Below are 115,343 nucleotides of genomic sequence, written 5' to 3'. Positions count from 1 at the left end.
GGTCACCGATCAACACGCTTATCTTGTTGATGATCCCAACCCCGCTTTCGTGGTCATTGATCTTGATAAAAAACAACCACGCCGCCTTCTTGAAGGCTCTCCCTCTCTCAGCTCTCACAGCCCTCTCCGACGAGATGGGAAAGAAGTGACCACAGCAGACGGCACACCGCGCTCCGGTGGGAACGTGCGTTTTATGGTGATGGATCGTAGCCGGCAATGGCTCTTCTACCAAACCCCAACGGGCCCTCTGTACCGCCTCGCAACGGCTTTGGTGACTGACCCAAGCGTTAGCCCTATTGAGCAGCTTGAAGGCATGGCCAACTGGCGCCGCACCCCGAGCCTTGGCGGTCTCGCCATAAGCGCGAACGATACGCTCTATATGGTCGATATTGACCATGGCGACCTTCTCGCTTTCGGGGCGGACCGCATTCCTCTTCGTCTTCTTCATGACCCGCGCCTGACCCATACGCGTGATATTGCACTGTTACCACGCAGCTCCCGAGCGAGCGCCCGCATTGCGGTACTGCTTGAAGAAAACGACCCCTCATCGGCCCAAAAGTCCTCCCATATCGCCGAGATTGGGCTGCCCTGAGCTCCTTTTGTGTTATAAGAGACATCATGCGTTACCGATCCACTCGCGGCACGGCCGAAGCCAGTGCCCCTAACTTCTCCGATATTCTCCTCAGTGGCCTCGCCAATGATGGAGGGCTCTATCTTCCCACGCACTGGCCGCATGTCTCCCACGACACGCTGACCGCTTGGCGCTCACTGCCGTATCCCGACCTCGCCGCTGAGGTTATTGGGCTCTTTACAGAAGGCAGTATTGATCGTGAAACGCTGCGCGAGATGTGCCGCGACGTGTATGGCCGTTTTGACCATGCCGCTATTGCCCCCCTCGTGGAGGTTGAAGAAGGGCTGTTTTCCCTTGAGCTCTTCCACGGCCCAACGCTCGCGTTCAAAGATATGGCCATGCAAATGCTGGGCCGTTTGTTTGAGCATGTTTTGAAAGAACGCGACCGCCACGTCACGATTGTTGGCGCAACCTCGGGCGATACAGGCTCTGCAGCCATTGAAGCGTTCCGTGGGCGTGAGCGTGTGTCCATCGTCATTTTGCACCCTCACGGCCGCACCTCTGATGTGCAGCGCCGTCAAATGACGACAGTGCATGACAAAAACGTGCTCAATATCGCCGTTGATGGGGACTTTGACACCTGTCAGGACATGGTAAAAGCTATGTTCGCCGATGAAACATTCCGTCAGGAATGCTCACTCTCTGCGGTGAACTCCATCAATTGGGCCCGTATTGCGGCGCAAATCCCCTACTATATCCGTGCAGCTCTTGCCCTTGGCGGGCCAGATCGCCCTGTTTCTTTTGCTGTGCCAACAGGGAACTTCGGCAATATTCTCGCCGCTTGGGCCGCAGGACAAATGGGCCTTCCGATCGAGAAGCTCTGTGTCGGGTCAAACCGAAACGATATTCTCACACGCTTCTTGCTCAATAATGATATGCGTGTGCGCTCTGTGGAACCAAGCCTGTCTCCTTCAATGGATATTCAGGTCTCCTCCAACTTCGAGCGTCTCCTCTTTGAGATGCTAGGCCGCGACCCCAACCGTTGCCGCGCTATCATGGAAGAATTCCGCCAGACGGGCTTTATGGCTGTCCCGCACGATGCGTGGGAAAAAATTGGCACCATCTTCCGTGGACATGCTTTGGATGACGACAAAACATCAGACGCTATGCGCCGCTTCCACAAAGAGAGCCATTATTTGGCTGATCCCCACAGCGCCATTGGCCTCGCCACCGGCTCTTATTACAAAGAAGCGGGTATTCCGATGGTCGCAGCGGCAACAGCCCACCCAGCAAAGTTCCCCGATGCGGTAGAAGCTGCCACAGGAATTCACCCAGAACTTCCCCCACATTTGGCGGATCTGTTCGACCGTGAAGAACGGTATGACGTCCTCCCCAATGACCTCGCCCGTGTGAAAGAAGCCGTCCTGGCTCATCATCGCGCTCGCTAAACCGTCACTGAGTGACACATCAAAGCTCCCATGAGCGCGTTCTCGAAAGAATACGTCATGGGAGCACCTTTCTTTCCCCCCTTTTTAGGAACCGCATAATTTATATGAGCGAAAAGATCGAACGTACGACTCTCGATAATGGCCTCACTATCGTCACTGAACGGATGGAGCATCTCGAGACCGTTTCTTTTGGTGCCTATGTCGCTACAGGAAGTCGTTTTGAAGACGCCTCCCATAATGGGGCCGCCCATTTTCTTGAACATATGGCTTTTAAGGGCACCAAACGCCGCTCTGCCGCTCAAATCGCAGAAGAAATTGAGAATGTTGGCGGTTATATTAACGCTTATACAGCCCGTGAAAGTACCGCCTATTACGTCAAGCTTCTTAAGCAGGACTTATCGCTCGGTATTGACCTTATCGGTGACATCCTCACCCATAGCACGTTCCTTCCCGAAGAAGTTGAGCGTGAACGGGGCGTGATTTTACAAGAAATCGGCCAAGCAAACGATACACCTGACGATATTGTTTTTGACCATTTCCAAGAAACAGCCTTTCCCAACCAATCCATCGGCCGCCCTATTTTAGGCAGTGAAGAGCTTGTCTCTTCCATGACGCGTGAAACGCTGATGGAATATATGCACACCCATTACAGCACTAAGAACACCATCGTCGCTGCGGCAGGCAATCTCCGCCATGACGATGTTGTCACACAAGTGCGTGAGCATTTTGCAGACCTCCCCTCCCATACGCCACCAACAGCAGACGATGCCCATTATAGCGGTGGGATCCATCAAACCCCACGCAAGCTTGACCAAGTGCATCTGCTGCTCGGCTTCCCGGCCCCGGGCTATCGTGACCGTAACGCTTATTGCACCATGATCCTCTCCACCATCCTCGGCGGTGGAATGTCATCACGTCTTTTCCAAGAAATCCGTGAACGGCGTGGGCTGGTCTATAGCGTCTATTCCTTCGCCAGTCCCTTCTCCGATAACGGTCTTTTTGGGCTTTATGCAGGCACGAGCCCTCAAAAAACCGATGAACTCATTCCCGCTATGCTCAACGAACTGACAGGGCTGCAAAAGGGTCTGCGAGAGGGAGAGCTCGAGCGTGCACGCACGCAGCTTAAAGCCTCGCTGCTAATGTCTCTTGAAAGCACGGGAAGCCGTTGCTCCCAGCTCGCTCGTCAGTTGCAAATTCACGGTCGCCTCATCTCCACAGAAGAGATGATCGCTAAAATTGACGCCGTCACGGAAGAAGACGTGCTCGCAATGGCACGCACGCTCTTTGCCGGGGCTCCAACAGTCACCACAATGGGGCCGGCAGAAAATATTCCCTCACCTCAGAACATTCATGACATATTGGCCGCAGCATGAACGATTTTTCCTCTCTCCTGCAGCAAGCCTTACAGGCCGCCAAACGCCACGGGGCCGACCATGCCGATGTGGTTGCCACACGCAGCCATAGCCAGTCTGCTATGGTGCGCCAAGGCAAAGCGGAAGGCATTAAGCATGCTGACAATATCAGCCTCGGTTTACGTGTCTTTCAGGGACAACGCATCGCAACCGTATCAGGTAATGACCTATCGTCTAACGCGCTTGACCAATTAGCTGAACGCGCCTGCGCAATGGCTAAAATCGTGCCCCCTTCGCCCTATGATGGCTTAGCTGACCATCCCCTAGAAGCTCCAGAACAAGCGCTCATACGCTCACTTGATCTGTTTGATGACAGTCCAGCACCAGACACAGCCCGTCTCCTCGACAAAGCTCTGGAGATGGAGCGAGCTGCGCTATCCCATAAAGGCATTACCAATAGCAGCGGGGCTTCCGCGAGCGCTGGTCGCACTGACATCGCCTTAGCTACAAGCGGCGGGTTTTACGGAGCCTACCAGCGCAGTCAGTTCGGTTTGGGGGTAAGTGTGCTTGCTGGTGAGGGCGATAAGATGGAACGCGACTACGCGTTCCACAGCACCCTCCATCAAGCAGACCTCCGTACACCAGAGGCCCTTGGCCATGAGGCAGCAGAGCGAGCCCTCGCACGACTCAACCCGGGACGCCCCAAAACAGGCCATTATCCGGTGATTTTTGACCGTCGCATTTCTTCTTCGTTGCTCGGTCATCTCGCCTCCGCCATCAATGGCTCGGCCATTGCACGGGGCAGCTCTTTCCTCAAAGACAAAATAGGCCAGAGCATTTTTGCAGAGGGTATTACCATCACCGATGACCCAACCCTTGCCCGCCAGGCTGGTTCTCGTCCTTTTGATGGCGAAGGCTGTGCAACCAGTCGGTTAAATATCGTGGAAAATGGCGTCCTCAACCATTGGCTCCTCGATAGTCGCTGTGCCCGTCAGCTCTCCCTCACCCCCAACGGGAGAGCCGTTCGTTCGCTCGATGGGTCGGTTCATCCAAGTAGCAGTAACCTCTTCCTCCAGCCCGGCAGCGTTAGCGTTGAAGAACTCTGTCAGGACATCAAAGAAGGGGTGCTTATTACAGAATTAATGGGTAATGCTATCAATATGCTCACAGGAGATTACAGTCGTGGAGCTTCTGGGTTTATGATCCGCAATGGTCATAAAGCGGAAGCTGTGTCTGGTCTTACCATTGCTGGCAACCTACATGAGATGTTCACTCATCTTCGCCCCGCTGATGATCTTCAGTTTGACCAAGCCGTTAACGCACCAAGTATTCGAATCGATTCGATGACGATAGCAGGAGAGTAACCGATTATGCGTCTCCGTTTTTTCTCTCTCTTTATGGCCCTTATGTGCCTGCCGTTAGTCGCTTTTGCCCCGCAGGCTGATGCACGCGCAGGCAGTGGCCGCTCAATGGGAAGCCGCGGTTCTCACACATGGAGTGAAGCACCGCGTACCTCTCTGACCCCCAACTGGTCTCGTCCGATGGAGCGCAGCGTCACACCTCAAGCGCCGCCTTCCTCTATGGGCCGTGGCGGTATGGGAATGGGGGCTTCTTCCTTCGGGAGCCGCGCTATGGGTCAGGCACGTCCCCCCTTTACAGCACGCCATCCGTTCCTCAGTGGTCTTGCTGGTGGTTTTATCGGAGCTGGGCTTTTCGGCATGTTGAGTGGCCACGGGTTCTTTAGCGGCTTCTCAGGTGGTGGGGGCTCTTTCTTTGGCTTCCTATTCCAGGTTCTTATCATTGCCGGAATTATCAGCTTGCTCATCCGTTTGTGGAAAAAGCCGAGCCTTCCGAACACGGCGGATCAGTCCGGAAACTCCTCGTTTGGTGGCACTAACACGAATGCTTTTGGCCCTTCCTCTCAGCCAAGCAGCGCCCCTGTTTCGCTCTCTCAAGAGGATTATACCGCTTTTCAGAAACTTCTCGTTAATGTGCAAGAAGCGTGGAGCAATCAGGACATTGCGTCTCTCCAACGTCTAGCAACACCTGAGATGGTCAGCTACTTCAACGAGCAGCTATCAAACCTCACCAGCCGTGGGGCTCGTAATGTTGTCTCTCAAGTTCAGTTTCTCCGCGGAGACCTGTCAGAAGCTTGGCATGAGAATGACATGACCTACGCAACGGTCGCCCTGCGTTATTCACTGATTGACGTTACGACAGACTCAATGGGCAATGTCATTGATGGCAGCCGCACAGAGCCACAAACGGTTACAGAACTTTGGACTTTTGCCCGTGCAGAAGGACGTGGAAACTGGATCCTCTCCGCTATCCAGCAAGCGGGATAAAAAGAGGCCTCTCTTACACGCTTCCATAAAGAAACCCCCCTAGGATTTATCCTCAGGGGGTTTTCTTTATGGGTCGCCTCACATTACAGGCGATACAAAGCGATAATGAAAATCGATAGAGAAAGACAGAGCAAACTCGTTACGATACCGCATAACCGACTACGCCGGCGCCGAGGGAAGAGATGGTCTGTCATGCCAAAAGAACCCTATCAATTAGAAGTCCACAGAAGAGGAGAAAAAGATACGCTAACGAATAACGAAAGGCTAAACGTGCTGGCTTGTCAGCTGTCTGACTAAATCCTTTTTCATCCTGACGGTCTCGTAACACCTTAACGGTAAAATAGAGAAAGCCAACATCTAATATGACTGCACTTGCCGTATAGAACCATCCGCATTGCCCTACAAAGCTAGGAACCAATGAAACAGCGGTTAGAATTATCGTATAAAAAACAATCTGTTGGCGTGTATGTCGCGGCCCTTTAATAACCGGTAACATCGGAATTCCCGCTTTTCCATAATCTTTGCAGGCATATAAAGCGAGCGACCAAAAATGCGGTGGCGTCCACAAAAAGACAATTGCGAACATCGTAACGGGCAATACATCCAAAGAATCCATCGTTGCTGCCCAGCCAATCATAGGTGGGAAAGCCCCCGCAGCTCCACCGATGACGATATTTTGCGGCGTGTTCCTCTTCAACCACATCGTATACACAACGCCATAAAAGAAGATGGAAAAAGCAAGGATGCCCGCGGCTAAGACATTTGTTGCAAGCCATAGCACAATGACGGAGATGACAGATAAAACGATAGCATAGATCAAAGCGGAGCTTGCTTGCACGCGTCCATCAGGCACAGGACGTACGCTAGTGCGTTTCATAATGGCGTCAATATCGCGGTCATACCACATATTGATAGCCCCAGCAGCCCCAGCCCCGATGCAGATACAGCTGATGACAATCAACCCAATCGGAATGGAGGGCCAGCGCGGGGCCACAGCCATGCCAGCAAGCCCTGTAAACACAACCAGAGAGATCACACGAGGCTTCAGCAGAAGAAGCCATTCTCTTAGGGCGGCGTCGCCGTCACGCCCCTCTAGAGAAAATAACTCCCTGATTGGAGAGAGGGTACGAAAAGACGAGCGATGAGCCACCTTGTTATCCTCTTTTTACCACCACGCTAGAGGCAGCGCGCATATAATTTTGCAAGACACGCTTCCAAGTCGCCATGCCCAAATAGAAATACGCAACGAGACTCGCCGACATCAAAAGGACAGCGAGCCTTTCCCATTGTGGAACAAGGGTACAAAGAGCTCCAGCAAAGGTGAGCAGCGCATGAACGCTTCCAGCGCTTTCATACCATAAAGAACGTACAGCCAGATCACGCGCAAACCACGCATAAAAGGCCCCACTTAACGCTAGCAATGCACCAAAAACTGCTGCTTGATGGCCAAATTCTTCACCCATCCCATGGCCCGCCATAAGATCAGGAAAAAGAGCAACGCCCCAGCCGACGACGAGTAACGCGACAGCCCCCAAAGACCATAACACTGACGCCCTGTAGCGAAGAGAATGAGACCAACTATCGCGGCAAAGCGCTAACAGAATGCTGCCCCCGGGGACAACCTGCCCCACGATAAGTGCCAACATGTCGTAATAATCTGGGATGCCCCCAAAGAGCGCATCAGCCCATAAAAGGGGCCCCACCAATCCCATGGCAATAAACGCATAAGGGGCCACACGATGAGTGAGCCCGTAGCAGGATGCTGTTCCCCCAAAGAGAGTTTGCGCCACGATCCCTAGGGCTGGAATAAGCATCATGCTCATTTCTGGCACACGCAGCTTTTCCACGACCGAAATCGGAGCCACTCCCTTAGTCAAAAGAGCCAATAAAACAGGCACGACGACAATAAGAGCCATAGACAGAGCAAGCAGAGACCAAGCCAGCGGTGCCAGCTCACGAAAACGTACCTGCCGACCTTCCAGCACCGTTGCGATGACATCCATAGCGACGGCCCCCATTCCCAACGCCCATAAAGCCAAGCCAATGGCCGGAGAGACAGGAAGAGACAGAACGCCGCCTGCCAATAACCCCCAGCCGATCACGGAGGCTGTCGGCAGCATCATACGATCTCCCCCAAGAAGCTTGGGTAAGGAACAGCAGGCAACACCCCCCAAAACGGCAGGGCACATCACAAAAAATGTCATGAGAACGGCGTGCGCGACGACCATCCCTTCCGTCGGGGATGTACGAAATACAGGCAGAGCGAGTGCTCCACCTAAAATGCCTGAGAAAAGAGCCAATAATAAAAAACTTCCCCCTAAGACGGCTGTTTTAGAGGGGAAAATTGAAGAATCACCTTGGTCTGAAGTCACGGCTTACGTCAGCTTTTGTTAAAATTCCGGGCCGAACGGTTGCCGGACAGCCTCATACGTCCATCAGTCACGCTGACTTTGCCTCTATACGGCAGAGGAGCCAAAGCAGCGCACTATTACAACGAACAAAGCTGCGCTCTCTTATGTATCCTTGTTTTGTGGCAATGTCACGAGGGTAAACAAGCCAAGCGGCGGAACAGGTCTGATCGTCGCTCTCTGCATATCTTCTGGCGGAAGAAGTGTCTCAATCGCAAAATCCGGATGCCACCCCAACGAGCGCGAGGCACTCGCCATTGCACGCTCAATTTTAAGGCGCAGCCCATCTTGAGCAAGAAAATGATTTACAAATAAAATATGCCCGCCGGGACGGACAACACGTTTCAGCTCTTTAAGCAACGCTTCAGGATGCGGCACTACAGAGGCAACGAACATCGCCACAGCAATATCAAAGCTATTATCTTCAAAGACGGTGGCTTCAGCGTCCATCTCCGCGAGATCATCCACATTGCTCAAATGTTCACGGACGACTCGCTGACGTGCTCTTTCAAGCATATCCTCGGACAGGTCGATCCCTGTAATACGCTTATTTTTCGTATAAAGCGGTAAAGCAAGCCCCGTACCAACACCAACCTCGAGAACTTTTTCACCAGGGAGAGCATTGACCGCTGCGACCGCTTGCCGGCGCCCAAAGGCTGATACTCCACCAAAAACGGAGTCATAAAAACGGGCCCATCGACGATACGCTAAACGAACGCTATCTGCATCCAAAGCGGAACGGGGCTGGAAGGAAGACTTCATGGAACTACTGCAACCTCACTTTAACCGCCCCACCCAAAGGGGGCGCTTCCTGTGTTGGTGTTGAACCATGCTTTCTATACTCTCTTCAAGGGGCATATCTGGCAAAAGAGCAACAGCTATCAAAAAAATCATTTCTGATTATACTCATCAACTCAACGTCGCATAGGAGAAACACTCCATCATGCAGTATCTTAACATCGCTTTCGCGCTCCTTGCTTTTCTAGCATGGGGAGGGTTATTTTTCGTTTACTACCGGGAACGCATTATTCCTTGGTTCGTTAATCGCTTTACACGCGACAAACCACCCAAGGCCAGTGAAGAAAATAGTCTTTTCGGCGGGGCAGCTCCCCTACCCTTTAAATATGAGACTGAAGAACAAGCCAAAGAAAAGCGCGAAAAAGAAATCGCCCTTATCGAAGCTGCCCTTCAAGCTGAGAAGGAAGCGGCTATGAAAGAGGATGAAGACACACACACTTCTTCTTCCGTACAGTCAAAGGAAGACAACCCCTCTTCCGAAAAGACCTCCTCATAAGCAGTTGGCCAGCTTCTTTTCCCACGGGATCTGATTACCTCAGGAGAAGCTGGCCATTGATCTTTTAGAACTCGGTAACGTTAAGCAAATAGCCCAATTAAAACCCGCCACACGGCTTGTAAAAGACAGAACGCTTGATGCCGGGGCTTTCTCTTCCAATCAGTTACGCTCTCTCCATACACGCATAACAGCTCTTCTACGCGCTGCGTGGTACTGAAGATGCTCTGGCCTGTTCCCGACCTAAATTTTTACGAGAACACCCCTCATTACGTTTCTATTAAACTTAAACAGCAAGACGCTTTTCGATCGCTTCCCAGATCAAACCTGCACTATTGATCTGATCAAACCGATCTAGCTCTTGCAGGCCTGTTGGAGATGTTACGTTGATCTCCGTTAGCCAATCGCCGATCACGTCAATCCCGGTAAAGATCAGACCATGCTCTTTTAGATAAGACCCAATGGAAGCGCATATTTCCCGGTCGCGCGCGGTTAAACGAACGCTTTCGGCTCGCCCTCCTACATGCATATTAGAGCGTGTATCTCCCTGAGCTGGCACACGGTTAATCGCCCCAATCGGCTCACCATCGACGAGGATGATCCGTTTATCACCCAGTCTGACAGCCGGTTCATAACGCTGCACCATCAAAGGCTCACGCGAGCGCGAAAAATGCATTTCTAGCAAAGACGTGAAGTTCTCATCATCAGGTTTCACACGGAAAATACCCGCACCGCCATTCCCGTAAAGCGGTTTGAGAATAATATCTTGGTGCTTCTGCCGAAACTCGGCAATCATCTGTGTATCCCATGTCACCAAAGTAGGCGGCATGAGGTGGGGAAAATGCGTCACCAACAGCTTTTCAGGCGCATTCCGCACAGAAACAGGGTTATTGACCACAAGAGCCTTACCCTCCCCCACACCGTGAATATGCTCCAACAAATGGGTCGCGGTAATATAGCCCATATCAAAGGGCGGATCCTGACGCATCAAGATGACATCCATCGTACCAAGATCAAGCCGTACCTCTGAGCCAAAAACCGCATGCTCTCCCTTCTTACGCTGGACGTTCACCGGACGCGCACGAGCTTGTAAGCGGCCAGAGGTTCCCTCCCCTTCCACAAGAGCGAGTGACGTTGGGTGATACACATACAGCGTATGCCCCCGGCGCTGTGCCTCCAACATCATGGCAAAGGTTGAATCGCCATCAATATTGACTTCCTCAAGTGGATCCATCTGCACCGCAACACGGCGTGGGGATGAGAGCGTCATTTCAGTACAGGCTCCTGTTCATCAGGGAGATTGAGGGTAAGAAATCGAAAGAACTTCAATGATCATAGGGCCGGAGGGCGTATGAAGAGTGACTTCATCTTCCACGCGTGCGCGCATCAAAGCTCGCGCTACCGGAGAGATAAGGCTTACCTCACCACGAGCAAGATCCGCTTCATCCGCACCAAGAATAGTTACCTTATACTCACGATCTTCCTCATCGGCATAACACACGGTTGCACCAAAGAAGACACGGTCACGATTCTTCTGGGCGGCTGGATCAACGATAACAGCTTGATCTAACCGACGCGTTAAAAAGCGTATCCGGCGGTCAATCTCTCGGAGGCGCCGCTTTCCATAATGATAATCAGCATTCTCAGAACGATCACCATTACTGGCCGCCCAGGAGACGACCTCCACCACTTTCGGTCGTTCTTCTTGGGCTAATTCACGCAGTTCGCGACGCATCAGTGCCGCCCCGTAGGGCGACAAATAGCGATTCAGTGCAATTTTCTCCGTTACCATAAGCGCTTCACGTCTCCTGATTATGCGTTTGAAGGAAGGACGGTGAAGCGAATATTGCCCCCAAGGCGCTGGCCCGGTTTGAGCACATGCACACCGCGATCTGCGATATCAGGACGATTTAAGGCATCTGTCATGCTGGTCACAGGCTCTATCGCAACGAAAGAACCATTCTCGCGGGTAAAAACGGTTAGATGATCAAAAATGGCGTCTGCTTCGATACGAATGCCCCCCACTGGCCCCGCCTGTCGCAGCTCTGCTGTCCCGCCAAAGCCGGTAAAGCCATTATCTAACCCACGCTCATAGATTGGCTTGGGCGTTTGGAACGACCATTCCCCGTCACAGGGGAGCGCCTCAACAGGCAGGCCCTGCCCGTCTGTTATCCACACGTCGCGCGCGTCAAAAGAGAGCGAAGCCTCTTGCCCCGATGCCAAGAAAGGATGGAAACCGAAACCCACAGGCTGCTCAACCGTATCACGGTTTTCAACCACCAGCGCGACGTCCAACATCTCCCCTCGCAGGGCGTAAGACAGCACAGCACGATAGGCAAACGGCCAATGTAGGTCATTCACCCCATCACCATTTTGAGGCTTATGATCAAAAGCCAAGATCGCATGACTGTCGCTTTTATGAAGAACCGTCCATGCATTTTCCCACGCATTACCATGGATCGGATGCGGGCATCCCTCCATATTCGGTGACATATGATACTCATGCCCCGCAAAGGAAAACTGGCCATGAGCCACACGATTGACGTAGGGCACAAGGGGGTATGCCCCGACCGCCACGCCACGCTGTGCCGTCAGCTCTGCTGTCTGCACAGGGAGAAAAACATCATGCCCATCCACCTGCCACTGCCCAATCGCTCCCCCTGTCTCCGGAAGAAGTGTGAGGCGGTGCCGTCCTTTTGTCAGTTCAAGCATGGTTTAATCCTTCTTTTTCCGGGGACGTTTACGAGGCGATGAGGAGGATGTGGATGTCGCCCCCTTCTCCGATGTCTGGCGTGTCGGCACAAGCCCTATTTCTTCCGCTTCTCGGCGTCTGATCTCATCACGCAATGTCGCCGCCTTTTCAAAGTCCAGCTCCGCTGCCGCTTCACGCATCTGCTTACGCAGCGCCTCAATGGGGAGTTGCGGATCCACTTTAGAAGAGGCTGCTTCCTTACCTGTAATTTCCTCTTGAATAAACAGCGTATCGTTAATCCGGCTTCTCACTGTTTGTGGCGTAATGCCGTGCGCTTCATTCCACGCGATTTGTTTCTCACGCCGGCGAGCTGTTTCATCAATAGCGTAACGCAAGCTGTCGGTCATTTTATCCGCATAGAGCAGCACGCGCCCCTCCACATTACGCGCCGCACGCCCAATGGTTTGGATCAGCGATGTGCGTGACCGTAGAAAGCCTTCTTTATCCGCATCCAAGATCGCAACGAGAGAACATTCTGGAATGTCCAGCCCCTCTCGCAATAGGTTAATCCCCACCAACACATCAAAAGTCCCGAGGCGTAGATCACGGATAATCTCAATACGCTCCAACGTATCCACGTCAGAATGCAGATAGCGTACGCGTATATCATGCTCTGAGAGATATTCCGTCAGGTCTTCAGCCATACGTTTGGTCAACGTCGTGACAAGGACACGTCCGCCTTCTTTGATCGTCTCCCGCGCTTCATGCAGCAAGTCATCCACCTGCCCCTCAACAGGGCGCACGATCGTGACGGGATCAATCAAACCAGTTGGACGAATAATCTGCTCAGCAAACACGCCCTCGGTCTGTTCCATCTCCCATTTGCCCGGTGTGGCTGAGACAAACAAGCTTTGCGGGCGGAAGCGCTCCCATTCTTCAAAGGAAAGAGGGCGGTTATCAACGCAGGACGGCAACCGGAAACCAAACTCCGAGAGCGTTTCCTTACGCGCTCTATCGCCCCGCTCCATCCCGCCAATTTGCGGCACACCAACATGACTTTCATCCACGATCAACATCGCATCTTCAGGGAGATACTCAAACAAAGTTGGTGGAGGATCACCGGGTCGGCGCCCCGTCAGGTAGCGTGAATAGTTCTCAATCCCCTTACACGCGCCCGTTGTTTCCATCATCTCAAGGTCAAAGTCAGTCCGCTGTTTAATACGCTCTGCTTCCAGCGGCTTATTTTGCTCTTTGAAATAAGCCAGCCGCTTCTCCAAATCCGTTGCAATAAGCCCCATGGCTTGGTTAAGCGTTGGTCGTGGTGTGACATAGTGAGAGTTTGCATAGACTTTCACAGTCCCGAGATCAGCCGTTTTATGACCCGTTAGGGGGTCAAATTCGATCACTTCCTCAATCTCATCCCCAAAAAGACTAATCCGCCATGCGCGGTCTTCATTCTGCACAGGGAAAATATCAACCTGCTCCCCCCGCACACGGAATGTGCCGCGCTCAAACGCCATGTCATTGCGTTGATACTGCAACTCTACCAGAGAACGAATAAGCTCATCGCGATCGATCGTGCCGCCCTCTTCAAGCTGCACCATCATACGGGCGTAGGATTCAGGCGCCCCAATACCGTAAATGCACGAAACAGAAGCCACGATAATAACGTCGTCACGCTCTAAAAGCGCCTGCGTTGCGGCATGGCGCATCCGGTCAATATGTTCGTTGCGTTGGCTGTCTTTTTCAATGAAGGTATCAGAGCGCGGAACATACGCTTCCGGCTGGTAGTAATCATAGTAAGAAACAAAGTATTCCACCGCGTTATCGGGGAAAAATTGTTTCATCTCACTATACAACTGAGCAGCCAGCGTTTTGTTGGGCGCCATAATCAAGGTTGGCCGTTGCACGGCTTCAATCACCTTGGCCATCGTAAAGGTCTTACCCGACCCCGTGACCCCTAAAAGCACCTGATTCCGCTCACCTTCTTTAAACCCGGTAGCAAGTTGCTCAATGGCCTTAGGTTGATCGCCTGACGGTTCATAGTCGGAACTCACCTTAAAACGGTGCAGTTTCGGCCGAACAGGCTGTCGCACGGGCATAAAGGGGGACATAACAGGCTGAGCCGCTGCGGTCGTTTCTTTAGAAGAATGTGATACCATAACCTCAAGATGGGAATATTTCGTCTTTCTCGCAAGATAAAAGCATTTTTCCAAAGCGTTCTCTTAAGAAAAACCTGCTATAAGAGCGGACAACCTTATGACATTCTGAGAAAGAAGCCTCTCTTATGGACATCGAGAAAATCGGCGAGACCTATACCAACTTCCGCAATACCGCTGAGGAAGCCTTCAAGCTTCTCGATGGCCTCATCGGCCATATGCAGAATGCTGCCGATAATGGTGACAGCCAAGCTGGGGAATGGGTCGAACAGCTCAAAAAAATCGCCTCCACCTTCCAAGATGGCCAAGGTAGTGCCGATTCTCTTCTTCAGCAATTCCACGGTGTGCTCAGCCTCCTTGGCCAAAAGAACGAAGCAGAAAATAAAGAAGGCGGAGAAAATAGCGGCACTGCCAATATGATCTCCAGCCTCCTGAACTCCGACCTTGGTAAGTCACTCGAATCAGGTGCTATGCAAAATATTGGCAGCACCCTCCTCGGTAAGCTGTTTAAATAAGCTTAGATCATAGACCGTGCTGGTATTACGCCTGCACGGTCGAGTGCCTCCTTCTGACGTTCCGCTAGAGCATCCACGCTGAAATCCTCAATCAGCTCTTGGAACAGCTCATGCCAATTCAGGCGCGCGCCAAGACGTAAGAAAGCACTGCCCAAACCAATCGCAGAACGATCCATCATCACAAACTCACGTGGCAATGTAACGCCACCTGTGCGCTTGAGCCCTTCATAAACACGCTCGAGCACTTCGCGTGCCTCGGCAGGATCATTGCTTTCCTGCATCGTGCAGACACGGTCTGTCATGAGAGGACGGTAGAAGAAACGCGCCCATTCATTAAGCACAGACGCCGTCTCACGAGAGAGATCGCGGAAGCCCCAATCATGATAGGCTTGGTAAGCCCCCTCCTCATCATCACGACGCAAGGCTTCAAATAAGGACACAACCCCTCCTACAAACCGAGGGGAAAACACACGTACCGCACCAAAATCCAGCAGATTTAACCCACCATCCTTACGGATCGTGAAGTTCCCCATATGCGGGTCACCATGAATCACCCCATAACGATAAACGGGACGATACCACGCTTGAAACAGCGCCTTCGCAATCGCGTTACGCTCGTCTTGCGACAGCTCCTCCGCCAACACGGCCTTCATGGAGCGTCCCGGCGTCCACTGCATCGTTAGCAACCGCTCTGTTGTCAGTTCAGCCATCGGCTCGGGCACATGCACATTGGGTGTATCCGCCAAGATCGCTCGGTAGAGGCGCAAATGGCTGGCTTCACGCGTATAATCCAGCTCTTCACGCATCCGCTCTGCCAACTCAGCATAAACCTCATCTTGACGAATCGCAGAACTAAAAAGCCCATACACGCCAAGACCACGCTTGAGCTGGCGGAGGTCGCTATCCATCGCTCCGGCCATACCCGGATATTGCAGCTTACAAGCAACCTCGCGGCCATCAGCCAGCTCGGCACGATGCACCTGCCCCAAAGAGGCCGCCGCAACAGCGTCATGACTGAAGGAACGAAAATATTTCTGCCAGTCAGCCCCCAGCTCCGTTTTCATCCGCCGTTGAACAAAGCTCCAGCCCATAGGAGGCGCATTAGCCTGCAAATGAGCCAGCTCTTCCGCATACTCATCAGGCAACGCACCGGGAATGGTAGAGAGCAGCTGGGCCCCCTTCATCAAGGGGCCTCGCAGATTACCCAGCACGGCACGCAACCCTTCTGCATGCTGGCTGTGGTCAGAACGCAAACCCAGTCTATGGCCGGCCATTCGTGCCGCCACGCCCCCAACAGCGCCGGATGTGCGAAACATACGCTGCATACTGTCCACAAAACCCGTCTTATCGAGGTCGCTTTCACGTGCCATGACCGTTTACCTTCCTCTCTCTTAGACGCTTTCAGCTTCAAGCTGGTCAATCAGCCCGCTAATGACATCCAGCCCACGATTCCAAAAAGCTGGGTCACTGGCATTCAGTCCAAATGGAGCCAGCAAATCCTGATGACGGAGCGTTCCACCCGCTTCAAGCATGGTTTTATACTTCTCGGCGAACCCTTCAGGCTGGTCGCGATACACACCGTACAGCGCGTTCACGAGGCAATCCCCGAAGGCATAAGCATACACATAGAACGGCACATGGATGAAATGCGGGATATACGACCAATAGAGATCATAATCCGGGGTGAAGTTAAAGGCAGAGCCAAGACTCCGCTCCTGCACCTCACGCCAAATCGTACCAATGCGTTCTGCAGACACTTCGCCGCGGCGGCGCTCATCATGAAGGCGCACTTCAAACTGATAAAACGCAATCTGACGCACAACCGTATTGAGCATATCTTCCACTTTAGAAGCGAGAAGATGACGCTTACGCTGCGGTGATGGTTCGGCATCCACCAAAGACTGGAAGGTGAGCATCTCTCCAAAGACAGACGCCGTTTCGGCTAATGTCAGCGGTGTAGAGGAACGGAGATAGCCCTGCTTTTGCCCCGCAAGAAGCTGATGAATACCGTGCCCCATCTCATGAGCCAACGTCATCACATCGCGCGCTTTGCCTTGATAATTCATCAAAATATAGGGATGAACCGACGGCACGACAGGATGGGCAAAGGCCCCCGAGGATTTCCCCGGCACAGCGGCCGCATCAATCCATGGATGGGTCAGGAACGTCTCTGCATGACGGCCCATCTCTGGGTCAAAGCCCGCGTAGGCCTTGTGCACGAGAGCCTTGCCCTCTTCCCAACTCAAACGCTTATCGTCCACGTCCGGTAGTGGCGCATTACGATCCCAATGTTCGAGCTTGTCGAGGCCCAGCCATTTTGCTTTTAAGCTGTAATAGCGATGAGACAGGCGCGGGAAGGATTGGTCAACCGCGCTAACCAGCGCATCCACCACCTCATCTTCCACCATATTCGCCCGGTTACGGCTGCTGACAGGGCGCGGATAACCACGGAGCGCATCTGACGTGGCCTTATCTTTAGCTAATGTATTGGTGATACTCACCAACAAATGCTGCTTCTCGGCCAGCGCTTGGCTAATCGCCTTTGCTGCGGCTTCACGCTTAGTGCGATCCTTATCGGTCAGTTGTGTAAAGACGTCATTAATCGGGAGATCTTTACCATCAAGCGAGGCTGTCAGCCCGGCCATTGTCTCATCAAAGAGACGCACCCACGCATCACGTCCAGAGACAGATGTCTCCATCAACACACGCTCAACCTCATCAGAAAGCTGATACGGACGGAACACGCGTAGATCACGCAAATAAGGCTGCCAAGGCGCAAGGGCTGGATCTTTCAGCGCTGTAGCGACGGCCTCATCGCTTAGTCGGTTTAGCTCAAGGGAAAAGAACAACAAATGCGTTGAAAGCGTCGTGATGCGCTCCCGCACCGCTTGGGCAAAGCGCCCACATTCTGGGTCTGTTGTATGGGCCGCAAATAACAGCTGAGCATAGGAACCAATCTTTCCAAGGCCTTCCTCAATCTCCTCATACGCGCTGAGTGCTTGAGCAAGAGAGGCGGGCGACGCCTCTGAAAGCTGGCCTTTCCAGCTCTTTTCAAAATCTTGTGCCGCCTTCTCCAGACGTGTGAAGTCCGCTTCTAGGGCTGGATCTTCAGGAGAGGCATAGAGATCAGATAAATCCCAACGTGGAGCAGGCACCGCCCCTTCTTGGGCCGTGTCCGTCGTTTGGTGGGGAGAAAATGAACGGGGAGAAGCAAATGGTACAGTCATCATCCCGTCAGACTAACCCGAACTGCGGATGGTGGGAACGCCCTTTCTTCACTGTTTTATGAGCGCTCCCTTCCACCATTAAGCTGAAAGACTGCTGAGATCCTCATCCTCATAGCCGATTATCCGCGCATAATCCTGAGGCACGACATGCCAAAATTGCGGCAAAATATCCTCCCATGCATGGAGTAAGCTCGCAGCATAGGCACTGCCCGTTTCTGTCACATGCCGTTCTACCAGACTGCGAAGCTCATCTGCCCAGCGCGGCACGGTAACACGTTTCCATGTCAGCGTATCGCCATTGACACGGGAGGCGAACCCGCCGTCAATGTCCAGCACATAGGCCGTTCCTCCCGTAAAGCCTGCGCCAAAATTATCGCCAACCTTACCCAGAACAACCACCGTGCCGCCGGTCATATACTCACAACCATTAGACCCGCAGCCTTCCACGACCGCCACAGCACCGGAATTCCGAACCGCAAAACGCTCACCGGCTTGCCCTGCCGCAAACAATGCTCCCGCCGTCGCACCATACAGAACCGTATTGCCGACAATAGAATTCTCAGACGACTCCCAATGCGCTGCTTGGCTTGGACGAAGCACCAACGTGGCTCCTGACAGCCCCTTACCGACATAATCGTTGGCATCGCCCTCGACATCAATCCGCAAGCCATGCACGGCAAAAGCCCCCAGAGACTGCCCTGCAGACCCTCGCAACGATAAAGTCAGATGTCCTTCAGGCAGACTATTCATGCCGAATTTACGCGTAATCAACGACGAAATCCGAGTGCCCACAGCGCGATGCGTGTTCCGCACGTCATATTGCAGATGCAGCTTCTCACGTCGTTCAAAGAGAGGACGTGCGTCATTGATAATCTGCGCATCCAAGGTGTCGGGCACGGCATTACGCCCTTCACGCGTGCAATAACGCGCATACCCGCCGGCGTCTGCCTGCACGAGCAGAGAGTTCAAATCCAGATCATCAAGATATTCCGCACCACGATAAACTTGGTGCAGCATATCTGTCCGTCCGATTACGTCGGTCAGTGACCGCACACCGAGACCTGCCAAGATTGTACGAACCTCCTCAGCAATAAGCGTGAAGAGATTAATGACTTTCTCAGGAGAGCCCTCAAACTTTTTACGAAGGTCTTCATCCTGCACACACACACCAACCGGACAGGTATTGGAGTGGCATTGCCGCACCATGATGCAGCCCATCGCAACAAGAGCGGCCGTCCCAATGCCGAACTCCTCAGCCCCCAGCATGGCTGCGATCACCACATCACGCCCGCTCTTAATTCCGCCATCAACGCGCAAAACAAGGCGATGACGCAAGCGGTTGAGCATTAAGACCTGATGCGCTTCACTCAGCCCCATCTCCCACGGCAAACCTGCATGGTGAATGGAGGATTGAGAACTTGCCCCCGTACCACCTGAATGGCCAGAAATCAGAATAGCGTCAGCTTTAGCTTTCGCCACACCCGCCGCAATCGTCCCAATCCCTGTGCGCGCTACAAGCTTTACGGTGACGGTTGCATCAGGGTTGATCTGCTTGAGGTCATAAATGAGCTGAGCAAGGTCTTCGATGGAGTAAATATCATGATGCGGTGGGGGTGAAATCAACGTCACACCCGGCGTTGCATGACGCAAGCGGGCAATCAGCTCTGTCACTTTAAAGCCGGGCAACTGCCCGCCTTCACCTGGCTTGGCACCCTGTGCAACCTTAATCTCAATCTCGCGGCAATCATTGAGATATTCAGCGGTGACACCAAAACGACCTGAAGCCACCTGCTTAATCGCTGATGACGCGTTATCACCATTAGGGCGTGGATAGGCCCGTGACGGGTCTTCTCCCCCCTCGCCTGAATCAGATTTCGCTCCAATGCGGTTCATCGCAATCGCAAGCGTCTCATGCGCTTCTGGGCTAAGTGCCCCTAGCGAGATCCCCGGAGCGACCAAACGATGGCGGATTTGGGTGATCCCTTCTACATCGTCCACGTCGATTGAGCGAGCCGATGTGCGGAAATCCAGTAAATCACGCAAGGCAATCGGCGGTTGAGCCCGCAATGCCTCACTATAACGACGATAAAGCTTTGAGCTATTGGCCGTCACAGCTGTTTGAAGCAAATGCACCACTGTAGCTGACAGGGAGTGAACCTCCCCTTTCGGACGGATTTTATACCGTCCGCCAACTGGCAGGGTGACAACACCTTCCTGACCCCAGGCTTTTTTATGCGCATGCAGCACATGACGCGCGATCCCCGATAGACCAATGCCGGAAATACGCGAGGCCATACCCGGGAAGAACTCCGACACCAGAGCACGAGACAGCCCCACGGCCTCAAAGTTATACCCACCCCGATAAGAGGCCACGAGTGAAATCCCAGCCTTGGACATGATCTTGAGCAGGCCTTTATCCACCGCTGTGCGATAACGTTGCATCGCTTCGCCTAGCGTCATGCTGCCCAGAAGGCCACGACGCACACGGTCTGCAATACCATGCTGTGCAAGCCACGGATTAACCGTGGACGCCCCGACACCGATCGTCACCGCAATGCCATGCACATCAAGGGTTTCGGACGTCCGCACATTGACCGACGTAAAGGTACGCAAGGACTGGTTGATGAGATGGCGGTGTACCGCGGCCGTTGCCAAGATCATCGGCACCGCCACGCGCTCAGCTCCGCTATGCTCGTCTGTCAGGAAGAGATGGCTACAGCCCCCGCGCACCGCATCTTCTGCCTGACGGCTCATCTCTGTCAGAGCACGACGCAAACCGTTCTCGCCCCATTCAATAGGGAAGGTGCAGTCAATCACGGCGCCTTGTGTGTCACATACCTGACGGAGTTTATCGAACTCACCATTGGTCAAAATAGGACTGGAAAGCTGAAGAAGCCGACACTGGCTGGACGCTTCCTCCAAAATGTTGCCTAGGTTCCCCATGCGTGTGATGAGGCTCATCACACGCGTTTCCCGCAAGCTATCAATCGGCGGGTTCGTCACCTGACTAAACCCTTGGCGGAAATAATGCGCCAAGCCTCGATAATGACCCGACAGCACCTGAAGCGGTGTGTCATCTCCCATAGAACCAATCGCTTCTGCCGCATTGGCGACCATTGGCTGAAGGATGGTTTCCATCTCTTCATAGGTCAGGCTTACCGCGAGCTGACGACGACGAAGCTCTTCGACAGCAAGAGCCCCTTTCTCATGCACATCTGCTAAAAGCGGGCTAATGTCCTGAATTTGGTCAACCCAGCGCTCAAAATCTTGCCGCGATGCAAGCAGCTCCATCACCTCATCAGGCGCATAGAGCTGCCCTTTTTCCAAATCCAACGCTAAGGTCTGCCCCGGCCCTAGGCGCCCACGCTGCAGCACAGCGTCATCAGGAACACGCACCATGCCGGTTTCAGAACCAACGATCAGCAGACCATCTTTGGTGATACTGTAGCGCAAAGGACGCAACCCTGCGCGATCCAGCCCCGCAATCACCCAACGCCCATCGGTGCCGCACAGCGCCGCTGGGCCATCCCACGGTTCAATCACTGCATTGCAATAGCGGAAAAACGCCTTCACTTTTGGGGACATGGACGAATTCGCCCCCGCAGAAGCCGGCACGAGCAGGGCCTTAGCCGCCGTAGCATCACGCCCAGCGAACGTCAGAAGCTCGAAAATATTATCCAAGGCCGCCGTGTCAGACCCCGCAACTTGGACAACGGGTTTAAGTGCGTCCATATACGGGTCAAGATCGGGATGCGACAGGCGCGTTTCATGCGCACGCATCCAGTTCACATTGCCTGACAGCGTATTGATCTCACCATTATGAGCGATCTTGCGGAAAGGCTGCGCTAACTTCCATGTCGGGAACGTATTGGTCGAATAACGCTGATGATAAATCGCAAAACGCGACACAAAGCGCTCATCCAGCAAGTCCGGGTAAAAATCTGTTAGATTTTCAGCTAGGAACATGCCCTTATAAATCACAGAACGGCATGACAGCGAGCAGATATACACATCGACATGCGCACTGGCTGCAGCCTTCTCAATTCGCCGTCTGATCACATACAGATCACGCTCAAACGTTTCATCGTCACGCCCTAGCGTGTTGCGGATCATGATTTGTTCAATTTCCGGCCGCGTCTCGTTAGCTTTTTCGCCGATATAAGACGTGTCGATAGGCACCTGACGCCAGCCATAAATCCCGTAACCGAATTTTAAAATCTCGGTTTCAATAATCTGGCGACCACTCTCTTGCGCCCCTAAATCTGTGCGCGGAAGAAAGACCATACCAACAGCAATGCGCCCTTCAACCACGACATCACCACCGCTATAAATAGCCTCCGCAAAGAAGTTTTGTGGGATCTCGATATGGATACCCGCACCATCTCCAGTCTTCCCGTCAGCATCCACAGCGCCGCGGTGCCAGAGATTCCCCAGCGCCTCGATGCCAGCCTTTACGACAGAACGTTTTGGCGCCCCATCAAGAGCGGCCACAACCCCCACGCCGCAGGCATCATGCTCCTGCTGTGGATCATATACATCGCTCAAGCGCTCAACATTGTCCTGATACTCACGAACAAACGTACGATCTGACATTATGCATTCTCCTGAGCTGGCTGTGAGAGCGTTGTTTTCTGCGAAAGATGCGTGTGAATAGCCGCCGCCGCGTCACGGCCATCGCGGATCGCCCAGACCACTAAACTGGCCCCGCGCACAATATCACCACCCGCAAACACACCAGAAAGGCTCGTCTCATACCCTCCTGTTGGCACTTTGAGCGTGCCCCATGGCGTCACCGCGAGCTCCGGCTCATGCCATTGGCCCGGCAAATCTTCTGGCTCAAACCCTAGGGCGCAAATGACCATATCCGCCCGCAATGTATTGTGCCCCCCAGATGGCTCGACCATACGACGCCCCTGCTCATCCGTGGCACCAAGGCGCATCTCTTTGAGGCGCACGGCATGGACATGATCCTCACCAATAAATGCTTCAGGAGCGGCGAGCCACTGGAAGTAAGCCCCCTCTTCTTCTGCATTCGCGACCTCTTGGCGAGAGCCGGGCATATTGTCGCGATCTCGACGATAGGCGCAGGTAACTTTTTCCGCCCCTTGTCGGATGGCGGTGCGCATGCAGTCCATCGCGGTATCACCCCCGCCAAGAACAACCACATGCCGCCCCTTCGCATTCAGATCCTCTGAAGGGTTGTGAGACTCTTTAAGGTAATCCAGCGCCTCAACGACCCCATTCATCCCCACACCGGGAACCTTCACCTGACGTGAGCGATACACACCCGTTGCTAAGAAGACCGCATCATGGCGTGAGCGAAGCGCCTCAAGGGACAGCTCACCATCCTTAGATCCAATAGCTTGGCCAAGATGGAACATAATCCCCTGCTCTTCTAGCAGACGCCACCGACGCTCAACGACCTCTTTATCCAACTTAAAGCTGGGAATGCCATACATCAACAGTCCGCCCGGCTTATCCTGACGCTCATAGACATGAACCTCATAACCTTTCGCACGCAAGCGCTCCGCGCATGCAAGCCCGGCGGGGCCTGAGCCAACAATGCCAATGCTCTGCCCGCGGTCATGATGAGGGAGAGCCGGCTTCACCCAGCCCTCTGCAAACGCTGTCTCTGTAATAAACCGCTCGACAGCACCGATCGTTACGCTGCGAAACCCTTTATGAATCACACAATTGCCTTCACACAGACGATCCTGCGGGCAGATACGACCACAAATTTCTGGGAAGCTATTAGTGGATGAAGACAGCTCATAGGCCTCTTCAAGCCGTCCACTTGCCGCCAAGCGTAACCATTCGGGAATCACATTCTCAAGTGGACAATGCACCGCACAAAAGGGAATTCCACATTGAGAGCACCGCGATGCCTGTTCTTCAGCTCGCTCTAATGAAAAACCTTCATAAATTTCGTGACTATCATGCCGACGCTCCGATGCCGGACGTTTCTCTGGAGGATGCTGAGAGCAGCTTACAAAACGCAACATTTTCTCAGTCATGAGCGCAATCTCCTTCGCGACAACGCCCGCACTACCGACGGAACGCACAGCACATCACTATAAATATATAAGGGGGGAACCCCCGCTGGTCTCACGATATACGCCGAAATAAACAAATGAATAGGCAGTAATACTTACCTTTTTCCTTAACATAATATATCCGCCATCTATAAATGAGAATTATTCACAACAAAATTAGTCCGTTTTGGCCCTATCCCCTCTCCTGATCTTTTTTAACCTTTCATGCATTTTGCATATTGACGGCCTCCCTTCAGATGCGTAGAAAGCACCTCACCAGCTCGGTAGTCATTAATGACAAATCGAGAGCCTCTTTGCCCAGATGGCGGAATTGGTAGACGCGCAGGCTTCAGGTGCCTGTGTCCTTCGGGACGTGGAAGTTCGAGTCTTCTTCTGGGCACCATATAAGCCACCACAATTTCAGATGGCTTATCTTTTCTCTCTATTATTATCTGGTGACATCATGAACGATCCGCGTAACGTCGTCATTCATCTTCATGACGGAGACCTACCGGACGCTCTAGACCTTGGTTCGGTTGTTGCCATTGATACTGAAACGATGGGCCTCAACCCTCATCGTGATCGACTGTGCCTTGTCCAGCTTTCTTCAGGCAATGGAGAAGCCCATCTTGTCCAAATCAAGCCAACCCGCCTTGGTGGACGAGGGTATGATTGCCCCAACCTGAAAAAACTCCTTACAGATGCTTCTGTAACGAAGCTGATGCATTTCGCACGTTTCGATGTTGCCGTTTTACAGCATAATCTTGGTATTACGCTTACCTCTGTCATCTGCACAAAAATTGCAGCACGGCTTGTTTATACCTTTACCGATCGTCACGGCCTTGCTTATCTTTGTCGCGAACTTCTCGGTATTGAACTCTCTAAACAGCAGCAAAGCTCTGATTGGGGCGCGATAAACCTTACAGAAGACCAAAAGCGTTATGCTGCTGCCGATGTTCTTCATCTGCACGCGCTATGGAAAAAACTTGAGGCGATGCTTATTCGTGAGGAACGCCGCGACCTCGCCCAAGATTGCTATAACTTCTTGCCGACACGTGCCAAGCTCGATTTGCTAGGCTATGATGTCTCGGACATCTTCGCACACCGCGCCTAACGCGGATTGTGGTTGTGTTATGACTGCTCAACCCCTCACAGCAGCCCGTAAAGCCCTCACCGTAGAACGTGAAGGGCTAGAACGCCTTGAACAGGCGCTTAATGGGCCTTTAGGTGTTGCGCTTGAGCAGGCTATTGCACAGATTCTGTCCGCTCCTGGCCGCCTTATCATTACTGGTATCGGGAAATCAGGACATATTGGACGTAAGATCCAAGCGACATTAGCCTCTACAGGCACTCCTGCCCTTTTCCTCCACCCTGCTGAAGCTGCACATGGTGACCTAGGCATTATTCAGCCTGGCGATATTGTCTTAGCTCTCTCTAGCTCTGGGGAAAGTGTTGAACTCGCCCCTCTCCTCGCTTTTGCCGCTCATAATGCTCTTCCTCTGATTGGGATAACATCCTCAGCGAAATCCTCTTTAGGACGCTCCTCTACAGTCTGCCTGCTCTTACCTCCTGCCCAAGAAGCATGCCCTCTTAATCTCGCCCCAACGACATCATCGCTTCTACAACTCGCCCTTGGCGATGCTCTCGCCATCGCTCTCATGGAAAAACGGCACTTTACGTCACAAGATTTCAGTCGCCTCCATCCCGCAGGACAAATCGGAGCGCGTTTACGCCCCGTGCGTGAATTGATGCATACGGGCTCGTCTATGCCCCTTGGCCCCCCCACTTTGCCGCTGCGTTCAGTCATTATTGAAATGACGCGCAAAGCATTTGGTTGCATAGGAGTTGTGGATCATGAAAGGCGGCTTTGCGGCCTCATCGCGGATGGCGACTTACGTCGTGCTTTGAAGCGTGATCTTGACCGTACCACGGCAGCCGACATCATGAATCCAAACCCATTAACGACCAGCCCCGGGACGTTAATGCAAGATGCGCTCCATCAAATGCACGACCGCGCTGTGCCCGTTAGTAGCCTCTTCGTCCTTGATGACCAGCAGCGGCCGCTTGGTATTTTACATCTGCATGACTTTTTGCAAGCAGGTGTTCTATGACGGACAAACCCTCTCCACACCGTGAGGATTTCACTCATAAGCAGGGGAGCGAGCCCCTCCGTAAACTGGACGCTCTCCGCAAAGCCGCGTTCCAGCGTGTGCGCCGCCCCCCAACAGCTGAGGCTATGGCACGCCGTCGCTCGCGCCTCACTCTGGCGAAATGGGCATTACCGTCGCTCGCTGGGGTTCTGCTGGCCTCTATCGCCATTTGGCCAGAGCTTAACCACCTTGTTCATCAAGACCGCGCCATTCTCCGTGAGATGCGCCAGCTCCATATTGATAGTGGCGCCATGGAGCATGCTGTATATCGCGATATTGATTCGCATAATCATCCTTATACGCTGACAGCACAGACCGCTCGCCAACTTGGTGACAATCATATTGACCTTAATCGCCCTGAAGCGGATATCATGCTCCCTCGTGGGGAGTGGATGCATATCCGTGCCGATCGCGGCGTTTACCTACAGCATGAACAAACCCTCAACCTTGATGGGCACGTGGTCATGTACCGTAATGATGGCACGCTTTTAAATACCCCGTCGGCTGACATGGATATGAAACAACAAGTCATCGCAACCCATGACTGGGTGCATGCCGAAGGGCCTTTTGGAACCCAAGACGCTCAAAGTGCGTTTCTTGACCAAGAAGAAAACATTGTTCAATTTATGGGGCCGGGCTTAACTAACCGTTTTAATGATTTAACACCTCACCCCCCTTCTGTTTCGACGAATAAAAGGCCATAAAGGAGGCATGATGCGTTCTTCTTTTTCTCTCTTTCTGGCCTCCTGCACGGCGTTTACGGCGCTTTGTTCCTCCGCATTCGCAGCGTCAACCTCTGTTGAGCCTAAAGCGTCTGACCGCTCTCATGGTCAGGTGGTTCATCTCTACTGGAAAAAAGAAGAAATTTACGACCGGAATCAGCAAACCGTTACCCTGACAGGAGGGGCGCGAGCACAACGTGGCGATATTACCGTCGATGGCGATGTGCTGATCGGTTACCTGCGCCATAAAGCCGCTAACCCTGCTGCTCCTAAAAAAGAAAACGCTTCTGGTGATTCTTCTATGGAGCTTTACCGCGTAGAGGCCCGTGGACATGTGCATGTGTACAATCTACGCGACCAAGGCTGGGGCGATCACGGGCTTTATGATGTTGATAAAGCCGTCATGATCATGACCGGTAAAAACATGAAGTTCACCACGCCACGCCAAACCATGACGGCCCGTGACTTGGTTGAATATTACCCCAATACGCATGTCTCCATCGGGCGTGGAGAGGCAACAGTCACCACCACAGATGGCCATCGTATTATTGCTGATGTGCTGGAAGCTATTGGGCTTTCTAACCAGCAGAAAGCCCAAAATGCTGCTGATGCCGCACGTTCTGGGCAAGCACCATCCAATTCAAGCCTTGACCGTGCTTATGGGTGGGGCCACGTCGTGATCCGCACCCATAACCAAGTCGCTACGGGGGATCGTGGCGTCTATCTCTTTGGCCCTCAGCTCGCGCGTCTCATTGGCCATGTTCATGTGACACAAGGGCAAAACCAAAATAATGGGTCACAAGCAATTGTGGATATGAAGACCGGCATTTCCCACATGCTTCCCGGCACGGATTCCCCTATTCAGGGGCTTGTTGTTCCCAATGAGGCCAATCAATAATGGATACTGACCTCCCGTCTTATATCAATAAAGGGCTCGCTGCTCGTGGAATCGGCAAGAGCTATAAAAAGCGAGCCGTCGTGCAGAATGTCTCGCTCCATGTGCAACGTGGCGAGGCTGTTGGTCTGCTCGGCCCTAATGGCGCGGGGAAAACCACGAGCTTCTACATGATTGTCGGCCTTGTTCCGGCTGATACAGGCAGTATCACCCTTGAAGGGTCTGATATCACACCGCTCCCTATGTATCAGCGCGCCCGCTTAGGGGTTGGCTACCTCCCACAGGAAGCAAGTATCTTCCGTGGATTGACCGTTGAGCAAAATATCATGGTCGCGCTGGAAGTTATCGAATCCGATCGTGACAAACGCCAAGAAATGCTTGATGGGCTTCTCGCTGAATTCGGGATTACGCGTTTGCGTCGCTCCCCGGCCCTTGCTCTCTCCGGTGGGGAACGACGACGCCTTGAGATTGCTCGCGCGCTTGCGAGCCAACCCAATTATATTCTACTCGATGAGCCTCTGGCTGGGATTGACCCCATTGCTGTGAGCGAGATTCGAGACCTCGTCTCTCACCTCAAAGATCGCGGGATCGGTGTGCTGATCACCGATCATAATGTGCGCGAAACACTTGAGATTATTGACCGTGCCTATATCCTCCATAGTGGAAAAGTCCTTATGGAAGGCACGCCCGAGGCCATCGTCGCTAACGAAGATGTACGCCGCGTTTATCTTGGCGAAGCCTTCAGCCTTAAATAAATCACACAGCTTTTATAGACACTCCCCCTGCGCTTCCTAATGCAAAAGCGCAGGGGTTAGCTCATTATCAACCATGGCTTGGAGAGCGCTTGCTTCGTCTTCCATGATCGCCATAGGTGTTCCATCAGCAGCATGAATAGCCACCCGAAGAGCGCCGTCCTGTATGACAGAACGGCAATAAGCGACTTCGGACATGCCTAATGTACGCAATTCCTGCCCGGTCATGGCCCGCGTACGGGCCAATAAAACCTCTAATGAAACAGTGGGTGTTTCTTTCTCATCGCTCAATATCAAACCCTCCAGCATATTCCGTAGGAAGCCCTAGCTCTCGCACAGAACGCGTACGCTCACTCGGTTCAGCAGAAGAGGGAGCGGGAGGCTCTTTCCCCTGTTTACCTTGCGCAATAGCGATATGCCGAACACGCACTTCCGGCTCCGGACGCAAAAGGTCAATATGAAGCAAGCCATTATCAAGCCATGCTCCAGCAACCTCAATCCCTTCAGCTAAGACAAAGGCCTTGTGGAATTGACGTGCTGCAATACCACGATGGAGGAACACACGTCCCTGACTATCATCCGCTTGTCGGCCACGAATGACGAGCTGATTATCTTCTTGAGTAATCTGCAAATCATCCATCACAAAGCCTGCAACCGCGAGCGTAATGCGCAGCGCCGTATGGCTGAGCTGTTCAATATTATAGGGTGGATACCCATCTGAGGTTGATTTTGACGCACGTTCAAGCATTTGTTCCAGATGGTCGAAGCCAAGAAACATGGGGGATGTAAATAAACGACTAGACACAAATAATACGCCTCCTCAAGGAGCGAGACCAACATGAGAGAACCCCAACATGGGCATTCCCTTGCTGATAAGCATATGTGGTTTTGTAACGACTTTTCAAGCAAACAACAGAAGCACGTTGTTGAAAGACTGGCATTCATCGCTCTGCCTCGCTAAAATCTCCCTTATGAATGATCTGGATTTTCTCAAAACGATTGAGGATGTGGCCCCAACGTCCATCCTCGTCGCCCCTGCGCCTGTCTTGAGGCAACAAGCACGCGAGGTCACCCCTGATGACGTGCGCGCTGTGCGCGATGCACTCCCAGGCATGTTCTCAGCCATGTACAAAGCCCCGGGCATCGGTCTTGCCGCTCCCCAAGTTGGGATCAGTCAGCGCTTCGTGCTCGTTGACGTTGCACGCGAAGACGAAGAACGCGCTCCTATGGTGCTCATTAACCCGGAAATCATTGATGAGAGCGAAGACCTCGCTGCACGCGAAGAAGGCTGCTTGTCTCTTCCCAATCAATATGCCGAGGTTGTCCGCCCCGATGCTGTCAAAGTGCGCTACCGCACACTTGCTGGTGAGGTGATTGAGCAAGAAGTGGATGGGCTACTCGCCACCTGCATTCAACATGAGATTGACCATCTTGATGGCGTTCTTTTTGTTGATTATCTCTCCAAACTCAAACGCAATATGATCTTGCGTCGCTTGGCCAAAGAACAAAAGCGGAGATAACGCGCCTTATGCGGCTCATTTTTATGGGCTCGCCAGATTTTTCTGTGCCAGCTCTGCATGCTCTTCGTGATGCCGGCCACGATATTGTGGCCGTGTACACCCAGCCTCCTCGCCCAGCGGGCCGCGGGAAAAGCCTGCGTCGCCAACCCGTGCATGAAGCAGCCGATGCGCTCGGCTTATCGGTGCGCACTCCTGCTCGTCTTCGGAATAATCACGAAGAGCATGAAGCGTTTGCCGCCCTTAACGCAGATGCTGCAATCGTCGCCGCTTATGGTTTGATCCTTCCTCCGGCCATTCTCAACGCCCCCCGCAAAGGGTGTTTGAACATTCATGCAAGCCTTCTGCCCCGCTGGCGTGGTGCCTCCCCCATTCAATCAGCCATCCGTGCAGGCGATCGCGAAAGCGGTGTGTGCATTATGCAGATGGATGAAGGGCTCGATACAGGTGCGGTGCTGCTTGAAGGCCGCACGCCCATTGCGCCAGACGATACAGCAGGCTCATTGCATGATCGCCTGTCAGAGCTTGGCGCACAACTGGTCGTCAAAGCCCTCGCAGAATCTCCGACAGCCATCGCGCAAGATGATAGCCAAAGCTGTTACGCCCCACGTCTAAACCGCACAGATGGACGTATCGACTGGTCTCGCTCTGCCCGTGAGATCGACCAGCAGATCCGTGCCTTTACCCCTTGGCCTGGCAGCTTCACCCATTATAAGGGCCAAGTCCTCCGCATTGGGGCCGTTACACCATTAGAGACGCCTGCTTCCGCTCCGGCGGGAACCTTGATCAATCATGAACTGCATGTCGCCTGCGGGCGTGGCGTTGTACGGATTGATCGCTTGCAAAAGCCGGGCCGTGCCATGATGGATAGTGCCGCTTTCCTCCGTGGCAACAGTCTTTCGACGGGGGATCGCCTTGATTGATGATAGCGCGCCGCCCCATGTGCGCCGTTGGGCCATTCGTGTTGAATTTGATGGCCGCAATTATGTCGGCTGGCAGCGCCAAAAGAGCGGTCTTTCTGTTCAACAACTGATTGAAGAAGCCGCCTACCGCGTCGCTGCAAACCGTCCTGTGAGCAGCATTACGGCGGGACGAACCGATTCAGGGGTTCATGCTGCCGGCCTCGTCGCACATCTGGACTTCCCCGCAGAAGCCAATATCACCGCCAAAGCCGTGCGGGATGGAATCAATTATCACCTAAAACCCCACCCGATTGCTATTTTGGAAGCAGCACTCGTCCCACCTCACTGGAATGCGCGTTTCTCAGCCACATGGCGGCGCTATTGCTACACCATTCTCAATCGCCCTGCACGGCCAGCGCTCTTAGATGGAACGGTTTGGCATATTCGCCAGTCTCTTGATCTGGATGCCATGCAGCAAGCCGCGAACTATTTGATCGGTCGGCATGATTTCTCTTCCTTCCGGGCAGCAGCATGTCAAGCACGAGACGCCCTACGCACGTTGGACGAGCTTAGCATTACACGTCAGGACGATAAGGTTCTGATCCACACGCAAGCACGATCTTTTTTGCACCATCAAGTTCGCAATATGGTTGGTACATTGGCTCTTGTTGGTAGCGGTCAATGGCCAGCCGAACGCGTCAAACACGCTCTTGAGGCAAAAGACCGTTGCAAAGCAGGCCCAACGGCCCCAGCTGATGGATTATGTTTGATGGATGTCGGCTATCCTGAAAACCCGTTTGATCCCTCATAACGGGTTTTCCTCTGCCCCTTAAACGCCAAAGCGTTCCATGAAATGCTGGTAAATTTGCGTGAGCTCTTCAAGCGATTGCACACCGACATGTTCATCACATTTATGCATCGTGGCCCCAACAAGGCCGAACTCTGCAACCGGTGCATAATGCGTCATAAAACGTGCATCCGATGTTCCACCGCCTGTATCAAGCTTCGGTTCACGTCCCGTCACGTCCTTTACCGAAGCACTGAGCTGTTGGACGGCTTGCCCCGGCTCCGTCAAGAACGATTCCCCGCTCACAGCAATTGACACGGACGCTTTCGGTGCCCAGCGTGCAACAACCTCTTTTATCCAAGAAGCCAAACTCTCACCGCTATGACAGTCATTAAAGCGAATATTTAGGCGCGCTTGTGCCTCACCGGGGATGACATTCGTCGCTTTGTTGCCCACATCAATACTGACAACCTGAAGCGATGACGGCGCAAACCACTCGCTTCCTTTATCAAGACAACGGGCCGTCAGCTCATGAAGAGCCGAGATGAGATGATGCACAGGATTATCGGCCAAATGCGGATAAGCCACGTGTCCTTGCACACCCGGAACCGTAATCACAGCATTAAGACTGCCACGCCGGCCAATTTTAACCACATCCCCTAATGCAGAGGGGTTGGTTGGCTCTCCCAACAGGAAGAAATCTGGGATTTTATCCTGCTCTTTCATCCATTGAAGCACAGGTTTTGTGCCAAAATGGGCGGGCCCCTCTTCGTCCCCTGTAATCAGGAACGATAGCGTGCCTTTGAGCGGATTTTTCTGAAGATGACGCGCCACAGCCGCAACGAAGCAGGCAATACCTCCCTTCATATCGGCTGTACCGCGCCCGTAGATCTGCCCATCACGCACCACACCAGCAAAGGGATCATCCGACCATCCTTCACCCGGTGGCACGACATCTGTATGCCCCGCTAGGCACAGAGACGGACGCCCTTGCCCCAGTTGAGCATAGAGATTAGGCGTTGGTGCCTCTTCTGGCCCGAAGTCCAGACGATGCACCTCAAACCCCATTCCCGCCAACGCGTCACTCATAACGCCAAGCGCCCCATCATCTGCGGGGGTTACCGAACGGCAACGTAGAAGCGTTTGTAAAAACTGTAATGGGTCGGTCGGGAAAGAAGTCTCGTTCATGATCTTAGTCGCGCAACAGATCGTTGATCGATGTTTTAGAACGTGTCCGCTCATCCACACGCTTCACGATCACAGCACAAGCCAGAGCTGGGCCGCCGGGGGTCTTTGGTGGCAAGGTGCCCGGCACAACCACAGAATAAGCCGGCACACGGCCCATATGGATGTCACCGGTTGCACGGTCAATAATCTTCGTGGATGCCCCAAGGAAAACCCCCATGGAGAGCACAGAGCCACGCTCCACTATCACACCTTCTGCCACTTCAGAACGCGCACCAATAAAACAATCATCTTCAATGATGACAGGAGCTGCCTGAAGAGGCTCCAGAACGCCACCAATACCAGCACCACCGCTAATATGGCAGTTCTTACCAATCTGAGCACAGGAACCAACGGTTGCCCATGTGTCCACCATTGTGCCGCTTTCAACGCGGGCACCAAGATTAACAAAGCTTGGCATCAGCACCACACCCGGTGCGATATGGGCGGAACGACGCACTACCGCCCCAGGAACAGCACGGAAGCCCGCCTTAGCAAAGTCTTCTTTGCCCCAATCGGCAAATTTCAACGGAACTTTATCAAACCCCGGGGCCCCACCGCAGGCATTGGCCATTGGCTCTGAGTCATAAAGACGGAAGGACATCAGAACAGCTTTTTTCAGCCATTCATGAACCACACGACCTTCTGACGTATTTTCTGCAACGCGGAACGTGCCGTTATCCAGTCCGGCAAGAGCGGCTTCAATCGTTTCGCGAGCGCTGCCCTCTGTCTTGGAACTAAGGCTATCACGGTCTTCCCAAAGGGCGTCAATGCTGGCGCGAAGAGCATCATGCTGCATGAAAATAATCCAACTTCTTTAGATGAAAATAGCAGACCGAACCATGCGCGGAGTTGAGGTGGAAGTCAACATGGACACCCACTCTCCCCCCCCTCTTATCCCCTTCTTAGGAGGCTTTGATCAATGTCCCCGGCCCTGCCCGTGTAAAGAGCTCCAGCAAGCAGGTGTGAGGCACACGACCATCCAAAATAACCGCCGCTTTTGCGCCTGCTTGTACAGCTTTCAGGCACGTCTCAACTTTAGGGATCATTCCCCCCGTGATATGCCCTTCCCGGATGAGGCGCTTCGCATCATCTGCGCTGAGTTCTTCGATGCGTTTACCGTTTTCGTCCAACACGCCGGGCACATCCGTCAGCATTAGCAAACGTGATGCCTTAACCGCACCTGCGACAGCCCCGGCTGCTGTATCAGCGTTAATATTATATGTTTCCCCGTTCGGCCCTGCACCAACAGGAGCCACAACCGGAATAAGCCCAGCCCCGAGCAGCGCATACAACACACGCGGATCAACCGTCTCCGGTGTGCCTACATAGCCAAGATCAACGTCTTCTGCGCGCTCTCCCACGCGACGTGTATGATGAAGCTTCCGTGCTTGAATGAGGCGGCCATCACGCCCAGAAATCCCAGCAGCTAAAGCACCAGCACGGCTAATTAAATCCGCCACACGCTTATTAACGGTGCCAGACAACACCATTTCGATCACCTCGACAACGGATTGATCCGTCACACGCAGCCCATCAATAAACTGCGATTCGATAGCCAGCTTTTTCAAAACAGCATTAATCTGCGGGCCGCCGCCATGCACAATGATGGGATTGATGCCTACCTGCTTCAGCAGCGCAACATCACGTCCAAATGTCGCTGCCAAGCCATCCTCTACCATAGCGTGGCCACCATATTTCACCACGATGGTATCACCCGCATATTGCCGCAAATAAGGCAGTGCTCCCGCCAAAATAGCCGCCTGCTGCTGCTCACCCAGTGCCTCGGCTGTTATGAGCTCTTCTGGTGCAGACATGGATTTATGAGAATCGGGAGAAGGCTCTGTCATGGTTCGAGGGATCCTTACTGGCGGGGAGAAGCAGGCTCAGCAAAACGCGCCATCATCGCGCGCAAATCAGGGATTCCAAGCCCTGTTGTGCTGCTCGTCGGAAGAACATGGGGATAAGCGGCCGCATGGGCAGCCACGACGGCCTGCGCCTCTTCAACGCGACCTTGCAACGCAGCTTCAGAGAGATAGTCGCATTTCGTTAACACGATCTGGAAAACAACGGCGGCCTTATTGAGGAGCTCACACACCTCACGGTCTGACTTTTTAAACCCAACACGGCCATCAATCAGCAACACGACACGCTCTAACGTTGGGCGTCCACGTAGATACGCAAACATCGTGCGTTGCCAATCCTCTTTGACCGCCTTAGCGGCTTTTGCAAAGCCATAGCCGGGCATATCCACCAAGGTAAGACGTCCAGCCAGATCAAAAAAGTTCAATTGTTTCGTGCGTCCCGGCTCAGAAGAGGCGCGCGCCAATGAGCGACGGTTCGTCAGTGCATTAATAATGCTTGACTTGCCAACGTTGGAACGTCCCGCAAAAGCAATTTCAGCACGGCCAATCTCCGGCAATTGCTCCAGTGATTGCGCACCGTAGAAGAAATCACACTCACCTGCGAACAGGCGACGGCCCTCTTCCAACTCTTCTGCTGTTAACTCTCCGGGGAGTTCCTTCACGTTGGTCATTCCTCTCAGCGCTTCACTGGTTTCGGCAACTTGGTATGATTTTGAATATAGTACTGCTGCGCAAAGGTCAGCAGGTTATTCCATGTATAATACACCAAGAGGCTCGCCGGGAATCCCGACATGATGAACACATAAACCAGCGGCATAAACTGCATGATACGCGCCTGAGCTGGATCCATACTCACCATGCTCTGACGCTGCATGAGCCAGAATGTCACACCCAACGCTGTTCCCCAGATGCTCACATGAAGGAAGGACGCAAGATGGGTCGGGTCATAGGGAATAAGCCCCAACAGATTAAGCAGATTTGTCGGATCCGGCACGGATAGATCACGAATCCATCCAAAGAAGGGCGCATGGCGCTCATCAATGCTGATATTGAGCATTTTATAAAGGCAGAAGAAAATCGGCATCTGGATCAAGATCGGCAAACAGCCACCGGCTGGATTAATCTTTTCCTCTTTATACAGCGCCATGATCTTCTGGTTCATTGCCATCGGATCACTTTTAAACTTCTCGCGTATTTCCGTCACTTTCGGAGCGACCAAACGCATCCGTGCTGAAGATGTCGCCGCTTTAGAGGCGAGCGGGAAGAAGACAATCTTAACAATTAAGGTCAGTGCCATCAGAGCCAGACCGAAATTGCCGATATGCACATAAAGCCAATGCAGCAGATAAAGAATGGGGCGTGTAATAAAGCTAAACCAGCCAAAGTCGATCGCTTTATCAAAATCTGGCAGCTTTAACTTCTCCCCATAGGTCTGAAGCAAACTTGGAACTTTCGCACCGGTAAACAGATGGCTTGCAAAGCCAAGTGTTGCACCCTGCTGAACTAACTGCGGGTCACGGCTTGCAAAGGTAACCTGATAAGAACCGCCACGGCCCAACTGTGGGTCATAAGCATAACGTGCTGAGACTTGGGCCCCTGCATCAGCACCAATCGCTGTTAGCCAATATTTATCTGTAATACCGCCCCAGCCGCCTTGGCCTGTCGTTTGCCATGATACATGCTCAGGCGCATCGCTGCCTTTTCGCAGGTTCTTATATCCATTGTCAGCCAGTGTCCCATTCATGACCGCAATTGGCCCTTCATAGGCTGTTAAGGAGCCCGTATCAGCCGGAAGATAGTCACGTTGCACACGCTGGAACGGATAAACGGAAACAGGTTGGCCAGACTGGTTGCTTACCTCCTGCTGCACATCAAACATGTAATGATCATCCAAACTCAAATGAATCTGGAAGGTCACCCCCGCTCCATTGTCCCAATGCAAGGTGATAGGCTTGCCGGGAGCAAGCTTTGTTGCCTCTGTTTGCCACTCTGTTGCCGCATCTGGAAGGCGCGTTGTATAGCCTGGCGCATTGTGCCAACCAATAACGAGATAGCTTGGATGCTCGCTCGTTGCGCGATCCAACAGACGCACGAGAGGGCTATCTTTAGCCAGTGTCTCACGATAACGCGTCAATACAAGGTCATCGAGCCGAGCGCCGCGCAGATTAAGCGTGCCCTTTACGTAAGCCCCTGCGATCGTCAGACGACGGGCTGGCTTATCAGCCAAGGACGCGTCATCCTGCTTTACTTCTTGAGAAGTTGGCACCGGCGCTGGCGCAGATGTTTGCACAGGCGTTGAGCTATGAGAGGATTCTTGGTGCGGTGGTTTCGGCATAAAATAGTTGAAACCAACCAAAATTATGGCCGAGACAACAATGGCCAAAAGAGTGCGTTTGCTACTTTCCATCGGGCTAAGGCCGCTCTTTCATCTTACTGGAGGGCGAATTTCTCTCTTCAGTGACGGAAAAAAGCCCTCAAAACAATAGCTGACGTAATTTTCCTATAAGTTTTCATCATCACTCAACGCCATAATGCGCGATAAACCGCCACTAAAACGATGTCCTTCTTTAAGGAGGCGGGTCAATACCGCCTTCATGAAAAGGGTGACAGCGCATGAGTCGACATATAGTCAACCATCCCCCTCGAAAAGGCCCATGCCGCTGGATCGACTCCAAGGCATACGCGCTACAGGTCGGATGGAAACGACAGTTACGCCCTAACAACGGACTAATCGCCAGGCGATAAAAGTAGATGAGACTCAGAAGGACAAATGAGAAAATTCGCCTCACAGGAACGCTACTTATGTGCGTCGCTCAATGCCAAAACAGCTTTTTGGACATCTTGCTTCAATTTCTCAAAAGGTCGACTCCGCGTCGCCGCACGCCCAATAAAAACAAGATGCCCTCCTGAAAGAACATGTTCTTGAGCGGTAAGACGCAAAGCTTCCCGTAGCCGGCGTTTTGTCCGATTACGAATAACGGAATTACCGACTTTCTTCGTAACCGTAAAACCGACAGACGCCGTTTGCGCCCCCTGACATGGCAAAACTTGCGCAATCAAACCGGGGGTCACAATTTTGCGGCCCTTTCGGGCCACATATAGAAACTGCGACCGCTTCTGAAGGCGGTCAGGCTGTTTCATGATTAGGCAGACAGTTTCTTACGTCCTTTTGCGCGGCGGTTCGCTAGAACGCGACGGCCACCAACAGTTGCAGAACGTGTACGGAAGCCGTGGCGACGCTTACGAACCAGGCGGGAAGGTTGATACGTGCGCTTCATGATTATTCATCCTCTAAACAACAAACACGCCCGCAAAAGCGCGTATAGGAACAGGGCGTGCTACACGACACCCTTCTACATTCGTGTGGAGCTTGTAAGGCTGCTCTACAAGACTGTCAATCCTGTTCCCACGTTATACAGTCTTCTTCAATAACGTTCATGATATATTGCGGCTTGAGTACTACAATTTTTCTTTGCAAAAGCGTCGCCTTCATCCCTTGTCGTACCCGTCCCTAATCCGCTAGGGGCAAGGCTCCTGCTTTATCATTGAGCGTTTTTGACCGCTGCTGTCCTTTCATCCCCCAGACCGAGGAAAGACGCGTGACACATTCCCCTTCGCCGCTTGCGTATATGCGCGACCATATTTCAACAATGGATCAATGGTTGAGCGAAAAGCTTCCTACGCTTCGCACGGCTCACGATATTATTACGCTTGGTCACGCCATTCTGCGCCAATATGAGCAGGTTGATGCCCATCTTCAAGAAATCCGCCCTACCCCTCCTCTCGCCTGTCGGGAAGGCTGCGGCACGTGCTGCCATAACCGCATCGAAGTCAATCCATTGTGGGCTTTTGTAACATTAGATCACGCTCAGACGACACTTTCAGAAGAAAAGTTGCGCATCATTGAAGAGCGCTTGGACACTGAAGCGGCTTTCTGCCCTTTTCACTTTGATGGTGCTTGTTCCATTTATGAAAACCGTCCACCTGTCTGTCGTGGTTATTATAGCTTTGACTTAGCACTCTGTATAAAGGGCCAATATTGCGAAGAGGAAAAGGGGTATCAGGGAGATGACGCCCACGCAGCCCACCAAAACATGATTTTTCTTTTTGTTTTAGAAGATCATCTCAAAAAAGCTGAACAAGCACTCAATCTTGAATCTGGCCCAGTCTTTTTAGATGATGCCGTCGCTGCCCTGTTAAAAACAGCTGACAACTCCCAGAAATGGCTTAAAGGCGACCACCTCTTTTCTGACAAGACTGCCCCATAAACCCACCCTTATGGTTTAACGCGTCTTGTTCATAAAAAAGCCCAGCACCGTAATGGACTGGGCTCTGTTACCTACCTAACATCTCCACATTAAGCGTCAGGCTTTTCAATCAGCTCAATTTTATATCCGTCAGGGTCTTCAACAAAGGCGATAATAATCGTCCCAAATTTCAAAGGCCCTGCCTCACGAGTGACCTTCCCGCCGCCTTGCCGTATCTCTTCAACGGTTGCAGCAACATTAGGAACACCTACCGCAAAATGACCAAAGCCACTACCGATCGTATAATCTTCGGTCTGATCCCAATTATACGTCAACTCGATTTCTGCTTGACCGTGAGCATTATCGGTAAAGCCGATATAAATAAGCGTATAACGGCCTTCACGCACCTCACTGCGACGCAGTTCCTTCATCCCCAAGAGGCGATAAAAAGCAAGGCTGCGGTCAATGTCACGAATACGAACCATCGTATGTAGATAACTACTCATACGCTTTTACATCCTTCCAAAACGATCATGATACACGCGGCGCGTAACCATATAAGAAGAGCCCTAAACGGTCTGCTTCTTTCACACATTCTTGTTTATTCATAAGGAGCGTGCCACCAGCCGCAAAAGCGATGCCACGCAGACCCGCTTCGGCCGCACGCCGTACTGTCTCCGCTCCTAACGCGGGCATATCAGCACGAAGTTCCTGACCCGTTTTAGGCATCTTTAGTAGGATACCACCGACGCCTTCCTGCTTCAACGCTCGACATCGTTGCAGCATACCATCGGTTCCTTCTAGAGCCTCCACGGCCAAGACAAGACCATTTTGCACAACACAGCCCTGGCCAATATCAAGAGGAGCCATAACACGCAACACACGAGCAGCCCGTTCTATATCACGATGTGCTTGCTCATCAGGCTCAATCTGGCCTAACGCTCCTCTCGTCCCAAGCTCGTCATGAAGAAACTCATGCGCACCCCGTACGGCAAATCCTTTTTCTTCTAATACCCGCACCACAGAGGCAAGCAGCCCATCATCGCCGCTAAAAACAGCACGCCCTAACCGCATAAGGATACGCGCGCCCTCAGCATCAGGTTTAAGATCACGCCATGCAGGCCGTTTAATCGGCCCAATCAGCACAAGCTCGCGGCAATGATGCGCACGAAACGCGTCTAAAATCTCACCAGCGGCGGCAAGACGACAAAAGCGGTGAGGAAAAGGGGATAAAAGATCAGGGTTCGCAAAGCCCGCGATGCCAACAAGAAAGACTGGTCTCCCTTGCCGCTGCACAGCCTCGGCAAGCTGCGCCGGAAGGGGGCCTCCACCCGCAATAATGCCGACCGCTTCACACGTCTTCACGGACGCACTCACCCAGCATCACGGTCAATTTGTTCCATAAGGGTGCGGCTTGCAGCCCGTGTCAGCCCGCGTTGCGAAGGGGCTTCCATAAAAGAAAGCATTTCAGCAACACGATCAATATGACCATATCGCTCCCGCACATCATCCATACGTTGGCGCAAAACACGCCCCTCAACGCCTGCTCTTGGATAAAGATGACGAAAGGCGCGACGCATCAGCTGAACTTCTTCAGCACTCACTCCTGAGCGCTTCAAACCAACCCAATTAAGCCCCACAAGGCGGGCGCGATTACCGAGGACACTTCCATAAGGCAGAACATCCATCTCTACCCCACAAAGCCCTCCAACGACAGCACCGCGGCCAATCCGCACAAATTGATGGATCGCTGCAGACCCCATAATGCGTGCGCCATCTTCAATAGAGACGTGCCCTCCCATGACAACATTATTCACGATAATGACATGATCACCCAACACACAATCATGGGCGACATGGGCGTTAGCCATCAGCAGGCAATCATGCCCAATACGCGTTTCCCCATGCGCTTGGGATGTCCCACGATGGACAGTAACACTTTCTCGTAAAATAGTCCGTGCGCCAATATGACAGCGGGTTGGTTCCCCGGCATATTTTAAATCCTGCGGTGCAAGGCCAATCGTTGCAAAGGGATAAACCTCCACTCCGTCGTCAAGGGTCGTATGCCCATCTACGATCACGGAAGCATGCAACCGCACACCGTCACCCAAACGAACATGCGGACCAACGCAACACCACGGACCAATTGCAACATGACGACCTAAAGAAGCATTTGGATCCACGATAGCTGTTGGGTGTATCTCACATTGAACCGTTTGGCCCGCCATGCCTTCCATGGAATTAGTCCACGATCATCGCACTAAAAGACGCTTCTGCAACAGAGACGTCATCAACACGAGCAACACCACGGAACCGCCACACATTACCACGTGCACGTTCTTTTTTGACGTGGATACGAAGCTGATCTCCGGGCCCAACAGGACGACGGAACTTAGCATTCTCTACCGTCATGAAATAAACCAGCTTCCCTTCAAAAGCTTCACCCAGCGTCAGCACAACCAAAGTGGCCGCCGTCTGAGCCATCGCTTCAACAATCAAAACGCCCGGCATCACAGGACGTGACGGGAAATGCCCTTGAAAGAACGGCTCATTCATGGTGACATTTTTAATGCCAACTGCTGATTCCGCCGCTTTAATTTCTTCCATCTTATCAACCAGCAGAAAAGGATAGCGATGAGGAATCGCTTTCATGATCTGCTGGATGTCAACGCTCTCGGGAACCTGATGCGTCAGCTCAGTCGCTTCGTCCACTACCTCTACCTTCCTACCATTCTCACCAGAAGCTTACCGCTCTCCGCCTAAGCAAGACGAGCGGCATGTGAACGTTATCTATCAAAACTCGATAGAAAAAACCATCATGAAGGTTTTTTTCGCGAAAGTTTCCGAAGCGTTGCGACATTACGGAAAAACTCTCTGAAGGGCATTGCAGGGCTGCCAATAACATCAGCGCCTGCTTCAACGTCAGACATAACGCCACATTGAGCACCAATACGGGCTTTTTTGCCAATATGAATATGTCCGATAAGCCCTGCTTGTGCCGCGACTGTCACAAAGTCCTCAAGCTCCGTCGAACCAGAAATTCCTGCCTGCGCAACGACGATGCAGCACCGGCCTAACGTCACATTATGGCCAATCTGAACAAGATTATCGATGCGACTTCCAGCACCGATCACCGTATCTTTCATGGAGCCACGATCAATGGTTGAATTCGCACCAACCTCCACACCGTCGCCCAACAGGACACGTCCTAACTGTGGAACCGTCTCAAACCCATCCGGCCCAACGGCAAATCCAAATCCATCTTGCCCAATACGCACGCCTGGATAGAGAACAACCCGCTCTCCTAAAATCGCATGAGAAACAGTGACATGAGAACCGATCCGGCACCCTGCCCCTATTTCTACAGCAGCACCAATCGCCACGTGCCCCGCAATGACACAACCATCACCAATACGAGCGCCATCGCCAATAGTAACAAAGGGGCCAATCTCAACATTCTCACCGATCTCAACATTGTGTCCAATGACAGCACTGGGATGACGCACAGACCGTGAAGGAGAAACAGGGTGAAATAAACGCGCTACGCGTGACCACGCTAAATAAGGGCTCTCACACACTAAGGGGACGGTATGTGACGGAACCAAATCAGCAAACGCACGAGAAACAACAATAGCCCCGGCATGTGTTTCTTTTAAAAGAGGTAAATAGCGGCGGTTATCAAGAAAGCTAATATGCTTTTTAGTCGCTGTATGCAGGGGGGCTACCCCCTCATACTCGACCATCTCTTCCACGCTATGATCTCGTGGAAGACCTATGGCCTGTTTGACATCCGCTAGGGAAAACGGCCCTCGTCTCTGGAAAAAAGGCCCCTCTCCGGGGAAAGACGCTGACATAGCCGCCTCCTCTAGCTTGTTATGTCTGATCTATTAATGTCGGCGCAACACTGACGTTGACGCCTGCGGCTGAGCGGACGTACCGCTTTGTTGTGGTGCTGACGCAGCCTGACGCATCATGCTTTCTTCATCAGCCGTGGTGGCCATTTTACCAGAACGTGCAAGCTCTTCTGGATCGGCACCATCATCGGGAATGAAAACATGTGGGAGCACTTGGTTCAAGTGGCTTGCCACTTCCTCGGTGATATCCTGACCATCCACATGCAACACAGCTTGCTCGGCATGTAAGATTAAATTCATACCGCGTGCGGCCGCTACGCGGGAGACAATACCGTCATGCTGTTCCAGCACACGTTCAATCTGATGGAACGCAACCTGATACGCTTCCTGAATGATACGCGCCTGATTGCCAAAGACATGCTGGTCTTTAGCGCGACGTTCCTGCAAATGCCGCACGCGCAGCTGGAGCTGATCAGAGGTCAGAGAGCGCGCCTGCATCTGCAGCTTCTGCTGCTCTCCCCGCCAAGCGGCTTCCTCTTTCTGCACTTCATGCGCTAAACGATCGCGACGCGCACCAAGAACCTGCTGAATTTCTTGCGCCGCTGTAGAAAGCTGCATAACACCCTGCACACTAATAATACCAATCGCCGCTGCAGGCGGTGGCGCTTCTTTTGCAATCGCAGGAGCAGCCGGAACAGGCGGAAGAGGGAAAACGGGCGGAGGATTCTGCCCACCTGCCCCATTATCTACTGGGCCTCCATCTCCTCCTGAACCATCATCATCCATAGGCTCTGGCTCGGGCGCAGCCACTGGTGCAGCATGCCGTGGAGGCGCTGCTGGTGCTTGCTGTGTCTTAGGAACAAACCACCCACCATTACTCCCTGCAGCATAAGCATGCGTTAACGGGAGCATGGTCAAGGCACTTAAAGCGGTCAGTGTTCGGGTCAAAGAAAAGCGCGGCATAATCAATCTCTCTGCAACTATACAAGAACAGTAAAAAGGGAATTACGACACAACACAGAATTAAAACTGCTGCCCGAACCCAAAACGAATAGGATAAACGCGGTCACCACGTTCCTTGTGAATAGGCACAGCACCATCAATATTAACAAGACCAAATGGACTCTGCCAAGAAATCCCCAAACCGCCCGCAACGCGCGGTGTAAAGGTATTCCCATTGATGGGGGTAAAGAGTGATCCGTCCTGGCGCTGGCTTGTGTAGTGGTGGCGAACACGTGTCCCAGCCAAACTACCAGCATCAATAAACCCACGGCCAGAAATACCAAAAGAATCACCCATCGGCAGTGGGAAGTTCAGCTGAGCGGAAGCCGTGTACATAAAACGCCCCCCCAACAGATCTTCCTGCCCACCATAGCCCGGTATCCATTGGCCATTAGCACCGCGAATATGGCCAGAACGCGGCCCCACCCCCCCCTGAAGGAAGCCGCGCAAGTTCTGACCACCAAGGTAAAAGTTATCAATAATATTACGATCACTATGGCGGCCGCCCCAGTCCCCCATATAGCCAACACCGCCCTTTAATTGGACTGTCCAGCTATGGCTCCCGGTAATATCATCAAGAGGAATATAATACGCACCCGTAAACTTGCCGCGGGCATATTTTTCATCCCCGCCTAAACCAGCAAAATCACCCGTCGCAGACAGCATAAAACCAGAATGTGGGCTCATGCGGTTATCGCGGCGGTCATATGTCAACGTCGTACTGATCTGGGAAAGAAGCGACCAGCCTGCTGACTGCAACACGTAAATAGAAGAAACGTCATCTCTGAAACCGGGATATTCTGTATGAGGGTACGAATTCCCGACATGACGATCGACCAGCGTATAAGTCCATGACTGCGAGAGATAGCGGTTATACGCATAGCCTAAACGCAGCGAGAGACCATATTGTCCTTCATTATAGCTCTGATACGTCTGATAGTTATTCTGCACGAAATAAATATCAGCACCCGCAACAAAGTTACGCCCAAGGAAGTATGGATCCGTCAATGACAGGTCGGCTTGCTTTTCATAATAAGCCACCGTACCGGAGAACCCCGCATCAACCCCTGTTCCAAGCAAGTTATGTTGCTTCAATGCGAGGTTACCCAACACACCCACGTCGGTTGAGTAACCACCACCGAGAGAGAATTCCCCCGTCGGTTTTTCAGTCACATTGGCGCTCAGATCCACTTTATCAGGAGCCGAACCTTGGTTTTGATCCACTGAAACACTGCTAAAATAGCCAAGATCCTGTAACGCCATACGCGCATATTTACGGGTGGACGGCGTGTAGGCATCACCCTCGGCTACAGGTAAGTTCCGGCGGATAACCGAATCCCGTGTAATCGTATTCCCGTTGACGTCTAAACGCTCAACGTAAACATGGGGCCCTTCGACAATGTCATAGAGAAGATTAACGATCTTCTTTTCAGGATTACGAGCGATTTCTGTCCGCACCATAGCGAATGGGTGGCCATTGCCCTGCAACCAATCCTGCATATCGGTTGAGTTGTTTTGAATAGCCGTTCCGTCGTAATATTGGTTTTTATAGACCTCAATATGAGGTCTCATCATCTTCGCTGTCACGTGATGGATATTAGACCGCACATCAATCTTACCCAGCCGGTAACGTGGCCCTTCTTTAAAGGTAAACGTAATGTAGAACGTCTTATGATCTGGCGACAGCTCACCCGTCGCATCAATCATACGGAAATCAACAAACCCATTATGCAGGTAGAAACGGCGCAGAAGCTCCGCATCATACCGCACACGCTCTGGGTTATATTCATCTGAAGAAGAGAAGAAGCGATACCATGCTGATTCTTTAGACGATACGACGTTCGACAATGCCGCTTCGCTAAAAGAATGATTGCCGACGAAGACAATTTTCTTCACGAGGCTTTGACGTGCTTCGTTGATATTAAAAATAACATCAACACGGTTATGCGATAGGCGAATAATCTGCGGTGTCACCGTAGCACCATAACGCGCCCGCCCCGCATACATATTCAAAATCTTTTGGCGATCAGCCGCAATAGTCTGCGTTGAAAACACGGCGCGTGGACGAAGGTTTAATTCCTTCATAATTTCAGCGTCTTTAAGGGCATGATTGCCCTCAAAAACAATACGGTTCACAATAGGATTTTCAACCAGTTGCACCAGCAATGTGGAGCCTTCACGACGGAACGTCACATCCCGAAACAAACCCGTCGCATAGAGTGTTTTTAACGACCGATTTAAGGCGTCCCTATTGAAACTGTCACCCGGCTGCACCACCATATAAGAGAGGACAGTGCTTGTTTCGATGCGCGTATTGCCTTTGACAACAATAGATTCGGCAACGCCTCCCTCAGGCACTTGAGAAGTGTCCTGCTTACCCAAGGCAACGCTATGACGTGCAGCGCTCTGGTGGTGCCTTTTTGTGTGATGAGGGGTCTGACGATGAACAAACGCCGCCTCTGCATCACAAAAATAGGCAGGAAACAAGCAGGCCGAGGCCAGCAGAGCTAATCGGACGGCTACAGGCCGAAGACCTTCTATGCGTATTCCTGACAAAACCGGTATTCCTCGTCCCAGATTCTTATAAAGACCCTATCGCGCCATGTCTTATGCGAGGTATCTGAAAACTCACCCTCTGCGCAAGAGATACATGCGAAAAGACGCAGACACTAAGCCTCATAATGACATTTTTCGCATATTCTCACATGTCATCTCTTACCATTGCACTAATGCTGTGAAAATACCCAATGAGAGATGCTTTCAATCTTGTGGAAAAAACCTAAATTTCTCAAGTCATTATATCCCGTAAATAAGAACAAGACTAAGACAAGGCTTAAACCAGCTTGCAGAGCATATCCTTGCACACGCTCAGATACAGGGCGCCCCATAATCGCCTCTGCCGCATAAAAAACCAGATGACCACCATCAAGCATTGGGATGGGAAACAGATTAAAGAGCCCCAAACTGGTCGAAATAGCGGCAACGAACAGCAGCAAACTCACCCAACCATAATGGGCCACCTGTCCAGAGGCATGGATAATACCAATCGTCCCCGAAAGCTGCGATGCGCTGCGTTGGCCACTGATAATCTGCCACACGCTTTGTAAAACCTGCACACACAGATCCCACGTTTTTTCAAAGGCCATAGGAACAGCCTCATAGAAAGGAAGCGCCTTACCGATGACAATGCTAAACCTAACACCCAGATAGCCTGTTTTATGACCAGCCTGCCCTTTTTCCCCTAGAGTAAGCGGCAATGCCAAGTCCTGCCCTTGGCGGCTCAAGCCCAGTGTCACATTCTCTCCTGGATGAGCGCTAATCTGAGCCTGTAAATCAGCCACACCCAAAAGCGTGCGACCATTAAGAGACGTCAGATGATCGCCAACATGAAGGCCAGCTTTTTGAGCGACACTCCCCGGCTCAATCTCTCCTACATCTGGGCGAACCTCAGAATGGCCATAAAAGCCAAATAATCCGATGAAAATGATAATTGTGAAAATGAAATTAAAGACAGGCCCCATGACCGTCACGATTGCACGCGACAATACCGGCTTTCTATGAAAAGCTTCATCATCGTCAACAGCCTCATCAGAAGAATCATCCCCCCCGAAGCCGTGCAGCTTTACGTATCCTCCCAAAGGAAGAGCACTTAACTGCCAACGCGTTCCCGCACGATCATACCACGACGTAAGGGCCGGGCCGAAACCGATGGAAAAAACATCCACCTTAATATGCCGCCAGCGCGCCGCTAAATAATGCCCAAGCTCATGGACAAAAACGACCACGCTCAGCACTAAAATACCTATAAGAATACTCTCAACCGTGTGCATCATGATCCCATCCGAGCGATCTGCTCACGCGCCAACTCACGCCCGCGCCGATCCCACTCATAAATATCGTCAAGTTCTTGTGGTTCTGGGTTACTCGGCATCGCTTGCAATGACGCGTCAATCAGCTCACCAATACCAAGGAAACGGATCCGCCCATCCAAGAACGCTTCAACAGCCACTTCATTCGCAGCAGAAAAAACTGTCGGTGCCATGCCACCTGCGCGCAGCACCTGTCGAGCAAGACGCAATGGAATAAAGCGCGTCTCATCAGCCTCTTCAAAGGTCATCGTCCCCATTTTTGCAAAATCTAAGCGTTCACAGGGTGTTTCCATACGCGTAGGCCACGCTAACGTGTGTGAAATGGGAATGCGCATATCCGCTGACCCCATCTGCGCCACGAAGCTTCCATCCTTATAGCGCACCATGCCATGTACGGCTGATTGTGGATGAACAAGCACGTCAATCTGCTGTTCATCAAGCCCGAACAGACGAGCTGCTTCAATCACCTCAAGACCTTTATTGGCCATAGAAGCCGAATCAATCGTGATTTTCGCTCCCATAGACCAGGTCGGGTGTTTCAGTGCCTGCTCTGGGGTTGCAACGGCCATTTCCTCACGCGTTGCCGTGCGGAAGGGCCCTCCAGAAGCCGTAAGGATAATTTTCTCGACAGAGGCCGGATCATTATCACCAAGGGATTGGGCAATAGCGTTATGTTCTGAATCAACCGGCAAGAGCGTAGCGCCCGCATCTTTCACGGCCTGAAGCATCACATCGCCCGCACACACAAGCGCTTCTTTGTTAGCAAGAGCGACAGCATTCCCGTTTTTAACAGCTTCCAGTGTTGGCGCGAGGCCAGCCGCACCGGTAATGGCCGCCATCGTCCAGTCTGCCTCCAAAGCACCTGCCTCAATCACAGCCTGACGCCCCGCCGCAACGCGCACACCACTCCCATCCAGAAGGGCTTTAAGCTCGTCATAACGGGTTTCATCGTGGATAACCGCCCATTCGGCCTTTAGCTCACGCGCTTGCTGAGCCAGAAGCTGCGCATTTTGCCCACCAACTAAAGCACGCACCGTAATATCGTCCGCTATGCGTTTTAGCAGATCAACCGTTGACGTCCCGATACTGCCAGTACTTCCCAATACGCTGATACGCCGCCGTCTAGGGCCATCTGTCATGAGATTACGCTCCTCACCTCACGTCATGTTTACGAAACATGCCGATCAAATACTATTCACACCAACCATGATCGACTAACAAAACTTGGTTCTTCTTAGGGCAAGACTACCCAGCCCCCAACAGCCACAGAGGCTTATGGTGGCTCAAAAGTGCAATCAATGCTGCTAAAGGTGCTGCAAGAAGAAGACCATCAAAACGATCTAATAAACCGCCATGTCCCGGGATAAGGGCACCAGAGTCCTTAACGCCAAGACGACGCTTAAACGCACTCTCGCCTAAATCCCCACATTGAGCAGCCACACCAACCACAGCTCCCCAAAGGAAAGCAAAACCACACCAATATCCCATAGCAAAATGAGCAATTATACCGCCCATAAGAGCGGCACCAAACAATCCGCCAAGAGAGCCGGAAATCGTTTTCCCCGGAGAAATAGAAGGCGCCAACTTCGCTCCCCCTATAAGCCGTCCAACCGCATAGGCGCTGCTATCACTTGCGACAACAACAGCCATAACGAATAAGGTTTCATACAACCCATCGGGGCGGGCACGCAAATAGAGTAATGCGCTTCCTCCAATAAGAGAGACAAGAACAGCCCCCCATAGACGCACACCAAAGAAAAGCGCCGCCAGAGCAAGATAGAGAACGCTTAACCATTGTTCTTTAATAGCCAGAACACCAGCACAAAACGGCCACAACAGAAGCAAAGCACCACGCAAACAGCGCATCTGTTGCCCAAGTAGCGTAGCCCCTTCCCAGACCATCCCTACCATAACAGCCAAGAGAAGGGCATCATACGCCCAGCGCCCATACCACAAGCAGGCCACCGCCACAGGAACTAAAACAGCACTCGATAACAGACGCTTCTGAAGTTCCGTCACGATGATGCTTTCTCCTCTCCTAAAGGTCTTCCACCAAAACGACGCTGACGGCGTGCATAACGCTGTATAATGTCTGAAAAGTCACTTTCCTGAAAATCAGGCCATAGTTTTTCCAAAAAAATCAGCTCAGCGTAAGCAGATTGCCATAAGAGGAAGTTAGACAGACGCTTCTCACCGCTGGTTCGTACAATCACGTCTGGATCGGGAATGTCGTGCGTTTGCAATGAGGCACTTAAGGCAGTTTCATCAATATCATCAGCATGAAGGAGGCCTGCTTCAACTTTACAAGCTAGCGAACGAGCCGCTCCCACCATCTCGGCGCGACCACCATAAGATAATGCTAAAAGCATCGTTAAACGCTTATTTTGCGCTGTTTTCTCTTCCGCACGTTGGAGTTCCTGACACACAGCAGCACCGAAATGCTCCGGCTCTCCAATAATGCGCAACCGCACACCTTGGCGGTGCAAATCAGCGAGTTTGTGCTTGAGATAAAAACGCAACAGAGACGTCAACTCTCCCACTTCCTCATGAGAGCGACGCCAGTTTTCGGAAGAAAAAGCGTACAGCGTGAGGAACGGCACCTCATTTTTCAGGGCCGCACGCACGCAACGCTGCACGGCTTCGCCGCCTTCCTTATGGCCCTGCGCTACAGGCACACCACGACGACGCGCCCAGCGCCCATTACCGTCCATAATGATGGCGATATGCCGCGGTGTCACCTCTGCCCCTAGCGTAGTAGAGGCAGAAGAGTGAGAAGAAGAAGTCAACGTCTTACCGCCATCAGACCTGCTTGATGTCGCGTTCTTTATCAGCAAGAATCGAATCAACCTTGCTAATATGCTCGTCTGTCAGCTTCTGAATGGCCGCTGTCCAGCTCTTCATATCATCCTGACTGATCTCGCTTTTCTTTTCCTGCGCCTTTGTCGTGTCCATACCATCACGACGCACACCGCGCACAGCAATACGAGCATTCTCAGCATAACGAGCCGCAGCTTTGGCCATCTCTTTGCGGCGTTCTTCCGTCAACTGTGGGATCGGCACCCGAATGGTCTGCCCTTCAGCGGCAGGGTTTAGGCCTAAACCGCTATCGCGAATAGCGCGCTCAACAGCCCCAACCAGAGCATTATCCCAAACAGAAACCGTCAACATCCGTGCTTCTGGCACGGCAATCGACCCCACCTGAGACATCGGCATGACAGAACCATACGCTTCAACACGAATAGGCTCGAGCAAATTTGGGCTTGCACGGCCTGAGCGTAACCCCGAAAGGTCACGGCGCAAACTCTCAAGAGCGCCTTCCATACGACGCTTTAGGTCTTCAAGGAGATCATTTAATTCGACACTCATGGATAATTCCTTTCGTTTAAGACAGTACTCTCTCGCAATAATGTCTTAATCTTAAGAGCCTGAAGGCTCTGTTCCCGTGCTCTTTTCGACAATCCGGGTAAAACGCCCTTCTCCACGCATCGCCGTCGCAAAAGCGCCTGGAGCATGAATGTTGAAGACGACGATAGGCAAGGAATTCTCTCGTGCCAAGCTCACCGCCGCGGCATCCATCACCTGAAGATTACGAGCAAGCGCATCCATATAGGTTAGCTCGTCATAACGCTCCGCATCAGGGTGATGACGTGGGTCGGCGGCATAGACACCATCTACCTGCGTGCCTTTAAACAGAGCGTCACACTCCATTTCGTTAGCACGCAATGCGGCAGCTGTGTCAGTCGTGAAGAATGGGTTCCCCGTGCCTGCTGCAAAAATTACAACGCGCCCTTTTTCCATATGACGCACAGCACGACGGCGGATATAAGGTTCCGCAATCGATTCCATCCGGATAGCCGTCATCACACGCGTTTCAATCTCACGCCGTTCCAGAGCATTTTGAAGCATAAGGGCGTTAATAACCGTTGCCAACATTCCGGCATAATCGCCTTGAACGCGATCCATTCCCTTAGCGGCAGCAGCTAATCCGCGGAAGATATTCCCCCCGCCAACAACTAAGCAAACTTGCCCGCCTTTAGCTGCAACCGCAGCAATATCGGCGGCCACCATGTCCACCATTTCGGGATCTACACCAGAAGACCCCTTCCCCATTAACGCTTCACCTGACACCTTGAGCAGGACGCGTTTATAGGGAAACTTCTGTTCTCGCGCAGCGGTGCTCATATCGTGCCGGCTCTCTTAACTCTGATGTCTTTGAAAAATACGGTTCCCCCCTACATACAGAGCCACGCCTCTGGGAACAAGTCAGAGAGCGCAACTCCTTTGCGAAAAGCTTAGCCATACTCATCAAGACCCAACGCACGTAAACGGGCTGTTTCTTTATCCCACTCGGCACGTTCCTTTACATTCAGGAATAAATGGCACGGACAGTCCAACAATGGCTCCAGATAACGCCGTGCCCGCATGCCAATTTCACGGATTCGACTGCCTCTTTCGCCAATCAAAATAGCCTTATGACCAGGACGAGAGACATAAATCGTCACATCAATCCGCACCGATCCATCACGACGCTGTTTGAACGATTCTGTTTCAACCGTCGCATGGTACGGGATTTCTTCATGTGTTTGTAAGAACACTTGCTCACGCACCATTTCAGCGGCCAACAAGCGATCCGGCAAATCGGTTAAATCATCTTCAGGGTAGAGATACGGGCCTTCCGGCATAGCTCGCGCCAAATGATCCAATAGCTCATCCACACCGTCACCAGAGCGGGCGCTGACCATAAAAACCTGATCAACCTTCAGCGTATCACTCACCTCTTGCGTTAAAGGCAGGAGCTGCTGTGGACTCACCATGTCTGTCTTGTTGAGCACAAGCCAAATGGTACGCTTGCTCTCAGCGAGCCGCCCCATAATCTCGCGCACATCATCAGCCAAGCCACGCCGGGCATCAATCATAAAGAGCGTCAGGTCAGCATCTTGAGCACCACTCCACGCAGCATTCACCATCGCCCGATCAAGCCGCCGCCTTGGTTTAAAGATCCCTGGGAGGTCAACAAAAATCAGCTGCGTCTGCTCCCGCATGACGATGCCCAATGTCCGAAAACGCGTTGTCTGCGCCTTAGGGCTAACAATGGAAAGCTTAGCGCCTGCCATGCGGTTAAGGAGTGTGGATTTCCCAGCGTTAGGCGCCCCTACGAGCGCAACGAAACCACAACGTGACGAGAGGTGATCAGGCATGCTTTTTCTCCTGCCCTAACTTATGAAGCAAATCTTTTGCTGCAGCACTTTCGGCCAAACGCTTACTTCCTGCTTGTCCATGCCCAATGTGACCCATCGCTTGCACCTGCACACAGAAAACCGGAGCATGAGATGGCCCATCAGACGATACCATTTCATAACGCGGCAAAGACTCACCACGGCCTAGCAAAAACTCTTGAAGTAACGTTTTGGGTTCTTTATGCGGGCGCGCCCCACTCTCAATGCTCTTCCCCCACAACTGCCGCACAATGCGACGCGCAGGCTCTAGGCCACCATCAAGATAAATCGCCCCTAAAAGAGCTTCCATCGCATCAGCACGAACGCTGGCAAGTGTGCGAATACCGGCCGCCTCTTCATGTTGGGCAATATGGAGCATATCCGCCAAGGAGATCGCATCCGCAACCTCTGCCAACACAGGGCGAGAGACTAGGTGAGCATGTCGTGCTCCCAAAGCCCCTTCTTGCTCCTGAGGATAGCGCTCAAAAAGCCATTCAGCCATTACCAAACCAAGAACGCGATCCCCGACAAACTCAAGGCGCTCATTAGAGCCTTGCCCTTTCGTATGAGAACGCTTGGATTGTTGCCCAGAGCGCCCCTTTCCCTTAGGTGGACGACGCGACAAGGCTGAACGATGCGTCAAAGCCTCATGCAACAGCTCGGAGCGTGCAAACTGATAATGCAGCAAACGCTCAATCGTTTGAGCTGGATTTCCCTGCTCTGCCATTAATGAACACCGTGCAAAAAACGCCCCCAACGGATCTCAGCAGGCCAATACCAGAACTGCCAAGATGGGTGCTTTAGATCAATAGAGAAGAGAACGAATTGCGCATGCCCGACGAGGTTTTCAACCGGCACAAATCCTAAGTCACGATCGGACGCACGAAGAAAATCATTCCCTGCAGGCGCCGCACATTTCCCTGTTTCACGCCCACCTTGAAAACGACTATCGGAACTATCGTCGCGATCATCACCCATCGCGAACAGACAACCCTGCGGCACCACATACTCGGTTGTATTGTTTGCGGGCCCTTCATCTGTCAGCTTCAACACCTCATGCGTGACTGAACCCTTGCCATTCTCACGTGCAAGCGTCTCGCGGTAGCGTTCACCCGAAAAATGCGTTCCCATTTCATCACGGAACGAATATGGCCCCATCGACTGCCGTGGGAGCTCCTGACCATTCAGGATAAGCTTACCCGCTATGACACGAATATGATCCCCAGGCAGACCAACAATACGTTTGATATAATCAATGGATGTGTCTTGCGTATAACGGAAAACCGCGACATCCCCACGGTGCGGCAAGCTCCCAAAAACCCGCCCGGAAAAAAGCGGAAAAGAGAATGGGAAAGAATAGCGTGAATAACCGTAGCTCGGCTTCGTGACGACCACAAAGTCCCCAATCTGCAAGGTTGGGATCATCGAGCCTGATGGAATATTAAAGGGCTCAATGAAAAAAGAGCGCACTCCAAAAATCACGACCACTAAAATAAAAATCTGACGCACAATGTCGCCCCAGTTTTCCTGCTGGTCTGGCTCTGCGCCTTTATTATAAACACTCATACCGTTCTCCTACTCCCGATAAGACGCTTCGGAGAAGCGGTCTTCACTACGCCCATAGGTATCATCTGAACCATGATCGCGCACTTGTATAATCACCTGAGCCATCGCGAAAGGTGGGTCATCACTTAAACTAACAAAGAGTTCCGGCACCATACCCTGTGGTACCAACGCCCATAAAGCACGTTCAGCCGCCCCACCTACATAAAGCCGTGGAGCGCCATTATGGTGACGACCAACGGAAATATCTTGGAAAGAAACCCCTTGAGTAAAGCCCGTTCCTAGCGCTTTAGCGCACGCCTCCTTCGCAGCCCAACGTTTGGCATAGCCACCAAAACGAACATTCCCTCGCAAGCGCTCCACATAAGCGCGCTCATCTTCAGTAAAAACGCGTTCCAAAAACGCATTCCCATGACGAGAGAACACGCCTTCAATACGCGAGATCATGCAAAGGTCAACGCCCATCCCCACAATCATGGCCGTCACCCCTTTGCTCTTTCCACCTGTATAACGCCATCAGCCACCCGGAAAGCAGCCAAAACTGTCGCCATATGTTTGAGATGTTTAACCTCAATATCGACGAGAATCTCCATAAAATCGAGCTGTCGATTGGTAATGCGTAAATTCACTACACTGGCCTCATGTCGCGTGGCCAAATTAGTCAAAGCGGCCAAAACAGCTGGGTCATTCCCTGCAACAACAGAGAGGCGTGCTGTGTAACGTGGCGCATCTTTACGCGTGCTATCGACGGCTTCTTCATTCCAGGAGACTTCTAGAAAGCGTTCCGGCGTCTCCGCAAAGACAGAAAGATTATGGCATTCCCGCCGGTGCACTGTCACACCACGACTCTGTGCGATAATCCCTACCACGCGGTCACCAGGGATAGGCCGGCAACATCCTGCAAAGTGGACTTCAATGCCACGCCCAACACCGTTGAGAATAGAGCCTTCATACCCTTTATGCTGGTGCACAGGGCGCTGGTCCACCCGCGCTTCCAGCCGAGGAGACAGCCCCGGCACCACACGCGGAGCCCGCCCTTGGCGTGCAAGCTCAGGGTAAGCTGTTCCGACAACATCACGTGCTTCAATCTGTCCAGCACCAACTGCCACGTAGAGATCCGTTAAACTACGCTGCTTTAAGGGCTGTAAAATACGCTCCAGTACCTTTTCTGACCCATCAACGCTCTTCTGTCGGAAAGCCCGCGCAATAGCCCCACGTCCGTTATCTAAATGGCTTTGCCGCTGCTGCAATGCCACAAAACGCCGCACACGCGCACGCGCTTTGCCTGTTACAACAAAGCGCTCCCATGACGGAGAAGGCGTTCCTCCACGGGCTGTCATAATATCAACTTGATCGCCATTTTCGAGCGTATGACGCAAGGGAACAAGACGCCCATTGACTTTGGCGCCCACGCAACGATCCCCAACTTGACTATGCACCGCATAAGCAAAGTCAATGGGCGTAGCACCACGAGGAAGCGGAATCAGTTTTCCTTTAGGCGTGAAACAAAAAACCTGATCTTGGTAAAGCTCCAGCTTCGTATTCTCAAGAAACTCATTAGGCTCTTGGCTATCTTCCAAAATATCGAGCAGATCCTGCACCCAACGCAACTTACGGGTGTAGGTCTCAAATGTTTCTGACAGAACAGCCGCTTCATTCTCTGCAGGTGTGCTGTGCTCTTTATACGCCCAGTGAGACGCAACCCCGTTTTCAGCAAGGTCATGCATCTCTGGAGTGCGGATCTGCACTTCAATTTTCTGGCTATGCGGCCGGTAGAGCGTCACCCCCGTATGAAGGGACTGGTATCCATTGGCTTTAGGCGTTGAAATATAGTCTTTAAATCGCCCAGCAATCATCGGATAAGCCGCATGAACAGCCCCCAATGCCGCATAGCATGTATCACGCGTTGGCACGACAATGCGGAACGCCATAATATCGGAAAGCTGCTCAAAAGCGACATTGCGGCGTTTCATTTTCTCCCAAATAGAATAAGGAGATTTTTCGCGCCCCATCACCTCAACATCTTTGAGCCCAGCCTCTTGGCACAACCGCACGAGCTCACGGCGGATCTGCTCAATCATATCCGCGCCCTGCCCGCGGAGATAATTTAAACGTGCGCGGATCGTGGCATCGGCTTCTGGTTCTAAATTAACAAAAGCGACATTTTGAAGCTCTGTCTTAACGCGATCCATCCCGATACGCTCCGCTAGGGGCGCGTAAATATCCAACGTCTCACGCGAAATACGTTGCCGCCGGTCAAGACGCTGCACGTAATGGAGCGTGCGCATGTTGTGCAACCGATCAGCCAACTTGACGATCAACACACGAATATCACGCGACATAGCCAACACAAGCTTACGGAAGTTCTCCGCTTGCTTTGTACGATCGGACTGTAATTCGAGCCGCGTTAATTTCGTCACGCCATCAACAATAGACGCAACATCCTGCCCAAACTGACGCTCTAGAAGCTCACGCGAGACACCGGTATCTTCAACGGTATCATGCAAGAGCCCCACCATAATGGACACGGGATCCATCCGGAAACCGGCCAAAATATTCGCAACCGCAATCGGGTGCGTAATATAGGGATCACCATTATCGCGGCATTGCCCTCTATGCGCTTCTGCTGCAATCGCATAAGCTGCCTCAACCTGAGCGAGGTCGGCATAGGGGTCGTAACTTTTGATCCGTTCCAACAAACCACTGATGGACGGACGGAACGCATCAGCAGGGAGGCTCTCCTCGGCAGGATGCCGTTCCTCCAATGGAGAGATGGGAGAAGACGGCATGGTCATCATGGTGCAGCCTCTACCTGCTGATTACGATCCAAGACACACAGACATAAACGCGTTTTAGCGGCGCCCACGCCCTGTCTCTGTTGAATCAGCGGCCTTATGAGACGCTTCTTCTTCTGCAGAGACATCCTGCAAACCGAAGATATTTTGATCGGTCGGGATCAAATCCATTACTTCTTCATCAGCAGGCTCAACCTCAGGCTGATGGCCCATCGAGCGCACAATACCGTTGCGTAGCTCATCAAGATTAACGTGATCTTCTGCAATCTCGCGCAAGGCAACGACAGAATTCTTGTCGTTATCACGTGAAACCTTCATTTCTTCCCCGCGAGAAAGACCGCGCGCGCGCTGTGCAGCCAGCAGCACCAGCTCAAAGCGGTTGGGAACCTTCTCAATGCAATCTTCGACCGTTACGCGCGCCATAAAACTGGCTTCCTCTTCATCTCAGAAACAAATCACTGCCACTCACACCCATTGCTATTATCTAAAATGGTTGTGAGTTTTCCCTTCCAGTCTATCATGAAGCGTTTTATTGACGCAATGCAAAGCTGGCTTCTTGTCTTTCTCGCAGTAAAACGATACGATTAGGTCATAAAGCAAAATTGTTATATAAAATTATCGATTTTGCTTTATAGCGGAGCTGTCGCCCTTCCATCTTTTAAAAATAACGTGAGATATGTCTAATCTTCTTCTCAGATCAAATGACCGTACATCCCTTTTCATTAATGGAGCGAGCCTCCATCACGCAGCTCGCAACCTTGGTTTTGAGGTAGATTTTCTAGGATTGCGCGCCCTTTTCGAGCGCTCTTGCATGTTCCAGCGTGCTTTTTATTATGCCGCAATGCCTGAAACAGAGGATTATTCCCCTCTACGTCCGCTCACAGATTGGCTTGCCTACAATGGTTACCACCTTGTGACTAAAACAGCACGAGAATTTACCAGCCATTCTGGACAACGGCGCGTAAAAGGCAACATGAATGTGGAGCTTGCCGTTGACCTTATGGAGCAGGCCCCTCATCTCGACCACGCCGTTATCATCAGTGGTGATTCGGATCTGCGTCGTGCAGTCGAAGCTATTCAAGCACAAGGTACACGCGTGACGGTCATTTCATCTGTGCGGACAACACCGCCTATGATTGGTGATGACCTTCGTCGTCAAACGGATCATTTTGTTGAGCTGTCTGACATCGCGCATCGCTTTACACGACGCAATACCGACCCACGCGCTGCTGCTGCCGGCCCAGCACCTGACGTGCGCCCTCGCGGCCCCATCCGCCACCCTGCCGATTATGATGACGACGAAGACGAAGATTGAGATCAAAGCTCTTTCGCTTTTTCATAAGTCAGATCGACCCCTTCCATTCTCCAATGGAAGGGGTTTTTCATAAGCTCATCACGCTCTGTATCATCAAGAAAAAGTGCTCTCGTTGCATTAGATGGTTCGTTCTGCACACGCCATTTTTTACAAATACATCCAGTGCTCGTCGTTCATCTGAGGCCTTACTCTCTTTCAATAAAGCCCACGATATTACGGCTCTTGTGAGAGAGTATTTATCGATTCGCGGCCTCAAAAAGACTGGGAAGCCAATCCAGCGACCATTTATCGTTCGGCGCACGCCTACATTCTATTTATGAAGCTAACGTTTTTTGATTTTCCACAAAGGTAAAGTTCTTTTTCAAAAAGTTCCGCGTTGCCAAAAGCTCAACACGAATAATACGGAGTGACCCAAGAGCAAGGGCAAGATCTCGACGGGCTTCGATATCAAGAGTTTGGTGAAAGAGCATCCACAGCTCACCCTGCTCTTCACGAAATTCTTGCTCAGAATAATCCTCCCCTTCGATCGCCCCCTCTGCGTCCATCTGCACAATTTGTCCTACCAGAAGCTCTGCCTCTTGGAGGGCACTTAAAGGCAAACGTCTTTCTTTCACATGATTACGGATCATCAGTAGGTTCCGCCCAACGGTCATGACGGAGAGCGTTCCGCGCAACACGGCTTCATAACTTTCTTGAGGAATTTTACCAGCAAGACGCAGGGTTTGCTCCATTTGCTGGGTCGTATCATCCACCCAGTCATACTCCGTCTGGCGCTCTGCCAAGCCGTTACTGAGACGCTTCATCCCTTTAAAGAGCTGACGACGCAACATGCGCCACGTACTTTGCAGCGTAAATGGGAAAATAACGCGGAAGCTCACCACACCGCTAAACAGTGCCAAAAGAAGTGCTACGGATGTATTGACCCACGTGATCTCATCAATGTGGGTATTATTATCAAGCTCCATAACCCAAGGGAGGAACATAGTGTACCCTGCCCCCATCACGACAAAAGGTTGCGGAGCGCGCAAAGCCAACCCACCGAGGAAGAGAAGCGTCCCGAGAATAAGAGCCAAGACTTCAAAATTCGAAGTCATCGGCATGATGATAAAAACAGGGACAATACTCGCTAAAACAGCAACGCATGCGCCATAGAAGAAGAAGCGGCTTGCCAGAACCATGTCATCAAACAAGGAAAAACGCGCACATGCCACCGCGATGAGTGCCAAGTAGGTTCCCCCATTAGACCATGCCGTCACTTCCCATACAAACGCTCCCCAAATCATCGCAACAAATGTTCGCGTCCCGTTAACCCAAGCCATTCCCCAGTCTGGATGACGGTGCAAGCCTCGCGCTTTTGGCGCTGCAATATGTTTTGTGCCCGCATAATGTGACGACAGCATCGCGCAGAGATCTTCGAGAAGAACTTCCACACCAGTGAGGACAATCCCCTCTTGCAAAGCTGCACTATCATCGCGCGGCAGGTAGAGCGCCAATTTTTTCCGACAACTTCCAAGCATCGCCTCCGCATGCTGAAGTGCTTCCTCTGCCAATGAAGCATCTAAAAGCAAAGGAGCGATTGCATCCATTCCAGAAGCAAACTCCTCAAGTTCGTCCTTCAAAGAGGGAGAAAGACGACCTACGGAAAGAATACGCGAGCGTAACCCCAGCCCACGCGACAAAACCACAGCCACTCGACCAAGTGTCATATAAGCGCGGTCAGCATGACGGCCTGTATGCTGTGTATCAATCCGAATAAATTCGAGCTGATCGTTAAAACGCTGCAAAGCCCCCAAAAGCAACGATAAGCGGGCTTCACTACCTTTTTCACGCCGGATCACTCCCCCTAGAGCCTGTGCCGAACTCTCCAAAAGATGAGTTAAATCGCCTTCAAGCTGTTTTTGAGCCGCTTTCGCTGCCCCGGGCACACTCACCATGCCCGCGACCATCTCACAGACCACACCAAGAATGATGTAAGTGCCGCGTTGCATCGCAACGTGAAAAACTTCCCCCGGCTGCGTTACGGCATGCATGGCAATAATGGCCCCTGTGTAACCAGCCAGCACCAATGCATACGCACGGAAATTATCCGTCATGGAGGCAAAACCCGAGCAAACCCCCATCCACAACGCCAGCATTGGGAAAAAGAGCCACGGATGTTGCGGCACCAGCCCAATCATCGTGATTCCACCAACCATGCCAACGAGCGTCCCTGCGATACGCCAGCGCCCTTTGGACATACTCATACCGCGCGAATCCCGCGCAACAATCCAAACAGTCATGGGAGCCCATTGCGGCTGACCAAGCTCCATCCACATTGCAATGCCTAAAGCAACGAGAGAAGCGATGGTCGTACGAAGGGCAAAAAGGACGGCATTACGGGTGGAAGGCTGAAGCTTAATCGACCCCAACGACACCGTATCTCCTCCCTTCTGCCCATCATGGCGCAATGCTTTAAAAACGCTCTCACCATGAGCGCTTCAAACGGGCCTGTCTATATGCTTAAAAAAATATATCTATAATAGTCGTCACAATATGGGCAGTCTGCCCTATTTGAGAGTGTATTATAAAATAAAATACAAACTTCTCTCTAAAACGTGAGATTACTCCGCTATATGGCTCTTCCATAAGGGATGATTTTCCTGATCCCCTTCATCCATTTCGGCAAACGCACCATGATACAACACAGCATTAGTGCACCGTAAAAAGCAGACATGTCGTTTAATGTTTTAAAAGACAGGTAAAAATGCACCATCGCACATAAAGCTGCTGGGAATACCAGCAGATGCAAGCGCTTCCAACCGCGTTTTAACCAGCGCATGGCCCAGCGATTAGAGGTCAATGCTAAGGGCAGTAGAGCCGTAAAAGCTGTCATTCCTAGGATAGTAAATGGCCGATGCGTCATATCCTTGAGCAGGATTGACAGATTAAACCCCGCATCGAGCCCCATATACGCCACAAGATGAAAGCTCGCGTAAAAGAAAGCCAACAGCCCGAGCAGACGACGATAACGCAGAAAATTGAGCCCTGTTTTTGCGTAAAGAGGCGCAACGCACAGGCACAGCACCAAAAACCGAAAGGCCCACAGCCCCAGCCCCCGTTCAAACACATTGACGGGATCGGCTCCAAGCTGCCCATCAATCCCTTGTTTTAACAGCCAGAGTGCAGGCAACAAGCCAAGCGGATACAACACAAACCGCCAATGCTTCTTCACGCCATATCTCAGCTTCTTTCCCCTAGAAAACAGCTCAATAATCCTCACGGAGATCCATCCCTTGGTAAAGGGAAGCCACTTGCTCGCTATAACCATTAAACATCAAGGTTGGCTGGCGTTTTTCACCAAACAAACTATGGCTACCAATAACGCGCTCTTGTGCCTGGCTCCAACGTGGATGATCCACCTGTGGATTTACATTGGCATAGAAGCCATATTCTTGCGGAGCCAGCTGGTTCCATGTCGTTGGTGGGGGCTCTGCGACTAAGCGGATACGACGGATCGCCTTAATGCCTTTAAAGCCGTATTTCCATGGCACAACGAGCCGCAATGGCGCCCCATTGGCATTGGGAAGAGACTCGCCATAGGCTCCGACGGCAAGAAAAGTGAGCGGATGAAGCGCTTCGTCCAAACGCAGCCCTTCTCGATAAGGCCATGTAATTCCAGAAAAATCATCACGTTGGCCGGGCATCTCAGAAGGCCGAACGATACTTTCAAAAGCCACATAACGCGCCTGAGGTAAAGGCTCTGCCCGCTCCAATAGTTGATGAAGGGGCAGTCCATTCCACGGTATCACCATCGACCATGCCTCGACACAACGCATCCGGTAGAGGCGTTCTTCAAGATCAGCTGCCCTCAAAAGACCCGCTACATCTATCTGCTGTGGCTTCTGCACGAGGCCCGAGATCTCTAGCGTCCATGGGAAGGGATGATACTCACCTGAACGGGCTGCGGGGTCTCCCTTATCCATTCCGAATTCATAAAAATTATTGTAATTCCGCACATCATCGCGTGGCGTCGGTGTGAGTGCAGCACTATAGGGGCCGGGATGTGTCTTGAGCGTGTCCGCTTCAGCAACGCGGCGTGTCAACGCACTGGCCGCGGAAGCCCCGATCCCGGCCATAATCTGACGCCGCGACAGAAAAAGCGGTCTTGGGGTAATCTCATCCTGAGCAGGACGAGGATAATCATAACGAGACACAGCACTCACCGCCCATAATGGTAAAAATCTACACGATAACGGGAGAATTTTCGGGAAAGTCTGTCAGCCCCCCTTGAAAATCCCGTCCTCTCTGACGCCATATGGGCATCCAAAGGAGGAATATCCATGTCAGATAAAAAAATTGGTTTCGTTGGTTATGGCGCCATGGCCGTCCCAATGGGTGAAAACCTCAAAAAAGCAGGGTACGATGTCGTTGCTTTTACCCCGTCCGGCAAAGCGGCGGGCAAGCCTTCTAATGTGCCGATGCTCTCATCCCCACGGGAAGTGGCAGAAAACGTTGATGTCATCATTCTGTGCGTTCCTGATGACAATGCAGAGAACAAAACCCTCAACGGTGAAAACGGCCTTCTCGCCGGTTTGCGTAAAGGGCAGCTCATTCTCGATACATCCACCGTTTCTCCCCCACAGGCCGATCATCTCGCAAAAATCGCCCATGAGCATGGCGTTGACGTGCTGGATACGCCGATGTCCGGCAGCACACCTGAGTCCGAGCGCGGTGAGCTTATTATGCTTGCAGGTGGCACAGATGCCGTGTTGGAACGTGCTCGCCCAATCCTCGACATTGTGGGCCGTATCACCATTCATACCGGCCCTGCTGGTTCGGCTGCTCGCTTTAAACTCGTCGTCAATGGTGTGATGGGCGCAACGCTCAATATCGTTGCAGAAGGGCTGGCTTATGGTCTTTCTGAAGGGTTAGACCGCGATATGCTGTTTAATGCGCTTCAAGAGCTCGCCGTCATCAGCCCGCACCATAAGCGTAAGCTAAAAATGGCGCATAACAAGTCTTTCCCATCCCAGTTCCCTACCCGGTTGATGAACAAGGACATGGGGCTTTTGCTAGACGCTGGGCGCAAAACAGGCGTTGATATGTCTGGCATGGCCGTTGCTGCACAGAAATTGGCACGCTCGAACCTGAGCCACCGCGATGAAGACTATTCCGCTCTGTTTGCACAGATGGAAGCCGACGTCGCAAACGCGCCTTCATAAAACCATGCCTTGACGGAAGAGAAGTGGATACCTAGCTAAATGGTACCGCTTCTCTCCTTTTTGAGGAATATATTTATTATGGCTTTTGAACTTCCAACATTGCCTTATTCCGTCGATGCTCTTGCCAGTAATGGCATGTCCCAAGAAACCTTGGAACTTCACCACGGCAAGCATCACCAAGCTTATGTCACAGCCCTTAATGGTTTTGTGGAAAGCAAACCTGAGCTTGCTGGGAAAACGCTGGAAGAAATCATCACTTTCTCCCATGCTAACCCAGAATTAGCCCCTGTGTTCAACAATGCTGGTCAGCATTGGAACCATGGTATTTTCTGGAACAGCCTCTCTCCAAAGGGTGGCCAACTCCCAGGCGCATTAGAGAAGAAGATCGTTGAAGATTTCGGTTCTGTTGAAACCTTCAAGACCACTTTTAAGCAGGCTGCTGCAACGCAGTTCGGTTCTGGCTGGGCTTGGCTTGTTCTAGACAAAGACGGCAAGCTGAAAGTGACGAAAACACCCAATGGCGGCAACCCACTTGCTGAAGACCAAGGTCGTGCACTGCTCGGGCTGGATGTGTGGGAACATTCTTACTACCTAGACTTCCGCAACCGTCGCCCAGATTATATCAGCAACTTCCTCGACAAATTGGCAAATTATGAATTTGCTGAAGAGATGCTGAAATCCGCCTAATGTAAGGCTGATAGCGCACAAAAAACCCTGCCTTCACCGGGCAGGGTTTTTTATAACCATCAATCAATGACGTTTTAATTATCGTTTGTTGGCTTATCGCGTGGGATAACCGTTGTAATGGTGCTGCGTACAATCTTCACTTTTACATCGGACGCAATTTCTACTTCAACTTCTTGAGAATCTTCACGCGTTGCCTGCACAACACCGATGATTCCTCCAGCCGTCACGATCTTGTCACCACGGCGCAAACCATTTTGCTGCTCACGCAATTCTTTCTGACGTTTTTGCTGCGGGCGAATCAGCAAAAAATAGAAAACACCAAAAATCAGAATGATAGGGCCATATTGCATCAAAGCTGTCGGGTTAAAGATGCCGCCCGCATCAGCAGCATAAGCCGTTGAGAAAAAGAGATTGTTCATCGGTTTTTTTGATTCCATCCTGAAAAGAAAGAGTCCCGACCATATCGCCAAGGGGCTTTGCGTCAAGCATTCTTACTGAGAGCACTTATGCCCACTCCTGACTTTTCATCACTTCTTCCAACACTTACACGCATTGCGGAAAGTTTAGAGCGCCTTGCTCCGCCGCCCACAAACCCGTCAATTTTGACAGATCCTTCTGTGGATGCGTTCCTCTGGCAAGAAGCTCTAGGCACGCTATGCCCTATCCCTCATATGCGCGCCCAGCCACTCGCCCTACTCCGCGGGATTGAGAACCAGAAAGAACGTGTGATGGCCAATACGCGCTACTTCGCCCGTGGGTTGGACGCCAATAATGTAATGCTTTGGGGAGCGCGCGGGATGGGGAAATCCTCTCTTGTTAAAGCCTCCATCGCCGCTGTGAATGCTGAGCTACGTGCAGACAGCAAAGCACCCTTGGCCCTTATTGAAATTCCCCGCCATGAGTTGCGCAGCCTCCCTAAGCTGCTGGCCTTGCTGCGCCAGAGCTCTCGGCGTTTTATCCTCTTTTGTGATGATCTCTCTTTTGAAGAGCAGGATGCCGATTATAAATCGCTCAAATCTGTCCTTGATGGTGGCATTGCTGGCCGTCCTGACAACGTCATTATTTACGCCACATCAAACCGTCGCCATCTTATGCCCCGCCGTATGATCGACAATGAAACAGGCGATGCTATTAATCCTTCCGAGGCCATTGAAGAGAAAGTGTCTCTCTCCGACCGGTTCGGTCTGTGGATCGGTCTCTATGGAGCCTCGCAGAACGATTATCTTGCCATCATTGACGCCTATGCAAAAGAACGCGCTCTGCCGATCGACAAGAAAGACCTCCACCGTCGTGCTCTCCAATGGGCGATGACGCGCGGCAGCCGTTCTGGCCGTGTTGCCATCCAGTTCATTACAGCGCTCAGTGCTGAACTCAGCTCTCTCTAACGCCACAAAAAAGGGCTGAGATTTCCCTCAGCCCTTTCTCGCATCTTCGTATAAGCCTTCTCTCTTAGAAAGCAGCGCTCACTGTTCCGAAGAATTGCCGTGGAGATCCACGCTGCATAGACTGATAATCTCCTTGGACAGGGTTATTATTCTCACCCATCGTCGAGATATATTTGTTGTTAAAGAGATTATAGACATTGAAGCTGACCACAACATCACGCACCCCCGCCAGCTTCTTAAAGCGGTAAGACATGCCCGTATTCGCCACCCAGTAGCTGCCAACCGACGTATCATTAAGGTAGCTATAATAACGCTTCCCATAATAATTCGCATCAAAATGAACGGTGGCCCCGCGCCATGAATACGCAACGGAAGTTTTGTACATCCATGCCGGGTAGTTCACGATATTTTTCCCCTTGAGGTTCCAGCTTCCATTAGGGGTATTCACATCGCGGTCGTAGGTGCCTTTATTGTAGCTCAGGCTGTTCGTAATACTAAGCCCGGGGAGAGGCATCACGGTGATCATGCCATTGGCCCCCGTCATTGAAATACGACCAAAATCAATGACTTGAGAGACCGGATTGGTCAATGTCCCGACCGCCGCCGCAGAAAGCTGATGTAACAGAGTGGAATGATACACTGTGGCATCAAGCTGCACGAAATGTGACGTAAAGCGGTACCCGCCCATATACGTCCAGGCCCGCGACGGCTTTGCTACGCTTTTCTGCTGCTGGAACGTGGCTTGATCCTGCACAGAATAAAGCGAATTCGCGACACCATAGCCTGACACTTCGTAGGCACGCATATTTTCTGCGACATCAATATAGAACTCATTTTGGCGATTAAGATGCCAGTCTAGATTGAAGTGCGGCAAAAATGCGCGCGTTGCGTTCAGCGTCCCATTCGGCAATTGGGATGCCCCCGTCCAGTCCGCATCGTTGGCATTAGCGCCACCGGATGTTTGAGCAATCATCGAACGGAACCCAGCATTAAACGTCAGGCCGGGTAGAATGTTTACCGTATCTTGAATGTGTGTCTGAACAACATTCGTGCGCCACTCAAAATTGTAGCGCTGCCGCCCTGCCCCATAAGTTGTATAAGGGCCAATCGCTTTTAACGGAGCCCCCTGACCGAGTGCCGGCTGAGGGTAATTATACACCCCTGCCTGCTGGTTATCATTTTCGTACCAAATGCCCCCTTCAATATGATGGCGGCCTAAATGATAGCGTAAACTGGACGAAATCCCGTAACGTTCCTGCCGATTCTGCCACACTTCTTCAGAAAGCGGCACCTCAGCAGAGGTTGGGTCTTCATAATCAGAATAGCTATAATACCCCGTCTGGCTATGGCCATACAGCGTCGTATGCCAAGACAAACGATCTGTCAGGGCGAGGTCTAAATTAAGGCCGCCCATATAATTGATTTCACGCTGCCCGCCGTCATAAAGGGCTGTCTGGCAGCTCGAAATTCCCGGCGCACCGCTATACCCGGGAACCGTCGGGTTGGGGTTATTCTGGCATTGTTGCGCAACGCCATAAGCCCGTTTGTAATCAGGATAAAGATGCGGCACGCGCCAGCCCAGATTTTGGATAATCCCAGCAGACAAATCTGGGTAGTTCCATTGCTGTAAATCTGACCAATTAAAAAAGGCAGAAAGCTTACTACGCTCGCCCAACGGCTGCACCAACTTGGCATCAACCTGCTGCTGGAATTGACGCCCAGCGCCCTCCCACATGCCTGCATCGGTTCGCGCATAGGACGTGTAAAACTTTGTGCCACTTTGGTTCAGACGCCCCGAATCAAAGCGTATATAGGTTCGGTAAGAATCGTAACTCCCAAAACCTTGGCTGACTTTCCCACCTAGCTTGTCGTTCGGATTAGACGATTCAAAACGGATCGTCCCGCCTAGTGTATTGGTAGACGGCACATCCACCCCGCCCCCACCTTGGGAGACGGTTGTCGAATCAATATCATCAGAGATAATGGCGGACGCCAAGCTCATGCCCGCGACAGACTGATAGGTCTGGTCATTGAGCGGCACGCCATCAACCGTCACCCCCAGCTGGTTCATAAAGAAACCACGCATATAGAGGTTTGCCCCAAAGCTATCGATGCCAAAAGGGTCTGTCGACATGAAGCTGACACCGGGCATACGGTCTAGCGCACGATAAGGGCTGGTGCCGGGCACATATTGCTTCATGATCGACTTTGGCACGGCCATCTCAGCCCCGCGGCTCACATGGCGATTGACCCGCACAGAAAGCGTCTCGGGCGATTGAGCCATCATAGACTTTTTCTTATGCGTCCCTGCACGATGTTTAAGCGCAGTAGATGTCGACTGTTTTTTAGACATCTCACGCGCATGAGGAGCGACAGCGCTTTGGCCATAGGCCAATCCTGTCCAGGAAAACATAACCACAGAGGAAAGAAGAAAATGTCGGCGCAACGCGTCAGGCACTCCACGTCTTGAAGAATTTACTTCACATTATAAGAATGGCCTTTATCAACCATCCCTATAACAGGCGTATAGGCTTGTCCTTACCCAGACCATCGCTTATTCGCCAAGAAAAAAGCCCCCACCTATCCCTTTTCCGCATCAATCTGTGACATAAAGAACGCAATTCCTGAGGTAAGCTGCCTTTTTATTTCTCTTGTTAAATTTAGGAGACTGACATGCCCACGCCTTTTCGCCCACGCACGCTTCTCGTTTCTGCGGGTATTCTCATTAACTCTTCTAACGAGGTTCTGCTTGCACAGCGCCCAGAAGGGAAAGCGCTTGCTGGTCGTTGGGAATTCCCCGGTGGAAAGGTAGAAGCGCCCGAATCCCCAGAAGATGGACTCATCCGCGAGCTTCAGGAGGAAATTGGGGTTACCGTTGCCATTGAAGCGCTCGAGCCCTTTACATTTGTGAGCGAAAATTGCGGCGCGTTCCACCTCCTCATGCCGCTTTATCTAATCCGTAAATGGGAAGGCACGCCGATCGGTCGTGAGGGACAAGCCCTAGAATGGGCACCTGTCAGCACACTCGGTGACTACTCAATGCCCAAGCCAGACCTGCCCCTTATCCCCAAACTTCAGGAACGTTTGGGCTAGTACGCCCTTGCAGTCTCAAGGAAGGCGAAAGGCTTGTTGCGCTTGGCCGGGGATGTCTGTTCTGAAAGCAAAAATCCCCCCGGCTTGTGGCTGCTGGGCCAGCTCTTCAGCGCTGAGCCCTTTCCGCGCAGTGGTCACAAAAACTGTGCGATTATCTTCGCCACCAAAAGCCACCTTCGTCACATTCGAGACAGGCAGCGCAATCGGCTCCATCTCTGTGCCATCGGGACGGAACCGAGTAATCTGGCCGCCAGCCCATGTGCCACACCAGAGATTCCCTCGGCTATCGACGACGACGCCATCAGGGAACCCCTTGGTTAAACGCGCAAAAACGCGCTTATGGATGAGATTACCCCCTTCATCAATGTCATACGCATAAATACGCTGATGCGGGCTATCACAGGCGTAAAGCACCTTCCCGCACGGAGAGAGAGCTGGGCCGTTGGAAATGGTATATCCATCATCCCAATGGGCAATCTCTAGGGCGCCATTTTTATACTCAACACGGTAAAGAGAGCCTGTTGTCCGTTCTTCTCCATCATCCATCGTGCCAAACCAAAGACGCCCTTGCGGGTCTACACAACCATCATTGAGGCGATTCCCCGGCAAATCTGGCTCCACAGCACACGCATGAGAGAAATACCCTGTCTTAGGGTCAAAGCGATGAAGCCCATCAGGCAATCCCGCTAGAAAAGTGCCATCGGTTACAGGCAGCAAAAAACCTGTTCGGTTAGGCGCATCCCATCCCTGCAATGTCCCATCGTCTAAAAGGTAGCGATAGACACGGCGCTCTAAAATATCGACAAAATAAAAGGCTCCTTCAGAAGCAACCCAAACGGGCCCTTCTCCAAGCGTAGCACGGAAATCTAACAAACATGTTGGCTCATGATGCACGAGCGTCATAGCGTATGCCTTTCTTTGTTTGAGATACTCTTTCGTCGCTCTACAGAAGAGCCTACACTATTTCTTAGGTTTTCAGGAGGTGTCGGAGGAATCTTATGTCCCCAAAAACAGCATGTTTTCTGGTCATCGGCAATGAGGTTCTCTCTGGCCGAACACGAGATAGCAATACACAAACTCTTGCTCATGCCCTTAATGCGCAGGGGATCACCCTCTCAGAAGTACGCGTGATCCCCGATATTCCTCAACGCATCATTGATGCCGTCACCGAATGCCGCGCACGTTTTGACATGGTCTTTACCAGCGGAGGGATCGGCCCCACCCATGACGACATCACCACAGCCTGTATCGCCGAGGCTTTTGGTGTCGCTTTGCGCTGTCATCAAGAAAGTTATGATGCCCTTCATGCCCTCTTCCCTGCGGAGGCGTTCAATCAAGCTCGCCAGAAAATGGCGTGGCTCCCTGAAGGATCGACCCCCATTAAGAACACGGTCTCCACAGCGCCCGGTTTTTCCATCGGGAACGTGCACGTTATGGCTGGTGTGCCGTCCATCTTCCGCGCCATGGTACAATGGCTCGTCCCCCAGCTAGAAGCGGGCGCACCACTTACCATGTGCAGCTGGCATGCTTTTAACGTGTACGAAGGCACCTTTGCAGAGGCTCTCACGACCCTGCAAGGAGATTTCAAAACGATTGACTTAGGCTCTTACCCTTTTGCACGAGGTGACAAGCACGGCGTTGCTCTTGTTGCGAAAGGCTACGACTCTCATGCCGTGCAAGAAGCTGGACGTGCTCTCAAATCTCTTCTAACGCAGATTGGCGTAACACCTATCTCTGGAGAGCCTGCACCGTAACAAGATGATATAAAGAAAGCCCCTGCAAACGGAGAGATGTGGTGTACATCTTCTGTCTTGCAGGGGCTTAGCAGAGCCGTCTCTTACTTACCGCACGTCATTTCAAGATAGCGCGTGCGACGTTGTGCAATCAGCCTTTCTGGGGATAGTGGTCTCAGTCCCATCAGCTCTTCAGCGATCGCATCACCAGCCCATTGCACAGCCTTTTCTGGCAAACGCTGCGCACCACCAATAGGCTCATCAATAATCCGGTCAATCAAACCTAGGCGCTTAAGGTCTTGTGCAGTCAGCTTCAAGGCTTCAGCCGCTGCTGGAGCCAGCTTAGGATCACGCCACAAAATAGACGCAGCGGCTTCTGGCGAAATAACCGAATAAATCGCATGTTCCATCATCAGCACACGATCTGCTGCGGCAATCGCGATCGCCCCACCAGAACCACCTTCTCCAATGACCGTCGCCACAACGGGAACAGACAGACCCAAGCATGTATCAATAGAACGTGCAATCGCTTCAGCCTGTCCGCGTGCCTCAGCATCGATTCCTGGCCATGCCCCGGCTGTATCGACAAAGGTAAGAACCGGTAATCCGAAACGCTCCGCCAATTTCATCAGGCGCTGCGCTTTGCGATAGCCTTCCGGACGGGCCATCCCAAAATTATGCCGAAGACGGCTTTCTGTATCCGCGCCACGCTCTGTGCCCAGCACCACGACCGACTGACCATGGAAGCGTGCGAGACCACCAACCATCGCTTGATCGTCACCAAACGCACGATCTCCCGCGAGCGGCGTAAAGTCCGTTGTAAGAGTGCGGATATAATCCAACGCATGAGGGCGCTGTGCATGACGAGCCACTTGCACTTTCTGCAAGGGGGTCAGCTTATTATACACCGCACGAAGAAGCTTATCGGCCTTGTCAGAGAGACGAGCGATTTCTTCATCAATGTTGAGGTCGTCCAGATCGGCACCGTCACTCCGGTTGCCTACTTGGCGAAGCTCTTCAATCTTGGTCTCAAGATCGGCGACTGATTTTTCAAAATCTAGAAACTGGCGCATAATAAGGCCCGATAGCATGCTCTTACCGCTGACAACAGTCCTAAATTCATATCTTAGGGAATCGCTCTAAACACAACGTGCCTAAAAACCATCCGATCATTCTTTTAACGGATGATATTTCTGCACGGCCTCTTTAAGGCGCTCGCCCATAACCTGTGTGTAAATCTGCGTCGTCGCGATATCTGCATGCCCTAACAACATCTGCAAAGCACGCAAATCAGCGCCACGATTGAGCAAATGCGTCGCGAAAGAATGTCGCAAAACATGTGGGCTAATACGCTGCGGATCAAACCCCGCTTTTAGCGCACACGCATGGAGGATTTTATCAAAACCCTGCCGTGTTAACGGGCGCTGTGGATTGCGCCCCGGGAAAAGCCACGGACTATCTAAAATCGTATCATAACGTACCAAAGCTTCTGCCGCTTGCCGTGCTCCTTTTGCGAAAGGCACTAGCCGCTCTCGCCCGCCTTTACCCCGCACCAGCAACATTTCCTCTTGCCGTTGCACGCAGCTCGCCGGAAGAGAAAGAAGCTCCGAAATACGGAGCCCCGTTGTGTACAAAAGCTCTATCGCAGCTCGCGAGACATAATCCCGCCGGGGGTCATCATGACCACACGTTCCCTTATCAAGAAGCGTATTGATCTCCCCCTCACTCAGCGGATGCGGTAAGCTCGCCCGATAGCCTGGGATAGGATGATCCTCTGTCGGGTCATCCTCACGATAATTATCCTGAAGTAAAAAACGATAAAATTGCCTCAAGGATGAAAGACGCCGGGCTTGAGAACGCACAGACAGACCTTCCCGCCCCTTCGCCACCACATAAGCTCGCAGATCAGAAGAAGCGGCATCCGCAATGGAGGCTGGGGCCACCCAACACGCGAAATCCTCCAAATCAGCACGATAAGCCAAGCGCGTTCGCAAGGCAGCGGCTCTTTCTGATGCAAGCATCTCCAAAAACGCCTCAATCACACCGACTGAAGCCGTAATATCGCTTTTATCCGTGCTCGTTTTTGTCACGGCTTACCTGGCACCACGTCAGGCAAACTCACCCCACCTACCGGAGCAGCTTGCTGAGGCGCTGCAATAACATGATGTACCATGACCGGAGCCGGCGGCTGAACCCGACCAAGGTAGATGACACCGCCACCAAGACCACCGCACAGGACAATGAGCAGGAGAAGAACAAGACCAAAACGCGATTGAAACATATCACCCCTCACATCATAAGGCCTACACCACGATAGCCTCACTCAAGCCGGTTGCACAACTTCAACAAAGAAAGGCACCATACCTCTCCTATACCCTCTATGATAGAAGCTTTTTCTCGTGATAGAAAAGGCATTATGTCTGCTCACCCGTCGTCTTCTGCCGCGCACCCGCCCCGCATTATTATCCTCGTTGGTCTTATGGGAGCAGGGAAAACAACCCTCGGCCGCCTGCTTGCACAGTGCTACGATCTTCCTTTTATCGATAGCGATCAGGAAATCGAAAAAGCAGCCGGCACAACAATCGCCGATATTTTTGCCCATCATGGAGAAGCTTATTTCCGTGAAGGAGAGCACCGCGTCATTACACGCCTGCTCCAACAAGGGCCTTGCGTCATCGCAACGGGCGGCGGCGCATGGATGGATCCACGCACCCGCAAAGCCGTTCAACAGACCCCTGACGCTTGCACCGTATGGCTTGATGTCCCCCCCGACATCATCGCAAACCGCCTTAAGAAAAACGCCTCATCACGCCCCCTACTCGCTCATGAAAACCCTCGTGACGTTCTGCGCGCTCTCGCAGCTCGTCGTGCCCCTTTTTATGCTCAAGCAGACATCATCGTTCAGTGTGGAGAAGATACTATGGATCATAGCGTGCACACCCTTGATCAAGCTCTACAAAATTTTCGTGCCCCTCATCGCGTGCCTATTCAGCTCGCTCATCATCAGTACGATATTCTTACAGGAGCGAATCTTCTCGAACGTGCAGCTTCGCTTTTAGCGCCACATATCAGCAACAACCACGCGATTATTATTACAGATGAAACGGTCGCGGATCTTCACCTCGACACGCTTGAAAAAGCACTTGCCCCCACGCATATCCGACTCGATGTTCTGCGCATTCCTGCGGGTGAAGGCAGCAAGTCCCTTCCCCGCTATAGTGCCCTTATTGAAGAGATTCTGCGCCTTGGGATTGAGCGCTCCACAACCATCATTGCTTTTGGCGGAGGTGTTGTTGGCGATTTAGCCGGCTTTATTGCCGCAACAGCCTTACGTGGTCTGCCCTTTGTACAGATTCCCACCACACTCCTTGCTCAAGTGGATAGTTCTGTTGGCGGGAAAACAGGCATCAACGCCTCCACAGGCAAAAACCTTATCGGCGCATTTTGGCACCCCCAGCTCGTTTTAGCCGATAGCTCTGTTTTACAGACTCTTCCCCGCCGTCAACGCGTAGCAGGCTATGCAGAGATTGTGAAATCCGGCCTTATTGCTGACCCTGAACTCTTTGCATGGTGTGAACAAAATGGCGCGAAGCTTCTTGACGGTGATAGTGCCGCCCTTGAAGAAGCTGTACAGCGCACATGCCGTTTCAAAGCTCAGGTTGTTGCTGCAGATGAACGCGAAAGTGCCGCCAAAGGCGGGCGTGCCCTGCTCAATCTTGGCCATACCTTTGCTCACGCCTTTGAAGCCGAGTTCCATTATGATGGACGCCTTCTTCATGGCGAAGCTGTTTCTATTGGTCTGCATATGGCCTTAGCGCTCTCTGTACAATTGGGACTTGCCCCTATTGAAGACCTTGAACGCCTTGATAAGCATTTAACAGCTCTGTCTATGCCAACAACATTAGCTGATCTTCCGACACAGCTCAGCGCAGCAACTCTTATTGAGCACATGACGCATGATAAAAAAGTACAAAACGGTCGTGTGAAATTCGTTTTACTTCATAAAATTGGAGAAGCCTTCACCTCACAAGAGGTCACCATGGAAGATATTAATAAATTGTTATATAATGAAGGCTGTTTAACCTGAAGAAGACTTTAGGAGAGGAATGTATTTTGTGCTTAATTTTGCCACATTGCTTTATGTGTGACTTTTTTGCAACCAACTACAAGCGCTTAACACGTTCGCGTTTATAACCTCTTCTATCCACTACCGTTTTACACTATGTTTTTGTCATGGGCCACGTTGGGTATCGATAAGTAAACATCTGTGTGTTTCACCTGATGACTTGGCTACATGTAATTACAACAAGGACGAGCAAGAATGCGTATCCGTACTGCACTTCTCGCCATGACCTCGATGGTTGCTGCACCGTCGCTTGCCATGGCCAGCACGATCACCGGTCCCTATGTTGACATGGGCGCAGGGTACAACCTGGTTCAAGGTCAGCACACCCACTATTCAACGGGCCAGAGTGGAACCGTTCACCACAGCACAGGCTTCAATGGTTATCTCTCCACAGGTTGGGGCTTTGGTAACGGTCTGCGTGTCGAAGTCGAAGGGGCTTATAACCAGACACACACGCATAGCATTGGCGGTGATATTAGTCGCGGCGGGAGCCGTCGCGCTCATGGTAAAGACCAGGGTTATGGTGGCTTCATCAATGTTCTATATGACATTGATCTGAAGCAGTTCGGGATTGATGCTCCTGTCACACCATTCGTTGGTGTTGGTGCCGGTTACCTCTGGCAACATTACCGCATGGGCCTGCGCAGCGGCTCTAACGTTGCTTCTATGAACTCCACTCATGGTGGTTTCGCTGCTCAAGGTATCGTCGGTGCCGCTTATGACATTCCAGGTGTCCCCGGCTTAGCTCTAACCACTCAGTACCGCTTCATTGGGCAAACGGCTAGCGATTCCGGTGTGAGCATTGGGCATTACCGCAACACCAGTCATCAGCATGTTACGATGGGCACACGCTATACGCACCAGTTCATCCTGGGGCTGCGCTATGCCTTCAACAACGCTCCACCACCACCACCACCAGCTCCGCATGTGGTTGTTCCACCAGCCCCAACGCCAGCTCGCACCTATCTCGTCTTCTTCGATTGGGATAAGTCTGACCTGACCGCGCGCGCTCGTGAGATCGTGTCACAGGCTGCACAGGCTTCCACACACGTGCAGACCACACGCATCGAAGTTAACGGTTACACCGATAACTCCGCTGCACATCCTGGCCCACGTGGTACCAAGTACAACCAGGGTCTGTCTCTGCGTCGTGCAAACAGCGTGAAAGCTGAACTGGTTCGCAATGGTGTTCCAGCAAATGCAATCGACATCCACGGGTATGGTGACACCAACCCATTGGTTGCAACCGCGAAAAATACGCGTGAGCCACAGAACCGTCGCGTTGAAATCATCCTGAAGTAATTCAGAGATTTCCTTGCGTTGGAGCAATAGCTCCTCGATAAAAAGGGAGCACCTATCCGGTGTTCCCTTTTTTTGTGCGTTTGGCCCATCTATTATTGCATTATGGGAATCATTAATGTCATGAGTGACCTCATGAATGTTCCGTCTGCCTCTCAGCTTAAAAGCCTTTTCCACCAATTTTTTCACTTTGGAATGGTTGGCGCTGTTGGCTTTATAATAGACTGGAGCAGTACGACTTTTCTAAAGACATTCATATCTCTTAAAATCGCGGTTTTATTCGCTTACCTCATTGCTGCAAGCGGAACATGGTTCCTCAATCGCGTATGGACCTTCCGCCATGTTGACCATTCTTCAGTCAGTGTTCTCCAACAATGGAAGCGCTTTCTATTAGCCAATCTCCCGGGTTTTGTGATTAACCGCGGTGTCGTTCTTTTTGTTCTTTCTTACATAACAATCACCCAACATTGGCCTGTTATTGCTCTTATGTGCGGTACAGCCTGCGGTATGTTTGTGAATTTCACTTTATGTAAAACATGCGTCTTCACGTCAGAAGAACAAGAGGAATCTGAAACACGTTCAACGGTGCATGAAGAGGCTTAACCCCTTCCTTATGCAACTCATGCGCTTATCCATCATCTGAAGCATTTCCAAGCCCTTTATAATCCGCTAAGATATTGCGTGATTTTCCTGTTTCTTTTTCCTGGAACCAGATACCCTTAGGCCATGACCAGTACTAACGATATCCGCTCAACATTCCTTGAATATTTTGCCGAACGTGGGCATCAGATTCTTCCTTCAGCCTCTCTGGTTCCTCAGAACGACCCTAGCCTGCTGTTTACCAATGCAGGGATGGTGCCGTTTAAGAACATTTTTACAGGGCAAGAAACCACCCCTTATAAACGAGCGACAACCGCCCAAAAGGTCGTCCGTGCCGGTGGTAAACATAATGACCTCGACAATGTCGGCTATACCGCGCGCCATCATACATTCTTTGAAATGATGGGAAACTTTAGCTTTGGCGACTATTTTAAAGCTGAAGTAATTGAATTTGCCTGGAATCTTCTGACCAAGGGCTTTGGTATCTCCAAAGAAAAGCTCCTCGTCACCGTTTATAGTGACGATGACGAAGCCGCTGAACTTTGGAAGAAAATTGCTGGTTTTTCTGATGATAAAATTATCCGTATTTCTACATCGGATAATTTCTGGCGGATGGGCGATACAGGCCCTTGCGGCCCATCTTCAGAGATTTTTTATGATCACGGCCCAGACGTCGCCGGTGGCCCTCCGGGCAGCCCGGAAGAAGACGGCGATCGTTTTGTCGAGATCTGGAACCTCGTCTTCATGCAGTTTTTTGAAGAAGCTGGGAGTAAACGTAGTGCTCTTCCCCGCCCTTCTATTGATACAGGCATGGGGTTGGAACGTTTTGCAGCAATTATGCAAGGCAAACGCGACAATTACGATACAGATACCATCCGTGCCCTGATTGAAGCGTCTGCCGATCTGCTTCATCAAGATGCCGATGGCCATTTTAAGATGAGCCACCGCGTCGTCGCTGACCATTTACGCTCAACCGCCTTTTTGATCTCTGACGGCGTGCTGCCGTCACGCGAAGGGCGTGGCTACGTGTTGCGCCGTATTATGCGTCGTGCCATGCGTCACCTTCATATGATGGGAGCAAAAGAGCCGGTCTTTTATCGTCTCCTTCCCGCTCTCATTCAACAAATGGGCCATGCTTACCCCGAGCTTGTGCGCCATCAAGCCCTCATCACTGAAACGATGCGTGGGGAAGAAGAGCGCTTTGCAGCCCTGCTCACCCGCGGCCTCTCGCTCCTTGATAGCGAAATGACACAGCTTTCAGACCAAGGCACCTTGCCTGGTGAGCTTGCGTTTAAGCTCTATGACACGTTCGGTTTCCCTCTCGACCTGACCCAAGATGTTCTACGTGAACGTGGCCATAAGGTGGACGAGGCCGGGTTTGAAGCGGCTATGGCAGAACAACGCCAACGCGCACGTGCCGCTTGGGTGGGGTCTGGTGATTCTGCTGTTGAAACTGTCTGGTTTGATGCCCGTGATCGTTTTGGCGCGACGGAGTTCTTCGGCTATGTGACAGAACAAGCCGATGCCGAAGTACAAGCCATCTTCAAAGGCAGTGATGAGCTTGCTGAAGCAACTGAAGGTCAAGAGGTGGCCCTCTTGCTTAACCAGTCACCCTTTTACGGTGAAAGCGGTGGACAAGTTGGTGACCATGGCACCTTGACCGCTGAAGGCCTTGAGATTGCGGTTACCGATACGCAAAAGAAAAATGGCGATCTGATCGTCCATTATGGACGCGTGGTTAAAGGCACCGTAAAGTCGGGCATGACCGTCCGCGCGACGGTAGACCATGAGCGACGCACCGCCGTACGTGCGCATCATTCCGCCACGCATTTGCTGCATGAAGCCTTGCGTCGTCAGGTAGGTGAGCATGTCACTCAGAAAGGGAGCTTGAATGCTCCTGATCGTCTGCGTTTTGACATCAGCCAACCGCGCCCTCTAACAGCAGAAGAGCTCCGCGCGGTTGAAGAAGACGTCAATGCACGGATTCGTGAAAATAGTGCTGTGACGACACGCTTAATGACGCCCGATCAGGCTCGTGCTGAAGGCGCCATGGCGCTGTTTGGTGAGAAATATGGTGATGAGGTACGTGTCGTTGCCATGGGTGAAGGTGATGAAAATCGTTCAGCCTATTCCATCGAACTCTGCGGCGGAACGCATGTAGAACGTCTCGGTGAGATTGGTCTGTTCCGCATTATCTCCGAAGCCGGTGTGGCTTCTGGCGTGCGCCGTATTGAAGCCGTGTGTGGGCGCAGTGCGGAACAAACCATCGCTGCGACAGAAAAACAACTTCACGAGATGGCAGACCTCCTGAAGGTCAGCCCGGCCGAAGCTCCGCAACGCCTCGCAAACCTGCTGGAAGAACGCAAAGCGCTCAATGCGCAGATCGCCTCCTTGCAGCATAAACTTGTGATCGGTGGTGGCGAGAGCGCCAATGAGACCATTAATGGCATCACGCTAGCCACGCGTATGCTGGACGATGTCAATCCACGCGATCTCAAAGGTCTGGCAGAAACCTTAATCAAGAAAATTGATTCGGGCGTTGTTGCCTTAATCTCTGGTGCCAATGACCGTGGCAGTATCATTATTGCCGTCACGAAGGATCTTTCAGAGCGCCTCAATGCAGTTGATCTCGTGCGTTCAGCCTCTCCTCTCATGGGAGGGAAAGGTGGCGGCGGACGCCCAACAATGGCTCAAGCTGGCGGGGCACGCCCCGCAGAGGATGAGGTTTTCTCTATGCTTCGTGAGCACATCGCGCAGCTTTAAAACAAAACTCTCTGTAAGCGACCAAAAAGTTCATATCCCTCACCGGGGTATGAACTTTTTTTTATAATTTGCTGTTTATGCCATCTTCCTTCCATAATAATGCACGATAACAATGTCTCGTCATGCCCAAAGGGCAGGCACTCGATGCTTTTTTCAAGGACCATTGGCATGTCTTTTCAGCACACCACTCTTTTGGAACTGCTCGACGGCGTCCGCTCATTTGAAGATGATGTGTACCCCAAAAATGCTGAGCTTTTTCAAAGCCTTGCGTATGATCAAGCCCCTCCTACGCTCTTTATCACCTGTGCTGATAGTCGCATCAGCCCAAGCATGATCACTCAGACAGAGCCTGGTGAACTTTTCCTGATTCGTAATGTAGGAAATATTATTCCTGCTTATGGGGAAATGATGGGCGCTGTCTCTTCTGCTATTGAATACGCTGTTGGTGCATTGAAGGTTAAGAATATCGTCGTATGCGGCCACTCTAATTGTGGTGCAATGCATGCGTTGTTAGACCTCGAATCACCGAAGCTTAAAACCATGCCAACTGTAAGACGCTGGCTGCGCAATTCAGAAGCAGCTTATGCAAGCATGAACGGCCTAAAAGCTGAGGATGCAGGGCCAAAAGAAATGCAATCCCTCGCTGAGGCGAATGTGCTCCTACAGCTGACCCATCTGCGCACACATCCAATCGTTGCTGGTGCACTAGCCCGTAATGAATTAAACATTCAAGGATGGTTCTACGATATCCAGAACGGCAAGATTTTAGTACTCGACGAGCAAACACGCAAAGCACGCCCTGTCGAAGACGTTGTTGCAGAGCTCAAAAAACAGCCTGCTCAGTAGAACTTACGAAAGCGAATATGCACACACGACCCTCCTTGCTTTGGACGCTCGGTAGGGTCGTGTTGTTTTTATGTGTCTGCTTAACCGCAGAAGCTCAGGCACATCCTCTTAAAATCACCACATGGAATCTTGATTGGCTAACCGATCGCCCTTCAGATGATCCTGACCTGCCAGCCGATATTCCCCATCGTTCAGACCATGACAGAGAACGGCTGCGTCACTACGCTCAAAAACTCAATAGTGACATCATCGCTTTGCAAGAGGTCGATGACCCCCTAAGTGCCGAGCATCTGTTCGACCCTTCGCTTTATTCTATCATTATGATACCGGATCCTATCGTCCAGCGTGTTGGGCTTGCTATTCGTCGGCCACTAAAGGTGACGTTAAACCCTGAGCTGAGCGCCCTTGATGTCTCGCGCCCTCATGCGCAGCATCATTTACGCGCAGGCCTAGATGTCACCCTCCATGATGGCGATACATCGTTGCGTATTCTTGTCGTTCATCTCAAAGCAGGCTGTTGGGAGCGCCCTCTGGCAGAAAAGAAACATTCCTGTCCAACGCTCTATCAACAATTCCATATTATTGAAAACTGGATTCTCGACCGCCAAGATGATGGGATGCCTTTTGTCATCTTGGGTGACTTTAACCGCCGTCTTGTCCCCAACGATCCCCTCATGAAGCAGCTCAACGGTGACGTTTCTCTCACCCTCACGACAGCAGGCTATGCGAGCCCCTGCCGAGGTGGGAAACGCTTTATTGACCACATCATTTTAGGCAATAGCGCGCAAAACTGGCTCATACCCGACAGCCTCCGGGTGATGACCTATCGGGATGATCGCTCACAGAAAGGGCTGTCAGACCATTGCCCTGTCTCCGTTAAGCTCTCCCTGCCTTAACGCGCAAGGATAATGGGGCACGCAACGCCTGCCCCATACACGACTACGCCGTCACCATACCGATTTGCTTAATATCGTGGAACGTGAGGTCTTCGTTCATCTCAATCGCCCGGTTCATCATGAAGCCAGAACTTGAGAGGAAGACTGGGTCTCCGTCCAGATCATCAGCCATAGACGTACGGTTCACCTGTGCGAACTTTTCCAGTGCCGCTTTATCGCCTTTCACCCAGCGTGCCACGGTATAAGGCGAGCTTTCAAAGCCAACAGGCACTTTATACTCAGCTTGCAAGCGGGATTGCAGCACATCAAGCTGCAGAACACCCACAACACCGACAATCGGCGGCGAGCCATCCTGCGGCTGGAAGAGCTGCACCACCCCTTCCTCAGCCAACTGCACCAGAGCTTGACGCAGCTTCTTCGCTTTCATCGCATCATCTAAACGGACACGGCGGAGGATTTCAGGGGCAAAATACGGCACGCCTGTGAAGCGAAGCTCTTCACCTTCAGTCAACGTATCGCCAATGCGCAACGTGCCGTGGTTGGGGAGCCCCACAACATCGCCCCCAAACGCTTCTTCGACAAGCTGCCGGTCTTGAGCGAAGAAAAATTGCGGTGTGTGAAGGGCGAACTGTTTCCCAATCCGCACATGTTTGAGCTTCATTCCACGCGTTAAACGACCAGAGCACACACGAGCAAACGCCATACGATCGCGGTGATTAGGATCCATATTGGCTTGAATCTTAAAGACAAGCGCCGTCACTTTATCTTCAACCGCGCTCACCTCTCGCGTCTCGGTCGGTTGCGCACGCGGTGGCGGGCCATACGCAGCGAGAGCGTCCAGCAAATCCGTCACGCCAATCTCTTTCATCGCAGAGCCGAAGAAAACAGGCGTTAGATGGCCCTCATCAAAGAATTCTTGCTCAAATTCAGGCAAGGCCGCTTCTGCAAGGCCACATTCCTCTTCTAATGCGGCAAGGCGCGGATCACCCTCTTCGAGCGGTTCTTTTGTATTAAGCTTTTTCGTCCGCACATCATAAGTACCGACAAAATCTTTTGCACGCCCCACAGGCCAAGTTGCCGGCGTGACATCCAATGCCAAAGCACTAGAAATTTCATCAAGAAGAGCAAAACAGTCTTGAGCTTCACGATCCATCTTGTTGATGAAGGTCACAATCGGAATATCGCGCAGGCGGCAAATCTCAAACAGCTTCCGTGTCCGTGCCTCAATGCCCTTCGCCGCGTCAATCACCATGACAGCGCAGTCAACGGCGGTCAGCGTACGGTAGGTATCTTCAGAGAAGTCCTCATGCCCTGGGGTATCGAGCAAATTAAAGACGCAACCCCCATAATGGAAGGTCATGACAGAGGTTACCACGGAGATCCCACGGTCACGCTCAATGCCCATCCAGTCAGACCGGGTGCGCCGGCGCTCCCCTTTGGCACGCACGTTCCCTGCCATCTGAATCGCACCACCCGCACGCAAGATACGCTCCGTCAGCGTGGTTTTACCCGCGTCAGGATGGGAAATAATCGCAAATGTACGCCGGCGCGTTACCTCTTGGGCAATATCACCCGATTTGGATAGATCAGACATGCAGGGTCACCCTGAAAGCACAACACATAAAAGAAACGCCGGACGGATAAACCCCGCCCGGCGCTCCGACAAACGGAAAAAAACCGCTTTTTATCGAGAATAGAACTCGACCACGAGGTTTGGTTCCATCTGCACCGGATAAGGCACATCAGAAAGCTGCGGCACGCGGACGAAGCTGCCTGTCATCTTACGATGATCAACATCAATATATTCTGGCACGTCGCGCTCAGCGCTCTGAACGGCATCCAGCACCACAGCAAGCTGCTTGGACTTTTCGCGCACTTCGATCACATCGCCTTCCTTCAGCAGGTAAGACGGAATGTTAACGCGCTTGCCATTAACCAGCACATGGCCGTGGCTGACGAACTGACGTGCAGCAAATGGCGTCATAGCAAATTTCAGACGGTAGATGACCGCATCTAGACGGCGCTCCAGCAGACCGATCAGGTTCTCAGAGGTATCGCCCTTACGACGCACAGCTTCATCATAATAACGACGGAACTGCTTTTCGCTGATGTTACCATAGTAACCCTTCAGCTTCTGCTTTGCCATCAACTGAACGGAATAGTCAGATGGCTTCTGGCGACGACGCTGACCGTGCTGACCGGGGCCGTATTCACGACGGTTCACAGGGGACTTTGCACGACCCCAAAGGTTGACGCCCAGACGGCGGTTAATTTTATACTTGCTCTCAAGACGTTTCGACATGGGTTTACCCGCATTTCTCGATCAAGCCCGCTCCCTGCTGCACAGCGGACTGTTTTGTTGCACCGGTAGGCTCTTTACGGGCTTATGATACCCTACAAAGAACGGGACCTCTCGTTGTGGCTCTTCCAAAGCGGACACAGCATCCATTTAGCGCCACCGAGACATCCAACTTTCCCAGCAATGTGTGCGCGGTTACACGATCCCCCCTTTTCTGTCAATGATTGTTCCATTATGCAGGCCTGATGTTGAGAGGACATGAGCGGTCTATTTTCGCTCTATCATCCTCCATTTACCCCTATGATTTGGATCAATTGACATGAGCCACACATCCTCCTCCGAGGCTGGGCGCCTCCGTCCCCCCTATGGTGTTGGCCCAGCCATTTTTGCCCTTATGCTGGGCACATTTACCATTGGCACCGGTGAATTCGGTATGATGGGCCTCCTGCCCGCTTTTGCCCATTCACTGCACCTCTCTATCGCCTCTGCAAGCTCGGTTATCTCGGCCTATGCCTTGGGTGTCGTCATCGGCGCACCGGTCATGGCCGTTTTTGGAGCTAAATTGCCACGCCGCACGCTGCTCCTCCTTCTGCTCGCTCTCTTCGTTGTGGGCAATGTCGGCACGGTTCTCTGCAACGCACTTGGGCCGATCGAGATCATGCGTTTTATTACGGGCCTCCCTCATGGCGCTTTCTTCGGCATTGCGGCCTTAACCGGCGCGTCTATGGTTGAGCGTGCCCGGCGTGGTCGCACCATTGGCCGCGTGCTGTCGGGCATCATGATCTCTACCGTTATTGGCTCGCCACTATGCACCTTTGCCTCGCAGTATGTGAGCTGGGAAGCGGTCTATGCGACACTGGCCCTTCTCGGACTGGTCTGCATCCTTGGTGTCTATCTTTGCGTGCCTGCTGATAAGCCACAGGAAGGCGTCAACGCACTTTCGGAGCTTAATGCCGTCACACGCCCCCAAGTACTGCTCACGCTGCTGACAGGCGCGATCGGCTTTGGCGGTTTGTTTGGTATTTATACCTTTCTGACATCCTCTTTGGGGTCTGTCACCCATTTAAGCCATTGGTTTATTACGCTCTACCAAGTCATCTGGGGTCTAGGGATGGTCGCGGGGAACGCCTTTGGCGGGGCGATGATTGACCGCAACCTTGATCGCACGACGATCGGCGGATTAAGCGCAAGCATTCTCTTCATGCTCGCTTTCTGGATCTTCCTTCCCTCTGCCTGGGCCATTTTGCCGATCTGCTTTCTTTTGCCTGCAGCTACGATCATCCTGAGCCCCGCCATGCAGTCGCGCCTGATGGATGTTGCAGGCGATGGACAAACCTTGGCCGCCTCTCTCAACCATTCAGCCTTTAATGTCGCCAATGCTCTCGGCGCTTGGTTCGCCGCTATGCTGGTTGATGCCCATTTAGGGCTGGCCTCCATCGGTTGGGGCGGGGCCCTGCTCTCTGCTGGTGGGCTGGTAATTTATCTGATCACCATCGCCCTAGCACGCCGTTCTGGAATGTAATTATCCACGCTGTAGCACGCGGTAGAGGCGATACCCCAGTGCTACAGCCGTTACCCCAAGGCCTGAGGCAAGGCCAATCCAAAGCCCTTCCACACCAAAATGTCCTTGGAAGGCAAGCAAACCGCCGCCACCAATCCCAACGACACCGTAGCTCATAATCCCGATAACCATCGGAACCATCGCATCGCCACACCCACGTAACGCGCCGTTACACACGGTTTGAAGTCCATCGACGATCTGAAAAATACCCGCAATGCGCAGAAGAAGCATCGTCGTTTGAAACGTCGCTTCATCAGGTGGAGCGCCGGTATAATAAAGTTTTGCGATCACATCTGGCAGGAAGAAGAGCAACAAGCCCGTTGCAAACGTCCAGACCAACACGATGCCCAGCGCACTTAAAGCCGCACGGCGTGCTTGATCCATATGGCCTGCGCCACGCCAATAGGCGACACGCACATTCGCCGCCTGCCCAACGGCAAGACACACCATAAACAATAAAGACGCCGTGTTCAGCGCCACTTGATGAGCCGCCAAGCTCTGCGTGCCCAGCTGACCAGCCCGCAAGGTCGTGATTTGGAACAGCAAGATCTCAGACGCAGCGGAAGCCATCATAGGGCCCCCAAGGCGCAAAAGCTCCTTGAGCACAACCCAGCGCACCCGCACCAGCTTCATGACCTTGCGCAGCGGGGCTCGACACAGACAGAGCCCTATGAGCGCCAGACCAATCACCCAACCCGTTAACGTCGTCGCCCGTGCAGAACCAAAAAGACCGTAGGCTGGAAAGCCAAACCACCCATGAATAAGAGTCGCATTGGTGATGCCATTCAACACGGCCATCAAAGGCATGACCCAAAGCAGCATCGCCTCATAGCCCAAAGACGGCAACGCCACACGGCAAACACCAATCAAGGCTAAATCCGGCAAAAGAGAATAGAGCAGAATATGGATAAACGCGTTGCCATGCTGCACGACCTCAGCGGGCTCACCCAACAGTGCAAAGAGCTGCCCCGAGAACAATAGAAGAATCAAACACGGGATAAAGACCAGCACAGACAAGGCGAATCCCGCACTCATGACCCGCGGACCATCATAAGAAGCCACACGCCCGTGCTCTTCTGCCCCGCGTGCATGGGAGAGCAACACCCCGACCCCACCCAGAATCGCTTGGAATGTCACCATCGTGGTGAAAAAGAAGTTATTGGCAATACCGCCAACAGCGAGCGCTTCCACGCCCAAGCTGCCAAGCAGGATCGTATCAGTCACCCCCATGGCCATTTCAGAAACCTGAGACAAGGCAAGGGGGAGCCCAACCCGAAAGAGCGACTTCGCATGAGCCGAGAAAGACGTACGAGAAGGTGATAAGGATATGTGAGGAGGATTCATGCCCCCCTCATACTGACCAAAAATAACAAAACAAGGGCAAAGAACGTGATCCCCTGTTGCACCAAACGCATCTCTGCCGCATTGATCAGAATATGAGTACGAAGAGCATCATAACCCCGTCGATCCCCCTACGCCTTTATAACAGCCATAGCCGTGCGTTAGAGGTGTTTACTCCTATGGATGCGGACAATATCCGCCTCTATTTTTGTGGCCCAACTGTTTATGACCGGGTTCATCTTGGCAATCTGCGCGCTATGCTATGCGCTGATGTCCTCGTACGTCTTCTGAAAGCCCGTTACGAGACAGTCACCTATGTTCGCAATATCACCGATATTGACGATAAGATTATCGCGCGCGCTCGCGACAATCATGAAGACATTGACGCTCTCACAGCCCGTACAACCAAAGAATTTCACGACGACCTGAACGCACTCTCAATTATCGCTCCTGATATTGAGCCACGCGCAACGCAACATATTGGCGATATGCTTGCGATGATCAGCTCCCTCATCGCTCATAATCATGCTTATGAAGCCGAAGGACATGTCCTCTTTGATGTGCACTCGTTCGACAGCTACGGCGCTCTCTCGGGCCGTTCCTTAGAAGACATGCAAGCAGGTGCTCGCGTAGAAGTCGCGCCTTATAAACGTAACCCTGGTGATTTCGTGCTTTGGAAGCCTTCAGCAGAGGATGAGCCCGGCTGGGAGAGCCCCTATGGACGCGGCCGCCCCGGCTGGCATCTTGAATGCTCAGCGATGTCACAACGTTATCTCGGGCCTAGCTTTGATATTCATGGCGGCGGGAATGATCTTCTCTTTCCCCATCATGAAAATGAGCGCGCACAATCGCTCTGCTGCACGCCTGATAGCGCCTTTGCACGGCACTGGCTCCATGTCGGTATGTTGCTGTGCAATGGTGAGAAAATGTCCAAATCTTTGGGTAATTTTCATACCATTCATAAAGCGCTGGAGCACGCACCAGCAGAAGCCCTGCGCCTGCTCTATCTCGGCTCTCATTATCGCTCTACGCTGGACTTTAGCTGGGAAAAGCTTGATGAAGCACGCCGTATTATGGATCGCTTCTATCGTGCGTTGGAGAAAACACCACCTCGTTCAAACAGCGCCGTTCCACACCCTGTGCAAGAAGCGCTATGCGATGACCTCAACACACCTCTGGCCATTGCTGAACTGCACAAATACGCTGATGGTGCTATGAATGGCCAACAAGAAGATGCAGACAGCCTTTACGCTGCCGGGCGTTTACTTGGCCTCTTCGGCCTTACCTCTTCTGAGTGGTTTCAAGGTGACGTGTCTCTTGATACTGAGACAATTAACGCGTTGATTAACCAACGCTTAGAGGCTCGAAAAGCGAAAGATTTCGCTAAAGCGGATGAGATTCGCGCCCATCTGACCGAGCAGGGCATCCTCTTGGAGGACACCCCCAACGGCACCACTTGGCGAAAGGCATAATCTCTCATGACTGGACGTGATGGCGGGGCTGATCTAGCCCCTCTTAGCCCTTTTGACCCGGTTGTTATTCTGATCCGCCCTCAGCTTGCGGAAAATATCGGCACCACGGCCCGTGCGATGGCAAATGGCGGCCTGTTCCATCTCCGCATTGTCGCCCCGCGTGATGGCTGGCCGCAAGAACGCGCGTGGTATGCCTCCTCAGGCGCCGACCGTATTTTAGATGCCGCGACAGTTCATGAAACCGTTGATGACGCCGTGGCCGACCTTCATCGCGTTTTTGCGACCTGCCCGCGCCCACGCCATATCATTAAGCCCCTCATGACCGCTCGCGGAGCTGCGGCAGAGCTGCGCACAACCGCCCAGCAGGGGTTACGCTCGGGTATTCTCTTTGGCCCTGAACGAACGGGGCTGGATAATGAGGATATGGCTCGAGCGGATACGCTTATTCGCTATCCACTCAACCCTCAATTTATGTCACTCAATCTCGCTCAGGCCGTCCTCGTGATGGCGTATGAATGGTACCTCACAGAAGATACCACACCTGAGCAACATTTCATGACCAATGAGACCCATATTGCGACTAAGGGAGAGCTTGAGAACTTTAACGCTCATCTCTTGCGCGAACTCGACGCGTGCGGCTTCCTCCGCAATGAGCAGAAAAAGCCCGGAATGATCCGGAATTTGCGTCATCTCTTCACCCGCGGCCAAGTGACTGAACAAGAGCTCCGTACCCTTCACGGTGTTGTGCGCGAATTGTCCCATAATCGACGTTCCAAACAACCATAGGCCACCTCATGCATCGCTCCTTTCCTCATCATCATAAGAAAAGCAACAGTATACGCTTAACAGGAGAGGACACCTTTCAGAACGTCAGGAAAACCGGCCTGCGGACGAAACATTTCCATGATGTTTATCATCAGTTTCTTACCATGGGATGGACCATTTTCTTCATCTTAATCGCCAGTATTTATGTGCTGATTAATATGGCTTTTGGTCTCTTCTATTCCCTCATCCCTTCTGGAGTTACGGGCGTTCCCTCTCATCATTTTTGGAGGAATTTCTTTTTTAGCGTCCACACCCTCTCTACCGTCGGTTATGGTAATCTTGCCCCTGTAGGGATGCTCGCGAATGCTATCGTGACGCTTGAAACCTTCATCGGCATTATTTTTACCGGCTTGGTGACGGGGCTGATCTTTGCGCGTTTCTCAAGCCCTCATGCACTCGTGCTTTTTAGCGATAAAGCCACGATCGCAACGCATAAGGGCAAGACACTCCTTAATCTGCGTATTGGCAATCTCCGCCGTACTGCCTTGATTGACCTCACTGTGGAAGCCATTCTCGTTCGTAGAATCTCAGATATGAACGGAGAGCCCACCCTGCAGCTTGAAAGGATTCCGCTAAAAAGCGCGCATCTCCCAATCTTACCGATTACGTGGGTCATCTCCCATGAGATCACCCAAGATAGTCCCTTATACGGGCTCTCTAAAGATGACCTTCTCCAGCAAAAAGCGGAGATCATCGTGACGCTTTCAGCAACTGACCAAGCCTCAGCTCAAACAGCTTTTGCGATGCATACTTATGCAGCAGAGCATATTAAATGGGGGTGCGTCCTACGCGAGATTATGCGCCCACACCCAGACGGAAGCGTGGTGGCTGATTTCAGCCTCTTCCACGCGACCACGACGGTGCCGACTTCCTCGACACCACCGCATAATTAATGATGAGATGCTTCCTCTAAGCGCTGCACCGTGCGCTCATAGCCCATTAAAGGCAGGAGAGCCGCAAGCTCTGGGCCTGCATCTTCACCAGTTAACGCAAGGCGCAACGGCATGAAGAGCTTTTTCCCTTTACGACCTGTTTCTGCTTTAAGCGTATCAATCCACCGCTTCCATGTGCTCCCATCCCACGGCTCTTGAGGCAGAAGCTCTTTGGCCTGTTTGAGGAACTCATGGTCCTCAGGCTGCGCAGGTGGCACCACATGGCCCTGCACAACCTCCCACCAATGCGCAATTTCAGACGCAAGATCAATATTCCCACGGATAGCCGTCCAGAAGGCTTCATCAGCCCCTTTAGGCAACCGATCGCGAATATCGTCAAACGACATGCCGTGCAGGACACGCCGGTTGAGGCCTAGAAGCTGAGGTGGGTCAAAACGGGCCGCAGAGCGTGACACATGGCTAATCTCATATGATGCAACCATCTGCTCCATTGTCGCGGGTTCAGGGTCATCAGACGTGCCTAAACGAGCGAGATAACCGACCAGCGCGCGCGGCTCAATCCCATCATTGCGCAGGGTTGAAAGCGCAAGCCCGCCCAATCGTTTGGAGAGTTTCCCACCATCATGCCCCAGAAGAAGGGGAAGATGCGCAAATGTGAAGCGGTTGGGCTTAGCCCCCAATGCTTCGGCAATATCAAGCTGAACGCCTGTATTGGTCACATGATCTTCCCCACGCATAATATGCGTCACGCCGAGGTCGAGATCATCAATAACGGAGGCCAGCGTGTACAAGATCGTCCCATCCGCACGCACCAATACAGGATCTGACACGGCCGTAAGCTTAACCACGCAATCGCCCATTACGAGGTCTTTCCAGCGACGCTGCGTGTCACTGAGCTTAAAGCGCCAGTATGGTTTTTTACCATTGGCTTCCGCACGCTCGCGCTGCTCGTCAGTCATCCGCAGCATCGAACGGTCATAAATTGGCGGTTTGCCAGCACGCAGGCGCTGCTCGCGCTTATATTTAAGCTCCAGCTCACTTTCAAAGCAGGGGTAAAGCCGCCCTTCTGCCTTCAGCTGCTCAATCACTTCAGCGTAACGGTTCAGGCGGTCGGACTGACGTGCCTCTTCATCCCAAGACAGGCCGAGCCATTTGAGGTCGCGATAAATCCCGTCTTCATACTCCTTCTTTCCCCGTTGCGTGTCGGTATCATCCATACGCAAGAGAAATTGCCCTTCATGATGACGGGCAAAGAGGTAGTTGGCCACAGCCAAGCGAGCATTGCCCACATGGAGGGAACCTGTCGGGGAAGGAGCAAAACGTAGTTTCATGCCGTATCTATTCTCGATAATTAATGGCGGATAATCTCAGAACGAGACGCATCATCTTCAGCGTCTTCCTCATCTAACAACCCCTCAAGCTCATCCTCATCAATGAGCCGCCGTGGGTCAATGCTGCGCCAGTCACGCTCCATCGGCGTTGCCGGGGTTGAAACAAACTCATCAAGCTCTGTGCTGGCCTTCCAGCCTTCATCGCCCGATTGTGGAACTTCTGCACTTTCACCAAATGAAAACCAGCTCTCCAATACTTCACGATCTGTCGCACCGGGCACACGGCAGCGCTCAATACTGTCGCGCACATAGGCCCGTGCAAACGCATTGGCATGGAGGAGATCCACAAAACCGCGAACCTCTTCAACCATATCATCCTCAGTTGCGCCGGATTGATCAATAATCCGTACAGTCCAACCATTTTCGGGAGTTTTTGTTTCTGTCTCGCTCATAGGACCTGTCTTTCCTGAAGCTTCGTCAGCAAGAATTCACGCCCGATTTTAACACGTGGATGACCATCATAGGCCACAATATCGGCTGTTGCGTAGGTTTCCGACCATGAATCAGGAAGAAAAGACCCCGTTCCCACCACATCAATCGGAGCATCCGCATCATGCATCGCTACACATTTGGAAACGCTAAAACCTGACGAAGCAACAATTTTTACTTTGGGGAACCCCGCCTCATTAAGTGCTTCGCGCATACGCCAAATCGCCGCAGCAGAAACGCCCGTTCCCACGAGATAACGCAGCTCTTTCTCTGACCGATAGCGACGGATTGTGCCCGGCGCATAACGCTCCAACACAGCATAGGACGTCTGCGGGTCTAGCCCTTCTAGGAAGCGTCCACCATGCGTATCCAACCGCACACTGACCTCGCCAGCTTCTGCTCGTTCGGGAAAGTGACGACATACTTCCAGCGCATCACTCACCTCCCGTCCGAAATAATCGACAAGGACAGAAAGCGGCTGGTCAGGATACATCTCAGCATACATTTCCGCAGCTCTTAGGGTCGAGCCAGCATAGCCAATCAAAGCATGAGGCATCGTCCCCAAGCCATGATCAAGGCCAAAGAACCCTGCCGTTGCATCATTTGCATTGCCAACAAAGCCCGTTGCCCCTTCACGCTGGGCTGCACGCGACCCTACAGAAGCAGCATAAGCCATCTGCTCTTGCATTTCATAGCCTGCACAATGGCGCGCATCCATGGCCAAGAATGGCACTTGCGAAAGCGCCATCGCCATCTGATACGCATTATGCGCCGCTACACAAACCGGGCCGAGCTTTTGCAGCAAAAGAGTTTCTAACGGGGCAAGAGCTGCCAGAGACCCTGTAAGGTAAAAAAGAGGCTCCCCCGCGCCAACCCATGTGCCTTCTGGGTAAACTTCCTGACACTCAAACTCAAAACCCTGCTGTTCCGCAACATTATGAAGCCAGCGCAATGCCAAACCGCATGCCGCGACAACCGGACGACGGATAAAAACAGCGTAGGTCACGCGGCTATCGCCAAAATGCTGCGCGATTTCACGCGTTCGCACAAAATACGCATCCGTCCGCTTTTCAATAAGCGGCTCATCGAGGGCGTGGCGCGGCCCTTGCGCTTGGTCAAGGGCCTTCTCTGCTGTTGTCATCATCGTCCCTCCACTGAGGAAGTCGAAAAGCCCTTATGAGGCTGAACGATTCTTTATAAGGGTGTCTGCAAGTGTGAAGGCAATCTCTAAAGACTGCTCCGCATTCAAACGTGGGTCACAGAAGGTCTCATAACGTGTCATGAGATCTTCTTCTGTGAGGCATTGTGAGCCGCCTGTGCATTCCGTCACATTTTGTCCGGTCATTTCAAGATGAATGCCACCTGCGGGAAGGCCGGCTTTATTAAACACCTCAAAGAAGCCAAGGATTTCGTCCATCACGTTAGCAAAAGCACGTGTCTTCAGCTTCTGCGCGGTGGTTGTCGTATTGCCGTGCATGGGGTCGCACAGCCATGTCACGCAACGGCCAGAGGCCCGAACGGCTTCAACGATCGGTGGCAATAGGTCACGCACCTTTCCACAGCCCATACGTGAGATCAACGTAATACGCCCTGCCTCATCTTCTGGGTTGAGGATATCCAGCAAGCTGACCAGCTCCTTAGGATCCGTCGTCGGGCCAACCTTGATCCCAATCGGGTTATTAACGCCACGCAAGAACTCGACATGCGCGCCTTCAGGCTGACGTGTACGATCGCCAATCCAAAGAAAGTGCGCAGAGCAATCGTAATACTGGCCAGTTGTGCTATCAACCCGTGTCAGGGCTTCCTCGTAAGGGAGAAGCAAAGCTTCATGAGAGGTATAGAATTCCGTCTCATCAATCTGCGGGACGTCTTGCTCAAGCCCACAGGCCCGGACAAAGGAAAGGCTGCTATCAATGCGAGATGCGAGGTCATGATAGCGTTCAGCCAGAGCTGACCCTTCCATAAACTCAAGGTTCCAGCGATACACATCGTGCAAATTGGCATAACCACCATGTGCAAAAGCACGCAGCAGGTTCAGTACACCAGCAGCTTGGAAATAACCCGTCTCCATACGCAGCGGGTCTGGTTCACGCGCTTGTGCCGTAAACTCAGGCGCATTCACATTGTCACCGCGATAGCACGGCAGCTCAACACCATCACGCGTTTCTGTCGCAGACGAGCGCGGCTTAGCGTACTGCCCGGCCATACGACCTAGCTTCACGACAGGCACTTTTGCTGCATAAGTCAGCACAACAGACATCTGCAGTAGAACACGGAACGTATCACGCACCACATCACCGGTGAAGTCACGGAAGCTCTCAGCACAAGGGCCGCCCTGAAGCACAAAAGCATCCCCACGCGAAGCAGCCGCGAGGCGCTCTTTTAAACGGCGCGCTTCACCAGCGAAAACAAGCGGCGGATAGCGATGAAGGCGCTCTTCCACAGCCGTCAGCGCCTGTTGATCGGCATAGGTTGGCGCTTGGCGAATTGGCCGTGAACGCCAACTTTGCGGGGACCAAGGGCTCTGAGACATGGTCTGAGACCCAGCTGGGGAATGCATCAACAGCCTCCAGAAATGAATGAGCGACAGACGTCGCATATATGTCGCAACGCCGTAAGAATATCTCTTATATGGCCGAAAAAGGATGAAAATGGTAGTCCCTCGCCCAGAATTAAAACTCGGAACCCTTGATCCCGATGCCCAGTGAGCCGATGATAAAGGGTAAAGAGATCACCCTTTGATCAGGAACACCGCATGCCTTCGGCTTTACGACTTTCTTCCCTCGCTTTTCTGAGCGCCTCTGCTGCTCTTTGTGGCTTTTCTGTGCCGGCCGTGGCGCAGACCGTTCATTTCGGCCAGCCTTACCAAGAAGGCGATTCCAGCGCTGCCTCTGGGCCTCATAAAACCCCTCGCGCTGGTGGAGAGCATTACCATGCTCAAGGGCATCGCCCACCGCCTCCCGGCTATCAGGAAGCACCATCTACTGAATTCCAGAATGGCCCAGACCCTGACCATCAGGCGCAGGTCAAATCCCATCGTGACAATGTCACAGGCAGCAATTTAGGCGCCTTTGGCTCTGCTTACCAAGATAGCAGCCCTGCTCAGAGCGGCCAGCTTGGTGATGCAACGGGCAATGGCTGGGTCGCGCCGCGCGGCAACGGGTTTTAAGCCTGCCAGACTCATCTATGCAGCCTTCATCCTCAACGAGACTGCATAGATGAACACAAAAATATGATTGCCCAGCTTTAGCAAAAAATACCATAATCCCTCTAGCTTAACGCTTTTTCAGGATCTCCTAGGGCCTCTTGATAAAGCGCGCGCTCCTAGACTTACGCGATGACACTCCATCCGCTCCAGCAGGAGATTGATTATGCCTTTTATTCAAAGTTTTGACGGCACTGCTCTTCATGTTCGTGATATGGGCAAAGGCCGCCCCGTTATCCTCATTCATGGCTGGCCGCTTAACGAGGACATGTGGTCTTTCCAAGTTCCTGCCCTCATAGAGGCTGGATATCGCGTCATTACCTACGACCGCCGTGGCTTTGGCCGGTCTGATCATCCCGCTTCGGGTTATGAGTATGACCAGCTCACCGATGATCTCGCCTGTATCATCGACCAGCTCGGCCTCACGAATGTCACCTTAGTCGGCTTTTCGATGGGCGGAGGCGAAGTCGCTCGTTTTAGCGCCCGTCATGGTGATGAACGTATTGCACAGCTGGTGTTCTTAGGAGCTGTTCCTCCCTTCCTCCTCAAAACAGCCGATAACCCTGAGGGAATTGAAAACGACGTCGTCGAAGACATTAAGACGCAAATTCGGCTTGATCGTTTTGATTTCCTCCGTCAATTTGCACCGAACTTTTATGGTCATAAAGAGTCAGGCGATAAGGTTAGTGCTGGCCTTCTTGACTGGACTTTCCTCATGGCGTGCCAAGCAAGCCCTGTCGCAACGCTTCAATGTGTTGATGCATGGAGCAAAACGGATTTCCGCCAAGACCTTACCGCCGTCAAGCGCCCTTGTTTGATCATTCATGGCGCTGCGGATGAGACGGTTCCCGTAGCCCTATCTGGGCGTCGAACAGCTAAGGCACTCCCTCATGCACATTTTAAAGAATACGAAGGTGCCGGGCATGGGCTTTTCGCTACCTTTGCCCACAGGCTCAACCAAGACCTGATTTCATTTCTGAAGACATCATCGGCTGAGTAAGAAAAGACCGCCCCTTTGGCAGCTCAAACCGCATAATACGCAGCGACCCCATGGCAAGGACAATATCACGCCTTACTGTGAGGTTGCTGCTTTTCCAAAAAAGCTGGGACAGAGCCTCCTGCTCTGTTTGAAAGTTGGATGGTTCAAGCGCCTTGTCTGCTTGATTCTCAACATTCGAGCGCGTCAACTCGCTCATAAGCACTTCTCCCTCGTGCTCAGCTTCTTTAGGAAGACGCCCTTCTTGCACGAGTTGACGCAACATCAGCATATTTCGCCCCACCGTCACAATCGCCAATGTCCCATGAATCATATGGTCAATATCTTTTTGGGGGAGTTGTCCGGCAAAGTGGAAAACCTGCTCTAACCGCTGCGTCGTATCATCTACCCAGTCATATTGCGCAACGTCTTCATCACGGCGGTGAATATGATGCAAGCTCTCAAGCAACTCACGCCGCATGAGCCCCCACGCATGGCGCACCGTAATAGGCAAAACCGTGCGGAAAACCAGCACCCCACACCATAGCCCCAAAAGCAATGCTAAAGAGACGTTAAACCAGTCGAGCTCACTATAACGTCCTTGGTTATCCAGCCCGAGCACCCACGGAAAGAAGTTCGCATATGATGCCGCCATCACAGCCGTTGGGGGATACCGTAAGGCAAGCCCGCCTAGGAACATAAAAAACCCAAGCGTCATGCCCAACACCACATAGCTTGAGGTAATCGGCATCACAATAAAAACAGGAATAATACCCGCAATAACCGCCCACACGGCCCCATAGAAAAAACGGCGGCTTGCTAACACAGTGTTATCAAATGTAGAGAAGCGCGTACAAACTACGGCAATAAAGGTGACAAACAACGCACCATGTGGCCAGGCCGTGACTTCCCATACGAGAGCCCCCAGCAAAATAGCGGCCATTGAACGCACACTATTGGAAAAAGCGAGGCGTTTATCAACGTGCCGGTGCAAACGATGATGTTCGGGCCAAGCAACATATTTCTTCCCCATACAGTGCACCGACAAAGCCTCACACAGATCTTGGAGCATCACCTCCACACCAGTGAGAACGACGCCGTCCTTAATCGTCTCTTGGTCATGACGCTCAAGAGAAACGGCAAGTTTATCACGACAATGAGCAAGAAGACGTTCGGCTTTCTCCAACGCTTGGTCAGCATGATCACCTGCCTCCAAAAGTGGAGAGAGGTCATTCATATCCTGAGCAAACGTCTCTAAAACGGCTTTAACTTCTTCCCCTAATGGCCCAACAGAGGCCATGCGCGAGCGCAAACCAAGCCCACGCGACAGCATAACCGCCACCCCACCGAAGGTCACATAGGCACGATCAACTTCATGGCCATAACCATGCATTTCAATACGAATGAATTCGAGCTGATCGCTCACGGATTGCAATGAAGAGAGCTGATTGCACAGCTGGTCAATACTACCCTCTTCATCGCGCATAACCGCGCTAAGAACGCTCGTAGAGTGGCTCAATACCGCGGACACGCGGTCTTGCAATTCACGCCGCGCTTTGCGCACCGTTCCTGACACGAACATCATGCCAGCGGCCATTTCACACACGACCCCAAGCAGGATATATGTCCCGCGCGCAATAGCGATATTAAACACTTGATCGGGTTGATCAACCGCGCTTAACGCAATGATCGCTCCCGTATATCCTGCTAAGACAACAGCATACCCACGGAAATTCTGTGTCATCGACGCAAAGCCTGCACAGAGGCCAAGCCATAACGCCAACAAGAGGAAAAACATCCACGGCGCTTGCGGTGAAAATCCGACCAGCCAAATCGCGCCGACCATCCCCACGCATGTGCCCACAATACGCCATCGCCCTTTAGACAGACTCATACCTGGGGAGCTTTGTGCAACAATCCAAACCGTCATCGCGGCCCATTGCGGCTGCCCAAGCTCCATCCAAAACGCAATTGCAAGCGCTACAAGAGAGGCAATCGTTGTCCGAAAAGCATAAAGAAAGGCGCTGAAGTAGGAAGGACGTAAGAGCGGTTCCTTCCTCATCGTCCTCCCCTTTGATTGTCCCACGACGTGGTTATCGCGGCGCGCTCGTACCTGACACGGTTTCCCCACGCGCGACATGACGGGTCGGTGCGCGCATCGTCACAAATTCTTCCGCAGAGCTTGGATGCAGTGAAATCGTTTGATCGAGCTGCTTTTTAGTTAATTTCGCTGTAACGATCACCGCAAGCATCTGAATAATCTCAGGCGCATCAGGCCCCACCATATGAGCCCCTAACACCACATCTGTTTGACGATCCACCACCAGCTTCATCAAAATTTTGCCAGGACGTTTCGGTAAACTCTGCTTCATAGCTGTAAAGCGCGACAGATAGACCGTCACGTCATGATCACGCACAGCCTCTTCCTCACTCATCCCCACAGACCCAATGGGCGCTGCGAAGAAAACAGCTTTTGGTGTGGTGTCAAACGACCAACTCCGCCCTTGTGGCGCAAATAACCGTTCCGCCAACAAATGCCCTTCAGAAATCGCTGTTGGTGTGAGGTTATACTGATCAATAATGTCACCAATGGCATAGATAGACGGCACATTCGTTTCTGACTGTGCATTCACCACGACATGCCCATTCTCAACAGCCACGCCAGCATTCTCAAGGCCAAGCGCATCAATTGAAGGACGACGCCCTGTCGCCATCATCACCGCATCAACCTCTAAGGTTGTGCCATTATCCAGCACCAGATGCAGAACGTCCCCATGCTTCTCAATCCGCACGGGTGATGTGCTGGCGTGCTGCGTAATCCCATTCAGGTCAATCAGCTCACGCATATGCTCCCGCACGTCATGGTCAAACCCACGGAGCGGGTACGGCTGCCGATAGACCAGCTCTACTGTTGAACCCAGCCCTGCAAAAATACCTGCGAACTCTACCCCAATATAGCCGCTTCCAATCACAGCGACGCGCTTGGGGCGCTCCGGCAGATGGAACGCTTCGTCAGACGTTATGGCATAGTCAGCCCCTGGAATATCCAGCTTGACCGGCACAGACCCCGTCGCCAGCACAATGCGCTTGGCCTTAATACGCTGCACAGGGGCCTCTGGCGCTAGAGCTGACGGCCCTATTTCGACCGTATGGGCATCAATCAGCCGAGCATCGCCGGTATACAGCGTGACGCCTGCCTTCTCCAACATGGAGACATAAATGCCATTGAGACGCTTAATCTCGGCATCTTTCGCCTCCATAAAACGCGACCAATTATGCTCAGGCTTGGTCACATCCCAGCCATAGCTGGGCGCATCATCCAGTGTGCGGCCTGTCTCAGCCGCATACACCATCAGCTTTTTAGGAACACAGCCGAGATTGACGCAGGTGCCACCCCAATGCCGCCGTTCAGCAACAGCAACACGTGCCCCATGCTGGGCCGCGATACGCGCACAGCGTACCCCACCTGACCCTGCACCGATCACAAAGAGATCAACATCCTGCGTCATCATACATCTCCGTCCTGTCCGTCTCGCTTAACGTTCAGCGAACGCTTTCTCGACCACATAAGAGCCCTGACGGCTCATATTGCCTTCTTCAAAGCCACGCTCTTCAAGAAGTTTCTGCGTATCCGCCAACATTTCAGGGGAACCGCAAATCATGACACGGTCATGCTCTGGGTCCAGCTCATCAATGTTGAGGTCTTTGAAGATACGCCCATTATTGATCAGCGTTGTAATGCGTTCTTGCACAGGGAATTCTTCACGCGTTACAGCGGGGTAATATTTCAGCTTCGCAGCGATATCCTCACCCAAGAACTCATGCTTTGGCAGGATATTTTCGATCAGATCTTTATACGCCAGCTCACCGCGCTCACGCACGGTATGCGTCAGAATGACATTCTCATACCGATCATAAGCGTCTGGGTCTTTAATAAGGCTCATAAAGGGTGCAAGGCCCGTTCCTGTAGAGAGGAAATACAGGTTACGACCTGGCTTCAAATTATCCAGCAGTAGTGTCCCGACAGGTTTACGCCCGATTAGCACCGTATCGCCCACTTTAACGTGACGCAGACGCGAGGTCAGCGGGCCATCTTCCACCGCGATGGAGAGGAACTCCATTTGGTCTTCAAAATTCGCTGAAGCGAGGGAATAAGCGCGCAGAAGCGGTTTACCTTCAACCTCAATCCCGATCATAGCAAATTGACCATTAGAAAAACGGAGGCCGGGATCACGAGTCGTGGTGAAGCTAAACAAGCGATTAGTCCAATGATGAACCTGCTTTACTTCGGCTGGGTAAAGATGGCCATAGTCCTTGGTTGGCTTATCCAACCGATACTGGCCCTCATGCCCTTCAAAGGGTACAAGACCGGTAAGCGGCGCATCAATTGTTGGCATTGGGGCGGACTCTGCCGGGTAAGGAGTGGTCATATCCGTCTCTGTCTCCAGTTAAACACAAGCGATGAAGCGTCAACATAGCGTTGCATGACTGCACCATGCCTCATCTTCTATCGCATTGTCACCTCTTGCGGGAACCCAGAGAGATTGAAGAAAACACCAAAATCACCCACAAGAGCTTTATGAGCGATCCTTCTATGCCCCATTCTGACCGTCCACTCTCCCCTGCTGAACGTGCCCTTGAGCACGCTGAGCAGGCTTTTGGTGAACATCTCAAGATCACCCCGCGTGAGCGCACCGCCCTTATCCGGCAAGCGGGCCGCCGCCTGAGCGCTGAGAAAAACAGTTTAACCGAACTGGAACTCCTCCATGCCTTGTGCCAAGTCCGTCGACGAGGATGGGCGAATGGCCTCATGAACGTCACCCATCGTGCGGGTGATGTTTGGGTTCGTAAAATGGATGTCCTCACCGTATCAGAGCGCGTGAGTGACCCGATGATCTCACAAGAAGCGCTGCGTGAGATGCTGGATGTTGTGTTGGAAGAACGTTGGCGTGAGATGGCCGATAGCCCGCATGCGGTGATGGAAGAAGTCCGTGCAGACCTCGCTGATGCCGGCACGTTCCTCTCCAGTGGCCAGATTGAGCGGCTTTCTCACAGCATCGCGCGCGCTTTCGGTGGTGTGGATATGGGGTTTGAAGATGACCTCATCGTGGCGGAAGAACGCCGTGCGCGTGAGCAAGAAGAGATCCGCCAACGTGCGGAAGAACGCCGTGCACGCGAGATGGAGCGCCTCAAACAATGGGAAGCTCATCTCGTCGATTTTAACGCCGTTCCGGCCATTTTGCGCTGCTCACGCCGCGAAGCCCTGCGCTGGATTGCGGAAAATCGCCTCCCCGTTGCAAAGCGTGAAACGAATGCGGAAGGGCTGGAGACATTCTTCTTCGACCCTTCCGAGCTTAAAAAATGCCGCCCGCTCATTAACGCATGGCGCAAAGGTCGCTCCGGCCACGAAGAGCTTGAAGACGACAACAGCCTAAAGAGCCGCCGTGGTAACGCCGCGATTGCCCGCGTCGCCGCGCTTGATCGCTTTGCCGCCCATTTCCGCACGGCTCGGTCACTCAAACGACGTATTACCTTGGTGACAGGGCCAACAAATTCAGGGAAATCCCACACGGCGTTGCAGGCTTTGGCCGAAGCAGAAAGCGGTGTAGCCCTCGCTCCTTTACGTCTCCTCGCTCATGAATTCCGTGAAGCCATGCTTAGCAATGGCGTCGCGGCCTCTCTCACCACAGGAGAGGAGCGGATCATTGACCCAACGGCCCGCCATTTGGCCGCGACGGTTGAAATGTGCCCGTTCAACAACCCTGTGGACGTCGCCATTATCGACGAAGCCCAAATGCTCAGCGACCCAGACCGCGGTGCGGCTTGGACCGCCGCCATTATGGGCGTCCCCGCGCGGCATGTCTTTATCCTTGGGGCCGCGGATTGTATCCCGCTGGTTAAACGCATCGCCGAATTATGCAACGACCCTGTTGATGAGATCCATCTCGAACGCAAAAGCCCGCTTAAACCCGGCGGTTCACTCGCTTTAGAAGAGCTACGCGCAGGGGATGCACTTATTGCGTTCTCCCGCCGTGAGGTGCTGGATTTACGCGCAGAGCTGATGTCTCATAACCGTCGCGTGGCCGTGATCTACGGTGCCCTTAGTCCCGAAGTCCGCCGTGCTGAAGCGGCGCGGTTTAACCGGGGCGACGCGGATATTCTCGTCGCCACCGATGCCATTGGGATGGGGCTCAACCTTTCCATACGGCGCGTTATTTTTAGCACGCTACGCAAATATGATGGCCGCCAAACGCGTAGCCTCACCACGCAAGAAATCAAACAAATTGGTGGGCGCGCTGGACGTTTTGGTAAGCATGAAGAAGGGCTCGTCTGCGTCTTAGACGGTGCCGGCAGCCCGAACTTTATCCGCCAAATGTTGAACGCTCCACCGGAACCCATCAAAGAACTCCGTCCTCTCGTGCAACCTGATTCCGACATTGTGCAAGCGGTCGCTCAGGAAGTCGGCACTCAGAGCCTCTATGGGGTGCTCACCCGCATTAAACGCGCTGTGTTGCGTCCAGACGATCCTAATTATCGCCTCGCCGATATGGAGCAAGCGCTTGAAATTGCCGCCGCTTTGGAAGGGGTGGAAGAGCTCGACCTCCCAACGCGCTGGACATACGCGATGTGCCCCATCAATACCCGCGATAATGGGATCTCCCGCCTCGTTGAATGGGCGTCTATCCACGCAAAAGGCCGCGCCATTTACCCACCCGGTACAGGCCGCCTGCCCGCCTCCGCAACCGCCAGCCGTGAAGAGCTTGAGCGGGCGGAAAAGCGCCATCGCCGCCTCGTTGCGTGGCGCTGGCTGGCCATGCGCTTCCCGAAAGCCTACCCCGACCTTGAGCTCGCTGAGCGCAATGCCACCATCCTTGATGAGTGGATTGAGCAAGTCCTCCGCACGCAAAGCCGCATGCGTGAGAATACGCGCCGCCAACAAGGCCGCAATAGTGCACCCTGGGGAAAGAAAAAGCGCCACTCTCCCGCACCGGGAAAAAAGAAACCGTTCAAAAAAGGAAAGCGCTCCTAACGACCTCACAGGGCAAGGGCATCATTGTGAGATGGTGCCCTCGTTCACGCAGAAGGCCCTCACAGAGAACGTTATATCCTGCCTATAAAAGCAGAGCCGATAGCGTTAAGGTCATCGTGCTCGACAATGCCCCCCCCTATTCATTGGAGGATATACATATGAAATCCCTTCTCGCTCTATCCTCACTTGCTCTTTACATTGGCCTCACACCTCTTTCGTACGCTCAGACAGCCGATGCGAAAGCAGGGGAAATCGTCGATTTCATGAAGCATATGATGACGTTCCCCTCACCTATTGATTCCAACTTAACGCTTAAAAATATCGAAAATTCTGGTTCAACCATTATTTATACAATCGACGTCTCCAATAGCTTCCTCAAGAAAAACCCTATTACTCCAAAGGTTCGCCAGTCCTTAAATAACTCATTCTTGTCACGCACCTGTGGGAATAAGTTTAGCTATATTCTCTTTGATAAGGGCATTGCGGTTCAGGAGCGCTACATGCAGGAAAACACCTCTACCGTGCTCCTCAGCTTTGACGCATCAAGAGAGGATTGCCGCTCTTACCATGGCGCCCAACAAGACCCTTCTCGCTAAGAAGCAGACACTCTCTCAGCGCTCCAACGCTATGGGAACATGTCTCCCATAGCGTAAAGGGTCGGATTATCCTCTTAAACAGGCCCCTGCTTTCATTAATGCACTCACGCTACAAAACAGGATGCAATCATAATTTTTTATCAAAAAGGCACCGCTCCATCTGAAGCGGTGCCTTCTTATCCTAACGATAAGCCCTCAAGCTTACCCAATATGCTCCAGTCCGCCCATATAAGGACGCAACACGTCTGGGATGATGATTTTCCCATCTTCTGTCTGGTAGTTCTCCATCAGCGCGATCAACACACGCCCAACAGCAAGACCGGAACCATTGAGTGTATGAACAAAGGCTGGGCCTTTCTCACCACGATAACGGGCATTCATCCGGCGCGCTTGGAAGGCTTTTGTGTTGGAGCATGATGACACTTCACGCCATGTATCTTGGCCTGGAATCCATGCTTCCAAGTCGAATGTTTTGGCCGCACCAAAGCCTGTGTCCCCAGCACAAAGCAGCATCCGACGGAAAGGAATACCAAGCCGCTCCAAGACCGTTTCAGCCGCACGGGTCATGCGCTCATGCTCGGCTTCGCTCTCTTCTGGCGTTACAATAGACACTAGCTCACATTTCGTGAACTGATGTTGACGCAACATGCCGCGCACATCACGCCCTGCCGAACCCGCTTCAGAACGGAAGCACGTGGACAAGGTTGTCAAACGAAGAGGCAACTGGTCAGCCGCCATGATCTCACCCATGACAGACGCGGTTAAGGGCACTTCCCCCGTTGGGATCAGCCAGCGCCCATCATCGGTATGGAAGGAATCTTCTGCAAATTTCGGCAGCTTATCCGTGCCATACATCGCCCCGTCATTGACCAAGAGCGGAACGGTCGTTTCCTGATACCCGAACTCACCCGTATGGGTGTCCAGCATAAACTGCCCCAGTGCCCGCTCAAGCCGTGCGAGAGCGCCACGGAGCATCACGAAACGCGAACCTGCAATTTTTCCCGCAGCGGCAAAATCCATCAGGCCAAGCTGTTCGCCCAGCTCAAAATGCTGCTTCGGTGCAAAAGAGAATGACGGCACATCGCCACGCTGGTGGATCACCACATTATCGGCTTCATCTTTACCGTCGGGAACGGAAGCATCCACCTGATTAGGCAAAACTTGCAGCACATCGGTAATGCGTTTTTGAATCTCGTTCGCCCGCGTTTCAAGCTGTGCGATCTGGTCTCGTAAGGCCGCACCGCGTGCTTCAATCTCTGACGTATCCTCCCCTTGGCGCTTCGCTTGGCCGATCTCACGGGCAATTGTCTTCCGCTGTGCTTGAGCCTGCTGAAGTTCTGCCAAGGCGGCCCGGCGCTGCTCGTCCTCTGCTACTAAACGCTCAGCAACAGGGTCTAGCCCACGGCGAGCGAGAGCGGCGTCAAAACCCGCAGGGTCTGCACGAAGGGCTTTCAGGTCATGCATGATTAAGAGGCTCCGTCTGTCGTCGTTGTCGTCTCATGAGGATGAGAGGGCTCATCATCGTTCTCGTCATCATCCTCGTCCACGCGACGGGGTTCTACCAACCGAGCAGCGAGAATGGAAATTTCATATAAAATCACCAAAGGAATGGCGAGGCTTAACATCGTAATGGCATCCGGCGGGGCAATAACAGCCGAAACCGCAAAGGCCCCAACATACGCATAGCGCCGCACACGACGGAGCTGCGCGGTCTGCACTAACCCAACACGCACCAGCAAGGTCAGCACTACGGGTAGCTCAAAACATGTGCCAAACGCCAAGATCATCTTCGTGACAAGATCAAGATATTCCGACACACGCGCCTGCAACTGAATGCCCATATCGCTCGCCCCTCCCGTTTGTTGGAAAGAGAGAAAGAACTTCCACGCCATCGGGAAAACGAGATAATACGCCAGCGCAGCCCCTAAGAGAAACAGCACCGGTGTCGCTACCAAGAACGGAGCAAAAGCCCGTTTTTCATCGCGGTAAAGGCCCGGAGCGATAAAAATCCACGCTTGGATCGCGATCATCGGGAAAGACAGGAAAATGGCGCCAAAAACGGCCACCCGCAAATAGGTGAAAAATGCCTCATACAAGGCCGTATAAATCAGATGCGGCTGCTCGTTCTTCTGGCGCATAATCTCCGCTAGGGGAGCCGCGAGAAAGCGATAAATCTCACCAGAGAAATGATAACAAATTCCAAAAGCAATGATGAAGGTCGCAATCGACCAGATCAAACGGCGACGAAGCTCCACCAAATGATCCAATAAAGGCATCGGCTTATCCGTGCTCTCCTCAGATGCGGCCATGCTCATCCTCTTTCTTTTCCGTCGTCATCGCCTGCTCAGCCCCTTGAGGGCCATGCGTTGAAGCACCTTCCGTCATGATTGGCACACGCCGCCCTTCATGAAGCGCTATTTCTGGTGGTAAAATAGCAGGACGTTTCCAATGAGGCACGTCTTCAATCAACCGTAATGCTGTTGTGGGAGGGAGAAAAACCGGCGCTTTTTCAAGAGCCTCAGCGCGCGCTTTCATCCGCGCATTATAGGGCTCTTCCGCTGGGCCTTCATCATCTAAAACGCCGTCCGGCGGTGGAGGCATTCCGGGTTCTGCCGCTTGTGAGGCAGTATTGCTTTCAACGTGACGGCGAATATCATCATGAGGATCCACCGCACGACGCACTTGGTCACGAAGATTAAACTGCCGCAATTCATTGAGCTGGTCGCGTGTTTCAGAAAGGTCAGCCTCACGCACCATTTCATCAATATGCTGCTGGAACTCACTGGCCATACGCTTAACCGTGCGAATACCCTTAGAGAGCGCCCGCATGGCAACAGGAAGATCCTTCGGCCCAATAAAAATGAGTGAAACAACGACCAAAAGGGCAATTTCAGTCCAGCTGAGGTCAAACACGCCCGCTCCCTTTCATCATGATGCCGTCTCTGTTCGGCCATGAACGCTATCATCGTCTGATGACGGCTCCACGACAAGCTCTTCACGCCGTGGCAGGTCGCTCAACGTATCCAGTCCAAACACTCTCAGGAACATCGGGGTAGTACCCCATAGAACCGGACGTCCCGGCACCGCTTTGCGCCCCTTGGGAGCAATCAGCCCTTCCTCAAGCAAACGGTCGAGGATATTCTGCCCTAACGTCACACCACGGATCGTTTCAATCTCCACCCGTGTGCATGGCTGGTGATACACGACGACAGCCAGTGCCTCCATCGCGCTGCGGCTAAGGCGCCGTGGCTTTTCAACCGTCTTGGCTAATGCCGGCGCAACAGATTCACGCGTGCGCAGCTGCCACCCTCCTGCCACAGCACAAAGCTCGACAGCATGGCCTTCATAGCGCTGCTCGACAGCTGCAACGACCTCTTCCAGCTGCTCCACCATCGGCTCTAGACCCTGAGCTGTGAGCATATCAACCAACTGCTTTGGTTTGACTGGCTCGGCATTGGCAAAAATCAGCGCCTCCACCAACGAAACGGCTCGTTCAAATGACGCTTGCTCTGTACTCATGACGCCCCTCGCCACTCAATCTCACCAAAAACCTGCTCTTGACGAAGCTCCAACGCCCCGCCCTTTGCCATTTCCAACCCCGCCATCAATGCGCCAGCAAGGGCTGCCTTACGACTAATAGGCTCCTCATCATCACTGTTAGGCAAAATAGAATGTAAACATTGCCACCCCACAACACGCTGATGACCTAACAAGCGCACAAGAGCTGCCCGTGCCTGCTGGGCACTCCAATAGCGCACAATACGCGGGGCATAGACCCGCTTGCGTCCACCACGTCGACGAGCCTTGAGGTAGGACAACACCAAAGCTGACAGATCAGCACGCAGCTGGGTGCGATCAATATGCGTATGATTTTCAGCCTCAGGCCGCTCAAACATCTCTCTGCCTAAACGCGGCTGCTGCGTGAGCCATTGCGCTGCCCGGCGTATCCGCTCAAGCTCAACCAATCGCTCCTGTAACAAGCCTGCAGCTTCCTCAGCTTCATCTCCCTCATCAAGAGACGGCACTAAGAGACGCGATTTTAGCCAAGCGAGCCACGCGGCCATGACAAGCCAATCTGCGGCCTTCTCCAGACGGAATGTCTCTGAATGCTGCTGCGCCCCTTCAACCACTGCTAGATATTGCTCGGCCAGCTGCAAGATAGAAATCTTACTGAGGTCAACCTTCTGGGTTCGTGCCAGCTCTAAAAGCAGATCAAGCGGGCCCTCAAAACCATCAAGATGTAACTGTAACGTGTCGCTCACCAGTTCACCTTTCTAAAACGCGACTGGCGCACAGGCTAGAGATTGTGCATGCAGCCGAGCGCAGAAATGCCGCGCCGCTTTCGCATTGGTAAAACCACCAATTCTCAACCGCACAAAATTCTTTCCATTCCGACTGATCGCCTGATAACGCGGCGTATGACCACCCACAATATCTGGCGCTTTATGCTGAAAAGAAGCCCATGCATGCTCGGCTTTCGCTTGGCTATCAAGCGCTCCTAGCTGTACCTGATACCGTCCTTCCGCTGAGGTTTCGTCTGTAGCAGACGTGTCTGACGAGGACGCTTCCTCCGCTTGGGGCGCAACAGGTGGCGGTAAAGCTGATGTCTTCGGTGCGGCCTTTTCCACGTCCTTATGCGCATCATGTGGTGGAACGGAGGAAGCCACACGGGAAGAAGGCACGTCAGCCGGTGCAGAAGACTGCTGAGATGGTGCCGTCTGCCGCTGCGTTTGTGGTTGTTGTGGCTGTGACTGTGACTGTGACTGTGACTGTGAAGATGATGGCGTATTCACAGCCTCACCAGCTGGCCGCGCTGCTGGCTGGGCCCCTGTTTCTTCACGATGTGCCAGAAGACGCGCATCAGGCTGCTCCGGTGGGGGTGCGAGATGGACAGCCCCCGTACCCGTCACATCACTATGAGCGGTGTCGTCACTCATGATCTGCATACCCCCCGGGTCTGTCGGGCGGTCTTTCACAGCAAAAGCAGGTGGCCCAATGACAGGAATGCCCTGATGACGGCTTCCAATGAGCGACCAAATACCTGCAATAAGGAGCAGGACAGCAACAAGCGCTAACGCAAACCCCATCAGCTTACGTGTCGCAGGATCATGCCCAAGAATTGCGCTAAACGCACCGCCTCGAGACGGCCCCAAAGGCGGCCCCGCCCCCTCCCCTTCAGGAGCAGACCCAAGCCGAGCCCGAGGGCCATCTGCATAGGGGCTATTGTTTAAACGCTCATCCTGCCGTGGAGCTGTGACGGCCTCGGCATGTTTGTCGTCCTGCTCATCCATTTAGCGCATTTCCTCTACGGCCTCGACACCCAGAATAGCCAACCCTGCTCGCAAGGTTGCTGCAATAGCAGCCACCAGCGCCAGACGTGCCATGCTGGCAGGCTGATCATCCTCTTGGATGAAACGCAGACTGGTCTCCTCACGTCCCTTATTCCACAACGCATGGAAGTCTGACGCAAGGTCAATGCAATAGGTTGCGATACGATGCGGCTCACGTGCAAGGGCTGCGGCTTCAATCTGCCGTGGCAAGCCCGCTATACGCCGCAACACCGCAAGCTCTTCCTCCGCATGGATGGACGAGAGATCAACCTGCGCAAGAGCGGCTTCTGACACAGCGTCTGCGCCATATTTCTCTGCGCCTAAACGCAGCACAGAGCGACAACGTGCGTGAGCGTAATTGACGTAAAACACGGGGTTATCACGCGTTTGTGCGACCACAGCGTTAAGGTCAAACTCCATTTGCGCATCGGCCTTGCGTGTCAGCATCGTAAAGCGCACCGCATCACGCCCCACCTCATCGAGCAAATCACGCAAGGTGACAAACGTCCCCGCACGTTTGGACATCCGCACAGGCTCACCGTCTTTCACCACGCGCACAATCTGACACAGAACTGCTTCAAAGCCTGTTTTACCCTCTGTCAGAGCTGATACCGCAGCCCGCATACGAGAGACATAGCCGCCATGGTCGGCACCCAGCACATCAATAAGCATATCCGAACGGCTGGCTTTACGCGCGTGATAGCCCACATCGTTGGCGAAATAGGTGTTTGTTCCGTCAGACTTTTTCAACGCACGGTCAGTATCATCCCCAAACTCTGTCGAGCGGAACAGGGTCTGTGGACGTGCTTCCCAATCCTCAAGCTTCTTACCTTTTGGGGGCTCAAGCACACCTTCATAAAGCAAGCCTTTACGGTCTAACGTCGCGATCGCTTCATCAACCTGCCCGCTTTTGAGCACCTCAGCTTCACTGCTAAACAGCTCATGATGGATCCCAAGGGCAGAAAGGTCTTCCTTAATAGCGGCCATCATATGCTCAAGAGCGACGCGGCGAACCGTCTCAAACCAGACATCCTGCGGAGCAACACCGCCCTCATCAGTGGCAAGGGCTCGGCCGTGCTCTTTTGCCAACGCCTCCCCAACCGGGATTAAATAAGCGCCTTGATATTGCAAACCATTGGGTGTGAATTCCGCAAAGGTTTCTGCGTCAATCTCCGTGCCAATCGCCTGAAGGTAGCGCCAGTAGGTCGCCCATGTTAACGCAACAACCTGCGTGCCTGCATCGTTGACGTAATATTCCTTGGTTGTCTGATAGCCCGCTGCCCCAAGCAAATTTGCCAACGCATCCCCAACAACGGCCCCGCGGCAATGTCCGACATGCATCGGCCCTGTCGGGTTGGCAGAGACATACTCAATATTAACGCGCTTTCCCTCCCCTAGGGTGGAGCGCCCGTAAATGTGCTCTCCGCGCGTTAAGACCGTCCGTGCTACATTTTGGAGGATCGCAGGCTTGAGTGTCATATTCACAAAGCCTGGGCCTGCGGCAGAAACCTCGGAAATTTCTGGACATTGAGCCAGTTTTTCAACGAGTTCTTCAGCAATATCACGGGGCTTACGCCGTGCTGGCTTCGCCGCCAACAGCGCAGCATTAGTCGCCATATCACCATGAGCAGGATCACGCGTAGGGGTTACTTCGACACGTGCTACAATGGCGTCATCAATCTCTGGCAAGACCTCTTTAAGAACCGTGCACACACGTGTGCGCAGAAGCCCAAATAGACAGTCAGGAGAAGAAGGGGTCGCGGTAATGCCAGCCATGGTCACGGTGATCCTGTTTATTCAACGTCAAAGACAATGCAATCAATCTGTTGTGCTTATAGAGGGGGAGAGCCGTTTAGGGAACGCACCCTCTGCTCTCACACTCTAAAACTCTCTTATCCCAGCACAGAAAGATCCATCAAACGACGATGTTCTTCCATCGCAAAGCGGTCTGTCATACCGGCGATAAAGTCTGCCACAACGCGGCGTGCCGCCATTTCGTTGCTCTGTTTTTGGCAATGGAGGGCTTTCTCACGCCATGGCGGTGGGAGAAGCTGTGGCTCATCACCCAAGATCGTACATATCTGCCCTAGAGCTAAACGCGCTTTACGCGCCATACGCACCACGCGCCAATGCCGATACATATTCGCATACAAAAAGATGCGAATCTCTTTATTCTTCCGAGCCATAGCCGGTGAAAAAGCCACCACATCTTTACCAGCATAACGCACATCATCAGCACATGTCGGTGCTAGCTCGGCAAGATTGAGACGCGTGCGTTCGGTTAGATCACTTACAAGGCGATTAATGACACGCCGCACTGTTTCATGACGAATCCGCTGCTCACACTCAAACGAGCTATAGCCAGACCAGTCAAGGGAACGAGCCTCTGTTAGACATTCATTTAAAAGAGGCACGGCTTCAATATCGTCCAAACTGAGCAGCCCGGCCCGCAATCCATCGTCAAGATCATGCCCATGATACGCAATATCATCACAAATGGCTGCAATCTGCGCTTCAACAGACGCATGTGTCTTTAAGAGCAGCCCGCCTTCTTGCGGGTAGCGCTCGTCGAATGTTTTCAGCCACGCTGATGGCCTACGCACGGGGCCATGATGTTTCGCGAGGCCTTCCAAACTCTCCCACGTCAAATTGAGCCCATTAAAGCCATGATAGCGAGATTCGATTTCTGTCACCTGACGCAAAGACTGCACATTATGGTCAAACCCTCCCCAAGGCGCCATGGCCTCTTGCAGAGCATCTTCCCCAGCATGGCCAAATGGCGTATGCCCCAAATCATGCGCAAGAGCGATCACCTCAGCGAGATCCTCATTCACCCCCAGTGCGCGGGCAATAGAGCGCGATATTTGCGCAACCTCAAGGGAATGCGTCAAACGTGTTCTGAAAAAATCACCCTCATGATTGAGGAAAACCTGCGTCTTATATTGCAGCGTGCGAAAACCCGCCGAATGGAGCACACGATCACGGTCACGTTGCCAAGGTGAGCGCGTTGCACTCTCTTCTTCAGAGAATTGGCGCCCTCGGGCCTCCTTATCTTGCACAGCATAACAAGCAGTCATGGCGGCATTCTTCTCCCCTTTTGGAGGTCATCATAGAAGAAGATGGACAGAGTTCCTCCTCTTTCCCTTCGATTCTCAGCTGTGCTTCCTATATAGTCAACCATGTTATCTCTCTCTGTTGAGAAACGTTTTTCCATAAGGAAGGATTTATGGGCCCCTCTTTCCGTATTTCTCCGGCCGCTGCAGCCCGCATCGTCGAGATTGTGAACGCACAACCCAACGCCGATACACTTGCCCTCCGCGTCGCCGTGCTGGCAGGTGGCTGTAACGGCTTCCAATATCAATTCAAACTTGAGCGTGACCGCCAGGAGGATGATCATCTTATCGAAGACAATGGTGCCCGGGTGCTGATTGATCCCGACAGTTTGGAACTTCTCGAAGATTCTGAGCTGGAGTTTGTCGATAAACTCATGGGGGCACATTTCACGATCAGCAATCCCAATGCGGCTTCTGCCTGTGGGTGTGGTAGTAGCTTTTCGCTAACCTAAACGACATATTTTGAAAGGAACGTCTCTGATGCCCCTCACCTTTGCCAGTTGGAACATTAACTCAATCCGCGTTCGTGCACATCTGGTGAAGGATTGGCTGGATCGTCATCAAGACTGCCAGCTTTTGGGGCTTCAAGAGATCAAATGTGAAGCGACCCAGTTCCCCAAACTCTTTGAAGAGGAAGGCCTTCACACCGCCGTTGTTGGACAGAAAAGCTATAATGGTGTGGCCTTTATCAGCCGCGCACCGCTCACGATCACGACCGACCATCTCCCCGGCTTTGATGACCCCGCCGCGCGTTACATTGAATGTGAGCTCAATGGTGTGGTGATCGGCAATCTGTACCTTCCCAACGGGAATTCCGGTGGTGATGCTGGCTTTCAAACAAAGCTCGCTTTCTTTGATGCGCTTTATAAGCGAGCACAGTCCCTCCGTGCAGCAGGCAAGCCTTTCGCTCTCATGGGGGATTATAATCTGTGCCCAACAGACCAAGACTTCGCCCCCGGTGCGCTCTCACCTGACGATGCCCTTGTCCGCCCGGAAAGTCGCGCGGCTTTCCATCGTCTTCTTTGGTCTGGCCTCACCGATGCGGTAAAGATCGACCATCCGACAACGCATCTTTATACATTCTGGGACTATCAAGCAGGCGCCTTCCAGCGTAATGCCGGCTTGCGCATTGACCATGCCCTTCTCTCCCCCACACTCGCCGACCGCTTCCTTAAAAGCACCATTGACCGTGACGAACGCGGGCAAGAACGCCCCTCTGACCATGTACCCCTTATGGTAACGATTAAAAATTAGACGGCCCTCTTATTGGGTATCACCGAAGCGTATGACAATGTTAGGTTCTTTTACATTAAATGGTACAATAACGCTGTCATGAAGGCTTATAATAATGGCTCATCCTCAGTCTGCCACGGTTGGTATTCTTCTTCGCACAAAAGATCGTCCGCTTTTTCTCGACCGCGCGCTGAAGAAAATTAAAGCGCAAAGCTACCCACATTGGCATATTCATCTTCTCAATGATGGTGGAAATGAAGAGCAGATTCAAACCGTTCTGGCACAGCATGACGAGGCTTTTCAGAGCCACGTCACCGTTATGCACAACACTGCATCTGTCGGTCGTGGTCGTGCGCTTTCCCAGCTTCTCTGTGCAGCGTCTGAGACGTATCTTCTTCTTCACGATGATGATGATTATCTCGAACCCGATTTTCTGCGTGTCACGGTAAATTTCTTAGAAAAACCCGAGAATAAAAGCTGTGCTGGTGTTGTTACGAGCAATAGCGACATCATTGAAGCCGTTACGCCCGGTGGCCTGCGAGAGCTTTCCCGCGATGCAACCTCTGGCAAACGCACAAACGGCTATATCAGCTTTCTCTCTTTCCTCAGCCAATCGAATGGGGTCTTCCCCCCGATCAGCACACTCTTCCGCAAAAGTGCTGTTAAAGATGCAAAAACAGACAGTTACACACGCAACTACAATGAAGATGTCGATCTATTCATTGACCTGATGAAGCATGGTGAACTTGCAACTTTAGATGAAACACTTGCTGTTTATTCTATCCGCGCTGCCAACACCGAAGACGACACCACACGGCCCGTTAAAGAAGAACAAACCACCCTTTATATGAACAGTAAAATTCGAGAGGCTCTATCGGAAGGTGACACATTAAACACCTTGCGCAGCCTTCTCAATGCCGACCGCGGCTACGCAGACTATACAGGCGCCCTTCTACAAACAAGCCATGAAGACATCATTAAACATATCGTAGAAAGTAATATTCACATTCAGAAGAACATTAAACTTCTCGCAGAAATACTCGAAAATCTTAATCGTAAAGTCTCTTCTATTGAGAAGAATATGAAATAACCCCTCACACACAGCCGGCTTGAAGAATCTCACCATCAGCTGGCTGTGTGCACAACAGCATCAAGTCTTCGCAAAAAAATCAAAAACATGAGTGCTCTCTGTTACCACCATTCTTTTTGGTAGTCCTGGAAAATCTTGATGGGTGTATAATCCGGACGTAATACTACTCACCAGAGGGTCAATCGTTTTATGTGTATTCCATCCAATCATCAATAAAGCATTTTCTTTAGAGAGGTAATGAATATCTTTTATCGCCTCTTCTTGCTCAGAACGACTATTGATCCCCCAACCAATGACACCATTGAGCAGAACAATATCAAAATAACCTTTCTTAAAATACTTATCTATATCTGCTGTCGAAGCTGTAATATGTCGTCCATTTCTCAGGCCATAGACATGGTTTCTCTCTTTAAGATCAAGCGTCCAAACCTCGTCCTCTTTATTACCAATTTGGTCTGCATCAAATTTGCTACATGCTTCTGTCCCTATAACAAGAATTTTTAAATCACTCTTGCCGAGGAATCTATTTTGATTTTTGATTGCCATCAAAATAGTACGCTTCATCGTTTGTCGCACATTCCCTTGTCTGACAGAGAAACCAACCATTTCATCGCCTATCCGACCGGGAATAATGTTGCCTATTTTTTTGATAACCTTCAGATAAACCAAGGTACTTACCTTTCTCGTATAGAAATAATCTATATCTACATAGGGATTTTTGTTTATTTACTTAGGTAATATTTATATTACCTTTATAGTACTTATATTATGTTTTCAGAACACTCTCAAGAAAACCTTAAAAAATAACCCTTGCCGAATCTAAAAAAAAATTCATATTCATGTTGAAAATAATTCTCATTTGCGGAGCTTTTCCCTTATGCTCACCAGAAGAGCCTCCTTTTTGGCTTGTGCTAGTGCTGTCTTCCTCCCCTGCTCAATTGAGCGTGCTTATAGTGCCACCAGCAATGTTGTTGAAAAGGAAACAGCCCCGCACGAAAAACAGTCGCACCATCAAATGCCTCCGCCACGTAAAGAACATCTACATGTCCGTGGAGAAAAACCTTCTTATGCGGCCCTGAGCAATTCTATTGGTGACAAAACCCCCACCAGTTTCCTGCAACAAACGCAGACAACGAACACCGTCACCCATCAGACTATTGAGGATATGGCCCCTCAAACAATGGAAGATGTGAGCAAATATGTTCCCGGTATTTC

Annotated in this window: 108 protein-coding genes and 1 tRNA gene (2 of these 109 running past the window's edge); 41 read left to right on the top strand and 68 right to left on the bottom strand. The window is 52.3% G+C overall.

Annotated elements, in window-relative coordinates; genetic code table 11:
* The 5 genes from GS535_RS06375 to GS535_RS06355 form a co-directional block, all read left to right on the top strand.
* A protein-coding gene (locus GS535_RS06375) for a hypothetical protein (RefSeq protein ID WP_160799177.1) crosses the window boundary here: on the top strand, positions 1-592 show its 3' portion. Its footprint begins 425 nt before the window's first position; the window shows 592 of its 1,017 coding nt (coding positions 426-1,017); its start codon lies beyond the left edge, outside the window; it ends in the stop codon at positions 590-592.
* Positions 593-618: 26 nt separating this feature from the next.
* Entirely contained in the window at positions 619-2,019 is a 1,401-nt protein-coding gene (thrC, locus tag GS535_RS06370) for a threonine synthase (RefSeq protein ID WP_160791282.1), read from the top strand.
* A gap of 104 nt (positions 2,020-2,123) precedes the next feature.
* Complete coding sequence (locus tag GS535_RS06365; RefSeq protein WP_160791281.1) at positions 2,124-3,392, top strand: pitrilysin family protein; 1,269 nt, start codon at positions 2,124-2,126, stop codon at positions 3,390-3,392.
* On the top strand, positions 3,389-4,735 hold the full coding sequence (locus GS535_RS06360; protein WP_160791280.1) for a TldD/PmbA family protein: 1,347 nt from the start codon (positions 3,389-3,391) through the stop codon (positions 4,733-4,735). The genes GS535_RS06365 and GS535_RS06360 overlap by 4 nt, the downstream gene beginning before the upstream one ends.
* A gap of 6 nt (positions 4,736-4,741) precedes the next feature.
* Positions 4,742-5,716: a TIM44-like domain-containing protein gene (locus GS535_RS06355; RefSeq protein ID WP_202401521.1), complete on the top strand. Its 975-nt coding sequence runs from the start codon at positions 4,742-4,744 to the stop codon at positions 5,714-5,716.
* A gap of 190 nt (positions 5,717-5,906) precedes the next feature.
* On the opposite strand, the gene GS535_RS06350 is transcribed toward GS535_RS06355, so the two are convergent.
* The 3 genes from GS535_RS06350 to GS535_RS06340 all read right to left on the bottom strand — a co-directional run bounded on the left by GS535_RS06350 (position 5,907) and on the right by GS535_RS06340 (position 8,886).
* On the bottom strand, positions 5,907-6,830 hold the full coding sequence (locus GS535_RS06350; RefSeq protein ID WP_160791445.1) for a heme o synthase: 924 nt from the start codon (positions 6,828-6,830) through the stop codon (positions 5,907-5,909).
* Between the two features lie 40 nt (positions 6,831-6,870).
* Positions 6,871-8,088, bottom strand: coding sequence for a hypothetical protein (locus tag GS535_RS06345; protein ID WP_160791279.1), 1,218 nt, complete (start codon positions 8,086-8,088; stop codon positions 6,871-6,873).
* A gap of 141 nt (positions 8,089-8,229) precedes the next feature.
* The gene (locus tag GS535_RS06340; RefSeq protein WP_160791278.1) at positions 8,230-8,886 is read right to left on the bottom strand and encodes a class I SAM-dependent methyltransferase; all 657 of its coding nucleotides are present in this window, start codon (positions 8,884-8,886) and stop codon (positions 8,230-8,232) included.
* 181 nt (positions 8,887-9,067) lie between these two features.
* Between GS535_RS06340 and GS535_RS06335 the strand changes: the two genes are divergently transcribed.
* Positions 9,068-9,418, top strand: a complete 351-nt coding sequence (locus GS535_RS06335) for a hypothetical protein (protein ID WP_160791277.1) — start codon at positions 9,068-9,070, stop codon at positions 9,416-9,418.
* 283 nt (positions 9,419-9,701) lie between these two features.
* On the opposite strand, the gene gshB is transcribed toward GS535_RS06335, so the two are convergent.
* Genes gshB through uvrB form a run of 4 tightly spaced genes read right to left on the bottom strand, consistent with a single transcriptional unit; the run spans position 9,702 to position 14,221 of the window.
* Entirely contained in the window at positions 9,702-10,685 is a 984-nt protein-coding gene (gene gshB / locus GS535_RS06330) for a glutathione synthase (protein WP_160791276.1), read from the bottom strand.
* Positions 10,686-10,706: 21 nt separating this feature from the next.
* Positions 10,707-11,207 (bottom strand): transcription elongation factor GreB, encoded by a 501-nt coding sequence (greB, locus tag GS535_RS06325; protein ID WP_160791275.1) that lies wholly within the window; start codon positions 11,205-11,207, stop codon positions 10,707-10,709.
* A 20-nt stretch (positions 11,208-11,227) separates the two neighbouring features.
* Positions 11,228-12,127: an aldose 1-epimerase gene (locus GS535_RS06320; RefSeq protein ID WP_160791274.1), complete on the bottom strand. Its 900-nt coding sequence runs from the start codon at positions 12,125-12,127 to the stop codon at positions 11,228-11,230.
* Between the two features lie 3 nt (positions 12,128-12,130).
* Positions 12,131-14,221 carry an excinuclease ABC subunit UvrB gene (uvrB, locus tag GS535_RS06315; protein WP_237442232.1) on the bottom strand — a complete coding sequence of 697 codons (2,091 nt, stop codon included), beginning with the start codon at positions 14,219-14,221 and terminating at the stop codon, positions 12,131-12,133.
* A 173-nt stretch (positions 14,222-14,394) separates the two neighbouring features.
* Between uvrB and GS535_RS06310 the strand changes: the two genes are divergently transcribed.
* Positions 14,395-14,781, top strand: a complete 387-nt coding sequence (locus GS535_RS06310; RefSeq protein WP_160791272.1) for a hypothetical protein — start codon at positions 14,395-14,397, stop codon at positions 14,779-14,781.
* Positions 14,782-14,783: 2 nt separating this feature from the next.
* On the opposite strand, the gene GS535_RS06305 is transcribed toward GS535_RS06310, so the two are convergent.
* From GS535_RS06305 to GS535_RS06290, 4 genes are all read right to left on the bottom strand, one after another.
* Complete coding sequence (locus GS535_RS06305; protein WP_160791271.1) at positions 14,784-16,151, bottom strand: AarF/ABC1/UbiB kinase family protein; 1,368 nt, start codon at positions 16,149-16,151, stop codon at positions 14,784-14,786.
* Between the two features lie 21 nt (positions 16,152-16,172).
* A complete protein-coding gene (locus GS535_RS06300; protein ID WP_370518129.1) occupies positions 16,173-18,011 on the bottom strand; it encodes a M3 family oligoendopeptidase in 1,839 nt (612 codons plus the stop codon).
* Positions 18,012-18,086: 75 nt separating this feature from the next.
* Entirely contained in the window at positions 18,087-22,601 is a 4,515-nt protein-coding gene (gene gltB, locus GS535_RS06295; protein ID WP_160791270.1) for a glutamate synthase large subunit, read from the bottom strand.
* Complete coding sequence (locus tag GS535_RS06290; RefSeq protein WP_160791269.1) at positions 22,601-24,022, bottom strand: NAD(P)-dependent oxidoreductase; 1,422 nt, start codon at positions 24,020-24,022, stop codon at positions 22,601-22,603. The genes gltB and GS535_RS06290 overlap by 1 nt, the downstream gene beginning before the upstream one ends.
* A 334-nt stretch (positions 24,023-24,356) precedes the next feature.
* Here GS535_RS06290 and GS535_RS06285 point away from each other — a divergent pair.
* From GS535_RS06285 to lptB, 6 genes are all read left to right on the top strand, one after another.
* A tRNA-Leu gene (locus GS535_RS06285) sits at positions 24,357-24,443 on the top strand.
* Between the two features lie 60 nt (positions 24,444-24,503).
* A complete protein-coding gene (locus GS535_RS06280) occupies positions 24,504-25,154 on the top strand; it encodes a ribonuclease D (protein ID WP_160791268.1) in 651 nt (216 codons plus the stop codon).
* 19 nt (positions 25,155-25,173) lie between these two features.
* Positions 25,174-26,151 carry an SIS domain-containing protein gene (locus tag GS535_RS06275; protein WP_160791267.1) on the top strand — a complete coding sequence of 326 codons (978 nt, stop codon included), beginning with the start codon at positions 25,174-25,176 and terminating at the stop codon, positions 26,149-26,151.
* Entirely contained in the window at positions 26,148-26,894 is a 747-nt protein-coding gene (gene lptC / locus GS535_RS06270; RefSeq protein ID WP_160791266.1) for an LPS export ABC transporter periplasmic protein LptC, read from the top strand. Before GS535_RS06275 ends, lptC begins: the two co-directional genes overlap by 4 nt.
* 10 nt (positions 26,895-26,904) lie before the next feature.
* On the top strand, positions 26,905-27,810 hold the full coding sequence (locus tag GS535_RS06265; protein WP_160791443.1) for an LptA/OstA family protein: 906 nt from the start codon (positions 26,905-26,907) through the stop codon (positions 27,808-27,810).
* Positions 27,810-28,562: an LPS export ABC transporter ATP-binding protein gene (gene lptB / locus GS535_RS06260; RefSeq protein WP_160791265.1), complete on the top strand. Its 753-nt coding sequence runs from the start codon at positions 27,810-27,812 to the stop codon at positions 28,560-28,562. The genes GS535_RS06265 and lptB overlap by 1 nt, the downstream gene beginning before the upstream one ends.
* A 36-nt stretch (positions 28,563-28,598) precedes the next feature.
* Here lptB and GS535_RS06255 read toward each other — a convergent pair whose 3' ends face one another.
* Both GS535_RS06255 and GS535_RS06250 read right to left on the bottom strand, forming a co-directional pair.
* Entirely contained in the window at positions 28,599-28,850 is a 252-nt protein-coding gene (locus tag GS535_RS06255; RefSeq protein WP_237442211.1) for a DUF1150 family protein, read from the bottom strand.
* Positions 28,840-29,364, bottom strand: coding sequence for an Hsp20 family protein (locus GS535_RS06250; protein WP_160791263.1), 525 nt, complete (start codon positions 29,362-29,364; stop codon positions 28,840-28,842). The genes GS535_RS06255 and GS535_RS06250 overlap by 11 nt, the downstream gene beginning before the upstream one ends.
* 166 nt (positions 29,365-29,530) lie before the next feature.
* On the opposite strand from GS535_RS06250, the gene def reads away from it, so the two are divergent.
* Genes def through truA form a run of 3 tightly spaced genes read left to right on the top strand, consistent with a single transcriptional unit; the run spans position 29,531 to position 31,789 of the window.
* Complete coding sequence (def, locus tag GS535_RS06245) at positions 29,531-30,079, top strand: peptide deformylase (RefSeq protein WP_160791442.1); 549 nt, start codon at positions 29,531-29,533, stop codon at positions 30,077-30,079.
* An 8-nt stretch (positions 30,080-30,087) separates the two neighbouring features.
* The gene (gene fmt / locus GS535_RS06240; RefSeq protein ID WP_160791262.1) at positions 30,088-30,999 is read left to right on the top strand and encodes a methionyl-tRNA formyltransferase; all 912 of its coding nucleotides are present in this window, start codon (positions 30,088-30,090) and stop codon (positions 30,997-30,999) included.
* The gene (gene truA / locus GS535_RS06235) at positions 30,992-31,789 is read left to right on the top strand and encodes a tRNA pseudouridine(38-40) synthase TruA (RefSeq protein WP_160791261.1); all 798 of its coding nucleotides are present in this window, start codon (positions 30,992-30,994) and stop codon (positions 31,787-31,789) included. The genes fmt and truA overlap by 8 nt, the downstream gene beginning before the upstream one ends.
* A gap of 18 nt (positions 31,790-31,807) precedes the next feature.
* Here truA and dapE read toward each other — a convergent pair whose 3' ends face one another.
* From dapE to rpmH, 8 genes are all read right to left on the bottom strand, one after another.
* A complete protein-coding gene (dapE, locus tag GS535_RS06230; protein ID WP_160791260.1) occupies positions 31,808-32,953 on the bottom strand; it encodes a succinyl-diaminopimelate desuccinylase in 1,146 nt (381 codons plus the stop codon).
* A gap of 4 nt (positions 32,954-32,957) precedes the next feature.
* On the bottom strand, positions 32,958-33,788 hold the full coding sequence (dapD, locus tag GS535_RS06225) for a 2,3,4,5-tetrahydropyridine-2,6-dicarboxylate N-succinyltransferase (protein WP_160791259.1): 831 nt from the start codon (positions 33,786-33,788) through the stop codon (positions 32,958-32,960).
* Between the two features lie 106 nt (positions 33,789-33,894).
* A complete protein-coding gene (gene argB / locus GS535_RS06220; protein WP_370518128.1) occupies positions 33,895-34,839 on the bottom strand; it encodes an acetylglutamate kinase in 945 nt (314 codons plus the stop codon).
* A 14-nt stretch (positions 34,840-34,853) separates the two neighbouring features.
* Positions 34,854-35,525: a ribosome biogenesis GTP-binding protein YihA/YsxC gene (gene yihA / locus GS535_RS06215; RefSeq protein ID WP_160791258.1), complete on the bottom strand. Its 672-nt coding sequence runs from the start codon at positions 35,523-35,525 to the stop codon at positions 34,854-34,856.
* 5 nt (positions 35,526-35,530) lie between these two features.
* A complete protein-coding gene (yidC, locus tag GS535_RS06210) occupies positions 35,531-37,261 on the bottom strand; it encodes a membrane protein insertase YidC (protein ID WP_160791257.1) in 1,731 nt (576 codons plus the stop codon).
* A gap of 160 nt (positions 37,262-37,421) precedes the next feature.
* The gene (gene yidD, locus GS535_RS06205) at positions 37,422-37,643 is read right to left on the bottom strand and encodes a membrane protein insertion efficiency factor YidD (RefSeq protein WP_370518127.1); all 222 of its coding nucleotides are present in this window, start codon (positions 37,641-37,643) and stop codon (positions 37,422-37,424) included.
* Between the two features lie 7 nt (positions 37,644-37,650).
* The gene (gene rnpA, locus GS535_RS06200; RefSeq protein ID WP_370518136.1) at positions 37,651-37,998 is read right to left on the bottom strand and encodes a ribonuclease P protein component; all 348 of its coding nucleotides are present in this window, start codon (positions 37,996-37,998) and stop codon (positions 37,651-37,653) included.
* Positions 37,998-38,132, bottom strand: coding sequence for a 50S ribosomal protein L34 (gene rpmH, locus GS535_RS06195; RefSeq protein WP_018979184.1), 135 nt, complete (start codon positions 38,130-38,132; stop codon positions 37,998-38,000). Before rpmH ends, rnpA begins: the two co-directional genes overlap by 1 nt.
* Positions 38,133-38,453: 321 nt before the next feature.
* Here rpmH and GS535_RS06190 point away from each other — a divergent pair, with 321 nt between their 5' ends.
* Positions 38,454-39,122: a YkgJ family cysteine cluster protein gene (locus GS535_RS06190; protein WP_160791255.1), complete on the top strand. Its 669-nt coding sequence runs from the start codon at positions 38,454-38,456 to the stop codon at positions 39,120-39,122.
* 89 nt (positions 39,123-39,211) lie between these two features.
* Here GS535_RS06190 and gloA read toward each other — a convergent pair whose 3' ends face one another.
* The 19 genes from gloA to rpoZ all read right to left on the bottom strand — a co-directional run bounded on the left by gloA (position 39,212) and on the right by rpoZ (position 57,823).
* Complete coding sequence (gene gloA, locus GS535_RS06185; protein ID WP_026294048.1) at positions 39,212-39,607, bottom strand: lactoylglutathione lyase; 396 nt, start codon at positions 39,605-39,607, stop codon at positions 39,212-39,214.
* A 25-nt stretch (positions 39,608-39,632) separates the two neighbouring features.
* Positions 39,633-40,466 carry a UDP-2,3-diacylglucosamine diphosphatase LpxI domain-containing protein gene (locus tag GS535_RS06180; protein ID WP_160791254.1) on the bottom strand — a complete coding sequence of 278 codons (834 nt, stop codon included), beginning with the start codon at positions 40,464-40,466 and terminating at the stop codon, positions 39,633-39,635.
* Between the two features lie 8 nt (positions 40,467-40,474).
* Positions 40,475-41,338 carry an acyl-ACP--UDP-N-acetylglucosamine O-acyltransferase gene (gene lpxA / locus GS535_RS06175; RefSeq protein WP_370518126.1) on the bottom strand — a complete coding sequence of 288 codons (864 nt, stop codon included), beginning with the start codon at positions 41,336-41,338 and terminating at the stop codon, positions 40,475-40,477.
* 4 nt (positions 41,339-41,342) lie between these two features.
* A complete protein-coding gene (gene fabZ, locus GS535_RS06170; RefSeq protein ID WP_018979179.1) occupies positions 41,343-41,813 on the bottom strand; it encodes a 3-hydroxyacyl-ACP dehydratase FabZ in 471 nt (156 codons plus the stop codon).
* 104 nt (positions 41,814-41,917) lie between these two features.
* Positions 41,918-42,955 (bottom strand): UDP-3-O-(3-hydroxymyristoyl)glucosamine N-acyltransferase, encoded by a 1,038-nt coding sequence (gene lpxD / locus GS535_RS06165; RefSeq protein WP_160791253.1) that lies wholly within the window; start codon positions 42,953-42,955, stop codon positions 41,918-41,920.
* A gap of 33 nt (positions 42,956-42,988) precedes the next feature.
* The gene (locus GS535_RS06160; protein ID WP_160799176.1) at positions 42,989-43,918 is read right to left on the bottom strand and encodes an OmpH family outer membrane protein; all 930 of its coding nucleotides are present in this window, start codon (positions 43,916-43,918) and stop codon (positions 42,989-42,991) included.
* A gap of 60 nt (positions 43,919-43,978) precedes the next feature.
* Positions 43,979-46,513 carry an outer membrane protein assembly factor BamA gene (bamA, locus tag GS535_RS06155; RefSeq protein ID WP_160791251.1) on the bottom strand — a complete coding sequence of 845 codons (2,535 nt, stop codon included), beginning with the start codon at positions 46,511-46,513 and terminating at the stop codon, positions 43,979-43,981.
* 170 nt (positions 46,514-46,683) lie between these two features.
* The gene (rseP, locus tag GS535_RS06150; protein WP_237442210.1) at positions 46,684-47,790 is read right to left on the bottom strand and encodes an RIP metalloprotease RseP; all 1,107 of its coding nucleotides are present in this window, start codon (positions 47,788-47,790) and stop codon (positions 46,684-46,686) included.
* On the bottom strand, positions 47,787-48,965 hold the full coding sequence (gene dxr, locus GS535_RS06145) for a 1-deoxy-D-xylulose-5-phosphate reductoisomerase (protein WP_160791250.1): 1,179 nt from the start codon (positions 48,963-48,965) through the stop codon (positions 47,787-47,789). Before dxr ends, rseP begins: the two co-directional genes overlap by 4 nt.
* A 106-nt stretch (positions 48,966-49,071) precedes the next feature.
* The gene (locus tag GS535_RS06140; RefSeq protein ID WP_160791249.1) at positions 49,072-49,845 is read right to left on the bottom strand and encodes a phosphatidate cytidylyltransferase; all 774 of its coding nucleotides are present in this window, start codon (positions 49,843-49,845) and stop codon (positions 49,072-49,074) included.
* Complete coding sequence (gene uppS / locus GS535_RS06135; protein WP_202401520.1) at positions 49,842-50,612, bottom strand: polyprenyl diphosphate synthase; 771 nt, start codon at positions 50,610-50,612, stop codon at positions 49,842-49,844. Before uppS ends, GS535_RS06140 begins: the two co-directional genes overlap by 4 nt.
* A 13-nt stretch (positions 50,613-50,625) precedes the next feature.
* On the bottom strand, positions 50,626-51,192 hold the full coding sequence (frr, locus tag GS535_RS06130) for a ribosome recycling factor (protein ID WP_018979171.1): 567 nt from the start codon (positions 51,190-51,192) through the stop codon (positions 50,626-50,628).
* A 51-nt stretch (positions 51,193-51,243) separates the two neighbouring features.
* Positions 51,244-52,008 carry a UMP kinase gene (gene pyrH / locus GS535_RS06125; protein ID WP_018979170.1) on the bottom strand — a complete coding sequence of 255 codons (765 nt, stop codon included), beginning with the start codon at positions 52,006-52,008 and terminating at the stop codon, positions 51,244-51,246.
* 110 nt (positions 52,009-52,118) lie between these two features.
* Positions 52,119-53,024, bottom strand: coding sequence for a GTPase Era (gene era / locus GS535_RS06120; protein ID WP_160791248.1), 906 nt, complete (start codon positions 53,022-53,024; stop codon positions 52,119-52,121).
* On the bottom strand, positions 53,017-53,769 hold the full coding sequence (gene rnc, locus GS535_RS06115) for a ribonuclease III (protein WP_160791247.1): 753 nt from the start codon (positions 53,767-53,769) through the stop codon (positions 53,017-53,019). The genes era and rnc overlap by 8 nt, the downstream gene beginning before the upstream one ends.
* The gene (gene lepB, locus GS535_RS06110; RefSeq protein ID WP_160791246.1) at positions 53,769-54,608 is read right to left on the bottom strand and encodes a signal peptidase I; all 840 of its coding nucleotides are present in this window, start codon (positions 54,606-54,608) and stop codon (positions 53,769-53,771) included. The genes rnc and lepB overlap by 1 nt, the downstream gene beginning before the upstream one ends.
* A 9-nt stretch (positions 54,609-54,617) precedes the next feature.
* Positions 54,618-55,082: a holo-ACP synthase gene (acpS, locus tag GS535_RS06105; protein ID WP_160791436.1), complete on the bottom strand. Its 465-nt coding sequence runs from the start codon at positions 55,080-55,082 to the stop codon at positions 54,618-54,620.
* 5 nt (positions 55,083-55,087) lie between these two features.
* Positions 55,088-57,403 carry a bifunctional (p)ppGpp synthetase/guanosine-3',5'-bis(diphosphate) 3'-pyrophosphohydrolase gene (locus tag GS535_RS06100; protein WP_370518125.1) on the bottom strand — a complete coding sequence of 772 codons (2,316 nt, stop codon included), beginning with the start codon at positions 57,401-57,403 and terminating at the stop codon, positions 55,088-55,090.
* Positions 57,404-57,457: 54 nt separating this feature from the next.
* Entirely contained in the window at positions 57,458-57,823 is a 366-nt protein-coding gene (gene rpoZ, locus GS535_RS06095; protein WP_160791245.1) for a DNA-directed RNA polymerase subunit omega, read from the bottom strand.
* 253 nt (positions 57,824-58,076) lie between these two features.
* On the opposite strand from rpoZ, the gene GS535_RS06090 reads away from it, so the two are divergent.
* Positions 58,077-58,715 (top strand): NYN domain-containing protein, encoded by a 639-nt coding sequence (locus tag GS535_RS06090; RefSeq protein WP_018979163.1) that lies wholly within the window; start codon positions 58,077-58,079, stop codon positions 58,713-58,715.
* A 314-nt stretch (positions 58,716-59,029) separates the two neighbouring features.
* On the opposite strand, the gene GS535_RS06085 is transcribed toward GS535_RS06090, so the two are convergent.
* The 3 genes from GS535_RS06085 to msrP form a co-directional block, all read right to left on the bottom strand.
* Positions 59,030-61,129 (bottom strand): FUSC family protein, encoded by a 2,100-nt coding sequence (locus GS535_RS06085; RefSeq protein WP_160791244.1) that lies wholly within the window; start codon positions 61,127-61,129, stop codon positions 59,030-59,032.
* A 194-nt stretch (positions 61,130-61,323) separates the two neighbouring features.
* Positions 61,324-61,926: a protein-methionine-sulfoxide reductase heme-binding subunit MsrQ gene (gene msrQ, locus GS535_RS06080; protein ID WP_370518124.1), complete on the bottom strand. Its 603-nt coding sequence runs from the start codon at positions 61,924-61,926 to the stop codon at positions 61,324-61,326.
* A gap of 34 nt (positions 61,927-61,960) precedes the next feature.
* Positions 61,961-62,908 carry a protein-methionine-sulfoxide reductase catalytic subunit MsrP gene (gene msrP / locus GS535_RS06075; protein WP_160791243.1) on the bottom strand — a complete coding sequence of 316 codons (948 nt, stop codon included), beginning with the start codon at positions 62,906-62,908 and terminating at the stop codon, positions 61,961-61,963.
* A 120-nt stretch (positions 62,909-63,028) separates the two neighbouring features.
* On the opposite strand from msrP, the gene GS535_RS06070 reads away from it, so the two are divergent.
* Both GS535_RS06070 and GS535_RS06065 read left to right on the top strand, forming a co-directional pair.
* Entirely contained in the window at positions 63,029-63,916 is an 888-nt protein-coding gene (locus GS535_RS06070; protein WP_264873465.1) for an NAD(P)-dependent oxidoreductase, read from the top strand.
* A 78-nt stretch (positions 63,917-63,994) separates the two neighbouring features.
* Positions 63,995-64,603, top strand: a complete 609-nt coding sequence (locus GS535_RS06065; protein ID WP_160791242.1) for a superoxide dismutase — start codon at positions 63,995-63,997, stop codon at positions 64,601-64,603.
* A gap of 74 nt (positions 64,604-64,677) precedes the next feature.
* On the opposite strand, the gene yajC is transcribed toward GS535_RS06065, so the two are convergent.
* Positions 64,678-65,022 carry a preprotein translocase subunit YajC gene (yajC, locus tag GS535_RS06060; RefSeq protein ID WP_160791241.1) on the bottom strand — a complete coding sequence of 115 codons (345 nt, stop codon included), beginning with the start codon at positions 65,020-65,022 and terminating at the stop codon, positions 64,678-64,680.
* Positions 65,023-65,109: 87 nt separating this feature from the next.
* On the opposite strand from yajC, the gene GS535_RS06055 reads away from it, so the two are divergent.
* Positions 65,110-65,988: an ATP-binding protein gene (locus GS535_RS06055; protein WP_160791240.1), complete on the top strand. Its 879-nt coding sequence runs from the start codon at positions 65,110-65,112 to the stop codon at positions 65,986-65,988.
* A 64-nt stretch (positions 65,989-66,052) separates the two neighbouring features.
* Here the strand turns inward: GS535_RS06055 and GS535_RS06050 are convergent, their stop codons facing one another.
* Positions 66,053-68,446: a TonB-dependent receptor plug domain-containing protein gene (locus tag GS535_RS06050; RefSeq protein WP_160791239.1), complete on the bottom strand. Its 2,394-nt coding sequence runs from the start codon at positions 68,444-68,446 to the stop codon at positions 66,053-66,055.
* A gap of 215 nt (positions 68,447-68,661) precedes the next feature.
* Here GS535_RS06050 and mutT point away from each other — a divergent pair, with 215 nt between their 5' ends.
* Positions 68,662-69,081, top strand: a complete 420-nt coding sequence (gene mutT / locus GS535_RS06045; RefSeq protein ID WP_160791238.1) for an 8-oxo-dGTP diphosphatase MutT — start codon at positions 68,662-68,664, stop codon at positions 69,079-69,081.
* Positions 69,082-69,096: 15 nt separating this feature from the next.
* Here mutT and GS535_RS06040 read toward each other — a convergent pair whose 3' ends face one another.
* Positions 69,097-69,984: an SMP-30/gluconolactonase/LRE family protein gene (locus tag GS535_RS06040; RefSeq protein WP_160791237.1), complete on the bottom strand. Its 888-nt coding sequence runs from the start codon at positions 69,982-69,984 to the stop codon at positions 69,097-69,099.
* Positions 69,985-70,079: 95 nt separating this feature from the next.
* Here GS535_RS06040 and GS535_RS06035 point away from each other — a divergent pair, with 95 nt between their 5' ends.
* Positions 70,080-70,835 carry a molybdopterin-binding protein gene (locus GS535_RS06035; protein WP_160791236.1) on the top strand — a complete coding sequence of 252 codons (756 nt, stop codon included), beginning with the start codon at positions 70,080-70,082 and terminating at the stop codon, positions 70,833-70,835.
* Positions 70,836-70,918: 83 nt separating this feature from the next.
* On the opposite strand, the gene GS535_RS06030 is transcribed toward GS535_RS06035, so the two are convergent.
* The 3 genes from GS535_RS06030 to GS535_RS06020 form a co-directional block, all read right to left on the bottom strand.
* Positions 70,919-71,887: an acetyl-CoA carboxylase carboxyltransferase subunit alpha gene (locus GS535_RS06030; RefSeq protein WP_160791433.1), complete on the bottom strand. Its 969-nt coding sequence runs from the start codon at positions 71,885-71,887 to the stop codon at positions 70,919-70,921.
* A gap of 96 nt (positions 71,888-71,983) precedes the next feature.
* The gene (locus GS535_RS06025; RefSeq protein WP_160791235.1) at positions 71,984-72,904 is read right to left on the bottom strand and encodes a tyrosine recombinase; all 921 of its coding nucleotides are present in this window, start codon (positions 72,902-72,904) and stop codon (positions 71,984-71,986) included.
* Entirely contained in the window at positions 72,901-73,095 is a 195-nt protein-coding gene (locus GS535_RS06020) for a hypothetical protein (protein ID WP_160791234.1), read from the bottom strand. Before GS535_RS06020 ends, GS535_RS06025 begins: the two co-directional genes overlap by 4 nt.
* A gap of 135 nt (positions 73,096-73,230) precedes the next feature.
* On the opposite strand from GS535_RS06020, the gene aroB reads away from it, so the two are divergent.
* The 6 genes from aroB to GS535_RS05990 all read left to right on the top strand — a co-directional run bounded on the left by aroB (position 73,231) and on the right by GS535_RS05990 (position 81,344).
* On the top strand, positions 73,231-74,901 hold the full coding sequence (aroB, locus tag GS535_RS06015; RefSeq protein ID WP_160799175.1) for a 3-dehydroquinate synthase: 1,671 nt from the start codon (positions 73,231-73,233) through the stop codon (positions 74,899-74,901).
* A gap of 234 nt (positions 74,902-75,135) precedes the next feature.
* The gene (locus GS535_RS06010; RefSeq protein WP_160791232.1) at positions 75,136-76,242 is read left to right on the top strand and encodes an OmpA family protein; all 1,107 of its coding nucleotides are present in this window, start codon (positions 75,136-75,138) and stop codon (positions 76,240-76,242) included.
* Between the two features lie 120 nt (positions 76,243-76,362).
* Positions 76,363-76,842 carry a GtrA family protein gene (locus tag GS535_RS06005; RefSeq protein WP_160791231.1) on the top strand — a complete coding sequence of 160 codons (480 nt, stop codon included), beginning with the start codon at positions 76,363-76,365 and terminating at the stop codon, positions 76,840-76,842.
* A 123-nt stretch (positions 76,843-76,965) separates the two neighbouring features.
* Complete coding sequence (gene alaS / locus GS535_RS06000) at positions 76,966-79,602, top strand: alanine--tRNA ligase (RefSeq protein ID WP_160791230.1); 2,637 nt, start codon at positions 76,966-76,968, stop codon at positions 79,600-79,602.
* Positions 79,603-79,770: 168 nt separating this feature from the next.
* Positions 79,771-80,448: a carbonic anhydrase gene (locus tag GS535_RS05995; RefSeq protein ID WP_160791229.1), complete on the top strand. Its 678-nt coding sequence runs from the start codon at positions 79,771-79,773 to the stop codon at positions 80,446-80,448.
* Between the two features lie 17 nt (positions 80,449-80,465).
* Positions 80,466-81,344 carry an endonuclease/exonuclease/phosphatase family protein gene (locus GS535_RS05990; RefSeq protein WP_237442209.1) on the top strand — a complete coding sequence of 293 codons (879 nt, stop codon included), beginning with the start codon at positions 80,466-80,468 and terminating at the stop codon, positions 81,342-81,344.
* Positions 81,345-81,387: 43 nt separating this feature from the next.
* Here the strand turns inward: GS535_RS05990 and GS535_RS05985 are convergent, their stop codons facing one another.
* Both GS535_RS05985 and rpsD read right to left on the bottom strand, forming a co-directional pair.
* Positions 81,388-82,938, bottom strand: coding sequence for a peptide chain release factor 3 (locus GS535_RS05985; RefSeq protein WP_160791228.1), 1,551 nt, complete (start codon positions 82,936-82,938; stop codon positions 81,388-81,390).
* A gap of 90 nt (positions 82,939-83,028) precedes the next feature.
* Positions 83,029-83,646 carry a 30S ribosomal protein S4 gene (gene rpsD, locus GS535_RS05980; protein WP_160791227.1) on the bottom strand — a complete coding sequence of 206 codons (618 nt, stop codon included), beginning with the start codon at positions 83,644-83,646 and terminating at the stop codon, positions 83,029-83,031.
* Positions 83,647-83,962: 316 nt separating this feature from the next.
* Between rpsD and GS535_RS05975 the strand changes: the two genes are divergently transcribed.
* On the top strand, positions 83,963-85,165 hold the full coding sequence (locus tag GS535_RS05975) for an MFS transporter (RefSeq protein ID WP_160791226.1): 1,203 nt from the start codon (positions 83,963-83,965) through the stop codon (positions 85,163-85,165).
* On the opposite strand, the gene GS535_RS05970 is transcribed toward GS535_RS05975, so the two are convergent.
* Positions 85,166-86,548 (bottom strand): MATE family efflux transporter, encoded by a 1,383-nt coding sequence (locus GS535_RS05970; RefSeq protein WP_160791225.1) that lies wholly within the window; start codon positions 86,546-86,548, stop codon positions 85,166-85,168. It abuts the gene before it with no gap.
* Between the two features lie 92 nt (positions 86,549-86,640).
* Here GS535_RS05970 and cysS point away from each other — a divergent pair, with 92 nt between their 5' ends.
* From cysS to GS535_RS05955, 3 genes are all read left to right on the top strand, one after another.
* Positions 86,641-88,017 (top strand): cysteine--tRNA ligase, encoded by a 1,377-nt coding sequence (gene cysS / locus GS535_RS05965; RefSeq protein ID WP_202401518.1) that lies wholly within the window; start codon positions 86,641-86,643, stop codon positions 88,015-88,017.
* 6 nt (positions 88,018-88,023) lie between these two features.
* Complete coding sequence (locus tag GS535_RS05960; RefSeq protein ID WP_160791224.1) at positions 88,024-88,803, top strand: RNA methyltransferase; 780 nt, start codon at positions 88,024-88,026, stop codon at positions 88,801-88,803.
* 143 nt (positions 88,804-88,946) lie between these two features.
* A complete protein-coding gene (locus GS535_RS05955; RefSeq protein WP_160799174.1) occupies positions 88,947-89,735 on the top strand; it encodes an ion channel in 789 nt (262 codons plus the stop codon).
* On the opposite strand, the gene gltX is transcribed toward GS535_RS05955, so the two are convergent.
* The 4 genes from gltX to GS535_RS05935 are packed head-to-tail and all read right to left on the bottom strand — an operon-like array spanning position 89,732 to position 94,115.
* Positions 89,732-91,066: a glutamate--tRNA ligase gene (gltX, locus tag GS535_RS05950; RefSeq protein WP_160791222.1), complete on the bottom strand. Its 1,335-nt coding sequence runs from the start codon at positions 91,064-91,066 to the stop codon at positions 89,732-89,734. The genes GS535_RS05955 and gltX overlap by 4 nt on opposite strands.
* Before the next feature lie 20 nt (positions 91,067-91,086).
* A complete protein-coding gene (locus tag GS535_RS05945) occupies positions 91,087-91,518 on the bottom strand; it encodes a hypothetical protein (protein WP_160791221.1) in 432 nt (143 codons plus the stop codon).
* Entirely contained in the window at positions 91,515-92,696 is a 1,182-nt protein-coding gene (locus tag GS535_RS05940; RefSeq protein ID WP_160791430.1) for a nicotinate phosphoribosyltransferase, read from the bottom strand. Before GS535_RS05940 ends, GS535_RS05945 begins: the two co-directional genes overlap by 4 nt.
* A gap of 33 nt (positions 92,697-92,729) precedes the next feature.
* Positions 92,730-94,115, bottom strand: coding sequence for a class II 3-deoxy-7-phosphoheptulonate synthase (locus GS535_RS05935; protein WP_160791220.1), 1,386 nt, complete (start codon positions 94,113-94,115; stop codon positions 92,730-92,732).
* A gap of 195 nt (positions 94,116-94,310) precedes the next feature.
* Here GS535_RS05935 and GS535_RS05930 point away from each other — a divergent pair, with 195 nt between their 5' ends.
* Positions 94,311-94,724, top strand: a complete 414-nt coding sequence (locus GS535_RS05930) for a hypothetical protein (RefSeq protein WP_160791219.1) — start codon at positions 94,311-94,313, stop codon at positions 94,722-94,724.
* A gap of 202 nt (positions 94,725-94,926) precedes the next feature.
* Positions 94,927-95,760, top strand: a complete 834-nt coding sequence (locus GS535_RS05925; RefSeq protein WP_160791218.1) for an alpha/beta fold hydrolase — start codon at positions 94,927-94,929, stop codon at positions 95,758-95,760.
* Here the strand turns inward: GS535_RS05925 and GS535_RS05920 are convergent.
* From GS535_RS05920 to GS535_RS05910, 3 genes are read right to left on the bottom strand one after another with little or no spacing between them, the layout of a single operon-like run.
* On the bottom strand, positions 95,714-97,798 hold the full coding sequence (locus tag GS535_RS05920) for an FUSC family protein (protein ID WP_160791217.1): 2,085 nt from the start codon (positions 97,796-97,798) through the stop codon (positions 95,714-95,716). The genes GS535_RS05925 and GS535_RS05920 overlap by 47 nt on opposite strands.
* A 31-nt stretch (positions 97,799-97,829) precedes the next feature.
* Positions 97,830-99,245, bottom strand: a complete 1,416-nt coding sequence (gorA, locus tag GS535_RS05915) for a glutathione-disulfide reductase (RefSeq protein WP_160791429.1) — start codon at positions 99,243-99,245, stop codon at positions 97,830-97,832.
* A 27-nt stretch (positions 99,246-99,272) separates the two neighbouring features.
* Entirely contained in the window at positions 99,273-100,166 is an 894-nt protein-coding gene (locus GS535_RS05910) for a ferredoxin--NADP reductase (protein WP_160791216.1), read from the bottom strand.
* A 149-nt stretch (positions 100,167-100,315) separates the two neighbouring features.
* On the opposite strand from GS535_RS05910, the gene GS535_RS05905 reads away from it, so the two are divergent.
* Together GS535_RS05905 and GS535_RS05900 are read left to right on the top strand one after the other, a co-directional pair.
* Entirely contained in the window at positions 100,316-102,766 is a 2,451-nt protein-coding gene (locus GS535_RS05905; protein ID WP_160791215.1) for a helicase-related protein, read from the top strand.
* A 158-nt stretch (positions 102,767-102,924) separates the two neighbouring features.
* Positions 102,925-103,362, top strand: a complete 438-nt coding sequence (locus GS535_RS05900) for a hypothetical protein (RefSeq protein ID WP_160791214.1) — start codon at positions 102,925-102,927, stop codon at positions 103,360-103,362.
* Between the two features lie 201 nt (positions 103,363-103,563).
* On the opposite strand, the gene serS is transcribed toward GS535_RS05900, so the two are convergent.
* The 8 genes from serS to GS535_RS05860 all read right to left on the bottom strand — a co-directional run bounded on the left by serS (position 103,564) and on the right by GS535_RS05860 (position 111,769).
* The gene (gene serS, locus GS535_RS05895; RefSeq protein WP_160791213.1) at positions 103,564-104,826 is read right to left on the bottom strand and encodes a serine--tRNA ligase; all 1,263 of its coding nucleotides are present in this window, start codon (positions 104,824-104,826) and stop codon (positions 103,564-103,566) included.
* 2 nt (positions 104,827-104,828) lie between these two features.
* Positions 104,829-105,671: a twin-arginine translocase subunit TatC gene (tatC, locus tag GS535_RS05890; protein ID WP_160791212.1), complete on the bottom strand. Its 843-nt coding sequence runs from the start codon at positions 105,669-105,671 to the stop codon at positions 104,829-104,831.
* Positions 105,658-106,275: a Sec-independent protein translocase protein TatB gene (gene tatB / locus GS535_RS05885; RefSeq protein ID WP_160791211.1), complete on the bottom strand. Its 618-nt coding sequence runs from the start codon at positions 106,273-106,275 to the stop codon at positions 105,658-105,660. The genes tatC and tatB overlap by 14 nt, the downstream gene beginning before the upstream one ends.
* A gap of 15 nt (positions 106,276-106,290) precedes the next feature.
* Entirely contained in the window at positions 106,291-106,881 is a 591-nt protein-coding gene (gene scpB / locus GS535_RS05880) for an SMC-Scp complex subunit ScpB (protein WP_160791210.1), read from the bottom strand.
* The gene (locus GS535_RS05875) at positions 106,878-107,624 is read right to left on the bottom strand and encodes a ScpA family protein (RefSeq protein ID WP_160791209.1); all 747 of its coding nucleotides are present in this window, start codon (positions 107,622-107,624) and stop codon (positions 106,878-106,880) included. Before GS535_RS05875 ends, scpB begins: the two co-directional genes overlap by 4 nt.
* 12 nt (positions 107,625-107,636) lie before the next feature.
* Positions 107,637-108,653: an SPOR domain-containing protein gene (locus tag GS535_RS05870; RefSeq protein WP_160791208.1), complete on the bottom strand. Its 1,017-nt coding sequence runs from the start codon at positions 108,651-108,653 to the stop codon at positions 107,637-107,639.
* Complete coding sequence (argS, locus tag GS535_RS05865) at positions 108,654-110,468, bottom strand: arginine--tRNA ligase (RefSeq protein WP_237442208.1); 1,815 nt, start codon at positions 110,466-110,468, stop codon at positions 108,654-108,656. It lies immediately after the preceding gene.
* Between the two features lie 116 nt (positions 110,469-110,584).
* Positions 110,585-111,769, bottom strand: coding sequence for a deoxyguanosinetriphosphate triphosphohydrolase (locus tag GS535_RS05860; RefSeq protein ID WP_160791207.1), 1,185 nt, complete (start codon positions 111,767-111,769; stop codon positions 110,585-110,587).
* Positions 111,770-111,918: 149 nt separating this feature from the next.
* Here GS535_RS05860 and GS535_RS05855 point away from each other — a divergent pair, with 149 nt between their 5' ends.
* From GS535_RS05855 to GS535_RS05845, 3 genes are all read left to right on the top strand, one after another.
* Positions 111,919-112,257, top strand: coding sequence for an iron-sulfur cluster assembly accessory protein (locus GS535_RS05855; protein WP_160791206.1), 339 nt, complete (start codon positions 111,919-111,921; stop codon positions 112,255-112,257).
* A gap of 28 nt (positions 112,258-112,285) precedes the next feature.
* Positions 112,286-113,059, top strand: a complete 774-nt coding sequence (gene xth, locus GS535_RS05850) for an exodeoxyribonuclease III (protein ID WP_160791205.1) — start codon at positions 112,286-112,288, stop codon at positions 113,057-113,059.
* Between the two features lie 94 nt (positions 113,060-113,153).
* Entirely contained in the window at positions 113,154-114,128 is a 975-nt protein-coding gene (locus GS535_RS05845; RefSeq protein ID WP_160791204.1) for a glycosyltransferase, read from the top strand.
* Positions 114,129-114,188: 60 nt separating this feature from the next.
* On the opposite strand, the gene GS535_RS05840 is transcribed toward GS535_RS05845, so the two are convergent.
* A complete protein-coding gene (locus GS535_RS05840; RefSeq protein ID WP_160791203.1) occupies positions 114,189-114,797 on the bottom strand; it encodes a hypothetical protein in 609 nt (202 codons plus the stop codon).
* A 232-nt stretch (positions 114,798-115,029) separates the two neighbouring features.
* On the opposite strand from GS535_RS05840, the gene GS535_RS05835 reads away from it, so the two are divergent.
* On the top strand, positions 115,030-115,343 hold the 5' portion of the coding sequence (locus tag GS535_RS05835; RefSeq protein WP_160791202.1) for a TonB-dependent siderophore receptor. 1,834 nt of this gene lie beyond the right edge of the window; 314 of the gene's 2,148 nt are visible here — the first part of the coding sequence; its start codon is at positions 115,030-115,032; its stop codon lies off the right edge, out of view.

This window comes from Saccharibacter sp. EH611, assembly GCF_009834765.1.
Classification (GTDB): Bacteria; Pseudomonadota; Alphaproteobacteria; order Acetobacterales; family Acetobacteraceae; genus Saccharibacter.
Note: the sequence above shows the minus strand (reverse complement) of the source record. Positions and strands in the feature narration are given on the sequence as shown.

Bases quoted from the DNA above. Each gene is read 5' to 3' on its own strand.
- GS535_RS06275 (WP_160791267.1), top strand. From the start codon at position 25,174: ATGACTGCTCAACCCCTCACAGCAGCCCGTAAAGCCCTCACCGTAGAA.
- GS535_RS05995 (WP_160791229.1), top strand. From the start codon at position 79,771: ATGTCTTTTCAGCACACCACTCTTTTGGAACTGCTCGACGGCGTCCGC.
- GS535_RS05930 (WP_160791219.1), top strand. From the start codon at position 94,311: ATGCCTTCGGCTTTACGACTTTCTTCCCTCGCTTTTCTGAGCGCCTCT.
- GS535_RS05855 (WP_160791206.1), top strand. From the start codon at position 111,919: ATGGGCCCCTCTTTCCGTATTTCTCCGGCCGCTGCAGCCCGCATCGTC.
- lptC (WP_160791266.1), top strand. From the start codon at position 26,148: ATGACGGACAAACCCTCTCCACACCGTGAGGATTTCACTCATAAGCAG.
- GS535_RS06065 (WP_160791242.1), top strand. From the start codon at position 63,995: ATGGCTTTTGAACTTCCAACATTGCCTTATTCCGTCGATGCTCTTGCC.
- scpB (WP_160791210.1), bottom strand. From the start codon at position 106,881: ATGAGTACAGAGCAAGCGTCATTTGAACGAGCCGTTTCGTTGGTGGAG.
- gorA (WP_160791429.1), bottom strand. From the start codon at position 99,245: ATGACGCAGGATGTTGATCTCTTTGTGATCGGTGCAGGGTCAGGTGGG.
- GS535_RS05905 (WP_160791215.1), top strand. From the start codon at position 100,316: ATGAGCGATCCTTCTATGCCCCATTCTGACCGTCCACTCTCCCCTGCT.
- GS535_RS06305 (WP_160791271.1), bottom strand. From the start codon at position 16,151: ATGGCACGTGAAAGCGACCTCGATAAGACGGGTTTTGTGGACAGTATG.
- GS535_RS06040 (WP_160791237.1), bottom strand. From the start codon at position 69,984: ATGACGCTCGTGCATCATGAGCCAACATGTTTGTTAGATTTCCGTGCT.
- greB (WP_160791275.1), bottom strand. From the start codon at position 11,207: ATGGTAACGGAGAAAATTGCACTGAATCGCTATTTGTCGCCCTACGGG.
- rpmH (WP_018979184.1), bottom strand. From the start codon at position 38,132: ATGAAGCGCACGTATCAACCTTCCCGCCTGGTTCGTAAGCGTCGCCAC.
- pyrH (WP_018979170.1), bottom strand. From the start codon at position 52,008: ATGAGCACCGCTGCGCGAGAACAGAAGTTTCCCTATAAACGCGTCCTG.
- gshB (WP_160791276.1), bottom strand. From the start codon at position 10,685: ATGACGCTCTCATCCCCACGCCGTGTTGCGGTGCAGATGGATCCACTT.
- GS535_RS06005 (WP_160791231.1), top strand. From the start codon at position 76,363: ATGAGTGACCTCATGAATGTTCCGTCTGCCTCTCAGCTTAAAAGCCTT.
- thrC (WP_160791282.1), top strand. From the start codon at position 619: ATGCGTTACCGATCCACTCGCGGCACGGCCGAAGCCAGTGCCCCTAAC.
- GS535_RS05955 (WP_160799174.1), top strand. From the start codon at position 88,947: ATGGGATGGACCATTTTCTTCATCTTAATCGCCAGTATTTATGTGCTG.
- GS535_RS06030 (WP_160791433.1), bottom strand. From the start codon at position 71,887: ATGCGCCAGTTTCTAGATTTTGAAAAATCAGTCGCCGATCTTGAGACC.
- GS535_RS06320 (WP_160791274.1), bottom strand. From the start codon at position 12,127: ATGCTTGAACTGACAAAAGGACGGCACCGCCTCACACTTCTTCCGGAG.
- GS535_RS06160 (WP_160799176.1), bottom strand. From the start codon at position 43,918: ATGCCGCGCTTTTCTTTGACCCGAACACTGACCGCTTTAAGTGCCTTG.
- GS535_RS05985 (WP_160791228.1), bottom strand. From the start codon at position 82,938: ATGTCTGATCTATCCAAATCGGGTGATATTGCCCAAGAGGTAACGCGC.
- GS535_RS05860 (WP_160791207.1), bottom strand. From the start codon at position 111,769: ATGACTGCTTGTTATGCTGTGCAAGATAAGGAGGCCCGAGGGCGCCAA.
- lepB (WP_160791246.1), bottom strand. From the start codon at position 54,608: ATGAGTGTTTATAATAAAGGCGCAGAGCCAGACCAGCAGGAAAACTGG.
- GS535_RS06365 (WP_160791281.1), top strand. From the start codon at position 2,124: ATGAGCGAAAAGATCGAACGTACGACTCTCGATAATGGCCTCACTATC.
- uvrB (WP_237442232.1), bottom strand. From the start codon at position 14,221: ATGTCCCCCTTTATGCCCGTGCGACAGCCTGTTCGGCCGAAACTGCAC.
- lptB (WP_160791265.1), top strand. From the start codon at position 27,810: ATGGATACTGACCTCCCGTCTTATATCAATAAAGGGCTCGCTGCTCGT.
- yihA (WP_160791258.1), bottom strand. From the start codon at position 35,525: ATGACCAACGTGAAGGAACTCCCCGGAGAGTTAACAGCAGAAGAGTTG.
- frr (WP_018979171.1), bottom strand. From the start codon at position 51,192: ATGAGTGTCGAATTAAATGATCTCCTTGAAGACCTAAAGCGTCGTATG.
- GS535_RS05845 (WP_160791204.1), top strand. From the start codon at position 113,154: ATGGCTCATCCTCAGTCTGCCACGGTTGGTATTCTTCTTCGCACAAAA.
- GS535_RS05960 (WP_160791224.1), top strand. From the start codon at position 88,024: ATGACTGGACGTGATGGCGGGGCTGATCTAGCCCCTCTTAGCCCTTTT.
- mutT (WP_160791238.1), top strand. From the start codon at position 68,662: ATGCCCACGCCTTTTCGCCCACGCACGCTTCTCGTTTCTGCGGGTATT.
- GS535_RS05940 (WP_160791430.1), bottom strand. From the start codon at position 92,696: ATGACAACAGCAGAGAAGGCCCTTGACCAAGCGCAAGGGCCGCGCCAC.
- GS535_RS06035 (WP_160791236.1), top strand. From the start codon at position 70,080: ATGTCCCCAAAAACAGCATGTTTTCTGGTCATCGGCAATGAGGTTCTC.
- argS (WP_237442208.1), bottom strand. From the start codon at position 110,468: ATGGCTGGCATTACCGCGACCCCTTCTTCTCCTGACTGTCTATTTGGG.
- GS535_RS05910 (WP_160791216.1), bottom strand. From the start codon at position 100,166: ATGACCACTCCTTACCCGGCAGAGTCCGCCCCAATGCCAACAATTGAT.
- lpxD (WP_160791253.1), bottom strand. From the start codon at position 42,955: ATGTCAGCGTCTTTCCCCGGAGAGGGGCCTTTTTTCCAGAGACGAGGG.
- GS535_RS05945 (WP_160791221.1), bottom strand. From the start codon at position 91,518: ATGAGCGAGACAGAAACAAAAACTCCCGAAAATGGTTGGACTGTACGG.
- gloA (WP_026294048.1), bottom strand. From the start codon at position 39,607: ATGAGTAGTTATCTACATACGATGGTTCGTATTCGTGACATTGACCGC.
- GS535_RS05970 (WP_160791225.1), bottom strand. From the start codon at position 86,548: ATGAATCCTCCTCACATATCCTTATCACCTTCTCGTACGTCTTTCTCG.
- GS535_RS06010 (WP_160791232.1), top strand. From the start codon at position 75,136: ATGCGTATCCGTACTGCACTTCTCGCCATGACCTCGATGGTTGCTGCA.
- rpsD (WP_160791227.1), bottom strand. From the start codon at position 83,646: ATGTCGAAACGTCTTGAGAGCAAGTATAAAATTAACCGCCGTCTGGGC.
- rnc (WP_160791247.1), bottom strand. From the start codon at position 53,769: ATGGCAGAGCAGGGAAATCCAGCTCAAACGATTGAGCGTTTGCTGCAT.
- GS535_RS05935 (WP_160791220.1), bottom strand. From the start codon at position 94,115: ATGCATTCCCCAGCTGGGTCTCAGACCATGTCTCAGAGCCCTTGGTCC.
- rseP (WP_237442210.1), bottom strand. From the start codon at position 47,790: ATGATGCACACGGTTGAGAGTATTCTTATAGGTATTTTAGTGCTGAGC.
- aroB (WP_160799175.1), top strand. From the start codon at position 73,231: ATGTCTGCTCACCCGTCGTCTTCTGCCGCGCACCCGCCCCGCATTATT.
- GS535_RS06090 (WP_018979163.1), top strand. From the start codon at position 58,077: ATGTCTAATCTTCTTCTCAGATCAAATGACCGTACATCCCTTTTCATT.
- GS535_RS06310 (WP_160791272.1), top strand. From the start codon at position 14,395: ATGGACATCGAGAAAATCGGCGAGACCTATACCAACTTCCGCAATACC.
- GS535_RS05870 (WP_160791208.1), bottom strand. From the start codon at position 108,653: ATGGATGAGCAGGACGACAAACATGCCGAGGCCGTCACAGCTCCACGG.
- cysS (WP_202401518.1), top strand. From the start codon at position 86,641: ATGAGTACGAAGAGCATCATAACCCCGTCGATCCCCCTACGCCTTTAT.
- GS535_RS05900 (WP_160791214.1), top strand. From the start codon at position 102,925: ATGAAATCCCTTCTCGCTCTATCCTCACTTGCTCTTTACATTGGCCTC.
- dapD (WP_160791259.1), bottom strand. From the start codon at position 33,788: ATGCAGCATGATGCTCTTCGCGCCAGCATTGACGCCCTTTGGGAAGAC.
- rpoZ (WP_160791245.1), bottom strand. From the start codon at position 57,823: ATGGCGCGCGTAACGGTCGAAGATTGCATTGAGAAGGTTCCCAACCGC.
- GS535_RS06355 (WP_202401521.1), top strand. From the start codon at position 4,742: ATGCGTCTCCGTTTTTTCTCTCTCTTTATGGCCCTTATGTGCCTGCCG.
- GS535_RS06280 (WP_160791268.1), top strand. From the start codon at position 24,504: ATGAACGATCCGCGTAACGTCGTCATTCATCTTCATGACGGAGACCTA.
- GS535_RS06335 (WP_160791277.1), top strand. From the start codon at position 9,068: ATGCAGTATCTTAACATCGCTTTCGCGCTCCTTGCTTTTCTAGCATGG.
- GS535_RS06300 (WP_370518129.1), bottom strand. From the start codon at position 18,011: ATGATGACTGTACCATTTGCTTCTCCCCGTTCATTTTCTCCCCACCAA.
- GS535_RS06360 (WP_160791280.1), top strand. From the start codon at position 3,389: ATGAACGATTTTTCCTCTCTCCTGCAGCAAGCCTTACAGGCCGCCAAA.
- alaS (WP_160791230.1), top strand. From the start codon at position 76,966: ATGACCAGTACTAACGATATCCGCTCAACATTCCTTGAATATTTTGCC.
- era (WP_160791248.1), bottom strand. From the start codon at position 53,024: ATGCCTGATCACCTCTCGTCACGTTGTGGTTTCGTTGCGCTCGTAGGG.
- yajC (WP_160791241.1), bottom strand. From the start codon at position 65,022: ATGAACAATCTCTTTTTCTCAACGGCTTATGCTGCTGATGCGGGCGGC.
- GS535_RS05975 (WP_160791226.1), top strand. From the start codon at position 83,963: ATGAGCCACACATCCTCCTCCGAGGCTGGGCGCCTCCGTCCCCCCTAT.
- xth (WP_160791205.1), top strand. From the start codon at position 112,286: ATGCCCCTCACCTTTGCCAGTTGGAACATTAACTCAATCCGCGTTCGT.
- fmt (WP_160791262.1), top strand. From the start codon at position 30,088: ATGCGGCTCATTTTTATGGGCTCGCCAGATTTTTCTGTGCCAGCTCTG.
- yidC (WP_160791257.1), bottom strand. From the start codon at position 37,261: ATGGAAAGTAGCAAACGCACTCTTTTGGCCATTGTTGTCTCGGCCATA.
- dapE (WP_160791260.1), bottom strand. From the start codon at position 32,953: ATGAACGAGACTTCTTTCCCGACCGACCCATTACAGTTTTTACAAACG.
- argB (WP_370518128.1), bottom strand. From the start codon at position 34,839: ATGACAGAGCCTTCTCCCGATTCTCATAAATCCATGTCTGCACCAGAA.
- GS535_RS06100 (WP_370518125.1), bottom strand. From the start codon at position 57,403: ATGATGACCATGCCGTCTTCTCCCATCTCTCCATTGGAGGAACGGCAT.
- GS535_RS06265 (WP_160791443.1), top strand. From the start codon at position 26,905: ATGCGTTCTTCTTTTTCTCTCTTTCTGGCCTCCTGCACGGCGTTTACG.
- acpS (WP_160791436.1), bottom strand. From the start codon at position 55,082: ATGATTGTGGGGATGGGCGTTGACCTTTGCATGATCTCGCGTATTGAA.
- lpxA (WP_370518126.1), bottom strand. From the start codon at position 41,338: ATGGAAGGCATGGCGGGCCAAACGGTTCAATGTGAGATACACCCAACA.
- serS (WP_160791213.1), bottom strand. From the start codon at position 104,826: ATGCATGACCTGAAAGCCCTTCGTGCAGACCCTGCGGGTTTTGACGCC.
- gltB (WP_160791270.1), bottom strand. From the start codon at position 22,601: ATGTCAGATCGTACGTTTGTTCGTGAGTATCAGGACAATGTTGAGCGC.
- GS535_RS05990 (WP_237442209.1), top strand. From the start codon at position 80,466: ATGCACACACGACCCTCCTTGCTTTGGACGCTCGGTAGGGTCGTGTTG.
- GS535_RS06055 (WP_160791240.1), top strand. From the start codon at position 65,110: ATGCCCACTCCTGACTTTTCATCACTTCTTCCAACACTTACACGCATT.
- GS535_RS06290 (WP_160791269.1), bottom strand. From the start codon at position 24,022: ATGACTGAGAAAATGTTGCGTTTTGTAAGCTGCTCTCAGCATCCTCCA.
- GS535_RS06020 (WP_160791234.1), bottom strand. From the start codon at position 73,095: ATGTTTCAATCGCGTTTTGGTCTTGTTCTTCTCCTGCTCATTGTCCTG.
- tatC (WP_160791212.1), bottom strand. From the start codon at position 105,671: ATGGCCGCATCTGAGGAGAGCACGGATAAGCCGATGCCTTTATTGGAT.
- dxr (WP_160791250.1), bottom strand. From the start codon at position 48,965: ATGACAGATGGCCCTAGACGGCGGCGTATCAGCGTATTGGGAAGTACT.
- def (WP_160791442.1), top strand. From the start codon at position 29,531: ATGAATGATCTGGATTTTCTCAAAACGATTGAGGATGTGGCCCCAACG.
- GS535_RS06340 (WP_160791278.1), bottom strand. From the start codon at position 8,886: ATGAAGTCTTCCTTCCAGCCCCGTTCCGCTTTGGATGCAGATAGCGTT.
- GS535_RS05920 (WP_160791217.1), bottom strand. From the start codon at position 97,798: ATGAGGAAGGAACCGCTCTTACGTCCTTCCTACTTCAGCGCCTTTCTT.
- GS535_RS05925 (WP_160791218.1), top strand. From the start codon at position 94,927: ATGCCTTTTATTCAAAGTTTTGACGGCACTGCTCTTCATGTTCGTGAT.
- gltX (WP_160791222.1), bottom strand. From the start codon at position 91,066: ATGAAACTACGTTTTGCTCCTTCCCCGACAGGTTCCCTCCATGTGGGC.